The organism is Streptomyces sp. NPDC048434, from assembly GCF_043200375.1.
Taxonomy (GTDB): Bacteria; Actinomycetota; Actinomycetes; order Streptomycetales; family Streptomycetaceae; genus Streptomyces.
Window position 1 is genome coordinate 1 of record NZ_JBICXQ010000013.1, and the last position, 110,711, is coordinate 110,711.

Genomic DNA, 110,711 nt, shown 5'->3' on the forward strand with positions numbered 1-110,711 from the left:
GGCGTGAACAGCGCGCCGCTCTAGTGGTGGCTCGTGGGGTTGTTGTGACCCCCTAGTTAATGGATCGTGGGCCCGTGGGGGGCGTGGCGCCTGAGTACGCGTACTCAGGCGCCACGGCGTAACGCACTAGTCAGTGCACTATGCACCGACCTGACCTCACGGTCACCGCTCGACATCAGCCGGTCAATGCGACCAGTAACTCGTACGCCAGGCCCGCGGGCCCGGGTGCGGCATCCGCGCCCGCGCCGGAACCGTGGACGCGGGGTCCGACCACTCGGTGCCGCGATCGGCTCCTCCGGGCTCGACGGCAGCGGCGGCCGCCGCGCGGACCTGCACCACCGCCACTGCGGCGGCCAGCTCCTCGGGTGTGGGGTTGCCCCGTACGACCTTGATCATCGAGAACGGCCCTCCTTCGCTGGTTCTGCCGGTCAGAGCGGGATGTTGCCGTGCTTCTTCGGCGGCAGCGCCTCGCGCTTGTTGCGCAGCGTGCGCAGCCCGCGGACGATGTGCCGGCGCGTCTCGGACGGCACGATCACCGCATCGACATAGCCGCGCTCGGCCGCGACGTACGGATTGAGCAGGGCGCCCTCGTACTCCTGGATCAGCTCCTGGCGCCGCTCGTCCTGCGCGGCCGGGTCCTCGATCGCGGCAAGGGTGCGCCGGTAGAGGATGTTGACCGCGCCCTGTGCGCCCATGACGGCGATCTGCGCGGTCGGCCAGGCGAGGTTGAGGTCCGCGCCCAGGTGCTTGGAGCCCATGACGTCATACGCGCCACCGAACGCCTTGCGCGTGATGACCGTGATCAGCGGGACGGTCGCCTCCGCGTACGCATAGATCAGCTTGGCGCCGCGCCGGATGATCCCGTCGTACTCCTGGTCGGTGCCGGGCAGGAAGCCGGGCACGTCCACGAAGGTGATCACCGGGACGTTGAACGCGTCGCAGGTCCGCACGAACCGCGCGGCCTTCTCCGAGGCCTTGATGTCCAGGATGCCCGCGAACTGCATCGGCTGGTTGGCGACCACACCGACCGCATGGCCCTCGACCCGTCCGAAGCCGGTCAGGATGTTCGGCGCGAACAGCGCCTGGGTCTCCAGGAATTCATTGTCGTCCAGGACATGCTCGATCGCGACATGCATGTCGTACGGCTGATTGGCCGAATCCGGGATCAGGGCATCCAGCTCGCGGTCGGTGTCCGAGGTCTCCAGATCCGCCTCCTCCGGGAAGGCCGGCGGCTCGGAGAGGTTGTTCGACGGCAGGTAGGACAGCAGTCCCTTGACGTACTCGATGGCGTCCTTCTCGTCGCCCGCCATGTGGTGCGCCACACCGGAGGTGGTGTTGTGCGTACGGGCGCCGCCCAGCTCCTCGAAGCCGACGTCCTCACCGGTCACCGTCTTGATGACGTCAGGCCCGGTGATGAACATGTGCGAGGTCTGGTCGACCATGACCGTGAAGTCGGTGATGGCGGGGGAGTAGACCGCACCGCCCGCACACGGGCCGACGACCAGGCTGATCTGCGGGATCACGCCGGACGCATGGGTGTTGCGGCGGAAGATCTCGCCGTACATGCCCAGCGAGGCCACGCCCTCCTGGATGCGCGCGCCGCCGGAGTCGTTGATGCCGATGACCGGGCAGCCGGTCTTGAGCGCGAAGTCCATCACCTTGACGATCTTCTCGCCGAAGACCTCGCCCAGGGCCCCGCCGAAGACCGTGAAGTCCTGGGAGAAGACGGCCACCGGGCGCCCGTCGACCGTGCCGTAGCCGGACACCACACCGTCGCCGTAGGGGCGGGTCTGCTCCAGCCCGAAATTGGTCGACCGGTGCCGCGCGAACTCGTCCAGCTCGACGAACGAGCCCTCGTCCAGCAGCAGATCGATGCGCTCACGCGCCGTCAACTTCCCCTTTGCATGCTGCTTTTCCACCGCACGTGCGGAACCGGCATGCGTGGCTTCTTCGACCCGTCGCTGCAGATCCGCCAGTTTGCCCGCGGTGGTGTGGATGTTTGCTTCCGGCTCGGACATCGGGATGCGGCTCCTGCTCGTCCTGGACTGGTGCTCGTACTGAGGGTGGTACGGGTTTGGCTACCGATTCGTAGCGTATCCGCGGGACTGCTCAGCGGCACTGCGTCGTTGACCACACCTAGGCTGGTCCCATGACGCCTCAACCACCGGAAAACCGGGACAAAGATGCCGGTCGCTGGAGCGATCTGGGCCGCCCCCCGCTGAACGCCACGGCGCTGCGCCGCGCCCTGGTGCGGCCCGGCTCGCTCTGGACCGCCCTGGACGTCGTCTCCGCCACCGGCTCCACCAACACCGACCTGGCGGCCCGCGCGGCCGAGGGGGAGGCCGAGGGCGCCATCCTGGTGGCCGAGGAACAGTCCGCCGGCCGCGGCCGCCTCGACCGCACCTGGTCGGCGCCCCCGCGCTCCGGCCTCTTCTTCTCCGTCTACCTCACCCCCCGCGTCCCGGTGGAACGCTGGGGCTGGCTCCCCCTGCTCGCCGGGGTGGCCACGGCCGCCGCCCTCTCCCGGACGGCCGGCGTCGACACGGCCCTCAAGTGGCCCAACGACCTGTTGGTAACTTCCCAGGACTCCGAGGAACTGCGTCCTGGGGGCACCCTCACGGAACGCAAGGTGGGCGGCATCCTCGCCGAACGGGCCGGCCCCGGCGTCGTCATCGGCATCGGCCTCAACGTCTCCCTCACCGCCGCCGAACTCCCCGTGCCCGCCGCGGGCTCGCTGGTCCTGGCGGGCGCCCGCAGCACCGACCGCGACCCGCTGCTGCGCGCCGTGCTCCGCTCACTGGAGGACTGGTACACGGAGTGGCGGGCCGCCGACGGCGACCCCGCCGCCAGCCGCCTCCACGAGGCCTACGCCGCGGGCTGTGCCACCCTCGGCCGCTCCGTACGCGCCGAACTCCCCGGCGACACCGAAATCATCGGCGAGGCAGTGGCCATCGACGGCGACGGCCGCCTGGTACTGGCCACCGCGAACGGCGTACAGCGGCCGGTCGGGGCCGGGGACATCGTCCACTTGCGCCCGGCGGAGGACTCGTAGGGCCTGTCCGAGGCGTTGGACGAGACCCCGGCCCGGTGCGGCGCCACGATGGATGGCCGCCGCACGGGTCGGCGGCCGTGAGGTCTGCCGCTGTCCGTCCCGAGGGGCGTCCCCTCCGGGCCCCCGCCCACGGGGAGTACGCGCACCCACGGCGGGCGCGCGGCGCCCACCCCACCGGCCGACCGCAGACACACTCGGCCCAGCCGCGGCCAAGGACGGCAGCGCGAGGGCACCCCGCCCCGCCGCCTACCGCCGCGCCGGTACACCCCCACCACTTCCGCGGTCACAGCCGACATGTGAGAGTGAGCCAGAGCACACCTGCCGTATCGTTGAGGCGGTTCGCCAGGGAGCGGACCACCGGCGAGCAGTGATCGGAAGGGCAGTGCGCAGGGATCGGACAGGGAGCGGCCGGTGACCGCCGACGACTCGGGCGCCGCCCCGCGCGACATGGACACCGAGGACGACGCCGTGCGCGACGTCCCCGTCGACGACCCCTCCGGGGGCCGGGACGAGGGCGCCACCACCAACGGCGAGGCCGGCGGCATGGTCACCGGCAACGGCGCGGCCGATAACGGCGACGAGAACAACATCGCCGTCCGCCTCGAACAACTCATCCTCGGCGCCGACCGCCGCTACACACCGTTCCAGGCGGCCCGCGGCGCCGGTGTCTCCATGGATCTCGCGGCCCGCTTCTGGCGGGCCATGGGCTTCGCCGACATCGGCCAGGTCAAGGCCCTCACCGAGGCCGATGTGCTGGCCCTGCGCCGGCTGTCCGGTCTCGTCGAGGCCGGGCTGCTGAGCGAGGCCATGGCCATCCAGGTCGCCCGCTCCACGGGCCAGACCACCGCCCGTCTCGCCGACTGGCAGATCGACTCCTTCCTGGAGGGCCTCACCGAGCCCCAGGACTCCGGCCTGACCCGTACGGAGATCACCTACCCGCTGGTCGAGCTGCTGCTCCCCGAGCTGGAGGAGTTCCTCGTCTACGTCTGGCGGCGCCAGCTCGCCGCCGCCACCGGCCGCGTCGTCCGGGCCCAGGACGACGCGGAGATGGTCGACCGCCGGCTCGCCGTCGGCTTCGCCGACCTGGTCGGTTTCACCCGTCTGACCCGCCGCCTGGAGGAGGAGGAACTGGGCGAGCTGGTGGAGGCGTTCGAGACCACCTGCTCCGACCTGGTGGCCGCGCACGGCGGCCGGCTCATCAAGACCCTCGGCGACGAGGTCCTCTTCTCCGCCGATGACGCCGGTATCGCCGCCGAGATCGGGCTGCGGCTGATCGAGACGATGACCAATGACGAGACGATGCCGGAGCTGCGGGTCGGTATCGCCTTCGGCACGGTCACGACCCGGATGGGCGATGTCTTCGGCACGACGGTCAACCTCGCCAGCCGCCTCACCTCGATAGCGCCGAAGGACACCGTGCTGGTGGACGAGGCGTTCGCCGAGGAGCTGGGCCGTATCGGTGACGCACCGGTCTCCGAGGCCGACGCCGCGGCCGCGGAAAAGGTGGCCGAGGAGGGCACCGGCGCCCCGCCGCCGTCGTACCGCTTCGCACTCCAGCCGATGTGGCAGCGCCCGGTGCGAGGCCTGGGCGTGATCGAGCCGTGGCAGCTGAGCCGTCGGGACGGACAGGCCACGAGCGACTGAGGCCCACAAGCGGACCGGACCCCGCCGCGAACGGACGCCCGGACCCCGCCGTGAACGGGCACTCGGACCACGGCAGGCCCGGAACCGGAGCCCGCGGATCACCACCGCCCGGAACCGAGCCGGTGGACCGCTGCCCGCCCGTCCTGATGCGCCCCCGCGGATCACGGCCGCCCGAACCGACCGCCCGGCCCACACCCCGCCCCCTCCCGAGCCCGGCCCCTCCCGAGCCCGGCCCACCCCTCCGGGCTGCCGCCCCCATCCCTGTCGCCCCGGCCGCCCACCTGGCATGATCCCCACGTCAGGTCAACGCCCGTTAACAGGGAGGGCTGCATGGAACGGCAGGGGCAACGGCAACAATTCGGCGCCGACGGCTGGGTGGCCGTCGAGCGCCACGGTTTCGTGGCGGAGCTGATCATGGACCGCCCGAAGGCCATGAACGCCGTTTCGACGGCCATGGCCGACAGCCTGGCGCAGGCCTGCGCCGAGCTGGCCGCGGACCGCTCCGTACGGGCGGTGGTGCTCAGCTCCACCCACGAGCGGGCGTTCTGCGTCGGCGCGGACCTCAAGGAGCGCAACTCCTTCACGGACGCGGACCTGATGCGACAGCGCCCGCACACCCGCGCCGCGTACACCGGCGTACTGGAACTGCCGATGCCCACCATCGCCGCGGTGCACGGCTTTGCGCTCGGCGGCGGCTTCGAGCTGGCGCTGGCCTGCGATCTGATCGTCGCGGACGGTACGGCGGAGGTCGGCCTGCCGGAGGTGTCGGTGGGCGTCATCCCCGGCGGCGGGGGCACCCAGCTGCTGCCGCGCCGGGTGGGCGCGGCGCGGGCGGCCGAGCTGGTCTTCACCGCCCGGCGGGTGCAGGCGGCCGAGGCCGCGGAGCTGGGGCTGGTCGACCGGCTGGTGGCGGACGGGCAGGACCGGGCCGGGGCGCTGGAGCTGGCGGCCGCGATCGCCCGTAACTCGCCGGTCGGACTGCGCGCCGCCAAGCGCGCCATGCGCCTCGGGCACGGGCTGGACCTGCGGGCCGGCCTGGACCTGGAGGACGGCGCCTGGCGCAGCGTGGCCTTCTCCGGGGACCGGGCGGAGGGCGTGGCGGCCTTCAACGAGAAGCGGGATCCGGAGTGGCCCGGGGAGTGACCCGGGGCAAGACGGCGCCGGCGCCGGACGGCACCTCCCGCGGTGTCGGCGCGGCCGCCCACCGTCACGCACCGTGATGAGGCCATGCTCCGGCCCCCTCCTGCGCGGCTCATCTCCCGTCTCCGCTCCACCCCCACCCCCCGACCAGGAACGACGCGAATAACGCCCGGGTGTCAATCACACACGGAAAGGGGCGAAAGGGGTTAAACATTCCTACGCTGTACTACAGAGCGTGCTCACGGTGACGGAATGCGAGGATCCGGTGACGGGCGAGGGCGATGCGAGGCTGCGGGCCGTGGTGGAGCTGGCGCAGGCGATGGCGGCCGCGCACACGCCGCGCGAATCGGCGCACGCCGCGGCGCAGGGTGTGCGCCAGGCCCTGGGGGGATCCTTCGCGGCGATCTCGAAGTGGGAGCGCGAGCTGGGCAAGCTCCGGGTGCTGGTCAATGTCGGCGAACTCGCCGACGACGAGGAGGAGTTCCCGGACGACGAGAGCTACCCCGTCCACGAATTCCCGGAGATCGTCGGCTTTCTCCACGAGCAGTGGGCGGGCGGCGGCGAGCCCAGTGCCTGGGTGGAGACCGCCGAGGAGCCGCACGGCGGCCCCGCGCCCGCGGAGGCGGCAGCGGGGCTGGGCGGGAGTGGCTGTGCCAACCCGCAGCGGGTGGCCGCGCTGCGCCGCCGCGGCCGGGGCTGCTGTGTGGTCGCGCCGATCGTGCTGCACGGCCGGGCGTGGGGCGAGCTGTATGTCGCGCGGCGTACGGGGGAGGCGGTCTTCGGGCGGCCGGACGCCGACTTCGCGAGCGTGCTCGCCGCGGTCACGGCCGCCGGGATCGCCCAGACCGAGCGGCTGGCGGAGGTCCGCCGGCTGGCCTTCACGGACTCCCTGACCGGCCTCGCCAACCGCCGCGCCGTCGATATGCGGCTGGACGAGGCGCTGGAGCTGCACCGCAGGGACGAGGTGGTGGTCAGCCTGGTGGTGTGTGACCTCAACGGGCTGAAGCGGGTGAACGACTCGCGCGGCCATGCGGCCGGGGACCGTCTGCTGGAGCGCTTCGGCTCGGTGCTGTCCCTGTGCGGTGCGATGCTGCCGGGCATGCTGGCGGCCCGGCTCGGCGGCGATGAGTTCTGTCTGCTCGCGGTGGGCCCGCCGGCCGACGAGGTGGTCAAGGTGGCCGGTGAACTGTGCGACCGGGCAGGGGAGTTGGACCTCGGTGAGGGGGTTGCGGTCGGGGTCGCCTCGACCGGCGATCCGATCGGTCCGGTGCGCAGCGCCCGCCGGCTCTTCCGGCTCGCGGACGCCGCGCAGTACAAAGCCAAGGCGGCGCGGTCGGGTGAGCCGGTGGTCGCCGGGCGGCACGGCGGCAAGGACGACCCGGTCGTCCGGCTCGCCGACGCACCGGACCGGCGGTCGGGGCCGGAGCGCCGCCGCTTCCGGAGGTGAGGCATCGCATCCTTGTACAGACCCCGGTCCCTCGCGTACGCCCCGTAAGGGGTGCTCACGAAATCCGGTGGTGACATCCGGCGATTCAGTCTCTAGGGTGCCTGAATATGGATATGCACACTGTGGTGCTGGGGACGTCCGGCACGACCGCACAGGACGTCATCGCGGTGGCCCGCGGCGCGGCCCGGATCGAGCTGTCCGCGGAGGCCCTCGCGGCCGTCGCCACCTCCCGCGCCTTCATCGACGAACTCGCCGCCAAGCCGGACCCCGTCTACGGCGTCTCCACCGGCTTCGGGGCCCTCGCCGTACGGCACATCAGCCCCGAGCTGCGCGTGCAGCTCCAGCGCAACATCGTGCGCTCGCACGCGGCCGGCATGGGCCCGCGGGTCGAGCGCGAGGTCGTCCGCGCGCTGATGTTCCTGCGGCTCAAGACGCTCGCCTCCGGGCACACCGGTGTCCGCCCGCTCGTCGTCGAGACGATGGCGGCCATCCTCAACGCCGGCATCACGCCCGTCGTGCACGAATACGGCTCGCTCGGCTGCTCCGGTGACCTGGCGCCGCTCTCGCACTGTGCGCTGACGCTGATGGGCGAGGGCGACGCGGAGGGCCCCGACGGTGTCGTACGGCCGGCCGGCGAGCTGCTGGCCGAGCACGGCATCGAGCCCGTCGAACTGCGCGAGAAGGAGGGCCTGGCGCTCCTCAACGGCACCGACGGCATGCTCGGCATGCTGGTCATGGCCTGCGCCGATCTCGCCCGGCTGTTCACCTCCGCGGACATCACCGCGGCCCTCTCGCTGGAGGCACTGCTCGGCACGGACAAGGTCCTCGCGCCCGAGCTGCACGCCATCCGCCCGCACCCCGGGCAGGCCGCCTCGGCGGGCAATATGTCCAAGGTGCTGGCCGGGTCGGGCTTCACCGGCCACCACCAGGACGACGCCCCGCGCGTCCAGGACGCCTACTCCCTGCGCTGCGCCCCGCAGGTCGCCGGCGCCGGCCGGGACACCCTCGACCACGCCCGGCTCGTGGCCGACCGCGAGCTGGCCGCCGCGGTCGACAACCCGGTGGTGCTGCCGGACGGCCGGGTCGAGTCCAACGGCAACTTCCATGGCGCTCCGGTCGCCTACGTCCTGGACTTCCTGGCCATCGCCGCGGCCGACCTCGGCTCGATCGCGGAGCGCCGTACCGACCGGCTGCTGGACAAGAACCGTTCGCACGGGCTGCCCGCCTTCCTGGCCGGAGACCCGGGCGTCGACTCCGGGCTGATGATCGCCCAGTACACCCAGGCCGCGCTCGTCAGCGAGCTGAAGCGGCTGGCGGTGCCCGCCTCGGTGGACTCCATCCCGTCCTCCGCCATGCAGGAGGACCATGTCTCGATGGGCTGGTCGGCGGCGCGCAAGCTGCGTACCGCGGTCGACAACCTGACCCGGATCATCGCCGTCGAGCTCTATGCCGCGACCCGCGCCGTCGAGATGCGTACGGGGCTGACGCCCGCCCCCGCCACCCGTGCCGTGCTGGACGCGGTGCGCGGTGCCGGCATCCAGGGGCCGGGCGAGGACCGTTTCCTGGCGCCGGACCTGGAGGGCGCGTATGCGTTCGTCCGGGGCGGGAAGCTGGTGGCGGCCGTGGAGTCGGTCACCGGCGAGCTGGCGTAACGGCGGACGGCGGGGCGCCCGCCGCCCGTCCCGTCTCAGGCGGTGTCGTCGCGGGTGCGGCGGACGGAGTAGCTGACCAGCCCGGCGCCGAGCGCGAGACAGGCGCCGCCGCCGATCACGTACGGCGTGGTGTCCGGGCTGCCGGTGTCGGCGAGGAAGTGCGGCCGGGCGCCGGCGGGGTCGGCGCCGGAGACCGTGCGGGAGCCGGTGCCCGAGCCGCTGTGGTGCGGGGTGGTCGTCGTGGAACCGCTGACGGTGTCCTGGGCCCCGCTGCTCACCCGGTCGGCCAGGCCCGGTCCGGCCGCGGCGGATGCCGTCCGCAGGCCGGAATCTGTCGCTCCGTCATCCCCCGCACTCGCATTGGCGGAGGGGACGAACCACAGGGCGAACAGTACCGATCCCGCGGCCGCGGCGGTCAGCAGTGGTCGTCGTGCGGTCACGAAGCGATCCCCCTTGTGGGTTCGGCGAATTGGCCGTTGACCGCAGATGTTAGTGACCGCCGCGGGTCGCGGGGAAGTCAGGACCCGTCCATGCCTAACCTCCGTGCTATGAGCAATGGTGAGACATCACGTTTTGTGCGCCTTCATGTCGAACTGATCCTGGAGGTGACCGACGCCCGGCAGCTGACCGGCGCGGCCCTCGATCACATCGGCGGCGACCCGTCGCTGCCCGACGAGGAGCGCAGACAGTCCGTGGAGACGGTCAAGGAGGATCCGGCGGAGGCACTGGCCCATCTGATCGACCCGTTCGACCTCGTCACCTCGGTGCCGGGCACCGAACTCGCCCAGGCCTCGTGGAGCAGCGAGGAGCTGACCGACTACGACCCGGACGCCGAGTGGAACGCGGCGGACTGGGATCTGGCGGACGACGCGGACGGGGAGGGCTGACCGGCAGCTCGTCCCGCCCGATGGCCAGGGCCCCTGTACGGCTTACCCGCCGTACGGGGGCCCACTACGTGGCCGGTGCGCATCCGCACCGTGAGCACCCGGTGACCGTTCCGGGGACATAAGTGGCCTTCCCCACACTTTGTGGAGGCATGGAACGGGCGAAAAGGAAAAGGCGTTCATATGGCGTCGGCTGGAATGGCTGCGTCCAGATATGCCTGCGTTCAGTTGGCAGCTCGCTCGGGGAAGTCAGCGAAATCGGTAGCAATGGAGATGCGTGTGATAACGGACAGCAAGCGCCGGAACGGGCTTATAGCCAGCGCCACGCTGCTCGGGGGCGTACTCACGCTTGCGGCGTGTGGCGGCAGCACGGCGGCTGACCACGGCAGCGATGGCGGTGCTGACGGTCCTCGCCACGAGAACGCCCAGCAGGTGGACGAGGCGGCCGCGAAGGACGCCTCCAAGGCCAAGATCAAGATTCTGCCGGCGGACGGCGCGACCGGTGCGGGCATCAACAGTGACGCCAACGTCACGGTCGGCGACGGAAAGCTCACCGAGGTCACCATGACCTCGGCCGAGTCCAAGCAGAAGATCGACGGCACCCTCTCCGCGGACGGCACCTCCTGGAAGCCCAAGCAGGCGCTGGAACGTTCGACGAAGTACAAGGTCACCGCGCATGCGGTGGACTCCAAGGGACGCACGGCGGTGGAGAACTCCAGTTTCACCACCGTCTCCCCGGCGAACAGCTTCGTCGGGAACTTCACGCCGGAGAACGGCTCGACCGTCGGCGTCGGGATGCCGGTGTCGATCAACTTCGACAAACCGGTCGAGAACAAGGCCGAGGTCGAGTCCGCGATCAAGGTTGCGTCGAGCAGCAACCAGCAGGTCGTCGGCCACTGGTTCGGCGACAAACGGCTGGACTTCCGCCCCCAGGACTACTGGAAGGCGAACTCCAAGGTCACCATGAAGCTCGGCCTCGACGGTGTCGAGGCATCGCCGGGCGTCAAGGGCATCCAGAACAAGACCGTCAGCTTCAATGTCGGTCACTCGCAGGTCAGCACCGTTGACACCCAGGCGCACCTGATGTTCGTGGTGCGTGACGGCAAGCTCGTCAAGACCATCCCGATTTCGGCCGGCGGCGACGAGAACGCGACCTACAACGGCAAGATGGTCATCTCCGAGCGGTTCAAGCAGACCCGGATGGACGGCTCGACCGTCGGCTTCAAGAAGAAGGACGGCAAGGGCGAGTACGACATCCCCGACGTGCCGCACGCCCAGCGCCTGTCGGCCTCCGGCACCTTCATCCACGGCAACTACTGGGGTAAGGGCATCTTCGGCAAGTCCAACACCAGCCACGGCTGCATCGGTCTGGAGGACGCCAAGGGCGCCAAGGACGCGAAGACGCCCGGCGCCTGGTTCTTCGACCACTCGCAGACCGGCGATGTGGTGGATGTCGTCAATTCCCCCGACCAGACGGTCAAGCCGGACAACGGCCTGAACGGCTGGAACATGGACTGGTCGGAGTGGGTCGCCGGCAGTGCTGCGCAGCAGCCCGGCACCGTGGTGCAGCAGTGACACCGCAGATGACGGCAGCACACCGCGGGTGACGGCAGCACACCGCACGATGACCGCGTGTGACATGACCGCTCGCGAGGCGAGATGACAGGTCGTGTCAGGACCGTCAGCTCGTGCCGTGCCGTGCCGGCCGCTCGCCTCATGACGTGACCGACGCCCGGTGGCGCCCCGATCAGGGCGCCGCCGGGCGTCGTCGCTGTGTAGGGTGCGCCGGCCGCCGGCCGCCGACCACCACCGGGACGCGGGGCCGGGGCAGCCCTCCGTACAGTGAGCGGGTGAGTGAGCGCGGAGAAAAAGGGCGCGGCGGGCCGTCGTCGGCGGCCGGTGAACTGGTCGGGCAGGTGCTCGGCAGCGTCCGCTACGCGCCGGACGGCGCGCAGGCCGAGGACGCCATCGAGGCGGGCGCCTCGATGCTGGCCGCGGCCGAGGCCGGCCGGGAGGCGGTGAGCGCGGCGGTGGTCGACGCCGCTGTGGCGGCCGTGCGGCAGTGCTGGGCGGGCGGCTGGCAGCCCGCCGACCTGGAGCGGATCGTGCGGCGTGACGCGTCCGGCGCCTCCCTGGTCGCAGTGGTCGTCGACGCCGTCGCGGCCGAAGCGGCCCGGCCGCCGGCGGCACGCCCCGCGCGCGACACGCGCTGGGCCGAGCAGCTGAGGAACCTCGGCGCCGAGGTCTGGTGGGCCGGCGACACCGGCTACCTCGACGCCCTGGCCGAGCGCCGCCGCACCTCCCGCTTCGAGACCACGTACGACGTACTGGCGGCGCTGCGCGTACTCGCCCGGCTGCCCCGCATCACCCCGCTGCCGGCCCCGCCGAAGGCCGCCCCGAAGAGCGGCCCCGCCGCGTCCCGTGCCCTCGGACGGATCCGCGGGCTGCTCGCCAAGGCCGAGGCGACCGACTACGCGGAGGAGGCCGAGGCGCTGTCCGCCAAGGCCCAGGAGCTGATGGCCCGGCACAGCATCGACGAGGCGCTGCTCGACAGCGCGGACGCCGCCCCCGGCGGGCAGGCCGGCGGCCCGTCCGCGGTCCGTATCGGCATCGAGGGCCCGTACGAACAGGCCAAGGCGCTGCTGCTCGACGCGGTGGCGGCCGCCAACCGCTGCCAGGCCGTCTGGGCCGCCGACGTCGGTTTCTCCACCCTGGTCGGCTTCGCCCCCGACCTGGAGGCGGCCGAGATGCTCTACACCTCGCTGCTGCTCCAGGCCACCGCCGCCATGCACCGCGCGGGCGACGACCACCACGCCCGCGGCCGCTCCCGCCGTACCCGGGACTTCCGCCAGACCTTCCTCGTCGCCTACGCCGACCGCATCCGCGACCGGCTCGGGGCGGCCACCGCCGCCGCCACGGCCGCCGCCACCGCCGAGTCCGCCGAAGCGGCCCCCGACCTCCTCCCGGTCCTCGCCGCCCGCGAACTCGCCGTCGAGGAGACCACCGGCGCCCTCTTCCCCGACACCGCCCCGGTCCGCCTCCGCGGCATACGGGACGCGGACGGCTGGCACCAGGGCAGAGCGGCGGCGGACCAGGCGCGGCTGGGCGAGGGGTGAGGGCGCGGCGCAAGTGACCCCGGGGGAGCCGCGCGCGGCTATGACAACAACCCGCGCTCCAGGGCCGTCATCACCGCCGCCGTCCGGTCCGACACCTCCAGCTTCTTGAACGCACGCAGGAGATGGGTCTTCACGGTGGCCTCGCCGATGAACAGCTCCCGGCCGATCTCGGCATTGGTCAGTCCCTGGCCGACCAGCCGCAGCACCTCGCACTCCCGGACGGACAGCAGCGGCTGCTCCACCGCCCGCGCCCGGAACAGCTTGGTGGCCAGCGACGGGGTCAGCACGGTCGCACCGCGCGCCGTACCGTGTACGGCGTCGACCAACTCGGCCCGGGAGCTGCCTTTGAGGAGGTAGCCGGCCGCGCCCGCCTCCACGGCGCGCAGGATGTCGGAGTCGTCCTCATAGGTGGTGACGATGACCACCCTGCTGCGTGGCGACTGCCGCAGGATGTGCCCCGTGGCGGCGACCCCGTCCATCCCGCCCATCCGCAGATCGAGCAGCACGACGTCCGGCGTCAGCCGGGCCGCCAGCGTCACGGCCTCCTCACCGGAGCCCGCCTGCCCCACGACATCGATGCCCGGGTCGGATTGCAGCATCGCGCACAGACCCTCGCGTACGACGGGGTGATCATCGGCGAGCAGCACCCGCACCGCGACCGTCTCCTCAACGCCCATCATCCGCCGCCTTCGCCAACCGCCCCGCCGCCACATGCTCTTCGGACCGACCCGCCATCGGCGCCTCCGCCCGCTCCACCGCCTGGGCCAAGGGCACCTTCACCTCGACGGCGGTGCCCGCCCCGGGCTCGCTCACCACGCTCATCACTCCACCGATCCCCGCCACCCGCGCCGCCATGCCCCGCAGCCCGAAGCCCCCGCCGTCACCCCGACCGTGCTCGTCCTTTCTCCCGGCAGCCGCCGCCGCTGCCGCGTCGAACCCCCTGCCGTCATCGGCGACACGGAGCCCGACCCGTCCCTCCCCGTACCGGAGCACCAGGTCCACCGCGCGGGCGTCGGCATGCCTGCGCACATTCGCGCCGGCCTCCTGCGCGGCACGCAGCAGGACGACATTGACCGCCATCGGCAGCGGCCGCTCGTCCCCCTCGACGGCGAACCGCACCAGCAGCCCGGTCTGCGCGGTCAGCCCGTCTGCCTGCCGCCGCAGCGCCTGCGCCAAGGAGCTCTCCCGCAAGGACGCGGGCGTGCGGTCGGCCACGAAGGCGCGGGCCTCGGCCAGGCTCTCCCTGGCCACCCGTCCGACCAGCGCCAGATGTTCACGGGCGACGGCAGGCGCGCCCTCCACCTCCGAATCCGCCGCCTGCACAAGGCTGATGATGCTGGTCAGGCTCTGCGCGAGGGTGTCGTGGATCTCCCGTGCGAGCCGCTCGCGTTCGGCGGAGATCCCGGCCTGGTGCGACAGCCGGGCCACCTGCTCGCGGTTCCGCCGCAGCTCTTCGATCAGCGCGGCGTGCTCCTTGTTCTGCCGTACCACCCTCTTGATCCACAGCCCGAGGAGCACGGACAGGGCCATCCCGAGCAGCGACGCAAGCAGCACGAACAGCACGGCCTGGCCCGCGGCGCCGCCGCGCAGCCACAGCATCGTCACGGGCATGAGGTTGCCGAGGACGCCGACCACCAGGGCCGGCCTGGTCGCCAGGCTCATCATCAGCATCGGGATGAGGGCGAACAGCGCGAACGAGCTCATCAGATCGACGGCGGTGGCGACCCCGAACAGCACGAAGAGGCCGACGGGGAAGACGACGTTCCGCCGGTCGCTCTCATGCCGCAGCATCAACGGCCGCCCGACCCCCGCGTACCAGAGCACGGCCAGGGTCAGCGCGCCGATGGCGACCACCCGGCCCCCCTGCGGCACGCCGGAGGTGAACACCAGCCCCGTGGTGACCAGATAGCAGATCACGAAGTAGCTGTCCCACAGCCCGAACCACCGCACCCGCGCCTCGGGCGCGCGCCGCGCCTCAGCCGTCACCGCGGCCCCCTGGATACCACCGTGTCCCCCTGGACATGAGCCTCCCCGCGCCCGAGGAGCGGGTGCGGCCGCGCCCAGTCCTATCACCTGCCCCTCCGGCGCCGCGCTGTCCACCGACCGGTGGACATCCCCCTCCACCGGTCGGTCGTCCCGCAGCAACGGCTCCTCGCCATAACGTCGTTGACGAAGCCCTCGCGGACCTGCGGAAGACCCCGGACAAAGGAATTCGCCGGACCGCGGAATTCCCGGAACCACGGAAATCCCCGAACCGCAGCGCACTCGCCGAGCAACAGAAGCCGCAGCACCCCAGAAAGGCCCGGATTTCCATGGACCACCTGAGTCAGTTCGTCACTGCACTCCTCGCCAGTGCCACCATCCTCACCCTCATCCTGGCCACCGACCTGGGCCGCCGCCGCGTCACCAACATGCGCATGCTGCGCTCCGTGATCGCGGTCGCCCTCATCATCGCGATCTTTGTGCGCTCCTTCCCGGCCTCCGGGAACGCGCCCTCGTTTCAGCTCGTCGGCGTCGGCGTGGGCGTGATCTGCGGCCTGATCGCCGGCGTACTGCTCCCCGCGCACCGCGGCAGCGACGGCCGGATCTACACCACCGGCGGAATCGGATACGCCCTCGTCTGGATCGTCCTTTCCGCCGCCCGCGTCCTTTTCGCCTACGGTGCCGAGCACTGGTTCACCGAGGGCCTGATCCGCTTCAGCATCGAAAATGAGCTCAGCGGCCCCGATGTCTACGCAAATGCCTTTGTCTTCATGTCACTTGCCATGGTCCTCACCCGGACCGCAGTCCTCGTGACCAAGCGCCGCCGCATCCGCCGGTCGGCCCCCGCCCCGGCGGGCACGGAACAGCCGGCCGCGGTCTGACGGCGCACCGTCCACGGACCGGCGCCACCGGCCGACGCCTGCTCGTCAGCCGTCGGAGCGCGTGGCGTCGCGGGGGAGGGCCGGGCCGATCGGGGGACGGCCCGGCCCTGGCATCATCCTTCCCGCGCAGGCGGCCGGCCGATTGAACGCGGGCCACCGGCCGACCGTACAGATAGCGACGGCGCCGACCACCCGAGTCCGGTCCGCCGCTCCACCACCGGGCCTCGCACGGAAGGACCTTCGGGTTGTCGCACTTCACGCGCTCTCACCAGCTGCCACAGCAGAGGCAGGCAACCACCACCGGGCCCCTGCCGCCGGACGACGGCCCCCCGGCGGATGCGCCGGATACCGCGGCAGGGACGGGGGAACAGGAAGGCGCCCCGAGCGAGGTCACCGACCTCGATGCCGCCCCGGCCGGCTGGCGGGACCGCCATCCGGCCGCCGCGCGGGCGGCGGCGTGGACCACCACCGCCCTGGCCGGCGCGCTGGTGCTGGTCACCCTCCTGCTGCCGAACGACGCCGCCCGCCTCACACCCGCCGAATTCGCCCGTATCCCGGTGGAGGGGATAACCGGCGCCGCCCTGCTGCTCCTCCTGCCGCACCCGGCCCGGCGGGTGGCCGCGGTGCTCGCCGGAGTGGCCCTCGGCCTGCTGACCGCCCTGGACCTCCTCGACATCGGCTTCGGCGAGGTGCTCGGCCGCGGATTCAACGTGGTGTTCGACTGGGTCCTGCTCGGCGACGGCGCCTCCTTCCTCCAGGACTCCATAGGCCGGGCGGGCACGATCGGAGTCGAGATCGCGGCCGCCCTCCTCGCCCTCGCCCTGCTCGTCCTCCCCGCCCTGGCGGTCCTCCGGCTCAGCAACCTCATGGCCCGGCACGCCGCCAGGGCGGCCGGCACCACCCTCGTACTCGGCACCGCCTGGGTCCTCTCCTCGGCCCTCGGCCTGCAGATCGCCGGGGCGCCGGTCGCCTCCCGCAGTACCTCCGACCTCGTCCAGTCCCGCGTGGACGGCGTGAGCGCGACCCTGAAGGACGAGCGGAAGTTCGCCAAGGAAGCCGCGAGCGACCCCTACCACCACACCCCGGGAAGCCGGCTGCTGACCGGACTGCGCGGCAAGGACGTCATCTTCACCTTCATCGAGAGCTACGGCCGCAGCGCGGTCCAGGACCCGCTGATGGCACCGGGCGTCGACGCCACCCTCGCGAAGGGGACCGAACGCCTGCGGGCGGCCGGCTACTCCGCCCGCAGCGGCTGGCTCACCTCGGCGACGTACGGCGGCAGCAGCTGGCTGGGCCACTCCACCTTCCTGTCCGGCCTGTGGATCGACAACCAGCAGCGCTACCGCACCGTCACCGCGGGCGACCACCTGACCCTCACCAGCGCCTTCCGGCGCACCGGCGCCTGGCGGACCGTCGGCATCATGCCCGGCATTACCAAGGGCTGGCCGGAGGCCAAGTTCTACGGCCTCGACCACGTCTACGACTCCCGGGAACTCGGCTACAAGGGCCCCAAGTTCAGCTGGTCGACCATGCCCGACCAGTACAGCCTCGCCGCCTTCCAGCGCCTGGAGCACGGCAAGCCGCACGACAAGCCCCTGATGTCCGAGATCATCCTGACCTCCAGCCACAACCCCTGGGCGCCCCTCCCCAAGACCCTCGGCTGGGACAAGGTCGGCGACGGCTCCGTCTACAACAGCATCGAGAAGGCCGGCAAGGACCCCGTCGACGTATGGCAGCAGACCGACAAGGTGCGCACCGAGTACGGCAAGTCCATCCAGTACTCCCTCAACAGCCTCATCTCGTACGTCGAGAAGTACGGCAACAAGAACACCGTGCTCGTCTTCCTCGGCGACCACCAGCCCGTCGCCAAGGTCTCCGGCGACCACGCCAGCAGGGACGTCCCGGTCGCGATCGTCGCCCATGACCCCGACGTCCTGAAACGCATCTCCGACTGGCACTGGACCCCCGGCCTCAACCCCGGCCACCACGCCCCCGTCTGGCGGATGGATGCTTTCCGCAACCGCTTCCTGACGGCCTACGGATCCCGACCCGGAACCGGGGAAACCCGCTAACGGCAGCACCCGGTCCCGATCAGCCCCCCGGCCACTCAGCCCGAACACATGACATGGCGCGCCGCCGCCCTCTGTGCCTCGCACGGCCCAACCCCGGGCGTTCCCTGGGCTGTACGAGGCGGAAGGCCCAGGAAAGAAGACCACAGCGGGGTCCCCCGCACCGCTCAGACCTGGCCCTACCAAGACGATCTGCTGCCACACTGCACGCACCATGCCCGCACCCGGAGCGCAGGCAACGACGGCGACTCGGGCAACCAGTCGAGCAGTCGACCAGTCGACCAGTCGGCCAGGGGGTCTTGTGCAGCAGGATGGGGATGACGACGCTGACTACCATGCGGCGGTCGCACGCACATGGCTGACGGTGGTCATAGCACTGGCCTGCGCCGTGATCTTGACAGGTGCCATCTTCGCCGGCGCACTCGGATTCTCCGGGCTCTCCGACGTGTTGTCGATCGTCTCTGATTGACCCGTTGCGCGCCTGAATACGGGGGCTTCCACGAGCCCCGCCGGCATTGCAGCCGCCGACAGCCCCCGCGCACTCCGCGCCGTCTGAGCCCACGGTCCGGCCAACTGTCGAAAACAGCTATCTGCTGCCGCGATGTGGCTCAGCCCATCATGGGCGCTCCGCTCACTGACCCACCGTCGCGGCCCCAACCGAGGGAGGACACCTGTGAATGCCCCCTCCCGCTCCCACGCGCCAGCCACATACGCTGAGTCCGTGATCAGGGAAGAACCGCACGTCATTTGGTCCTTGGACGGTTTCAGCAAGCAGGACGAGTTCTTGCGTACGCAGCACACCATCAGCCGGGAGCAAATCATCAAGCTTCGTGAAGTGATCACCCCTGATGCTGACGATCCTTGGATGACCTACAGCTACGACGTACCTCTCGATGCCTGGCCCGCAGTGGAAGAGATCTTGCAGTGCGGCCCACCTGATCCATGCCTTTACTACCAGACCTCCGCCATCGCTGCCGATTGATCGGCCGTAAAGAGCCCCGTCCGCAGTGTCTCGCCAGAGCCGGACGGGGCTTCGAACGCATCTTTCAGAGACGCGTCAAGGAGAGGTTCATGGAACCATCCGCCACCCCCTGCCGAGCGTGAGCTTAAAGGAGCGACTCGGCTCACCGTGGCTAGATTGGCGTCGCTCATGACCGGCGTGGGAACCCTTCTTGTCGGGATTGCCGCAGTGATCACAGCGATGCGGTAGAGCGTGCGATCTGCGTAGTGCCGACAAAGCCCAGACGCGATGTACGCGTCTGGGCTGAGGGTGAGTTGAACGGCGCTTCGCGACATCCACGGCTGACATCAACAACAGCAGATTTCGACGGCTCTCAGTGGTCGCTGGCGGCAGCTCGGCCCTGATGTCGAACCATCGCTGGGCGCGCCGGATCGAACTCCTAAAGCGGTGGTCTCCGAACGGGAGCGCAAGATCAGGCGGTCGCGTAGGCGAACAGCCCTGCACGTAGCCCGTGAGACATCGGCACGGTTTGCTGACAGGCGCGCACACCCCAGTCCATCACGACACGGCGTCGGTGCCGGAGGAGCGGATCGTGACCCGGGCGGGCACCGGAGGCTGGTCCGGCCACGCGAACGCGTACCGGGGGTCGCCCCTGCGGCTCAGCCGTACGAAGCGCAAGAGTTCGCGGACGATGCCCGCGTTGCCCATCGCCCAGCCGGTGCACGGTTCGAGGTCGCTCGGAGTGTCCCGGTACTCGAAGTTGGACCAGCGGGCGCCGTCGCTGTCCCGGATTGCGCGGGCAACGAGGTCCCTGACGAGGACGTGTGCGAAGTCGTACGGGTCGTGCTGTTCGGCGATCCGGTCGCAGGCCAGGGCGAGGACGCCCGCGGTGCCGCAGCAGCGGCCGTTGTTGTCCCAGAAGCCGGGGCGGGGTCGTTGGGGCAGGCCGGAGCGGGTGACCGTGTCCCAGCAGCGGTCGGTGAGGCCGGCCCAGACGGGGTCGGTCGTGATGTCCCGCAGCAGCCGGAAGACTTGGGCGTCGCCGGCCGGGCCGTGACACCAGCCGTAGCTGATGGGCTCGATGACATCGGGGCGGTACTGCGGGGTGGAGTGCGGCACCAGGAAGCCTTCCGGCCCCGCTTCATCGCGCGCCACGACGTCCGCCGCACCGGCCAGCGCCAGTTCGACCAGGTCCGTACGGCCGGTTGCCCCGCCGACTTGGGCGAGCGACAGGACGATGCCGAGCGTGCCGTGCGAGATGTGGTGCAGACGGGAGTCGGTACCCGTGCGGTGGGCCCAGTGGACGCCCGCCGAGGTCTGCTCCGCCGTCCGCAAATACGGCTCCATGGCGAGGACGGCCAGTTCGGCGTCGCCGGCCAGGAGCGCGCCGAGGCCGATCCCCGCGTTGCCGCCCATCAGCTCGAACAGCTCGCCCCAACGCGTCCCGTCGAAGCGTGACCGTATGAGTTCCAGCGCACGGTCAGCGGCGGCGCCGGCAGCCGTGTCGCCGAGTTCTTCGTGAAGGGCCCGCAGGACGAGCGCCATTCCGGTGCGGCCGAAGTAGAGGGAGTCGTCGTCGATGCCGTCGACGGAGTCCGCGAGACTGCCGGCCGCGCGCAGGGCGGAATCGGCGTAAGAGTCGTCGCCGAAATGCCGCCACGCCTCCAGGAGCACAGGGACGACACCGGCCGTACCGCTGTAGAGCATCGGGTTCAGCTCGTCGTCCGAGGGCCTGGTCGTCCAGGCGAGGCCTCCTCCGGAGGTTTCTCGCGCCGCCCCGGTCAGCCAGCGCAGCCCCTCCACCGCCAGCTCCTCGACCTCGTCGACCACCGGGACCGTGGCTTCTGGTGCCGTCATGAGCACACTCTCGCATGATCTTCCGGCCCCGCCCAGAGGGAGTTGGCGCCTCGAAGGCCCCTCCGCCGCACCACAACCGCACCAGGTCGGACGGGGAACAGCAGGGAACCACGAGGAATGCAGCCGAGCCTCCAAGAAGCCCGAGCAAGCCGTCCACCCAGGTGAGTCCCCCAATCAGTCCCAGATGACCGCAGCTTCCCAAGCTGAGGGCGCGAGTTGGTCTCGTCGCCCGCCCCACGAAGAAGGCCCAGGTCGACGACCCGGGCCCAAGGTAGGTCATGACCCCACGGTGAGGCGGGATGGAGTCGAAGCGCTGTGCTGCCAGCTCGACCGCACCCTTATCCCACCGGAAGTAGCTCGACATCTACTTCAAACGGATTGTCCTGTACCGCGTGTGTGACCGGGGCGGTACACTCCTTGAACTCTTCTTCTCCAGGGTCAATGCGCTTCATGATGACGGTGCACACCCCCTGATTGCCCAGTTGGTGCGTCAGCTTGTAGCCGTGGGGCTCGCTATCTGTGTTGGTTGTCGGGATAGTACATACTGCCCGAATTGGATTATTTACCTGCACGCCGTAGTCGTTTTCTGCGTATTGGGTCTCGCATCGGATTGGCATTCCATTCAGCACGTCAGAACCGTTGTACGGAACGAGCGAAGGCGAAGGCGAAGGCGTTGGTGCGCGTTCTGGTCGCATGGGCAGCCCGAGCACAGCGTCTCGGCAACCTCTCCTCCACGCTCCGTTGTCTCCCGTGCTATCCCCCGGCGGGAGCCTGTGCTCGGTTAAGGAATAGCGGTTCCTAACCTTGCCGCACTCACCCCCCGCGGCGCGCTCCTGGCCGGCCAAGACGGGATGGGCATATCCCTTGTCCATGGCATCTTGCCCGAAGTCCCAGCCTTGCTCATAGGCCTTCGTCGCCGGACCAGGGGTGTACTTTGCCGGAGGGTGCGCTGGGCCATCGTCAGGTCGTGATGTTGAGCAGCCAGCGGTAGCTAAGACTCCAAGGAGTGCTATTACGGGAACGATCGGCACCCTGTCAGACATAGTCCGAAGCGTAGGCCTTGTCGGGCTCACGTTTGATGACACGCTTCGTACCTCCACACTCCACGCACAACCTGATCCGCGCACAGCAGCGAGACCAGATGCGCCACTCAGTCATCCCAAGTAGCTATCGGCTACCCCAGCGGAACTGCTTCTAGGCCGAGCGCATGTGCAGCACAACGCCTTGCGTCAGGCTAGGGCCGATCTTCGTGTTCCAGTCCGATACAGCTGGCAGATCATCTCTGGTTGCGCATTCTGATGTCTCGTACGAGGCGGACTTGCGCCGTGGACCACCTCTGGACTGGGTGGGGCCTAGGAGCGGCCACTAAGCCCTCGACCTGGTCTCATGGCGGCCGACGAAGCGCCCTCCGGAGCCGTGCGCGTGTCGAGCACCTTGATCCTCAGGGGATCGCTCACGTGCCAGAACCGTGCCAGATCACTCGGTCAACCAAGGTCAACTAGGGTGCTCAAGGGGCCGCTTATCGGCCTGCGGGCCAGAACGGGTTGCTGCCGGGCCAGCAGCGGCTGTCCTAACTCCCCGCCACTAGGCTTACAAAGCAGCGATCGTGGAGGCGGCGCACAGCCGCATCGGCAGCATCGAGCACCCTAAGCGCCGGCCCTTCGCCACCTGAGCGCTTCTTCTCGCGCTGCGTTGGCCAGAGCTAGTGCAGCCTCTACGGGAAGCGACAGCCGGAGTACTCCCGAGCCATCTGTTGTTGTCGATGCCGTCGACCTGACCTCGGTCGTGTCGATGCCTGCCTCATCCATCGCGCCCTTCAGCTCCATCGCAGCGTCCACCGCGCTCCGCCAGCCGGCCACGTAGTCCACGTCGCGTACCCACATCCAGCCGTCCGGTTCCGGAGCCTCGTCGTCGAAGTTCGGGTCCATCGGATCGTGCTGCACAGAACGTCACTCCCAGGAGCAGTAGTTGATTGCCTGGGGATGTCCACCCGCCGGTCAACGGGCATGACAGCGGCCCCAGTACCATCGGCACTGGGGTCCGCGAGGGCTCCGGACCGGACCATCCCGGATGCTGTCCAGGCGAGGGGTGGTCCGGTCTCACATGTCTTGGGTCAGTCGTTGTCAGGGGTGCTGATGACGACAAGCGGCACGACTATCGCCGCCCAGAAGGCCACGATCAGAACGCTGAATAATCGCTGTCTCACAGGCACTCACCGTCCGTTGGCGTCATGCGCCAGAACCGCGTGACGGTCTCGCGGTACCCGCGGTGCGAGGGGTGTTGGCCGGTGTGAGAGAAGGCCCAGTCGCGTGCGGTCTCGAATTCTTCCGAGGGGTCTGCTGCGGCGTCGCAGGACATGCACTCCAACTCGTGCACCATCTCGGGGGCCTCCGGAGCGATCTCCGGTCCCATCGTCCATCTGAGATAGCGAAAGATCGACCTGGTCACAGCCCACTCCTGCTGTGAGCGTTGAGTTCTGCCACCCGTGAACTCAGATCGTCACAGGAACCGAGCGGTCGCAGGTCCTCCGGTCGCGTGTCCCATTCGATCCCGCCGTGGGGCGGACGCAGTTGTACGTGCGACCACTTGAAGTCCATGACCCGGCCGACCCGGCCGCTCCTGGTGTCCAGCGTCAAAGTGCCCACCGCAGGGGCTTTCTTGTCGCTCATACAAGGAGGATCACGGCGACGCCCAGGACGTAGAAACCTCGCCCAAAACCCATTTTGGGACGTCCCAGAGGAGGTAGAACGTCCCTAGCAACGTCCCGACTTTCAGGGAGAGACTGCGGATGCCGAACGAGAGGCTTCGAGCCGCCATGGCAGCCCGAGGGTGGACCCATGCCACCCTCGCAGCCAGGGCTCAGGTGGACCCCAAGTCCGTCGAGCGATGGGTCAACTTGGGCCGGACCCCGCGACGTGCGACGGCCCTGCTGGCGGCTGAGATGTTAGGAGAAGACGTGCATGCACTTTGGCCGGCGCTCAGGCAAGCACGCTCTGCCCGCGCTGTCAGCTCCGAGCTGGTCGCGTTGTACGACCAGCGGGCGGACGTTCCGGTGTCCACGTTCACGGACATGCTGGCGGAGGCCCGCGAGAACATCGACGTACTCGTCTACGCGGCGGTCTTCCTGCACGAGGGGTTTCCCCGCCTCAACGATCTGCTTCGTGAGCGCGCCGCCGAAGGGTGCCCCGTACGCATCGCGTTGGGCGACGCGGAGAGCGAAAACGTGCGGCAGCGCGGCGAGGAGGAACGGTTCGGCCACGGCATCGAATCGCGATGCCGGCTAGCCCTCATGCACTACCGGCCGCTGCTCGGGGTACCCGGAATCGAGATCCGGACCCACGGAACCACGCTGTACAACTCCATCTACCGGGCGGACGATCAGCTCTTGGCCAATGCCCATGTCTGGGGCGTGAACGCCTATGGGGCACCGGTATGGCACCTTCGTCGCAACGGGGATGGTGGAATCTTCGACACATACGCCCAGAGCTTCGACGCGGTGTGGACGACGGCGAAGCCTGTACCCGAGGAGTGAACCCTGTCGCGTACCGAGTATTACGACGATCCCGACGCCCCTGAGCCCAACAGTCTCGTCGTTGCCGCTTCAGCTGTGGTGACTGACGACGAGGGCCGCATCCTGCTCCAGCGGCGCCGGGACAACGACCTTTGGGCCCTGCCCGGTGGCGGCATGGAGATGATCGACTCCCTTCCCGGCACCGCGGTCCGGGAGGTCAAGGAGGAGACCGGGCTTGATGTGGAGATCACGGGGTTGGTGGGGACGTACACCGACCCCCTACACGTGATCGCCTATACGGACGGGGAGGTGCGGCGGCAGTTCAACGTGTGCTTCACCGCCCGTGTCGTCGGGGGGCAGCTTGCCATCTCGGACGAGTCCACGGAGCTGCGGTTCATTCACCCCGACGAGATCAGCGATCTCCCGATGCACCACACGCAACAGCTCCGTATCGGGCACTTCCTGGAGCACCGGGAGCGCCCCTACCTGGGGTGACGAGGCTCCCTACGGGGTCAGTCGTCCGTCGGCGTCGGCGCGATCCCCGTCGGGCATGACCGTCCCCAGTTCGTCTCCGAAGGGGCACTTAGCTTGACCCCCGTCCCGGCGAGCCCGTGCTGCCATGTGACCCCTTGTGCGGTTCGGCTGTCGGCGCCGCCTGAGTGCCTGCTCTCGCAAGCAATATCAGTAAGGGAGCGGCGAACCGCCGTGCTCTGATGCAGGATCAGGGTGTGACTGAGCCCACCGCTGTAGACGACTCCATCCCCCAACAGCGCCAGATTCAGCCGAAACTGGGCATCTTTGATGGATTCGAGAGCTATCGCTCGCCATCGGAGGGTGACCTGGCACGGGTGATGAACGCGGGGTTGGTTGTAGCCGACGCTAATGTCCTGCTCGACCTCTACCGATACACGGAGCAGGGTCGTCAACTTCTGTTGTCGGTCATGGCGAAACTCGGCAACCAGCTTTGGATCCCTAACCAGGTGCTTGTTGAGTTCTGGCGCCACCGCCTGGAAACAGTCAGTGCCCCCAAAGCTTCTGCTGCGAGTGCAATCAAAGAGCTGCAGGACATCAAGGGCAGGGCGACCGGGGTTCTCCGTAACTGGGCTGGCCGATTCGCCCTTCCGGAAGATGAGCTGGAAAGGATCTTTGAGGATCTCAACAGCGGGTTCGAGGCGGCCACCAAGGCAGTAGACGATCTTGTCGTGAAGCATGCAGGACCTGCCGACCGTGACACTGCAGCAGATCCGGTTGTCGCGGCTCTGGAGAAGGCCCTAACGGCTCGCGTTGGGGCCCCTCTGTCGCCAGAACGGTACAAAGAGGTCGTCCTTGAAGGGCAGCGCCGCGTCGCACAAAAGATTCCGCCGGGCTATATGGATGCTGGCAAGGGGGACAACGCCGCCGGGGATTTCTTGGTGTGGAGCCAAATCCTCGATGAGGCGCGCCTCCGGAAGTGCGATGTCTTGCTCGTCACCGGCGACGTGAAGGAGGACTGGTGGCGTAGGGACAACCGACAAGCTAGCGGACCAAGGCAAGAGTTGATCGACGAACTGTCCCGCGAGGCTGGCACCCGACTGTACATGCTTACGCCGCGCCAATTCACGGCTCTCGGTGCTTCTGTCTTTGGCATCGATGCAGCTGAGACGGGATTGGACGATATTGACCGTGTGGATCGCTCTCGGGAGGAAGTGACGGAAGAGGTCGCCGAGACTCTGCAGGGCGAGTGGAATCCGTCGGCTGTAGAAGCACTGCTCGAGAAGCTTGTTACGGGTGGCTACGAGGACCGTGCCGCCGTCATCAGGTGGGCTGCCGACAACGAAGGCTTCGTGAGCCAGGAGACGATCAGGGAACTGTGTCACTACTCCCCGGAGGCCAAACTGAACGGCCTGGCACGTCCCATCAGCCGGTTCACTACCGAGCTACAGGCTGCGGGGTTGCTGCCTGATCACGTCGCTCCGCTGCTACAGGCTGTTTACGATCCCAACTACAGTTACGTGAAGGCGTCAGGCTTTCGCCTTCACGTCTCTGCCGAGCCTTTGGTACAGGCATTGGCCGAGGCGGAAGGGGACGATCCCGAGTGACCGGGTAGCTAGAGGTGGTCCGGCTCCGTGGCCAGGGGGAGACGAGTCATCCAGTGGTCACGGCGCTCCATTTGCTGACCACGATGCCTGCGGAGTGTGCCCTTCCACGTTGGTCAGTGGATGATTGCGCCGGGAACGAGGGCGACCAGCCCGGAGATGAAGCTGCCGATTCCTGCGAGGGTGACGATGGTGGCTTTGCCGTCTGAGAACAGTCCTGAGCAGAAGGCCCGGACTTGCCGGCGGACGATCAGCATCCTGAGTTTCTGCCAGCGGTGTTGCCGGATGTGGCAACCGAGAAGGAGTCCTGATGCGTTGTTGCGGCAGCCGTCTTCGCGCCCCCGTACCGGTGCGCCACATGTGACCGGTGCCTGGAAGGCGCACCAGAGTAGGACGACGGCTGAGAGTGCGATCACCACTGCTGGTCCGACTGCCTTGTTGATCCAAGCGGCGATCAGTAGGGCGCCGGCCAGGACTCCCCACCACTGTCCCAAGCCACCAAGATTGCTGCGCCTTGCCCCCGAAGATGCCATGCCTTGATTCGTGGCGTGCTGTGGGCCGAGGCATGCTTCGGGAGGGCGTATTGGCTCAAAGGGGTCTCAGGGTGACTGAGAGTCGATGGCCTCGGATCAGGCGGTGTGCCTTCCCCCGCCTTCATATGAGCCACTGTCGGGATGACACAGCTCATACGAAGCTGTGCCGCTGTCTACTCATTCGGCGCGTCCGGGGCCGGTGCAATCCCCGTCGGGCAGGACTGCCCCCAGTTCGTCTCAGACGGGGTACTTAGCTTGACCCCCGTCCCCCCGATCCCGCAGTACCCCGTCGGGTTCTTGTCGAGGTACTGCTGGTGGTACCCCTCCGCCGGATAGAACGGCCGGGAGGTGTCGGCGGGGAGGATTTCGGTGGTGATGTCGGTGTAGCCGGAGTTGTGGAGGGTGGTGCGGTAGGCGTCGCGGGAGGCTTCGGCGGCCTGTTGCTGGGTGGGGGAGTGGGTGTAGATCGCGGAGCGGTACTGGGTGCCGACGTCGTTGCCCTGGCGGAAGCCCTGGGTCGGGTCGTGGGACTCCCAGAAGAGCTTCAGCAGGGCCGTGTACGGGACGACGGCGGGGTCGTAGACGACGCGGACGGCCTCGGTGTGGCCGGTGTGGCCGCTGCAGACCTCTTCGTAGGTGGGGTTTTGGGTGTGGCCGCCCTGGTAGCCGACCAGGGTGGTCCAGACGCCCTCGGTCTGCCAGAACTTCCGCTCGGCGCCCCAGAAGCAGCCCAGGCCGAAGTCGGCGATCTCCAGGCCGTCCGGATACGGGCCGAGCAGCGGGTTGCCGAGGACGGTGTGCCGGTCGGGGACGGCGAAGGCCCGGTCGGGGCGGCCTTCGAGGGCTTCCTCCGGGCTGGGGAGGTGGGTCTTGAAGCGGGAGAACAGCATGTGGATCAGGCTCCTGGGGAGGGAGAGGGGACCTGAGGGTGCACTCTGGGCAACGCCTGGGGACGGGGAGGCATTCCGGCCGTCAGTGGCCCGGCGGCGGGAAGCCCGCTGACGTGCCGCCGAGCTGTTCCCAGCCCGCGATGGCCAGGGCGCGGTAGGCGGCGTACTCGGCGGCGGGGCTGCGGCCGTACGACCACGGGACGGCGCCCACGTGGCCGTCGACCAGGCGGAGCTGCTCCATGGCCTCGGCGTAGCGCTCGGCGCGGACCAGGAACCAGACCAGGAGATGGCGGACGTGCGGCGCCATGGGGTGATCGGCGGGGGCCTCGCGGAGCGCGAAGTGGGCGCCCTCTATGGCGCGCTCGACGACCGCGCTCTGGTAGAGGCTGCGGACCATGTTGGCCTCGGGGAGGTGCTCGTAGACCGCGAAGAGGGGCAGGGCCGGGAGCAGGGTCTTGGCGGGGGCTGCGGCCGCCGCGCGCTCGGCGAAGGCTTCGGCCTCCTCACGGGAGCCGTGCCACTTCTGCGACCAGTACGGGAGCGCGGCGAGATGCGCGCCCATGTGCTGCTGCGCGCGCTGGGCGACCTTGGACCACAGCTCCTCGTAGTCGGCGGGGCGGTCGCCCAGGCCGCGGGCGACGGCCAGCTCCGTGATGTACGGGACCGGGCTGCCGGGCGCCAGCAGGGCCGCCTCGCGGCAGACCGTACGGGCCTCTTCGAGGATCATGCGGAAGTCCTGCGAGCCCGGGTCGCGCAGCGCCTGGACGACCAGGAACTGGGCGTGCGTCTGGGCGCCGCCGGGGTCCTTGGGGGCCTCGGAGCGCCAGGTGCGCAGCCAGATCCCGCCGGTCCGTCCGCCGTCGCCGTACCTCGGCGCCGTGCCGCGCCGCTGCTGCTCCGTCGCCTCCTCAGCGGCCAGCTCGAACGCGGCGGCGCCGGCCAGCGTCTGCACCCGCTGCCAGCGGCGCTCCCAGTCGTCGCCGGTGGACTTCAGCAGCGCGGCGGCCGGGCGCCAGTCGTGCGTGCGGCGCATCTCGGCCAGCGCATCGGCCAGTTCCTGGTCGGGGCCGGGGAGCCGTACGTCGAGCTCCTCCAGCGGTACGAAGCCGTAGCCGGCCATCGGGTCGGAGGCCACCACGAGGCCCTGCCGGGTGTGCTGCACGGCCCGCCGGCGCCGCATCCAGGGCAGGAAGACGAAGCCGCCGAGCGCGAGCGCGGCGAGGAGAACCAGCAGAGCGTCCATGTGGGATGTCCTGTACCTGTAACGGCTGCCTGTGGAGCGGCGCGGATCGAAGGCGTGGCGGGCGGTGGGGGAGGGGCGGCGGTCGGCGGTTTTTGTGGCGCGGTGGGAACCGGTGTGCGGTCCCTCGTATGTATCCACTATCCAGCCAACCAGAAAGTTCCGAAAAGTTAGGTTGCGTGGCCGACTACCCTCGGCAGACATGAGCGATCAGCGCGAACCACGCCACCAGCATTTTGAAACCCTTGCCATCCACGCAGGTCAGGAGCCCGACGAGGCCACCGGCGCGGTGGTACCGCCCATCTACCAGGTGTCCACGTACAAGCAGGACGGGGTGGGCGGGCTGCGCGGCGGCTACGAATACAGCCGCAGCGCCAATCCGACCCGTACCGCCCTGGAGGAGAATCTCGCGGCTCTCGACGGCGGCCGCCGCGGCCTCGCCTTCGCCTCCGGCCTCGCCGCCGAGGACTGCCTGCTGCGGACCCTGCTGAGCCCCGGCGACCATGTCGTCATCCCCAATGACGCCTACGGCGGGACCTTCCGTCTCATCTCGAAGGTCGTCGAGCGGTGGGGTGTGGAGTGGTCGGTGGCCGACACCTCCGACCCGAAGGCCGTACGCGACGCGCTGCGGCCCCGTACGAAGGCGATCTGGGTGGAGACGCCCAGCAACCCGCTGCTCGGCATCAGTGACATCGCGGCGCTGGCCGGGGTCGCCCAGGACGCCGGGGTCAAGCTGGTCGTCGACAACACCTTTGCCAGCCCCTACCTGCAGCAGCCGCTCGCCCTCGGCGCGGACGTGGTGGTCTACTCCACGACCAAGTACATGGGCGGACATTCCGACGTGGTCGGCGGCGCGCTCGTCGTCAACGACGACGCCCTCGGCGAGGAACTCGCCTACCACCAGAACGCGATGGGCGCGGTCGCCGGACCCTTCGACGCCTGGCTCGTGATGCGCGGCATCAAGACGCTCGCCGTCCGCATGGACCGGCACAGCGCCAACGCGGCACGCCTCGCTGACCTGCTGGCCTCGCACAAGAAGGTGACCCGCGTCTACTACCCGGGGCTGTCCGACCACCAGGGCCACGAGATCGCCGCCAAGCAGATGCGGTCCTTCGGCGGCATGGTGTCGTTCCAGGTCGCGGGCGGTGAGCAGGCGGCGGTGGAGGTCTGCAACCGGGCCAAGCTGTTCACCCTCGGTGAGTCGCTGGGCGGCGTCGAGTCGCTGATCGAGCACCCGGGGCTGATGACGCACGCCTCGACGGCCGGGTCGCTGCTGGAGGTCCCGAACGACCTCGTGCGCCTCTCGGTCGGTATCGAGTCGGTCGACGACCTGCTGGCCGACCTCACGCAGGCGTTGGGCTGACGGACGGGTCGTCGGCCCTGCCGTTCACCACCCCTCCGCGGGAGGGGTGGTGTGGGCCGGCGGCGGCAGCCAGGCGTGGTCCACGGCCGCCCAGGTCAGCGCCGCCAGCGCGAGCAGCGCGCACAGCCAGCCGAGGCGTCGCAGCAGTCTGCGGTGCGCCAGGATGCGGCGGCCGCGGGCGGTGGCCCGGTCGGCGAGGTCGGGCGGTACGAGCGGATGCGGCCCGGCCAGCATCCGCCGTACCTCGGTCTCCTTGCGGTCGGGGAGGCTCATGGGGCCGCCGGTTCCGGAGCTGAGTCCTGGGGCGGGCCGGTTTCCCGTGTTCCCGGGGGCGCCTGGGCCGGACTGGTCTCCGGTGGTGTGGAGGGCCTTGGTGCCCGCCCGGATTCCGGTGCGGTTTCCGGTGCGGTGTCCGGTGCCGGGGAGGGCTGCGGCCCGGGGCGGTGGCTGCGCATCTGAGTGAGTGCGCGCAGGCACAGGGCGTGCACCCGCTCGGCGGGCAGGCCGAGTTGGGCCGCGGTCTGCTCCTCGGGTACGCCCTCGTACAGCCGCAGGACGAGGACCAGGCGCTCCTGTGGGGACAGCCGGTCCAGGAGCCCGCCGCGCGGTCGGCGGTGCCGCCAGGCGGTGTGCGCGAAGTGGTCGGCCATCTCGCGGCGGGTGCGCTCGTACGGATCGTCGCCGCGCAGCCGGTCCCAGACGGCGTACGTCCGCGAGAGTGCGCAGGTCAGCAACTCTTCGGCGGCCGGGGCGGGTCGGGAAGCGGGCTCGCCGGTCAGCAGTGTGGCGGTATGCAGCAGCCGGCCCGCCGCGCCCGCCACGAACAGCTCGAACTCCCGGGCGTGGCGGCGCTCCTGCGCCGGTCGCCGCTCTCGCACCGCGCCTCCCGGATGACGGACACCCGACCCCCTGGGCTCCTATAGCACGGCAGTGCGGCCACCCGGTCAAGAGGCGTGACAGGTGCGGCAGTCCGCGGGCCCGCGGTTCAAGGCCCGGCGGTACGGCGGCCGGCCGACTCGCGGTGGCCCGGTGCCCGTCGGCGGCCGGTGTCGCGGCGCGCGGGCGTCAGGACGTCGGACCCACCGGTGCCAACGATGCGGTGATGTCGGAGAGGGAGGCGTTGAAGCGCGTCAGGAGTGTGGTGAACGCGGTGCGCTCCTCCTCGCTCCACTGCTCCGTCACCAGGGCCATCAGTGCCCGGCGGGACGTGCGTACCTCTTCCAGGCGGGCGCGGCCGCGCTCGGACAGCTGGAGCACCACGGCCCGGCCGTCCTCCGGATGGGTGGCGCGGCTGACCAGCCCGGAGTCGACCAGCGGGGCGACCTGCCGGGTGACCGTCGAGGAGTCGATGCCCATACCGGCGGCCAGGGCCTTGACGCCCATCGGGCCTTCCTGGTCGAGGCGGTTGAGCAGCAGGTAGGCGGCGCGGTCCATGGAATTGCGCGCCTGCCCGACGCCGCCGAGCCGGCTCTGTTCTGCGCGGCGGGCGAAGACGGCCACTTGGTGCTGCAGCGCGTCGAGGAGAGCGGAGTCGGTGTGGGTCGTCATGTCCGAAGAGGTGGGCATGGCCGGGAGCTCGCTTCGATGGAAGTGCGTATGGATGGGAGGACAGCGTACGCGGACCAGGCGCGGGGCGTACCTGGGCTGTCCATTCCGATAACGCCCCGTAACCCCCGGGGGCCGTACGGGGCCGTGCCGTGCCGCCCCGGCCGCGCGCCTGATCGCCATTTGGGCAGAAAAGGCCTCGCGAGGGGCGAACTGCAAGACTGGCGATATGGCCGAGCACACGCCGCGTACGACGCACGAGACCTCCGCATCCACGCGCCCTGCCGAGGACCCGATCGCTGCGGTGACGGTCGAGGACATACACCAGGCGCACAAGATGCTTTCCGGCGTCTCGCGAGCCACCGCGATGGAGGGCAGCCGCTATCTGTCGGGGCTGGTCGGCGCGCCCGTGCACCTCAAGTGCGAGAACCTCCAGCGCACCGGCTCCTTCAAGATCCGTGGCGCCTACGTACGGATCGCGGGGCTCTCGGCGCAGGAACGGGCGGCGGGTGTGGTGGCCGCCAGTGCCGGCAACCATGCGCAGGGCGTGGCGCTCGCGGCGTCGTTGCTGGGGGTGCGGTCGACGGTGTTCATGCCGGTCGGCGCCCCGTTGCCGAAGGTCGCCGCCACCCGCGAATACGGCGCCGAGGTACGGCTGTACGGCCAGGTGGTGGACGAGACGCTGGCCGCCGCCCAGGACTACGCGCGGGAGACCGGCGCGGTCTTCATCCACCCCTTCGACCACCCCGACATCATCGCGGGCCAGGGCACCGTCGGTCTGGAGATCCTCGAACAGTGCCCCGAGGTACGCACCATCGTCGTCGGGGTCGGCGGCGGCGGGCTCGCCGCGGGGGTGGCGCTGGCGGTCAAGGCGCTGCGTCCGGATGTGAAGGTCGTCGGGGTGCAGGCGGCGGGGGCGGCCTGCTATCCGCCGTCGCTGGCGGCCGGGCGGCCGGTGGCGATCGAGGGGATGTCGACGATGGCGGACGGCATCAAGGTGGGGCGGCCCGGCGAGGTGACCTTCGAGATGGTCGAGAGGCTGGTGGACGAGGTCCGTACGGTCACCGAGGACCAGCTCTCCAGTGCGCTGCTGCTGTGCCTGGAGCGGGCGAAGCTGGTGGTGGAACCGGCCGGGGCGAGCCCGGTGGCGGCGCTGCTCGCCGACCCGGAGTCCTTCGAGGGGCCGGTGGTCGCGGTGCTGTCCGGCGGCAATGTCGACCCGCTGCTGCTGCAGCGCATCCTGCGGCACGGCATGGCGGCCGGCGGGCGCTATCTCTCGCTGCGGCTGCGGCTGACGGACCGGCCGGGGGCGCTGGCGACGCTGCTCGGGGTGCTGTCGGAGGTCGATGCGAATGTGCTCGACGTCGGCCATGTGCGGACCGACCCCCGGCTCGGGCTGACCGAGGTCGAGGTGGAGCTGCATCTGGAGACGCAGGGGCCGGCGCACTGCGACGAGGTGCGCGCGGCGCTGCATGCGGCGGGGTACGTCGTCGCGGAGTGAGCACGGTGCGGCAGGGGCGGCCGGCAGCTGTCGCACGTGCAGGCCGCACGATGCAGCACGGGGTACCGCAAAAGGGATCGCCGTAAAGGGATGGGGCACAGGGGCGCCACGGGTATAGCGTGGCGCCCCCCACACGCGCTGGCGAACATCCGTTCCCCTGTCGTTCGTGCGCGGAAAATCGAAATTTGTATCGCGATGTATCGCGTTTCGGCGTAGCATCGCCGTTACGGGGTGCCGGGGAGTCATGGCGTTCCGTTGCGGACAAATGCCCGCAGAGCAGGCATAGGCCGCCAACCGTAATATTCGATCTGGAACTGACCCAAGCCATGGGAGTACCCATATGCCAGGCGCCATTTACGCCGAAGGTCTGGTGAAGACGTTCGGCGACGTGAGGGCACTGGACGGCGTCGACCTCGACGTTCCCGAAGGAACCGTCCTCGGAATGCTCGGCCCCAACGGTGCCGGCAAGACCACCGCAGTACGCGTCCTGACGACCCTGCTCCAGCCCGACCGCGGCAAGGCGGTGGTCGCCGGGATCGATGTCCTCGCGCACCCCGACCAGGTGCGGCGCTCGATAGGCCTGTCCGGCCAATTCGCCGCCGTGGACGAGTACTTGACCGGCCGCGAGAACCTGATAATGGTCGGCCAGCTCTACCAAATGAGCGGGCGTGACGCCAAGCGGCGAGCCGCCGAGCTGCTGGAACGCTTCCATCTCGGCGACGCCGCCGACCGCACCGCCAAGACCTACTCCGGTGGTATGCGCCGCCGGCTCGACCTGGCCGCCGCGCTGGTCGTCAGCCCGCCCGTGATGTTCATGGACGAGCCGACCACCGGTCTGGACCCCCGTAACCGCCAAGGGCTGTGGGACGTCATCCAGGAACTGGTCGCGGGCGGCACGACCTTGCTGCTCACCACGCAGTACCTGGAGGAGGCCGACCGCCTCGCCCACGACATCTGCGTCGTCGACCACGGCAAGGTCATCGCCCGCGGCACCTCCGACCAGCTCAAGGCGCGTACCGGCGGTGAGCGCGTCGAGGTCGTGGTGCACGCCCCCGAGCACCTCACCATCGCCGACGAGATCCTGCGCGGCTTCGGCAAGGGCGAGGGCACGGTCGAACCGCATATCCGCAAACTCACGGTCCCCGTGACCGGCGGCGCCAAGCTGCTCGCCGAGGTCATCCGCGAACTGGATGCGCGCGGGGTGGAGATCGATGACATCGGGCTGCGGCGCCCGACCCTCGACGATGTGTTCATCTCGCTGACCGGGCACACCGCGGAGGCCGCGGAGGAGAACGGCGCGGGCGGCAAGAGCGCCGTCGGGCGGCAGAAGAAGGGCGCCAAGGGGGCCGGCGCGTCCGGTCCGGGCGAGGACGGGCCGGCGGCCGGAGCGGCCGACGCGGATGCGGGCGCGACGAGCGACAAGGAGGGCGTGAAGTGACCACGTTGACCGAAACGGCCGGCGACGCCCGGGTCCGTACCCCGCAGCCACGCGGCGGCTTCAGCAGGTCCGTGCGCGACTCCCTGGTCGTCGCCCGACGCAATCTGATCCGGATGATGCGGATCCCCGAAGTGGTGATCTTCGGGCTCATCCAGCCGATCATGTTCGTGGTGCTGTTCACGTACGTCTTCGGCGGCTCCATCAACATCCCCGGCGCCCCGGTCGGTGACGCCCAGGCCTATCGCGAGTTCCTGATGGCCGGGATCTTCGCGCAGACCGTCACCTTCGCCACGGCGGGAGCCGGAGCGGGGATCGCCGATGACATGCACAAGGGCCTCATCGACCGGTTCCGGTCGCTGCCGATGTCCCGTGGTGCGGTGCTCACCGGCCGTACCCTCGCCGACCTCGTGCAGACCGCGCTGACGCTGGTGGTGCTGGCGGTCGTCGCGCTGCTGATCGGCTGGCGCGCCCACGAGAACCTCGCCGAGGTGCTGGCCGGCTTCGCGCTGCTGCTCCTGCTCGGCTACGCCTTCTCCTGGATCGGCGCGCTCATCGGCCTGACGGTGCGGACGCCCGAGGCGGCCACCTCGGGCGGGCTGATCTGGCTCTTCCCGCTGACCTTCATCTCGAATGCGTTCGTTCCGGTCGACGGGATGCCGGCGTTTCTGCAGCATGTCGCGGAGTGGAACCCGTTCAGCGCGACGGTGGCCGCCGCACGGCAGCTGTTCGGCAACACCATCGAAGGGGTGCCCACGTCGGTGACCGGGGCCTGGCCGATGGACCACCCGGTGCTGGCCTCGGTGATCTGGTCCGTCCTGATCATCGCGGTGTTCCGGACACTGGCCGTCCGCAAGTACCGGTCGGCCACGGCCTGAGCGGTTTGCGGACTGCGTGGATTGCGGCCTGCGCGGCTTACGGTCTGAGCGGCCAAGGTCTCGTCGGCCGGGCGCCGCAGACAGCGCGAAGCGGCCCGGAGCGTCATGCTCCGGGCCGCTTCACCGTCTGAGGGGTGCCTCGGGGGAGTCAGCCGGTGTACGGCTTCGCGTCGAGGACCTTCACGGCCGCCTTCTTGCCGTTGGGGAGCTCGTACTCCGCCTCGGCGCCGACCTTCTTGCCGTTCACGCCGGTGCCCAGCGGCGACTGGGGGGAGTAGGTCTCGATGTCCGAGCTCGCGTACTCCCGGGAGGCCAGAAGGAACGACAGCGTGTCGTCCGGGTCCCCGTCGAACGCGATGGTGACGACCATGCCGGGAGCGACGACGCCGGTGGCGGCAGGGGCCTCGCCGACCTTCGCGGTCTGCAGCAGCTGGGTGAGCTGGCGGACCCGCAGTTCCTGCTTGCCCTGCTCTTCCTTGGCCGCGTGGTACCCGGCGTTCTCCTTCAGGTCACCTTCCTCGCGGGCCGCCGCGATCTTCTCGGTGATCTCGGCGCGTGCGGGACCAGACAGGTGCTCCAGCTCTGCCTTGAGCTGGTCATACGCCTCCTGGGTAAGCCAGGTGACGTTTTCGCTGGTCTGGGTCACAGGTGCTCCTCGTCGGTACTGGGGATAAATCAAACGCCCTACCAGGAAGGTTTGCGCCTTCACAGGTGGGCGAAACCACGAGCCTAACAATTCCGGCACAAAACGGGGAAGAGGAAATTCACAGCGGCCGCCCAGGAACGCATCATCCCTGATCAGAGGCGGTCACGACACGCCCCGCGGGTGGGCGGGCCGGTGGTGGCGGGCGGTGCGGGCGCGGTGGGGCGGGGTGCGGGCCGTACGGGGCGGCCCGGGGCGCTGCCGGTGCCTGCGGTGCAGGTCAGCCGTTGCCCGAGGCCGTGCAGCCGACGAGTACGGCATTGGTGGCCCGCTTCGTCGTACGCAGCGTGACCTCGGTGTCCACCTGGTCCGAGCGCTGGTCGACGGTGACGTCCTTACGGCCGACCTCGGAGCCGTCCTCGGCCTGTGAGCGGAGGGTGCACACGCCCTTGTCGTCCGTGCCCTTGACGACCTCGAGATGGACCTTGACGGCGTGATCGGAGACCGCGTCCCAGGTGATCACGCGGCCGCTGAGGTCCTGCCCCGCGATGTACGAGATGCCGGACCAGCCGACCACACCCAGCAGGGCGGCACCGAGCACCGCGCCAATGATCTTGAGCTTGCGGTCCGCACGCTCATCCGCGGAGCGGCCGTAGCGTCCGTCGGGGAGCCCTTCACGCACCGCGGTCATGATCCATCCTTCTGGTAGGGGGACCTGGGCCACGAACCCCCGGGGTGTCCCCGCCCCTGGGAATACAGCGCCCCCTCGCTTCGGTCACTATAGGAGGCATCTTCTCCGGCCCATCACTGAGGATCGAGTCTTGACTGAGCAGCTGCGATTGATGGCCGTCCACGCCCACCCCGACGACGAGTCGAGCAAGGGTGCGGCCACGATGGCCAAGTACGTGTCCGAGGGGGTGGACGTGCTGGTCGCCACCTGCACAGGCGGTGAGCGAGGATCCATCCTCAACCCCAAACTCCAGGGAGACCCGTACATCGAGGAGCACATCCACGAGGTACGGAAGCAGGAAATGGACGAGGCCCGGGAGATCCTGGGCGTCAAGCAGGAGTGGCTCGGCTTTGTCGACTCCGGGCTGCCCGAGGGCGACCCGCTGCCGCCGCTGCCCGACGGCTGCTTCGCGCTGCAGTCCGTCGAAGAGGCGGCGGAGCCCCTGGTCAAGCTGATCCGGAAGTTCAAGCCGCAGGTCATCACGACCTACGACGAGAACGGCGGCTATCCGCACCCGGACCACATCATGACCCACAAGATCACGATGGTGGCCTTCGATGCGGCCGGCGACCCGGAGAAGTACCCGGAGGCCGGTGAGCCCTGGCAGCCCCAGAAGCTCTACTACAACCAGGGCTTCAACAGGCCGCGCACGATCGCGCTGCACGAGGCGCTGCTGGCCCGCGGCATGGATTCGCCCTACGGCGAGTGGCTGGAGCGCTGGAAGCAGTTCGAGCAGCGCGAGCGCACGCTGACCACGTATGTCCCGTGCGCCGACTTCTTCGAGATCCGTGACAAGGCACTGATCGCCCACGCCACCCAGATCGACCCCGACGGCGGTTGGTTCCGGGTGCCGATGGACATCCAGCGCGAGGTCTGGCCGACGGAGGAGTACGAGCTCGCGAAGTCGCTCGTGGACACTTCCCTCCCCGAGGGCGACCTCTTCGCGGGCATCCGCAACAATTGAGCCCATGATGAGCGCGACCAGCACCCTCGCCCTGACGCACTTGGTCACCCTTGCCGACAGCTTCGACAAGGACAAAGTGACCCCCGGCGTCCTCGGCTTCATCGTCTTCGCGGTCATCGGCGGCGCCGTGTGGCTGCTGATGAAGTCCATGAACAAGCAGATGAAGAAGGTGGACTTCGAGGAACAGCCGGAGGACGCCGAGGCGGGCACCGCAGCCGCCGCGCAGGCACCGAAGCCGAAGACCAGCTGAGGACCAGCCGGGGGCGGGGGCCGGCCGGTCCCTGAAGACCGGGTGGCGGTCGACGGCCGGCCGATGGACACGGCCGGCTGACCGGCCCGGCGGCTCGTCGGCCCGAGCGGCCGGCGAGCCGGGCCCGATCCGCCGCCGGAGCGCCGCCACCGGAGCACGGACGGGGCGGTGAGCCCGGCACGCGCCGCCTGCAGTGCGGCGCCGTGCCCGGGGTGCCCCGCCGTACCGGGGCGTCACTCCGTGACGGTCGGGGGGACCAGCACCCCCATGACCTCGCGCGCATGGCGGTTGGGCACCATGCCGAGCCGCCATGCCTGCCACCCCGTCTCCGGCTCCACCCCGCGGTCCAGCAGCAGCGCGAACGCCTCCGCGCAGTCCTCCAGCTTGGAATCGCGGGCCGCATGCTTGTTGCGGATCAGCTGCGCCAGCTCCTCCTGGGCGACGGCCGTGCCCACCACGGAACCGCCCGGCGAGGCGAGCGGCAGCAGCGTGCAGCGCAGGAACCGCGCCCAGTCCTCGCCGCGCCGGTCGCCGTAGCCGGCAAAGAGGCGCGCCGCCTCGTCGGCCAGCTCCAGTGCCTGCGCCGACCGGCTGTTGCCGGCGTCGATGATCAGCAGCTCCAGGCAGGACCACGCCTCCCCGTGCGGCACCCCTATCCGCTGGAAGTCCTTACGGGCGTCCTGCAACAGCTGCCGGGCGAAGCCGCTGTTGCGCAGCGAACCGGTCTGCTCCGCCCGCAGATCGCGGGTGACCCGCCCCGAGTGGTGCCGGGCGCAGGCCAGACCGTAGCCGTCCTGCATCCGGCTGAACATCGTCCGCGACCGCTCCAGCTGCCGCAGCGCCGCATCGTGTTCGCCGCGCTCCTCCAGCGCCTGGCCCAGGTAGTACATCGTCCAGGCCTCACCGCGCGCGTCCTCGTGCTGATGGTGCAGCGGCAGCGCCTGCCGGAGCCGGTCCACCGCGGGACCCGGCTCGCCGTCCACCAGCCGGGCGCGCGCCAGCTGCGTCATCGCCCAGGCCTCGCCGCGCTCGTCGTGCGTACGGCCGTAGAGCCCCATCGCCGCATGCAGCGCGCTCTCCGCCGCCGGTACATCGCCCCTGCGCAGATGCACCTGGCCGAGCTGGAAGTGTGCCCATGCCTGGCCGTGGATGCTCTCGCTCTCCTCGTGCAGCTCCAGTGCCTCCCGCAGCATGGCGAGGGCGTCGGCGATCTGCGCGCGGTCCCGCTCCACCGCCGCCAGGGCGTGCAGCGTCCAGGCCCGGTCGCCGTGCATGTCCGCGCCGGACTGCAGCTCCAGCGCCTCACGGAGCTTGGCCGCGGCCTCCACGAGATTGCCCTGCTGCTGGAGCGTGATGCCCAGATCGCGCAGCGCACGGGCGGCGCCCGCCGGATGCTGCGCCTCGAAGTACAGATCGACCACCGAGGACAGCGTGGTCCGTGCCTTGTCCAGCTCGCCGAGCTGCCGCGCCGCCACACCCGTACGCCACTGCACCGAGCGGACCAGCAGCCCCTGCCCGACGGCCCGGGTCAGCTCGCTCAGCTCGCCCAGACGGTAGAGGTCACCACGCAGCAGGCAGTAGTCGGCCAGCGCGCCCAGCAGATGCGAGACCGCCGCCTGGTCCACGCCCTGGTCGGCGTGGCGCAGCGCGGCCGTGATGAAGCTGGTCTCGTCGTCCAGCCACTGCAGGGCCGCGTCCAGGGAGGTGAAGCCGTGCGACCCGAAGCGGTCGGCGCGGGTGGACGTACGGCCGTCGACCAGCCGGATGACCGAGTCGGCCAGCTCCGCATAGCCGCGGATCAGCCGCTCCTGGGCCGCACCGCGCTCGGCCGGCTCCTCCTCGTCCAGCAGCCGGTCGTGCGCGAAGCGGTGCACCAGGGCGTGCAGACGGTAGCGCCGGCCCCGCACATGCTCGATCAGCCCCGCCCGGGTCAGCGTCGTCAGCTCCCGCTCCGCCTCCGCCTGCTCGACGCCCAGCAGCGCCGCCGAGGCCGCCGCCCCCAGGCTCGCCCGGCCCACCAGCGCCAGTCGGCGCAGCAGCCGCCGGGCGGTCTCCGACTGGTCGGCGTAGCGCAGCCACAGCGCACGCTCCACCGGTGACACCGAGCCGTAGGCCGCCAGGTCCGTGGCCAGTGCGGTGGCGGTGCGCGAGCCGAGCGAGGAGCCCGCCACCCGCAGCGCCAGGGGCAAGCCCGCGCACAGCCCGGAGATCTCGTCGATGGCCTGTGCGTCGTAGGGGCCCGTCTCGTCCGGGGTCTCGTCGACGGCCGCGGCGGAAGCGCGCAGCAGCTCTTCGGTGCCGGCGGCGTCCAGCGGCCCCACCGGGAGCTGGTGCACCCACGCCGCCAGGTCCTCGGGCAGCTCCAGCGGCGCACGGGAGGTCACCAGCACCAGGCTGTCGGACCGCTCCGGCACCAGGGTGCGCACCTGCTCCGGATCCGCGGCGTCGTCCAGCAGCACCGTCACCGGAAGGCCCGTCAGATGCTGGTGGTAGAGATCGGTGAGCCGCTTGACGTGCTGCTCCTGGGACGGCCGCTCGCGAAACAGCAGCTGCTCGCGCGGTGCGCCCAGCCGGTTGAGCAGATGCAGCAGCGCGTCCCGGGTCGGCAACGGCACCTCCCCGGGGGTGTCGCTGCGCAGATCCACCACACACGCGCCACGGAACTGATCGCGCAGCTGATGCGTGGCCCGCACCGCCAGCGCCGTACGCCCCGAGCCCGGCTCGCCGTGGAGTATCACCACCGTCGGTTTGGTCTCCGTGCTCGCACGGGCCGCGTGCACCCACTGCGCGATCTGCGTCAGCTCCGCCCGTCGTCCGGCGAAGGGGCCGTCCGGGCGCGGAAGTTGGGAGAACGAGTGCTCCAGCAGGGAGCGCTGGCGGGCCGCCGCGCTGCGGTCCGCGCCGCGCAACTGCGGTCCGAGGCCGCTCTTCGGGGCGACGGGCTTGGATGTCGTGCCGCCGCCGCGGGCCGCCGCCGTCAGCATCCGCTGCTGGTCCAGGAACGGCCGGATGCCGCGCACCTCCAGCGCCGTGAGCCACTGCAGCCGCAGCTGCTGCGCGCCGCCGGGCCGGCCGCGCATCCCGGCCTCCCGGTGCGCCGCCGGCCAGTGGCCCGCGGTCAGCTTCAGGACCGTGGCCGCCGCGCCCGCCACCAGCACGGCGGCACCCACTCCCAGCGCCGCGCCCGTTTCCGTGCCGTACGCGAGGTCCGTACCGAACGCCGCCACCGCCGCCACGGCCGTCGCCACCGCCGGGGTGCCCAGCTCCTTGCGCGACAGCCGCCGGGACAGCGACGGCTGATCGGCGGCTGCCTCGTCCAGCACCCGGACATACGCGGTGTACTCCTCGGCGGCGCTGCCCGCCAGCTCGTCCAGCGCCGCCCGCGCCCGGTTGAGCAGCGTGTCCCCGTCGAGCCGGCCGTCCGAGCGCCGCACCTCCTCCTCGACGGCCCTGGTCAACAGCGCTTCCGCTTCCGCCCGGTGGCCGTCGCGCAGTACAGCCATGGAGCCCGGCATGCCCATCCCCCTCCAGCAGTTCCAGCAGTCCCCGGCGGTGATCGTCGCCATACGCACAGTGTTCCGCGTCCACGTGAATTCCGGCAGGCCTGTGGATAACTCCCTCCGCTCCCGGCTCCCCGCGCCTCATTGGGAGAGGATGGCCCCATGCCGAACCGCCTGGCTCATGAGACTTCCCCCTATCTGCTCCAGCACGCCGACAACCCGGTCGACTGGTGGCCGTGGTCCACCGACGCATTCGAGGAGGCGCGGCGGCGCGGTGTGCCGGTACTGCTCAGCGTCGGCTACAGCTCGTGCCACTGGTGTCATGTGATGGCTCACGAAAGCTTCGAGGACCCGGCCACTGCCGCGCTGCTCAACGAGCATTTCGTGGCGGTCAAGGTCGACCGTGAGGAACGCCCCGACGTCGACGCCGTCTACATGGAGGCCGTGCAGGCCGCCACCGGCCAGGGCGGCTGGCCGATGACCGTCTTCCTCACCCCCGACGCCGAGCCCTTCTACTTCGGTACGTACTTCCCGCCCGAGCCCCGCCACGGCATGCCGTCCTTCGAGCAGATCCTGGAGGGGGTGCGCAGCGCCTGGGCCGACCGGCGCGAGGAGGTCGGCGAGGTCGCCGGCCGGATCGTCGCCGACCTGGCCGGACGGTCCCTGACCGAGTCGCTGCCCGCGGACCGGCGGCCACCGCGCCCCGAGGAGCTGCACAGCGCCCTGATGGGCCTGACCCGCGAATTCGACGCGGTGCACGGCGGGTTCGGCGGCGCGCCCAAGTTCCCGCCGTCCATGGTGCTGGAGTTCCTGCTCCGCCACCACGCCCGCACCGGCTCCGCCGGGGCGCTGGAAATGGTGCAGGGGACCTGTGCGGCGATGGCCCGCGGCGGCATCTACGACCAGCTCGGCGGCGGTTTCGCGCGCTATGCGGTGGATGCCACCTGGACCGTGCCGCACTTCGAGAAGATGCTCTACGACAACGCCCTGCTGTGCCGGACCTACGCCCACCTGTGGCGGTCCACGGACTCGGACCTGGCCCGCCGGATCGCCGTCGAGACCGCCGACTTCATGGTCCGCGAACTGCGCACCGAGCAGGGCGGTTTTGCCTCCGCACTGGACGCGGACAGCGACGACGGCTCGGGTACCGGCAGGCATGTCGAGGGCGCCTACTACGTCTGGACGCCCGAGCAGCTGCGCGCCGTACTGGGCGAGAAGGACGCGGAATTCGCCGCCGGCTGCTTCGGCGTCACCGAGGAGGGGACCTTCGAGGAGGGCGCCTCGGTCCTCCAACTCCCGGAAACCGAAGACCCGGTGGACGCCGAACGGATGGCCTCCGTCAAGCAGCGGCTGCTCGCGGCGCGGGAGGAGCGGCCGCGCCCCGGCCGGGACGACAAGGTCGTCGCCTCCTGGAACGGGCTGGCCATCGCCGCGCTCGCCGAGACCGGTGCCTACTTCGACCGGCCGGACCTGATCCAGGCCGCCACCGACGCCGCCGATCTGCTGGTACGCGCCCACATGGACTGGCATGCCCGGCTGCACCGCACCTCCCGCGACGGGACGCCCGGCGCCAACTCCGGCGTCCTGGAGGACTACGCCAATGTGGCGGAGGGCTTCCTCACCCTGGCCTCGGTCACCGGTGAGGGCGTCTGGGTGGAGTTCGCGGGCTTCTTCCTGGACACCGTGCTGCTGCAGTTCACCACCGAGGACGGCGCGCTCTACGACACAGCGGCCGACGCCGAGGCCCTGATCCGCCGCCCCCAGGACCCGACCGACAACGCGACGCCCTCCGGGTGGACCGCGGCGGCCGGTGCCCTGCTGTCGTACGCGGCGCTGACCGGCAGCGACCTGCACCGGAGCGCCGCGGAGCGGGCCCTGGGCATCGTCACCGCGCTCGGCGGCCGGGCACCGCGCTTCATCGGATGGGGGCTGGCCGTCGCCGAGGCCGCGCTCGACGGCCCGCGCGAGGTCGCCGTCGTCGGCCCGCAGGGCGATCCGGCCACCGTCGCGCTGCACCGCGCCGCACTGCTCGGCACCGCCCCGGGGGCGGTCACCGCGCTGGGCGAGCCCGGGGCCGACGAGGTGCCGCTCCTCCAGGACCGCCCCCTGGTCGACGGCAAACCGGCCGCCTATGTCTGCCGCCACTTCACCTGCGAGCGGCCGACGACCGACCCGGAGGAGCTGATGGAGCGGCTCCGGGGATGAGGTGACGACGGCGGGGCTCCCGGGGCGTCCGGCACAGCGGCCCTCCCAGGGGCCCCGCCACCAGTCCTGTGGACCGGTGACCGGATTGACATTGACGCGCGCGTCAAGTTTTAGCCTCGGGGGTATGTCGAATCGCACACACCGCGAAGTCCGCTTGGCCGCCCGCCCTCAGGGGCCGGTCACCGATGACCTCTTCGAGATCGTGGAGGTGCCGGTCCCGGAACCTGTGCCCGGCCAGGTGCTGGTACGCAACACCCTGATGGGCGTCGCCGCCGTGATGCGCACGCTGATGAACGAGACCAGCGAGGTGCCGATGCCCTCCTACGTGGTCGGTGAGCCGCTGAACGGCTCGGCCATCGGCGAGGTGGTCGCCGCCCCGGGGACCGACCTCAACCCCGGCGACCTGGTGGAGCACCGCCTCGGCTGGCGCGAATACGCCGTGGTGGACGCCGACCAGGCGCACCGGCTCGACCCCGGCCTGCTGCCCGACCCGGCCGCCTACCTCTCGCAGGGCCCCACCGCCTGGATGGGCGTGGTGCGCGGCGCCGAGGTACACCCCGGCGACACGGTCTTCGTCACGGGGGCGGCGGGCGGTGTGGGTTCGCTGGCGGGCCAGATCGCCCGGCTGCGCGGCGCCGCCCGGGTCATCGGCAGTACGGGATCGCAGGCGAAGGCGGACCGGCTGATCAAGGAACTCGGCTATGACGCCGTGGTGATCCGTGGCGCGGGCCCCATCGAGGAGCAGTTGCGCACGGCCGCCCCGGAGGGCATTGACGCGCTCTTCGACAACGTGGGCGGCGAGCAGCTGCAGGCCGCCCTCGCCGTCGCCAGGAGGGGCGCCCGGCTCGCCATCGTCGGGTCGCTGTCCAGCCAGCTCGCCGAGGACGGCAAGGCCACCACGATCGAGGTCGACAGCCTCTCGCTGCTCTCCCGCAGCATCACCGTGCGCGGTGTCGCCCTGTACGACCACCTGGACGTGATCCCGGAGTGGAACCGGCGGTTCGGCGAGGGGCTGCGCGCGGGCACCCTCACCTTCCCGCACGCCCGGCTGCAGGGCATCGAGCAGGCGCCGCGTGCCCTGCGCGAGCTGACCGAGGGGCGTCATCTGGGCGCCGTGGTCGTGGAGTTGTGAGGACGGCGCCGGGCGTCGCGGCCACAGGTGATTCCTCCGCCGTTGTCCGACCCCGGTTGTAGCCTGCAGGAGTGACGACCTTGCTCCGGCAGCGATCCCTTGTCCAGGAAGCCGCGGCGCTACGGGCCGACGCGGACGACCCGGTCGACGCGGTGCACCGGTCGTGCGACCGTATCGACGCCATCGACCCGCAGGTGCGGGCGTTCGTGCCCGAGCCGGGGCGGCGTACGCGGCTCCTGGAGGCGGCCCGGCAGCGGACGGCGGCCGGCCCGCCGGAGCCCGCCGACCGGCCCGCCCTGTACGGCGTCCCGGTCGGCATCAAGGACATCGTGCACGTCGACGGTCTGCCCACCCGCGCGGGCTCGGCGCTGCCCCCGGAGGTGCTCGGCGGTCCGCAGGCCACCGTCATCGACCGGCTGTGCGCCGCCGGCGCGCTGATCGCGGGCAAGACCGTGACCGCGGAGTTCGCGGTCACCGCGCCGGGCCCGACCCGTAACCCGCACAACCCGGCCCACACGCCCGGTGGTTCGAGCAGCGGATCGGCCGCCGCGGTCGCCGCCGGGATGGTGTCGCTGGCCATCGGGACGCAGACCGTCGGCTCGATGATCCGCCCCGCCGCGTACTGCGGAGTGGTCGGCTTCAAGCCGAGCCACGGGCGGATACCCGTCGACGGGGTGATCCCCAACGCCCTCAGTTTCGACACCCTCGGGTGCTACGCCACGGACGTGGCGGGTGTCGCGCTTGCCGCCTCGGTGCTCTGCGACGGGTGGCAGGACGGGGCGGACGAGGTGCCGGGGCCGGCGGGGCGGACCCGGCGTCCGGTGCTGGGCGTGCCGGCCGGCCCGTATCTGGAGCGGGCCGGTGACGAGGCGCTGGCGGCCTTCACGGAGCAGCGGGAGCTGCTGCGGTCGGCCGGTTACACGGTGCGCGAGGTGCCGGTGATGGACGACTTCGAGCAGATCGTGGAGCAGCTGTTCACGATGAACCGCTACGAGGTCGCGCGGGCCCACACCGACTGGTTCGCGCGCTTCGGCGACCGCTACCGGGAGGAGACCACGGCCGCCATCCGTCAGGGGCAGGCGATCGGGGACACCGCCTACTGGACGGCCCGGGTACGGCGCGCCGCGTTCCGGGAACGGCTCGCGGCGGACGGGGCAGCGGCCGGCATCGACGTGTGGATCGCCCCGTCGGCCACGGGTCCGGCGCCCGCGGACCTGAGCACCACCGGCACCTCGATCATGTGCCTGCCATGGAGCAACGCCGGGCTGCCGTCCGTCAGCCTGCCCGCCGGCCACGCCGCCGACGGGCTGCCGCTAGGGCTCCAGCTCGTCGGCGCGTTCGGCGCGGACGAGGACCTGCTGTACGGGGCGGCAGGCATCGAAGGTGTACTGCACGAGAACGGCCGACCGGGCCCGGCGGGCACGGGCCGGGTGCCGTAACGGGAGGACAGATGCGCATCGGGGACGCCGCAGCGGCCACCGGCATGACACCGCGCACGCTGCGCTACTACGAGCAGCGGGGGCTGGTGACGGCCCGTCGCACGCCGTCGGGGCACCGGGAGTACGACGCGGAGGACATCCGCCGGCTCCAGGCCGTACGCGAACTGCGGGAGGCGGGGCTGACGGTCGGCGATGTCCGGGCCTGCGCGCATCTGCTGCGCACCATGGCGCCCGGCGAAGGACCGGATCTCCTCCCGAAGGACCCCCGCTCGGAGTGCAGTGCGGCTGCCGAAGCGGTGGCCCGGCGCCGGCTCGCCGACCTGGACGCCCGCATCGAGCGGTTGTCGCAGCTACGGGCGCGGCTCGCCGCGCGACTGAGCGGGCCGTGCGCGCCGGGGGAGTCGTGCGCGCCGCAGGAGCCGGGCGCCGGGGGACGCGCCGGAGCGGACAGCGGCCCGGTCTTCAGGCTGGACGGCGCTCCGCCCCCGGCCGCCCCCGCCCTCAGAGGGTGAGGCCCCGCGCCAGTACGTCCATCGTCCGGTGGATCAGATCCTCCAGGTCGGTGGTCTGGCCGTCCTCGACCCAGCTCAGCATCGCCTCCTGGAGCCCGGCCAGGATCGCGCCGATGACCACCCGTAGTTCCAGGTCGTCGGCCGGGCGGCCGGAGCGTTCCGCCAGTACCGCGGCGAGCATCTTCGCGTCCCGTGCGGTGTTCTCCGCCGTCCGGCCCCGGATGGCGGGCACCTCACGGATCAGCCGGACGCGCTGGACGAGTTCGGTGCGGTCCTCCTCCGTGATCTTGCGCAGCGCCTCGATGGTGACCTGCCGCATCGACTCGACCATCGGCTCGCCCGCGGGGCGCGCCCGGAGCCCGGTCTCCAGCACGGCGTCGTACTCGTCCGTGAGCACGATGTCTTCCTTGGTGGGGAAGTAGCGGAAGACCGTGCTCGGCGAGACATCCGCGGCCTCGGCGATCTGATCGACGGGGGTCGCGTCGTACCCCTGCTCCTCGAAGAGCCGGTAGGCGGCCCGCCGGATCGCTTGCCGGGTCTGGATCTTCTTCCGCTCCCGCAGCCCGACCTTCGGCGTCCCGGGCGGTGTGGTGGCAGATGTACGTGCGGCCATGGACGTCATTGTCAGGCATCAGGTGTCCCGGGGGCCACGGCCGGGTCCGTGCGGGCACGGCGCCCTGTACGCGGGTTGGGCAGGAAGACGGCCGTCAGCAGCGCCGCCGCCAGGGCCGCGATGCCGCACATCAGCAGGACGAGGCTCATGCCGTGCACGAACGCGCTGTTCGCGGCGGCGGCCAGGTGGGGCGAGCCGATCCGGCCGGCCACCAGGTGGGCGGCCACGACCGAATCACCGGCCGCTTCGGCGGCCGGTGCGGGCAGACCGGCGGTGTCGAGCCGGTCGCCGTACGCGCCGGCGAGCAGGCTGCCGAGCAGCGCCACCCCGAGCGCACCGCCGAACTGCCGCACGGTCATGAGGAGTCCGGAGCCGCTGCCGGCCCGCTCCGGTGGCAGCGCGCCCAGCGCGGCGTCCATGGCGGGGACCATGGCGAAGCCGAAGCCGATACCCGCGAGGGACAGCCACAGGGCGGTGTGGCCGTAGCCGTCGTGCACCTCCGTGGTGGCGCCGAGGAAGGCCGCCGCGGCCAGGACGAGCAGGCCGCCGGTGATGACGGGGCGCGGACCGGTGCGCCCGGCGAGCGCACCGCTCCCCTTGGCCGCGATCAGCAGCCCGGCCATCATCGGCAGCATCCGCAGCCCGGTGCCGAATGCGTCGTGTCCCCGTACGGCCTGCAGGTACTGGGGGAGCAGGAACATCAGGCCGGAGAGCACCAGGGTGCCCAGCGACGCCGCGACGGTGTTCCAGAGGAAGCTGCGGCCGCGCAGCAGCCGCAGATCGAGCATCGGCCGTGCCAGGCGGCGGCCGCGCAGCACCAGGCCGGTGAGCAGGGCGACGGATGCGGTCAGCGCGGTCACCACGCGCGGGTCGCCCCAGCCGCGTGCGGGCGCCTCGATGATGCCGAACACCAGGGCGCCGAGCCCCGCGACGGTGAGCACGGCCGAGAGCGCGTCGACCTCCGGGGATGTCGGGTCGCTCGTTTCGGGGAGCAGAAAGAGGCAGGCGGCGATGCCGATCACGACCAGCGGGACGTTCACGAAGAAGACCGCGCCCCACCAGAAGTGGTCCAGCAGCCAGCCGCCGACGAGCGGCCCGAGCGGCATGCCGAGCGCGGCCGCGGCGGAGATCGCACCCACGGCGGCGGACCGCTCGCCGGGCCCGAAGAGCGAGGGCAGTACGGACATCGCCAGCGGCATGATCAGCGCCGCGCCGATCCCCATCACCGCGCGGGCGGCGATGACGAGTTCGGGGCTGTCGACGAGGGTGCCGAGCAGCGAGCCGACCAGGAAGATCCCGAGTCCGGTGATCAGCATCCGGCGGCGGCCGAACCTGTCGCCGAGGAGCCCGGCGGGGAGCATCAGGGCGGCCAGCACCACGGTGTAGGCGTCGGCGATCCACTGCTGCTGCCCGGTGTCGGCGCCGAGCTGCCCGGCCATCGTCGGCAGCGCGACATTGAGGATCGTCGTGTCGAAACCGAGGACGAGCATGGCGGCGACGAGAGCGCCGAGGGCCCACCAGCGACGGGGGCCGGGCGGCGCGGACGCCGATGGTGCCGGGCCGGCCGCGGCCGGGGTGAGTGGCCGGTCGGTCTGCGATGTCATGGCACACCTCTGAGAGTCAGGTCCGAGAGAACACCGAAAAGCCAACGGTCGGCTTCAAATGACAGTAACTCTCAAAAGATTGAGACTGTCAATTATTTGCCGAAGGTCAGCTGCCTGCCGGGTGTGTCACGATGTGGAGTACAGCGATTACTGTCAGTGAATCTCGGGGGTGTGTGGATGCGTCTCGTGTGCGTCAGGCACGGCAAATGGCCGCGGCCTCAGGGGCCGCGGCCACGGTGGCGCGGGGGGTCGCGGGGTGCCGGCCGCTCGGGCCGGGGCGCCTCAGGTGTGCGAATAGGCCACCAAGGAGATGCCGACGTAGTGCACGACGAAGGCCGCCAGGGTCAAGGAGTGAAAGACCTCGTGGAAGCCGAACCACCGAGGTGAGGGGTTGGGGCGCTTGATCCCGTAGATCACGCCGCCCGCGCTGTAGAGCAGCCCGCCGACGATGACCAGCACCAGGACGGCGACGCCGCCGGTGTGCAGAAAGTCGGGCAGGAAGAAGACCGCGGCCCAGCCCATCGCGATGTAGCAGGGGGTGTAGAGCCAGCGTGGGGCGCCGACCCAGAAGACCCGGAAGGCGATGCCGGCCAGTGCGGCCACCCAGACCGCCCAGAGCAGCGCCTGACCGCGGGAACCGGGCATGAGCAGCATCGTCAGCGGCGTATAGGTGCCCGCGATGATCAGGAAGATGTTGGCGTGATCGAGCCGGCGCAGCACGCCGTCGGCCCGCGGACCCCAGTTGCCCCGGTGGTAAAGGGCGCTGACCCCGAAGAGCAGGCAGGCGGTCATGGTGAAGATGGCGCAGGCCAGACGGCCTCTGGGACTGTCGGCGAGGGCCGTCAGTATGACCCCGGAGAGGAGGACGGCGGGGAACATTCCGGCATGCAGCCAGCCGCGCAGTTTGGGCTTGAGTGGCGCGGCCGCGGCGGCGACCGCCGCGATCGCGGGCGGCGCGGAGGAGGGCTGGCTCTCGGCGGCGTCGGGCGCGGAAGTCATGGAGCAATGCTACCTACGCGACCGTAAGTTACGGATTCGTGCCGAAGTGGTGACGGTCACGAAGGCGCCCTCTGGACAGAACCCTATTCGGGTCGGATGATCAAATGAGTGCGGTCGGCACCGGATGAGCGGTCACGAAGCATCCGGGTCGCGGCCCCCAAGGGGCAGGCAAACAAAAGATGCGGATTTCCCGGCAAAACGGGCATAAATCCGTCCACACCCTCATCTAGGAGCGATCGTGGCGCGCGACAACGCGGCTCCCTCTCCCATTCCGACCCGTCACCAGGGACTCACCACCTGGGTCGACGAGATCGCAGCGCTCACCCAGCCCGACCGGGTCGTCTGGTGTGACGGCTCGGAGGCGGAGTACGAGCGGCTGTGCGAGGAGCTCGTCGACAAGGGCACGTTCAAGAAGCTCGACCCGATCAAGCGCCCCAACTCTTACTACGCGGCTTCCGACCCCTCGGACGTGGCGCGCGTCGAGGACCGCACCTTCATCTGCTCCGAGAAGGAGGAGGACGCCGGCCCGACCAACCACTGGAAGGCCCCCGCCGAGATGCGGGAGATCTTCGTCGGCGAGCAGGGCGTCTTCCGCGGTTCGATGCGCGGCCGGACGATGTACGTCGTCCCGTTCTGCATGGGCCCGCTGGGCTCCCCGCTCTCCGCGATCGGCGTGGAGATCACCGACTCCGCCTATGTCGCGGTCTCGATGCGCACGATGACGCGCATGGGGCAGCCGGTGCTCGACGAGCTCGGTGAGGACGGCTTCTACGTCAAGGCGGTGCACACCCTCGGCGCGCCGCTGGCCGAGGGTGAGGCCGACGTGCCGTGGCCGTGCAACTCCACCAAGTACATCTCGCACTTCCCCGAGGACCGCGAGATCTGGTCGTACGGCTCGGGCTACGGCGGCAACGCCCTGCTCGGCAAGAAGTGCTACGCGCTGCGTATCGCCTCCGTCATGGCGCGTGACGAGGGCTGGCTCGCCGAGCACATGCTGATCCTCAAACTCACCCCGCCGCAGGGCGAGTCCAAGTACGTCGCCGCCGCCTTCCCGAGCGCCTGCGGCAAGACCAACCTCGCGATGCTGGAGCCCACGATCTCCGGCTGGACCGTCGAGACCATCGGCGACGACATCGCCTGGATGCGCTTCGGCGAGGACGGCCGCCTCTACGCCATCAACCCCGAGGCCGGTTTCTTCGGTGTCGCGCCCGGTACCGGCGAGCACACCAACGCCAACGCGATGAAGACGATGTGGGGCAACTCCGTCTTCACCAACGTCGCGCTCACCGACGACGGCGACGTCTGGTGGGAGGGCATGACGGAGGAGAAGCCCGCTCACCTGACCGACTGGAAGGGCAACGACTGGACGCCGGAGTCCGAGACCCCGGCGGCCCACCCCAACGCCCGCTTCACCGTCCCGGCCGGCCAGTGCCCGATCATCGCGCCCGAGTGGGAGGACCCCAAGGGCGTGCCGATCTCGGCGATCCTCTTCGGCGGCCGCCGCGCCAGCGCCGTACCGCTGGTGACCGAGTCGCTGACCTGGCAGCACGGCGTCTTCCTCGGCGCCAACGTGGCCAGCGAGAAGACCGCCGCGGCCGAGGGCAAGGTCGGCGAGCTGCGCCGCGACCCGTTCGCCATGCTGCCGTTCTGCGGCTACAACATGGGCGACTACATGGGCCATTGGGTCAAGGTCGGTGCCGACAAGGACCAGTCCAAGCTGCCGAAGATCTACTACGTCAACTGGTTCCGCAAGGACGACAAGGGCCGCTTCGTGTGGCCCGGCTTCGGCGAGAACGGCCGGGTGCTCAAGTGGATCGTCGAGCGGCTGGAGGGCACGGCCGAGGGCGTCGAGACCCCCATCGGCGTGCTGCCCACGAAGGCCGCGCTGGACACCGCGGGCCTGGACCTCGACGACGCCGACCTCGACTTCCTGCTCACCGTCGACAAGGACGTGTGGCGCGAGGAGGCGGCGCTGATCCCCGAGCACCTCAACACCTTCGGTGACCACACGCCGAAGGAGCTGTGGGACGAGTACCGCGCACTGGTCCAGCGGCTCGGCTGACCATCGCACCGTTCACCACCCGGCCGGGGCCCCGCACATGGTGTGCGGGGCCCCGGCTCGTTGGCGGGGGCCCGTCGCCGTGCCCGTCGCCGTGCCTGGCCGCTGTCCCCGTATCCGTTGCGCCCACGCCCCGGCCCCCTCACCGTCCCCGCCTCCACCTCAGGCCACCATCCCAAGCCACTGCCCCCGCCACGTAGTGTTCTCATCCATGAACAATGTTCGGACTCTTGACCCTGTGTGGGGTTGCGGTCGAGGCTGAGGGGCATGAGCCTCAGCACTGATCGCATTGCGACCGTCGGCGTTTCCTTCGTCCGGCTCCCGTTGCCGGAGCCGATCAGCGACGCCAAGGTGCTCACGGGCCGGCAGAAACCGCTCACCGAGGTCGCGTTGGTCTGTGCGCGGATCGTCACCGAGGCGGGGTTGGAGGGGCTGGGCTTCGGCTATGCGAAACGGGCGGGCGGCCCCGGGCTGTATGCGCATGCCCGTGAGATAGCGCCGGAGCTGATCGGCGAGGACCCCAGCGACACCGGCCGGCTCTGGCAGAAGCTGGTCTGGGCCGGTGCCTCGATGGGCCGCAGCGGACTGGCCGTTCAGGCGGTCGCCGCCTTCGATATCGCCCTGTGGGACCTCAAGGCGCGGCGCGCGGGCCTGCCGCTCGCCAAGCTCCTCGGCGCCCACCGCTCCGCCGTGCCCTGCTACAACACCTCCGGCGGCTTTCTGTCCACGCCGGTCGAACAGGTCCTGGAGAACGCCGATACGGCGCTGGCGCGGGGCATCGGCGGCATCAAGATCAAGGTGGGGCAGCCGGACACGGCGGCCGACCTCCGGCGCGTCGAGACGGTCCGCGGTCATCTCGGCGACGGTGTCCCGATGATGGTGGACGCCAATCAGCAGTGGGACCGGGTCACCGCCCAGCGGTTGGGACGGACCCTGGAGCAGTTCCAACTGGCCTGGATCGAGGAGCCGTTGGATGCGTACGACGTCGAGGGGCATGCCGCGCTCGCGGCGTCGCTCGACACCCCGGTGGCCACCGGCGAGATGCTCACCGGCGCCGAGGAGCACACCCGACTGATCGAGGCGGGCGCGGCGGACTTCATCCAGCCGGATGCGCCGCGGGTCGGCGGGATCACCCCGTTTCTGCGGGTGATGGCGCTCGCCGGCCACAAGGGGCTGAGCCTGGCGCCGCACTTCGCGATGGAGATCCATCTCCATCTGGCCGCGGCCTACCCCGGGACCGCCTGGGTCGAGCACTTCGAATGGCTGGAGCCGGTGTTCAACGAGCGGCTGGAGCTGCGCGACGGGCGGATGTGCGTACCGGACCGGCCGGGTCTGGGCCTCTCGCTGAGTGACCGGGCGATGGCCTGGACCGTGGACCGGTGCGAGGCATCGGCCGACTGAAGAGGGGCCGCCCGGATGGGCCGGTGGAGTGATGCCGGGGCCGGCGGCAGGGAGCCGGGGCGGCCGACGGGGCGCGGCCCCCGCGGCTCACGCAGTGGCGAGATCCCGGAGCGGTGCGGCGTGTGCCTCCATCCGCTCCGCGGCCAGGGCCATCGCCGCGGCGTCACCGCGGGACGTGGCGACCGACAGGGCGTTTCCGGCCAGGGTGTGGGCGCGCTGGTGCAGGGCCTCGGTCCGGGACGGGCTGCCGCCGTCGGAGGGCTCGGCACGCAGCGGATAGTGGCCGCCGCTCAGTCGCGCGACCTGCTCGGCGATGCGCTCCGCCGCGACGGCCAGCGCGCTGTCGTCCAGTGCGGCGCTGTCGTCCCGCGTCGCCAGGGCGTGCAGCTCGTCGGTGACGGTGAGCAGCGCGGTCAGTTGGCCGGCGAGCCGGATCTCCAGCTCCTCCTCGCGGGAGCGGTGCGGGATCTCCGGGGCGACGGCCATGGTGTGGACCGACTTGGTGCGGATCGGTTCGTACATGGGACGGCCTCCTGAAAGCGTCTGGAAGACCATCCTAGCTTAGACATTGTCTAAAGTTGTGGTCCGTATAGAAATTGCTTCGGCTCAGTACTGTCCGTAACCGTCCAGGAAGGAGCCGATGCGGGTGACGGCATCCGTCAGATCGTCCTTGCTGGGCAGCGTGACCAGGCGGAAGTGATCCGGCTCCGGCCAGTTGAAGCCGGTGCCGTGCACAATCATGATCTTCTCGGCGCGCAGCAGATCCAGCACCATCTGCCGGTCGTCCTTGACCTTGTACACGTTCGGGTCCAGCCGCGGGAAGGCGTACAGCGCACCCTTCGGCTTGACGCAGCTGACGCCGGGGATCTGCGTCAGCAGCTCGTACGCCGTGTCGCGCTGCTCCAGCAGCCGGCCGCCGGGCAGCACCAGTTCGTTGATCGACTGACGGCCGCCGAGGGCCGTGGCGACCGCATGCTGGGCCGGCATGTTGGCGCACAGCCGCATATTGGCGAGGATCGTCAGCCCCTCGATGTACGAGGCGGCATGCGCCTTGGGGCCGCAGACCGCCATCCAGCCGCTGCGGTAGCCCGCCACCCGGTACGACTTCGACAACCCGTTGAAGGTCAGGGTCAGCAGGTCAGGAGCGAGCGAGGCGAACGGGGTGTGGGTGACGCCGTCGTAGAGGATCTTGTCGTAGATCTCGTCGGCGCAGACGATCAGGTTGTGCCGGCGGGCGATCTCCGCGATGCCCCGCAGCAGCTCGTCGTCGTATACGGCACCCGTGGGGTTGTTGGGGTTGATGACGACGATGGCCTTGGTGCGGTCGGTGACCTTGCGCTCGATATCGGCGAGGTCCGGCATCCAGTCCGCCTGCTCGTCACAGCGGTAGTGCACGGCCGTGCCACCGGAGAGCGAGACCGACGCCGTCCACAGCGGGTAGTCCGGGGCCGGGACCAGCACCTCGTCGCCGTCGTCCAGCAGCGCCTGCATCGACATCTGGATCAGCTCGGAGACGCCGTTGCCCAGGTAGATGTCGTCGACGGAGAGCTCGATGCCCTTGGTCTGGTAGTGCTGCATCACCGCGCGGCGGGCGGAGAGCAGGCCCTTCGCGTCGCCGTAGCCGTGTGCCGTGCCGACCGAGCGGAGGATGTCCTCCAGGATCTCGGGCGGGCACTCGAAGCCGAACGCCGCCGGGTTGCCGGTGTTGAGCTTGAGGATGCGGTGACCCGCCGCCTCCAGCCGCATGGCCTCCTCAAGCACCGGGCCACGGATTTCGTAGCAGACGTTGGCGAGCTTCGTTGACTGGATCACCTGCATGTCCGCCACCTTACGGGCGCGTTTCGGCGACCGCCCGGTGTTTTTCCCCACGTTGGTCAGCGGAGGGTGTGGGGTGTGTCACGCGTAGTGACGTGTGGTGGCGGGGGCGTGTGCGGTTCTCGTGTGCGCTGCTGGTTTCGCGGGGACCCGGCGGGCGGGGGCGTGGCTCGCTACGCTCCGGGCGCATGTCCACCTCGGCGCACTTACCCCCGCTCGCCCCCACACCGGCCGCTACGCCCCTGCCCGCGTCGCCCGGCCCGTTCGCACTGCTCAACGACGACACATCGACTGGTGTGCCCGGACCGCCGGAATCGACCAGCTTCTGGACGAGCGGCTGACCAGCATGCTCGCGGAGCGCTCGGCCCGTAACCCCCGCCGCATCAAGCGCCTGGTGAACGGCTTCGTGCTGGAGGCGACGCTCAATCCGATGTGGGACGACTTCGCGACCGAGGCGGTGGTCAGGACGCTGTTGCTGCAGTACTTCTACCCCGACTTCTACCGGATGGTGGCCGGGGCCGCCGGGTCCGGCACCGGCGATGTGATCGCCGAGTTCCGTACCTACCGGCAGGTGCGCCGGCTGCTGCGGGCACCCGCGCCGATTCCCCCGGCGGAGCTGCCGGCGGTGACCCGGTTCCTGCGGGAACACGATCTGCCGGAACAGGAGATGGACCGCCGGGACGAGACGCTGCGGCAGCTGGAGCGCCAACTGCCCAGCGGATTCCCGGACATGGTGACCGACCAGGAGTTCACGTCGCTGATCGACGGCATGGTGGCGCTGCCCCGGTCCGAGGCGCTGCTGCTCCGTCTGCGTGCGGGGGCCGCGCTCCCGGCCGCCGTGGAGCCGGATCCCGCCCCTTACCTCCGGACACTCCCGCCTCGGGCGCAGCCGTCGGGTCGGGCGTACGGCACGATGCCGGCGGGACGGGCCGCGGCGCCCCGGGCGACGCGCTGTTGCGGGGCGTGCACATCCTCTGGGTGGACGATCACCCGCGGAACAACGCGTTCCTGGTCAGCGCCTTCAGGGCGGCGGGTGCGGTGGTGCGGCTCGCCGAGGATTCCGGTGCCGCGGACGCCGCCATTGCCGTCGAGCCGCCGACGCTGATCGTCTCCGACATCGACCGGGGCGACAATCCGCGCGAGGGCCTGGAGCACGTCGCACGGCTGCGGCGCGACGGCCGCCACGACGGTCCGGTGGTCTTCTACACCGGCCGGGTCACTCCGGAACGCATGGCGGCGGTCCAGGAGTTGCGGGCACATCTGACGAGCAGCAGCTCCGAGGTCGAGCGGCTGGTCCTGCGCGCGGCCGAGGAGGAAGGGCCCCGGCCCCCCTGACCCTCAGTCCCGGCCTGGCGCCGTCCGCCGTACCGCCCGCCCCGCCAGGACATCCGTCCGCCGGCCGTCCTCGATCACGAACCGGCCGTCGATCAGCACATGCGGGAGGCCGGTGGGCGGGGTGCGCGGGGCGTCGAAGGTGGATCCGGCGGCGACCGTTTCGGGGTCGAAGAGGACGAGGTCGGCGCGGTGGCCCTCGCGGACGAGGCCGCGGTCGGGGAGCCGCAGGCGGGCGGCCGGGCGGCCGGTCAGATGGGCGACGCACTCCTCCAGCGACAGCACACCCAGCTCGCGGACGTACCTGCCGAGGTAGTGGGGGAAGGTGCCGTACGCGCGCGGATGCGGCTTGTGGCCCTGGAGGATGCCGTCGCTGCCGCCGGTGTGCACCCGGTGGCGCATGATCCGGCGGACGTTGTCCTCGTGGCCGACGTGCTGCAGGATCGTCGAGCCCAGGCGGTCGTCGGTCAGCAGACGCCGGGCGGTCACCCACGGCTCCTCGCCGCGCTCCGCCGCGCTGCGGGCGAGGGTCTTGCCGACATAGCCGGCCAGAGCGGGGTCCGAGACACCGGAGATCTCGATGGTGTCCCATTCGATGGGCACCCCGTGACAGCCGTCCGCCCCGTCGACCTCCATGACCCGGCGGATCCGCTCGGCCGTCGCATCGTCGCGAAGGCGGGCCAGGATCGCCCCGGGACCGCCCTCGCTCGCCCAGCTCGGCAGCATCGCGACCAGGGTCGTACAGCCGGGGGTGTACGGGTAGGTGTCGAGGGTGATGTCCGCGCCGTCGTCCAGCGCGCCGTCCAGGAGCGAGAGCAGTTCCGGCGCGCGGCCCTCGTTGACGCCGAAGTTCATGGTGGCGTGCGCCAGATGCAGCGCACAGCCGGCCTCGCGGGTGAGGGCCACCATCTCCTCGTACGCCTGGAGGGCGCCCGCCCCGTAGGAGCGGTGGTGCGGGCAGTAGTAGCCGTCGTAGTGGGCCACCACCCGGCACAGTTCGGTCAGTTCCGCGTCGGAGGCGTACATGCCGGGGGTGTAGGTCAGACCGGAGGAGAGCCCCACCGCGCCCTGTTCCAGGCCCTCGGCGACCAACTGCTTCATCCGCGTCAGCTCGTCGGCGGTGGCGGCGCGGTCGTCCCAGCCGAGGGCGAGCATCCGGACGGTGCCCTGCGGGATGAGGTAGGCGGCGTTGACGGCGATGCCGTGGCCGTTGAAGCCGTGGTCGAGGCGGTCGAGGTATTCGCCGACCGTGCGCCAGGTGAAGTCGACGGACGTGTCCTTGGGGCCGCCGCCGTTCCAGCCGGTGATCTGGGTCCGGATCTCGGCGAGGGTCCGCTCGTCGACCGGCGCGTACGACAGACCGTCCTGGCCGATGACTTCGAGGGTGACGCCCTGGGCGGCCTTCGCCTCGTGTGCGGGGTCACGCAGCAGCGCGAGGTCGCTGTGGGCGTGCATATCGATGAAGCCGGGGGAGAGGGCGAGGCCCTGGCCGTCCACCACGCGGGCGGCGCCGGGGCGCGGGCCGCCGTCCGTCTCGCGGTGGATCGCGGCGATCCGGCCGCCGGCCAGGGCGACATCGGCGCGGTAGGACGGACCGCCGGACCCGTCGATGACGCGGACGTCGCGGAGCACGGTGTCCATGGCTGGGACTGCCTTCCTCGTTGGCTCGGTGCGTCGGTGGCTTGGTGCCGTGGGGACTCGGGGCCTCGGCTTCTTCGGGGCTTCGTGCCCGGGGCCTCGGGAAGCCGGTCCCTCAGGGCCTCGGTGTCCCGGGGCCCCGAGGGGCTCGGGCCGGGGGACCGGCGGCGCGCGCCGCGGGGGATCGGCGCGCACCGCCGGGGTCGGGGAGGAGAGCGGGCAAGCCACGCCCTCCAGGCCGGGGCCGTTTCTTTCGGATCACGGCCCGGGCGGTGTCTTCCGGATCGGGGCCGGACCGGTCCTAGAAGAAGGTGCGGATGAAATCGGTGACCGTGCCGTCCTGCTCGACCAGCGGGATCAGCTGCCACTTGTCGAAGGACGTGCAGGGGTGCGACAGGCCCAGCCCGACCCAGTCACCGACCTCCAGGTCGCCGGCCCGCTCGGTGCTGACCCAGGCGTGCTGGTCGGACAGGCCGGTGACGGTCACGCCGTCCGCCGGCCGCAGGGTGCCGTCCCGGCCGGACCGTACGACCTGGGCCTGCGGCAGATGCAGGTCGTACGCCGCATCGCGCTTGCCCGCGTTGAGGAACGCCTGCTCGGGCGTGGGGCGGGAGACGACCTGCGCCCAGAGACGGAAGGCGGGCTGCAGCGCGCCCTCCTCCGGGACACGGTTGAACGGGGTGAGGTGGCGGTAGTGACCGTCGTCGTGCGAGACATAGGCGCCCGAGCGCAGCAGCTTGAGGACCGGGGCGGACAGCTCGGGGATCTCGGCGAAGACGTCGGCCACCGCATCGAACCAGGCGCTGCCGCCGGCGCTGATGACGATCTGTTCGAGGTCGGTGAACCGGCCCGCCTTGTCGAACTCCACGGCCAGTGCGACCAGTCGGCGCAGCCAGGCGGTCACCCGCTCGGGGGTGGCGTCGGGCACCTCGCCCTCGTAGCCGGCGACGCCGACCAGACGGAGGGTGTCCACACCCGCGAGGGCATCGGCGAGTTCGAGGCATTCGGCCTCGGTACGCACGCCGGTACGGGCGCCCTCGCCGGCGCCGAGCTCGACGACGACATCCACGGGGCGGGTGGCGCCGGCCTCGCGCAGCGCGGTGTCCATCAGCTCGATGCCGCGCAGCGAGTCGACGTAGCAAAGGAAGCGGAAGTCGGGGTCGGCGGCGAGCTCACCGGCGAGCCAGTGCAGCGCGGCCGCGTCCACGAGCTCGTTGGCCAGGAAGATCCGCTCGATGCCGTAACTGCGGTAGACGCGGGCCTGGTGGGGGACGGCGGCGGTGATGCCCCAGGCGCCGTGCTCCAGCTGGCGGGAGAAGAGCTGCGGTGCCATGCAGGTCTTGCCGTGCGGGGCGAAGGCCAGGCCGTGCCGGGCGGCGTAGGTCTCCATCAGCGCCAGGTTGTGGGCGACCGACTCGGCGGAGAGGGCGAGGACGGGGGTGGTGAATCCACCGCCGAAGAGGTTGCGGCGCTCGGCGGCCAGCTGGCCGACGGTCCGGCCCTCGGCGTCCGGGGGGAGCGCCTTGAAGCGGTGGTCGACCCGCTCGTCCGCGAGCTCCTCGAGTCCCTGCGCGAGCCGTTCGCCGGCCATGGGGCCTCCTCAAAAGATCTTGTTGCACCATCTGCAACACTCATTGCGCATATCGCTTACCGCTGTCTAACATCCGAGCCATCGCCCGGTCAATGGTGGGAAACGCGGCAGGAAACGGCCGCAACACCATGCGGCACCCGGCCGGAACCCGGTGCGGCACCCGGCCCCGGCGCGCACCACAGCGAAGGAGCGGAACCGATCGTGACCAGGTCCTCGAACACCGGCGACACCCCCGTCCCGGGCGGCACACCCGTCCCGGACGTCGATGTCGTCTGTCTCGGCGAGTCCATGGTCACCTTCCTGCCGAACCTGCCCGGCCGGCTCGCCGACGTACCGTCCTTCGACCGCGCCATCGGCGGCGCCGAATCCAATGTCGCCTGCACCCTCGCGCGCACCGGCCACAGCGCACGCTGGATCTCCCGGGTCGGCGCCGACGGCTTCGGCGACCACCTGCTGGCCGCCATCGCCGACTGCGGCGTCGATGTCAGCCACGTCCGGCGCGACCCGCTGCGCCCCACCGGCATCTACTTCCGCACCGCCGGCGACCGCGCCACCGACACCCACGAGGTCGCCTACTACCGCGCCGGTTCCGCCGCCTCCGCCATGACGGCCGCGGACATGGACCTGCCCGCGATCCGCTCCGGCCGGGTCCTGCACCTGTCCGGCATCACGGCGGCGCTGTCCGAGGACTGCCTCGGCCTGATGCGTGAGCTGACCGCCCGCCGCCCGGGGCGTCCGCTGCTCTCGTTCGACGTCAACTACCGGCCGGGGCTGTGGCGCGACAGGGCCCGGGCAGGGGCGCTGCTCGAACTGGCGCGGGGCGCGGACCTCGTCTTCGTGGGCGACGACGAGGCCCGCGACGCATGGGGCCTGTACGACGCACGCGCCATCAGCGAAGCGCTGCCGGAACCGGACGTCCTGGTCGTCAAGCAGGGCAAGGCCGGAACCACCGTGTTCCAGCGCACCACCGCGACCGGCGAGCGCCGCGACGACGCGGCCGGCACCGCCACCTTCGTCCCCTCCCTGAACGTCGACCTCGTGGCAGCCACCGGCGCCGGAGACGCCTTCGCCGCCGGATTCCTCTCCGCCACCCTCCGCGGCCTCCCCGTCCGCACCCGCATCCGGCACGGCCACCTGTGGGCCGCCGCCGCCCTCACCGTCCCCGGCGATCTCGCGACGCCGCCCGCCCGCGCGCACGCCGACCGCCTGGCGGACCTCGACGACGCGGCCTGGGGGAGACTGCACCTCGGCCCCGGCTGGACCGAAGCCGAAGCATCCGGCCGCAGGGCCGGCGAGGAGGTACGTACGCGGTGAACGAGCGATGCGAGAGAACCATCGAGAGGTGCACCCCTGGCGAGGACAGGGCCGAGCGAAGCGAGGTTCCGGCATGAGTCAGACCGTCGACCGAGCGCTGAGCATCCTGCCGCTGCTCGCCGAGGGACCCGCCGACCTGGGACAGGTCGCCGACCGGCTCGGTGTCCACAAGTCCACGGCCCTCCGGCTGCTGCGCACCCTCCACGAACACGGCCTCGTCTACCGCCAGTCCGACCAGCGCTACCGCCTCGGCACCCGGCTCTTCGCCCTCGCCCAGCAGGCCGTCGAAAACCTCGACGTACGCGAGATCGCCCACCCCCACCTCGTCGCACTCAACGAGACCTGCGGACACACCGTCCACCTCGCGGTCTACGAGGAGAACGAGGTCCTCTACATCGACAAGGTGGAGAGCCGCTACCCGGTCCGGATGTACTCCCGGATCGGCAAGCCCGTCGCGATCACCGTCGCCGCGGTCGCCAAGCTGCTCCTCGCCGATCTGCCCGAACCCGAGCGCCGCGCCCTCGCGGAGAAGCTCGACTACCCCCTCTACACGTCCCGTTCGACTCCCCACGCCACGGCCTTCCTCGCCGAACTGGCCAAGGTCCGCGAACAGGGCTGGGCCACCGACCTCGGTGGCCACGAGGAGTCCATCAACTGCGTCGCGGCCCCCATCCGCGGCACGGACGGGCGCGTGGTCGCCGCCATGTCGGTCTCCGCGCCGAATGTCGTCGTCACCGCCGAGGAACTCCTCACACTGCTCCCGCTGGTACGCCGCACCGCCGACACCATCAGCAGGGAGTACTCCGGAACCGCAATTCCCCAGTAACCACTGGTCCCGTACAGGAAGCCTGAACACCATGACCGAGAAGATCGCGCTCACCCCGGCCACCCACACCACTCCGCCCGCGAAGTTCTCCCACGGCGTCAAGAAGGGCAACATCCTTCAGGTCGCCGGCCAGGTCGGCTTCCTCCCCGCGGTCGAGGGCCAGGCCCCCACCCCGGCCGGCCCCACCCTGCGCGAGCAGACCCTGCAGACCCTCGCCAACGTCCGGGCCATCCTCGAAGAGGGCGGCGCGAGCTGGGACGACGTCATGATGATGCGCGTCTACCTCACCGACGTGGATCACTTCGCCGAGATGAACGAGATCTACAACGCCTACTTCGAGGAGCAGGGCCTCAAGGAGGCACCCTCGGCCCGTACGACCGTCTACGTCGGTCTGCCCAAGGGCCTGCTCATCGAGATCGACGCCCTCGCGGTCCTGAGCTGAGGCACAAACCCCTTGCCCCGCCTGCCGTTAGCGCCATCGAGCGCACTGTTCGCCGCACGGCACGGCGCCCCGTACCGATGGGGTGCCGTGCCGCGGATCCCCCTGCCTGGAGATGCCTTCCAGGGGACCACCCGGACCTCCCGGGGCCCGCCCCTGCCTGACAACGGAGTCACCCCATGTTCCTTGCTGCCACGCCCGCCACCCCGCCACCACCACCCCACACCGGTGGACTGCTCGCCCTGATACCGGGCACCGCGGGGCTTCTCACGGTCGCCGCCCTGGGCATCGCCCTGCTCCTCGTCCTGATCATCAAGGTCCGGCTGCAGCCGTTCGTCGCGCTGCTGACGGTCTCCATCGCGGTGGGCCTGGCCGCCGGGCTCTCCGTCACCGAACTCTTCGGCACGGTCCAGAAATCCGACGCCGTCTCGATGATCGAGACCGGTATGGGCGGCATCCTCGGGCATGTCGCCATCATCATCGGCCTGGGCACCATGCTCGGCGCGATCCTCGAAGTCTCCGGCGGGGCCGAGGTATTGAGCTCCCGGCTGCTCCGCCTCTTCGGCGAGAAGCGCGAACCGCTCGCCATGGGCCTGACCGGCCTGATCTTCGGCATCCCGGTCTTCTTCGACGTCGGCATCTTCGTCCTCGCGCCGATCGTCTACGCCGCCGCCAAGCGCAGCGGCAAGTCGATCCTGCTCTACTGCATGCCGCTGCTCGCCGGTCTGTCCATGACCCACGCCTTCCTGCCGCCGCACCCCGGCCCGGTCGCCGCCGCCGGCCTCTTCAAGGTCGACCTCGGCTGGATCATCCTCATGGGCATCATCTGCGGAATCCCGGCGGTGCTCGCCGCCTGGGGCTACGCGGCCTGGATCGGCAAGCGGCTCTTCGTCGCCGTCCCGCAGGACATGGTCGAGGCCGCGGAGGAGGCCAAGGCCGCGGTCACCGCGGAGAAGGACGCGGCCGGCGTCAAGCCGCACGAGACACCGGTCTCCCTGGGCACCGTCCTCACCATCATCGGCACCCCGCTGGTCCTCATCCTCCTGGCGACCTTCTCCTCCATCGCCCTGGCCCCCTCGACCGGCCGGTCGGTGATCGAGTTCTTCGGCCACCCCTTCGTCGCCCTGACGATCGCCCTGCTGATGTCGTACTACCTGCTGGGCATCCGCCGCGGCTGGTCCCGCAAGTCCCTGGAGACGGTCTCCACCGCCTCGCTCAAGCCGGTCGGCAACATCATCCTGGTCGTCGGCGCCGGCGGGATCTTCGGCGCCGTCCTCAAGGGCAGCGGTGTGGCCACGGCCCTCTCCGACACCTTCCACAACGTCGGCCTCCCCGTCATCGTCCTCGCCTATCTCCTCTCCCTCGTCCTGCGCGTCGCCCAGGGCTCGGCCACGGTCGCCATCGTCACCACGGCCGGCATCGTCGTCCCCCTCGTCGAGGGCCAGGGCATGTCGCAGGCCCATCTGGCGCTGATCATCATGGCGATCTCGGCCGGGTCGATCTTCGCTTCGCATGTGAATGACGGGGGGTTCTGGATGGTGAGCAAGTACTTCGGGATCACGGAGCGCGACACGCTCAAGTCCTGGACCGTGCTGGAATCGGTGCTCTCGGTCGCCGGGTTCGCGGTGGCGGCGCTGGTGAGCCTGGCCGTGTAGCGCCGGTGGAGGCTTCCCGTCTCCTCCCTCCGTACGCCGATGGGGCGCCCGGCACCGGGCGTCCCATCGGCGTCAGGCCGCGTGCCCGTACACCCGCGCCCCTTCGCGCGGCAGTACGGCCCACATCCGCGTCCCGTCGCTCGGCTCCGGCGACTCCCCGAATCCCCACTCGCCCTCGCAGGCCTGCATCACGCAGGCCAGCAGCAAGAGCAGCGACCGACGCCTGCCGTCGCAGGCCGCCGCGAGGCGGCGGTGGGCATGGCGCGGGTGCCCGTCGTAAAGGCTGATGCGCAGCGCGTCGTCGCGATAGCGGAGCGACAGGTAGACGCTGTCGGACGGTGTGAACAGACAAGCGCAGGCGGCGAGTTCGCCGATCACTTGAATCGCGGCGGCGGTCACGTCGTACAGGCCGTGCGCTTCCAGGATCGTACGGGCGGCAGAGCGCGCGACGGCCGGACTGGCGAGCGCGGCGGGAAGAGTGAGGCTGTAGGCCAGGGTTTCCGGCACGCGCGGTGTGCGAACGTCGAGGGGGTGCGGGCAGACGGTCACGGCTGCGGGCATGGCAACTCCCTGTAGGAAAGGGCGGGTTGATGGCACGGCAGCCGGTGGCCTGTCTCCCTGGCGCGGCCCGCCCTCCCAGGGCAGGAGGATGCGGGCAGGCTCGCGCGATGCGCTTCCGGCTGTGTGGAGCGTAAGCGTTGCGTTACTGACTGTAGGGCAGGGGGGTTAAATTTGCCACTCGGTCAGGAGTTTTCTGACCTTTGGTAGTTCCTCTAGCCCGTCAGACGGCAGACTTCTCAACATCTCGAAGTCGGAAGGAACTTCATGGCGCAGAGGACAACGCCGACCGAACGCCAGCAGCGACTGGGCGCCGAACTCCGGAAGCTGCGGACGACGGCAGGCATGTCCGCCGAGTACGCCGCCGGGCTGTTGGGCATCGACCGGAGCAGGCTCTCCAATATGGAGGCGGGGCTGCGCCCCATCAGCCCGGAGCGGCTACGCACTCTGGCCTGCAACTGTGCCTGCCGCGATGAGAAGTATGTCGATGCGCTGGCGGCCATGACCCAATCCAGCCGAGGCTGGTGGGAGAAGTACCGCGGCAGTCTCCCTGCCGGGCTGCTGGATATCGCCGAGTTCGAGTGGCACGCCGTACGCATGCGCACCGCGCACACGGTGCACATCCCGGGCCTGCTGCAGACCAGCGACCACGCCACCACGATCTTTCGCGTGGGCGTCCCTCCCATGCCGGAACACGAGATTGCGCTGCGGGTTGCCCACCGGATGGAACGCCGGCAAGTGCTGGACGGCGAGGACCCGTGCGAATACATCGGCATCATCCATGAGGCCGCCCTGCGGATGCAGTTCGGTGGTCGGGCGATCGCCCTCGCCCAGTTGAAGCACCTGCTCGCCATGTCCGAGCGCGACAACGTGACCTTGCGCGTCATCCCCTTCGAGGCCGGAGAGTTTCCGGGTGCCGGACAGACCGTGATCTATGCGGAAGGTGTGGTGCCGCAACTGGATGCCGTGCAGGTTGACAGCACGCATGGGCCGGAGTTCTGCCACCTGGAGGCGCAGTTGACCCGGTACCGGTCCCAGGTGGACGGAATGGAACGGGTTAGCCTCTCTCCCGAACGTTCGCGCGACTTCATCCAGATCATCGTGCGTCAACTGTGAGGGGCATGCCATGGCTGACATCCGCTGGGAAGAGCCGTTCTGCGCTGAGGGCTCGGCGTGCTTCCGCCTCGGCACCGACGACGACGGCAACGCCTACATCGCCGTAGCAGGCGCCGAGGGCGCCTATGTGAGCGACACCCGCGAAGCCCTCCGCACGCTCATCCGTGAGATAAAGGCCGGCAAGGCCGACCACCTGCTCTAGGGGCGGGTGCCCATGACCGTCTGGGGCGCGGCGGGTCGCGTCGTGGTGGACGCGGCCCGCCCCTCGTCTCAACAGTGCTGCGTCAACTGCCGCTGCAGTACTGCGCTTCCTTTCCGATCGCGCGGTAAGGACAGTCGGCGATCTCCAGGAGCTGGAGCACCGCATCGCGGTTACGGGAGGTCTCCTTCGGGATGACCGTGTCACGCGGGTAGAAGCCGCCGGAGCCGGAAGAGGACGGGTACATCTCGAAGGTGTAGGCGAACACCTTCTGGTCGCCCCACAGCCAGTCGTCGATCGCGCCGTCGGTGATGTACAGCTCGCTGGACTGCTCGGGGGTGTAGCCGTTGCTGGCGGCCATGTTCTTGCCGATGGTGGCGAAGGCGTCGTGGTCGTCCTGGGTCATGCCGGGGCCGGTGTCGTCGTCGGTGAAACCGAAGGGCCACAGGACCAGTTCGCTGTAGGTGTGGAAGTCGATGGCGGCCTTGATCTGCTGCTTGCCGCCGACGATGCGGCTGTGGACGAATTTCGAGACGACCTGGACCTCGGGGGCGGAGGCGGCGGACGGGCCGCGGTAGGTCTCGGAGGAGGGGCTGGACGAAGAGCCGCCGCAGCAGCCCCACTTGAAGTCCCAGTTGCGGTTGAGGTCGGTGCCGACGCTGCTGGATCCGGCGTTGGGCTGGCGGTTCTTGCGCCAGCTGCGGAACGAGCCGGAGGCGATGTCATAGGCGCCGCCGTCCGGATTCAGGTCCGGGATGATCCAGATCTCACGGGAGTCGAGCATCTTGGTGATGCGGGAGTCGGTCCCGTACTTCGAGGTGAACTCGTTGAGGAGATAGAGGGCCATCTCGACGGTGAGGTGTTCCCTGGCGTGCTGGTGGGCGGTGAAGAGGACCTCGGGCTCCGCCTCGTCCTGGGTGACGTTCTTGCTGAGCTTGAGCGCGAGGAGGGCCCGGCCCTCGTGGGAGGTGCCGATGACCTGCTTGCTGAGGAGGGCGGGGTACTTGGCGACGAGGGCGTCGATCTCCTTCGTGGCCTCGTCGTAGGTGTGGTACTTCGTGTAGCCGGCGGGGAAGTCCTTGACCCGGGTGCCGGGTGAGACGGGCCCGGTGGCCGGCGGGTCGGGCAACCTGCGCAGGACGTAGCCGAGTCGGCGGGCGGCGTCGGCCTGGGCGCGGTTCGCCGTGATGACGACCGCTCGCGCGTGGACCTCGTCGATGGTGGCGCCGGTCGCGGTGAGGGCGGTGCGCTGTGCGGGGGTGGCGGGGCCCGTCACCTCGTACTGATGGGGGAGTTCGGTGCTCGCCGCGGTGCCGGCGGCGGGTTCGCCGGAGGGGGCGTCCTGTGCCTGGGCGGCGGCGATCGGGGCGGCGAGCGCGAGGGAGAGGAGGGCGGCGAGGATGGTTCTGCGTCCGCCGCGGATACGTGGTCGCATGCGGTCTCCTGTGGGGTGTGAGGCGAAGCGACGGCGTCAGTTTTGGCGCATTGGCATGACCGGGTCAAGGCGTCGGACGGCCAGATGTGGGACCGCCGACGGGACCCCCATGGCCGGGGTGAACCCGGCAACTTCCCATCGTTTCCAGGAAATTGATTGCCTCATGGGCCTGTGGCGCCAACAATGCGCACGACAAAACCGAAGGCACCTGAAGGAACTTCGGTGACATAAGCTGAGAGGACCCCCACATGAACAGACCTCTCGTCGGCACCCTGGCCACGGCCGTGCTGGGAGCCGCAGCCCTGGTGGGCACCGTCGGAACGGCCCACGCGGCACCGATCGGCGCGCAGCACCTCAAGCACCACAAGACCAAGGCGGTGGACTTCGCCGGCACCGTCGCGCTGAGCAACTGCTCCGGATCGGTCGTCCGGATGCCCACCTCGCAGCCGAACGACCCGGCCCTGGTGATGTCCAACGGCCACTGTCTGGAAAGCGGTATGCCCGGCGCCGGCGAGGTCATCGTCGACCAGCCGTCCAGCCGGAGCTTCACCCTGCTCGACAAGTCGGCCGGCCGGGCGGGCACGATCAAGGCCACCAAGATCGCGTACGCCACGATGACCGACACCGATGTCTCGCTCTACGAGACCTCGTCGACCTACGCCCAGATCGAGCAGAAGTACGGGATCAAGCCGCTGGAGCTGGCCACCGACCACCCGGTCAAGGGCGGGGCCATCAGTGTCGTCTCCGGCTACTGGAAGAAGATCTACTCCTGCAACATCGACGGGTTCGTGCCCACCCTCAAGGAGGGCGACTGGACCTGGAAGGACTCGGTCCGCTACACCCCGCAGTGCCAGACGATCGGCGGCACGTCCGGATCGCCGGTGGTCGACACCGCCACCGGCAAGGTCGCGGCCATCAACAACACGGGCAACGAGGACGGCGAGAAGTGCACCGTCAACAACCCGTGCGAGGTCGACGAGAACGGCAATGTCACGGTGCACAAGGGCACCAACTACGCCGAGGAGACGTACGGGATACCGAAGTGCTTCGGTGTCGGCAACAAGCTGGATCTGAGCGCGGCCGGGTGTGCGCTGCCGAAGCCGGCGGCCACTCGAAGGTGATCTGACGCGAAGCGCGACGCCAGGTCCCGTGCACGGGGTGCGCGGGACCTGGCGGTGTGTGGGGGGTGGCGCCGGAGCGCCGGTGCCGTGGTGCCGTTACGGGAGGCCGTGGACGTGCGCGCCCACCTGGTGTGCGAACTCATTGCCGTTGGCGGCATCCCAGTTGGTGGACCAGGTCATCGCGCCGCGCAGGCCCGGGTAGGTCTTGGACGGCTTGAAGGAGCCGCAGCTGGTGCCCTGGGTGAGGCAGTCCAGGGCGGCGTTGACGACGGACGGGGCGACATACCCGCTGCCGGCCGCGCTCGCGGAAGCCGGCACGCCGATGCCGACCTGGGACGGGTCGAGCCCGCCTGCCAGCTGGATACAGGCGAGCGAGGTCAGGAAGTCGACCGAGCCCTGGGAGTAGACCTTGCCGTCACAGCCGTTCATCGAACCGCTGTTGTAGTACTGCATATTGACGGCGGTCAGAAAGTCCTTGATGCCGAGCGCTGTCTTGAAGTACTCGTTCTGCGGTGACTGCATATCGATGGTCTGCGGCGCCATGGTCACCACGACGTCGCCGTGCCGGGCGTGTACGGCCTTGAGCGCCTGTGTCATATAGGTGGAGTTGAGGCCGTTCTCCAGGTCGATGTCGACGCCGTTGAAGCCGTATTCGTCCATCAGGCCGTTCAGGGAGTCGGCGAAGTTCTTGGCGGAGGTGTCGTCGCTGACGGACACCGCGCCCTTTTCGCCGCCGACGGAGAGGATCACCGACTTTCCGGCCGCCTGCTTCGCCTTGATGTCTGCCTTGAATTCGTCGGTGGAGCCGTAGCCGACGGCCGGGTCGAGGTGGAAGGCGACGGCGCCGGGCGTGCCGGTCGCTTCGGCGAACGAGACCGCGATGATGTCGTAGGCGTCGTCGACGTCCTTCAGTTTCTGCACCGTGGCACCGTTGTTGAAGTTCTGCCAGTAGCCGGTGACGGCGTGCGCGGGAACGGCCGCGGTGTGTGCGGCGGGGGCGGGCCGGGGGTGGTCCCCGGTGGCGTGGGCGGTGCCGGCCGCGAGGATGCCGGCCGAGGTCAGTGCCGCAGCGGCCAGTGCGGCCAGGAGTCTTGCCGTCAGCCTGGTTTTCGACGTGCCTGATCGTGCGCGAACCACGACTGCCTCCGTGTGGGGGGAAGGAGAGGGGGAGTGGTGCGGATGCGCGATTCAGGGGCCCCTGCGCGTGCGGTACAACGTGGTCCAGACCATTGATCCTGTCAAGAGTCTTGCCGGAAGCGGATGTTCCCCTGAAGGCCGCTCGGGCGGTATGCGCCCTTTCCCTACGGGGTGATGGTCATGACGAGTAGCCCAGAACGTGTTCTCTGGGACGTATCTCTGTGGATAAAGTGCTGAACGTATGGCGCCTATGGCGCAGAGCTGTGCCGATCCGCGGTCCCGGGGCCCCCGGCGGCCGGAGGGAGTGGGGGAGCGACGTGCCGACCGCGATTGCCGTCACCAGCCCGGACCTCGCGATGCCCGCGACCGACCGGCAGACCCCCGCCGCCGTCGTTCTGCAGGCCCCGCATCTCCAGCCGCTGGACGACGCCCTGACGGAGACCAGCGCCGTCCTGGAGCACCACGGCCACCTCATCGTGCTGTACTCCTCGGCCTGCCCGCCGGAACACGTCCGCCGGCTGCACACCCTGCGCGCCGTCCTGGAGAGCGACCGGATCGCCATCGTGCCGTTGTCCCTGCCGCCGCTGGGCGTGGCGTTACTGGCCCGCCAGCTGCGGCAGTTGTCGCTGTGCGACTTCAGCCCCGGTGTGCTGGCCAGCGCCGCGCGGCTGCTGCCCCACTACATTCACGCCGGCGCCCTGCTGGGCAGCGTCAGCGGCCTGGACCGGATCGAGGTCGACCTGCGGTCCCATGTGAAGTCCTGGCTGCCCGGCGCGCACTTCGCCGTGCTGGCCCACCCCGAGCCGCGGCTGCTTCACCTGGACCGGCACAGCACCGAGGCCGGGCTGCCCGCGCCCGGGTTCGCCACCCAGCTCGCGGTCGCCAGCGGCCAGCTCACCTCCGAGTGGGTGACCGGGGCGCTCGCTCCGGCCTGGCGGGTGCAGGGCGTGTACGAGGCCCGGCTGCCCGCCGAGTCCGCCCGGTGGTGGGGAACCCAGAAGGTGATCGAATTCGCGGCGGCCATACCGGATGTGTCGGTCCTTCACCAGCTGGTGGCCTCCGTACGGCGCGAGGCGTGCGGCTGGTGCGGACTGGAACTCCTGGGCGATCACTGTGCGTTCTGCGCGGCGCCGCTGTCGAGGGAACGGGCGGCGGGGGGTGGCGGCTCGGGGCAGGGGCCGGCGGCCATAGCGGGGCCGGAACCCGGGCCGGGCACCGCCACCGCGCACGCCCCTTCTGCCGCACCGTCGGCGGCTTCGGCCCCTGCGCTGCCTTCCGCTCCTGCGCCGTCTCCCGCTCCCGCCCCTTCGCCGACCGTGGCTCCTTCCTCCCCCGCTGCCGCCGCTCCCCCCGCCCCTCCGCATCCGCCGACGTCCGCGCCGGCCCCGGGTCCCGCTCCCGAACTGCCGCCGGCCTCCGGAGGGCCGGGCGAGCCCGCACCTCCCTCGGCGCGGCCGGCCGAACCGCCCGCCTCGCCGTGGGGCGAACCGCCTCCCTCGCCCTGGAGCGAGCGCGGCCTCTCGCCGGTGGCACCTCCCGGTGTGGCCGGTGTGCTCGGCGTGCCGGACGTGGCGGGCGTACGCGGAGACGGGCCCGGTGAACCGGGGCAGTTGGACGTCCGCGGGCCGGATCCGGCGGCGGGCTGCCCGGCAGCGTCAGGGAACCCGTACGGGTCCGGACGTCCGGTACCGGGGAACCCCTACGCATCCGACGGCCCCCGTGCCCCCGGGCACTGGGAACTGCCCGGTCACCCCGACTTCGCCGGCCACCCGGAGCACCCCGGATACCCGGACCTGCCCGGTGGGCCGGAGGCCCCCGGCACCCCGCGGACGGTGGCCCGCGTGCGCTGAGCCCACCCGGGCCGCCCGCGCCCCCGCCCCCTCCGGCCGACCACGTCAGCCGCCGCCGGCCCGTCCCCGTCCGGCGCCCGCCCGCCCCCTGTCCGCCCGTCTTCTCCCCGTCCCGATCGAGGTCCCTCCCCCATGAACTCACGCCAGCGCCGCGGAGTGATCCTGCTGCTCCTGTCGGTTCTCTGTGCGGTCGGCGCGTTCGTCGGCGTACTGTCGGTGATCAAGAACGTCGAGTCCAAGGTCGGTCCCGAAAAGACGGCCTACCGGCTGAAGACGGATGTCGCGGCCTATAAAGCGCTGGATCCTGGGCAGTTCGAGAAGGTGAAGATGCCGCAGCGGTGGCTGCCGCCCACCGCCGTGACCGACCTGGACAAGGTCAGCGGCAGGATCGCGGTGACTCCGTTGAAGAAGGGGTCGCTGTTGCAGGACGACATGATCGTCGAGCGGCCCGCGCTGAAGGCGGGCCAGCAGGAGATCGCCATCATGATCGACGCGGCAACCGGCGTGGCCGGCAAGATCAACCCCGGTGCCCGGGTGAACATCTACGCCACCTTCGAGGGCAAGCGCCCCGAGGACAAACCGGTCTCCAAGGTCATCGTCTCCGGCGCCCAGGTGATCGACGTCGGCAAGCTGACGCCGCTGGAGGCCAAGGACCCCGGCGACACCACCACCGCAGGCCGGCAGGCCGGTGACGCCGTCCCGATCACCTTCGCGCTGAACACCCAGGACGCCCAACGGGTCGCGTACGCCGAGTCCTTCGCCTCGCACGTACGGCTCGCCCTGCTCGCCCCCGGCAGCGAGGCCACCATCCCGCCCGGCCAGCGCACCTACACCCTCGACGGCGACAAGTGACCCGGAGGCTCAGGTGACCATCCGTATCCTCCCGGCGATCGGCGACCCGGACGCCGCGCGAGCGGTGTCCTCGCTGCTCAACCAGCTGCCGGACGCCGAGCCCGCGCCCCCCGTCGCCGACTCCACCGCGCTGCTCAACGCGCTGGCCGGCGCCGCCGCCCAGGGAGCCGGCGGGTCTTCAGCCGGCGCCCCGCCCGCGGCCGGTCCGCCGTCCGCCGTCGAGGCGCTCCCCGAGGTCGTGCTCGTCCATGAGCGGATCGGTCCGACGCCGGCGCTGGAGCTGATCCGCGAGGTGGCGCTGCGCTTCCCCGCCGTCGGCGTCGTACTGATCACCACCGACGCCGGGCCCGCGTTGTTCTCCGCGGCGATGGACGCCGGTGCCCGTGGCATCGTCGGACTGCCGCTCGGCTACGACGAGTTGGCCGCCCGGGTGCAGGCCGCCGCCCAGTGGTCGGCGGGCGTACGGGTACACCTGGGGGGCAGCCCGGAGGCGGTCCCCGGGCCGACCGGCACCCTGGTGACCGTGACCGGCGCCAAGGGCGGGGTCGGCACCACCGTCACCGCCGTGCAGCTGGCACTGGCCGCACGGGCCGCGGGCCGAAGTGTCGCGCTGGTGGACCTGGATCTGCAGTCCGGCGATGTGGCCTCCTACCTGGACGTCCAGTTCCGCCGCTCGATCGTCGACCTGGCGGGCATTCAGGACATCTCCGTACGGGTCCTCCAGGACGCGGTGCACGACCACCACACGGGTCTCGGGCTGCTGCTGGCGCCCGAGGAGGGGGAGCGCGGCGAGGAGGTCGACGACCGGGCGGCCCGCCAGATCATCGGCGCGCTGCGCTCCCGCTACGAAGTGGTGCTGGTCGACTGCGGCTCCCAGATGCAGTCCGCCAACGCCGCGGCCGTCGAACTCGCCGATGTGGCACTGCTGGTGACGACCCCGGACGTGGTGGCCGTACGGGCCGCCAAGCGGCAGGTACGGCTGTGGGACCGGCTGCAGATCCGTCAGGCGGAGGACACCACGACGGTGGTCAACCGCCTCACCCGTAACACCGAGATCCAGCCGCCGCTGGTCGCGAAGGCCACCGGCACCCAGGTCGCCAGGACCCATGTGCCCGCCGCCTTCAAGGAGCTCCAGCCCTGTGTCGACGCCGGCCGGATGCAGGATCTCGACGGACGGTCGACGGTGCGGCAGGCACTGTGGGCGCTGGCGGGCGAACTCGGCCTGGTCGAGTCACCGGCCGTGCGGCAGGGCCGGGGCAGCCATCGGGCCCGCCCGACGCTGACCGGGCGCAGGCGCAAGGCCATAACGCCGGGGGCGGCTCCCGGTTCCGGGGCAGGCCAGGGTCCGGCATCGGGGTCGGCCTCCGGGGCAGGGTCCGGCATCCGGTTCGGGGCGCGGCGCGGCTCCGCGGCGGCGGCCGGCGGCTCGGGCCCGTTCGATCCGGCCGGTCCGTACGAGGAGGGCTGAGCGGTGCGGCGCCCACTGGGCGGCAACGACCGGGGGCAGGTCGCCGTGGAGTTCATGGGGCTGCTCCCGCTGATCCTGCTGGTCCTGGCGCTGCTGTGGCAGCTGGTGCTGGTCGGCTACGCCTATGCGCTCGCCGCCCACGCCGCCGACCGGGGTGCACGGGCCGGCACCGCGACGGAAGGCGGCGGTTCCGGCGCCTGCCGGTCCGCCGCCGAGGACGAACTGCCCAGCTCCTGGCGCGGCGGTGCCACCATCGCCTGCCGCCCCGAAGCAGGCGTGTGGAAGGCGACGGTCCAGATCGAGGTCCCGGTGCTCTTCCCCGGCGCGGGCAGCTTCCCGTGGTCGGCGAAGGGCTCGGCCGGCGCCGCGAAGGAGGTCCCCCGGTGAGCGCCGTACGTCTGCCCGCCCGGCTCCGCGGCCACGGCCGCGACCGGGGCACCGTATCCGTCGAATTCCTCGGCTTCCTGCCGATCCTGCTGGTCATCGGGCTGGCCGTGGTCCAGCTCGGACTGGCGGCGTTCGCCGTCCAGCAGGCCGGTACGGGAGCGCGCGCCGCGGCCCGTACCGCCTCGATGGACGAGGCCGACCGTACGACCGGCCCGGAGGCCGCCGGGCGGGCGGCGATGACCGGCTGGGTCTCGCGCGGCGCGAAGGTCCTGGTGGACGGCGGCGGGGGCGACGCGGTCCGCGCGACCGTACGCGTCACCATCCCCTCGCTGCTGCCCGGCATCGACGACTTCGGCACCGCCTCCCGCAGCGCCACCATGCCCCGCCCGCAGAATCCCGGCGCCCTGGGCCTCCGGGCAGCGCACCCGTACGAAGGAGCACCCCCGCGATGAGCCTGAAAGCCCGGATCGTCGCACCCGAGCCGGCCGGTGAGGCGCGCCAGGACAGCAACATGGTCGCCGTCTACCGCGCCAAACTGCTCGAAGAGATCGACCTCGCCGAGATGTCCTCGCTGGCGGCGGCCGAGCGCCGCGGGCGGCTGGAGCGCGTCCTGGGCCACATCATCAGCCGTGAGGGGCCGGTGCTCTCCACCGCCGAACGCGCCCAGCTCATCCGCCGGGTGGTGGACGAGGCGCTCGGCCTCGGGGTGCTGGAGCCGCTGCTCGAAGACGCCTCGATCACCGAGATCATGGTCAACGGCCCGGACCAGGTGTATGTCGAGCGGGCCGGCCGGGTCGAGCTGCTGCCCGTGCGCTTCGCCTCGCACGAGCAATTGATGCAGACCATCGAGCGGATCGTCTCGACCGTCAACCGACGGGTCGATGAGTCCAATCCGATGGTCGACGCCCGGCTGCCGTCCGGCGAGCGCGTCAACGTCATCATCCCGCCGCTCGCGCTGAACGGCGCCACCCTCACCATCCGCCGCTTCCCGCGCGCCTACACCCTCGCCGAACTCATCGGCATGGGCACGCTCGACGAGCAGATGCTGATGATGCTGGCGGGGCTGGTGCGGGCCAAGTTCAACGTGGTGGTCTCCGGCGCCACGGGCGCGGGCAAGACCACGCTCCTCAACGCGCTGTCCGGCCTGATCCCGGACGGGGAGCGGATCATCACCGTCGAGGACGCCGCCGAACTCCAGCTCCAGCAGAGCCATGTCATCCGGCTGGAGTCCCGGCCGCCCAATGTGGAGGGCAAGGGCCGGATCACCATTCGCGACCTCGTACGCAACTCCCTGCGGATGCGCCCCGACCGCATCATCGTCGGCGAGGTGCGCGGCGGGGAGACCCTCGACATGCTCCAGGCGATGTCGACCGGCCACGACGGTTCGCTCGCCACCGTCCACGCCAACAGTGCCGAGGACGCCCTGATGCGGCTGCAGACCCTGGCCTCCATGTCGGACGTCAAGATCCCCTTCGAGGCGCTGCGGGACCAGATCAACAGCGCCGTCGACTGCATCGTCCAGCTCACCCGGCACGCCGACGGCTCCCGCCGGATCAGCGAGATCGCCATCCTCGACTCGCGCGGCCACGAGGACTACCGGATCGCGACGGTCTGCCGCTTCGACGCCGAACCGATGGGCGCCGACCGCATCGTGCACGGGCGGTTCCGCTACTTCCCGCTGCCGCGCCGGGTCGCCGAACGCCTCTTCATGGCGAGCGAGCCCACCCCGCCCGCCTTCGGCGTCGCCACCGATGACGCCCAACTCGCCACCCGGAAGGCCACCTCATGACCGGCGGGAACCACCTCGCCCTGCTCGCCATCGGGGCCACCCTGCTGTGCGGGGTGCTCGCGATCGCCGGCGTGCGGACGTACGCGGCCGGGCGCGCCCAGCGGCAGGCCGTCGTCGACCGGCTCGACGACGAGCGCCGGCTGCCGGCCGACGGACGACGGCGCCGCTTCCCGTCCGTCGACCGCACCCTGCGCGGCACCCGCTTCGGCCGCCGCCTGGAACTGCGGCTGGCGGCCACCGGCCTGGATGTCACCCCCGGCGAATTCTTCGTCTACATGCTTGGCGCGGTGCTCGCGCTGTGGCTGATCGCGCAGGCCACCCTCGCCCCGTTCTTCGGCCCGATCGCCGCGCTGGTCGCCGTCTGGGCGGCGTTCGCCTTCCTCAACTGGCAGCGGCAGAAGCGCATCGAGAAGTTCATCAACCAGCTGCCCGAACTCTCCCGGATCCTCGCCAACGCCACCCAGGCCGGGCTCGCCCTGCGGACGGCGCTGGGCATGGCGGCCGAGGAGCTGGAGGCCCCGGCCGGTGAGGAGCTGGCCAAGGTCTCCGACAAGCTCGCCGTCGGCCACTCCATTGACGAGGCGCTCGGCGAGCTGGCCGAACGCCTCCCGTCCCGCGAACTCGTCGTACTCGTCACCACCTTGGTGCTCTCCAACCGCGCCGGCGGCACGGTCGTCGGCTCGCTGCGCAACCTCACCAAGACCCTGGAGGAGCGCAAGGAGACCCGCCGGGAGGTCCGCACCCAGCTCTCGCAGGTCGTCGTCACCGCCTATGTCGTCCCGCTGCTCGGCATCGGCACCCTGCTGCTGATGAACCGGATCGCCCCGGGCGCCATCGACCGGATGACGTCCTCCTTCCTCGGCCAGCTCGCGGTCGTGGTGGCCTTCGCCCTCTACGGGCTCGGGTTCTTCTTCATCCGCCGGCTGTCCAAGATCGACGTCTAGATACCGGCACCGGCATCGGTATCTCCAGGGGAACAGGAATGGGAATCGGAATTCTGCTGGCCGCGGCCTTCGCCCTCTCGGTCGCCGGCATCTGCTGCGGTATCGCGCTCTACCGCCGTGAGGCACGGCTGCCGCCCGACCTGGCGCTGTCCCTGGAGGTCGGGGCGACGCGCACCACGGTGGTCGGTTCGGCGGTGGACCGCACCGGGATGCGCTACGCGCCGCTGGTGCTGCGGCTGATGGGCGACAAGCGCACCGCCCGGGTCCGTCGGCGGATCGACCTGGCCGGCAATCCCGGCGGGCTGACCGTCGACCGGTACGCCGCCCGGCGCGCCGTCTACGGGGCCCTCGGTTTCTTCGGCGCGCTGGTGATGTTCCTGCGCGGCCAGCCGCTGCTGGGCGTCCTGATGGTGCTCTTCGGCCTCTTCTGGACCGAGGTCGGTATCTGGGCCGCGATCCGCCAGCGCAAGGACACCATCGAACGCACCCTTCCGGACTTTCTGGACGTGCTGGCGGTCGTGGTCAGCGCGGGCCTGAGCTTCCGTCAGGCACTGGACCGGGTCGCGGAGAAGTACGAGGGGCCCTGGGCCGATGAACTCCGCATCACGCTGCGGCAGATGGACATGGGGGTCAGCCGCCGCGCGGCCTTCGAGGAGCTACGCAAACGCAACGACTCCGAACAGGTCGCCCAGTTCGTCACCGCCCTCCAGCAGGGCGAGGAACTCGGCTCTCCGATCGTCGAGACCCTGATCCAGATCGCCAACGACATGCGCCGCACCGACGCCCAGAACGCCCGGCGCCGCGCCGCCCGCGCGGTCCCCAAGGCCACCATGGTCGTCACCACCTTTATGGTTCCGGCCACGATGATCCTGCTCATCGCCGGGTTCTTCCTTGGCTCGGGGACCAACTTCGGCTCGCTGATGGGGAGGTGAACCGTGCCACAGACCCGGGCCACCGCCCCGCCCCCGGCCGCCTGGCGCCGCTGGGCCGGGCTCGGCGTCCCCGCGCTGGTGCTCCTCGGCGGGGCCCTTTCCTTCCTCTCCACCGCCTTCTCCACCGACACCTTCCACGACTGTCACTATTTCGGGCCGTCCTTGCGGATGCACATCTTCGGGTGGGCGGGCCTCTGTGCCGGCCTCGCCGCCCCGCTGCTGTACGCCGCGCTGCACCGGGGCGCACTCCGGCGCGGCTGGGCGCCGGCGGCGTCCCGGGCCTCCGGGGCGGCCATGGTTTTCCTGGTTCTGGGCGTGCTGCCACTGCTCTTCGAGGCCTTCGTGGTGTGGACCCTGTACGCTCCCGATCCGGCTGGTGGCAACGACTGTTCGGGCCTGGCGTAGGCGCTCGGCGGCCGTGGCCCGCACCCGGCCGGATGAGTGCGCTCCACCGCTGGCTTCTCGTCAACTCCTTCGCAAGAGCAACGAGTTGTGTCACAGTGGGTGGGCGGACGGTTTCGCTCGCACTATGGTGCGGACGGGCCGCCCGGTCCACATGGGCAGCGGAACGGGGCATGGTTCCGGAGGGGGAGCGGGGGTGGGTGGGGTGCGACTGAGTGGCCGAAATGCGCCGTTGGGCCCGCCGTCCGTGATCCCAAAAGAGGATTGGGTACGGAATCCCTGTTCCGGGCACGCTGTTCCGGCGTACTTTTCTCGTGTCGTGAGCGCGGTCGAACGCGCCGGCACCACGGGGACAGACCAGCCGGACCAGAGCGGTACGGCCGCCCATGGAGGGGAAGACGATGGCGAAGCGTATTTTGGGGAACGACCGAGGACAGACCTCGATCGAGTACCTCGGCATCATCGCGGTGGTCGTGGCGATCGTCCTGGTCCTGTCGACCACGGACTTCGGCAGCCAGATCGCGAACGCCATCGCCAACAAGATCTCCGACGTCGTCGGTATTTAGGCCCCGCCGCTGCCGCCACTGTCGTGCCGGTCACCGTCATGCGCCGCCGGCGCGACGCCGGGCAGGCCTTCCCGCTCTACATCGTGGCGGTCGGGGGCCTGCTCTTTCTCGCGCTCGCCTTCTTCGCCGTCGGGCAGGCCGCGGCCACCCGCAACGGCGCCCAGACCGCCGCCGACGCGGCCGCGCTCGCCGCCGGCCAGAAGTACCGCGACCTGCTGACCAAGGGCATTCTCGACGGCCTCCGCGACGGCAGCTACGAGAGCAACCCGACCGTCTGGAAGGACCTGCTGAACGGGCGCGGCGCCCCGTCCGGAGCGGCCTGCGAGAGCGCGGGCTGGTTCGCCGAGCGGAACGGCGCCGGGCTCTCCGGCTCCGGCTCCGGTGCCGGCTGCACCCCGGACTCCTGGCCCACCTCGTTCGCCGTCGCGGTCACCACCCGTAACACCGTGGGCAATTCGGTCATCCCGATCACCAAGAGCACCCATGGGAAGGCCGAGGCGAAGTCCGTCGTCGCGCCCCGCTGCACGCTCGATCCCGCCAAGGACGGCACGGCCGAGCCGGACACCAAGGGCGAGGAAAAGGGCAAGGCCGGCAAGGACGGCAAGGGCAAGGACGGCCCCGGGCCCATCGAGATCACCTGCGACGGCAAGCGCTGGACGCTCGACCCCGACCACCTCCAGCATCTCCCCGACGCCGCCGACCTCTTCTCCGTACGCCTCGCCCATTGACCGGCCACCCCCACACCCCCCGACCCGCACTCCGAGACGACCAGACGACGATCAAAGGAATCGCATCCAATGAGCATTCGGCGCACCACGAAGGCCGCCAGGGGAGCGGTCGCCATGGCGAGCGCTGTCGGCCTGGCTCTCGTCGTGGCCGGCTGTGGTGGTGGCGACGGCGGCGCGAAGGGGTCGGACGGCAACAAGCCGCCGGCCCGCAGCACCGCCCCCAAGGGCAGCGGCCCCGGCAGCCCGGCGGCCGACTCCGACAAGGTGATCGGGGAGATGAAGGGGCCGGACGGCGTGGTGGTCACCCTGCACTCCGTCGTCCGTGACTCCGGTGGCTTCGTCACCGTCAACGGCACGGTGTCCAACCACGGCAACCGCGCCTTCAACGCGATCGACTGGCGCTCCAACGAGACCGAGCTGCGGTCCCGTTCCTCCATCTCCGGAGCCACCCTCGTCGACAAGGCGGGCAAGAAACGGTATTTGGTGCTGCGCGACACCAATGGCGAATGCCTGTGCACCACCGGCCTCAGCGGTCTGATGCCGGGAGCCAGCCGCCCGATCTTCGCGCAGTTCCCGGCGCCGCCGGCCAAGGTGACCCAGGTCGACTTCCAATTGCCGACCATGCCCCCGGCCAGCGTGCAGATCACGGATTGAGCGGGTACCGATGACCGCGACCCAGATGCCCCGAGGACGCCGCGCGCCCCGTACGGCCCTCACCGCCGCCGTCGCCCTGCTGCTGACCGCGGCGCTGACGGTCCCCGCCGCCCATGCCGATCCGCCGGGTCTGACCGAGGACTCCAGCCCCCCGGTGCACATCGACCCGAACGACCCCGATCTGCGGATGGTCCAGGGCGCCAAGCTCGCCGGCTCCAAGGTCCTCAACATCAAGTCCATCGTCGAGACCGACGACGGCTCCGAGCGCCGCCAGGACACCAACGACAATGTGACCTTCTCGCTCCAGGCGGAGGTCCTGTTCGACAAGGACAGCGCCAAGCTGTCGTCGGACGCGCTGTCGCGCATCGGCACCATCGCGACGGAGATCAAGAAGCAGAACGCCACCCGCCTCCGGGTCTTCGGCTTCACCGACAATCTCGGTTCGGCGAGCCACGGCCTGGTCCTGTCCAAGAAGCGGGCCAACGCCGTCCAACAGGAGCTGGCCAAGGACCTCGGCTCGTCCGTCAGCTTCCAGATCCGCGGCTACGGCGAGCAGTACCCGATCTCCGACAACAGCACCGAGGCGGGCCGCAAGAAGAACCGCCGGGTCGAGGTCAGCTTCCCGCGCACCTCGTGACCGCGGGCGCAGCCGGGGCCGCCCCGAGCGGGACCGGTCGCCTCCTGCGGCGGACGGAGCGGGGCGGCGCGCCCGCCGTCGACCGCCCCGCGTATGCGGCGGTGTAGCCCGCCTCCCGGGCGTGGCAGCACGCCGTGCCCGGCCCGTCAGCGGGCCGGGTCGAGACCGAGCCGAAGGCCGGGGCGCAGGCCCCAGCGCGCCATCGCACCGGCCTCCGCCTCCAGGACGTGCCGGGCCCGGAGGCGGGGGAGCCCCAGCCGGCCCGGACGCATGGTGCGTACGGCCAGCACGGTGAAGTCCCGGCTCAGATAGGCGACATCGATCGCAAACCGCATCCGGAAGGTATGCACACTGCTCGCCGGGGTCAGCAACAGCGCCCCCTCGATGCCCTCGCGGCCCAGCAGTCCGCGGGTGCGGGCGCGGTAGGACGCCGCGATCTCCACCGGAATGCCGGCATTCGCGCCGTGCAGAATCCCCGGGCCGTTCTCCCAACGCGCCATGCACAGCGTTCTATCAGCTCCCGCCTGCCGGTTCCGCCCCTGCCCCGGTTCCGTCCCGACCCCGGAACCGGACAGGCTCTAAGGTCGGCACGTGTCAGTGATGCTGATGGTTCTCGCCGCCGTCTACGGGACCGCGGCCGGGCTGTTCATACCGCGGCCCGCCCACCGGATGGCCGTCGGGCCCGAGGAGCCGTGGCGCGCGGCCTGTCCCGGGGGGCATGCGATCACGGGGGTGGCGCGGGGCTGGCTGGGGCGGGGGCACTGCCCCGACTGCGGGGCCTACGGGCCGGGAGTGCTGCCGACGGCGGCGGCCACCGCGCTGGCCTGTGCGGCCCTGGCGACCGCCACCGGGCCACGGCTGGAACTCGTCGCCTGGCTGGTGATGACGCCGGTCGCGGTGCTGCTGGTGGCCGTCGACTGGCGGGTGCGGCGCCTCCCGGACGAGCTGACGCTGCCGCTCGCCGTGGCGGCGGCGGCGCTGCTGGGGTCCGTCGGCTGGCTCACGGGGGAGGCCGGGGCGTGGCGGCGGGCACTGCTGGGCGGCCTGTTCCTGGGCGCGGGCTACCTCCTGCTCTATGTCGTCAACCCGCGCGGGATCGGGCTGGGCGACGTCAAGCTGGCGGTCGGGCTGGGCGTCGCCCTGGGGTGGTACGGCTGGCGCACCCTCGTCACCGGCGGTGCGGCGGGGGTGCTGATCGGTGCGCTCTACGGTGCGGGGCTGATGATCGTCCGGCGCGACGCACGGAGCACGGCGATGCCCCTGGGGCCCTTCATGATCCTCGGGGCGTTCTGCGGGCTGCTCCTGGGCGCCGCCGCGACCGCCTGACCGCGGGCCCTGCAGCCGTAGGGGACGGGTCTCCTCCACGGGAGGCGGCCGTAGCGGACGGGTCTCCTCCACGGGACCCGCGGCCGTACGGACCGATTTCCTCCGCGTGCCCTGCCCCCGGCCCCGGCCCCCTCCTGGGCCGGCGCCACGCCGTCGCGCGCGCCGGTGCGCGAAGCATCCCTCCCGCGGGGTTATGGTGGAAACCCCCCCTCGGGCCGGTCCGTATCCCCCCCACGGACCGGCCCGCTTTTTGTTCGGTGCACCGGCCGGTCCGTGCACCGGCGACGCCGTCACCCGTGGAGAGCGCCGGGCACCCCGGGGGAGCGCAGGAACCCCGGCCGCACGGCACACCCCGGTGACGGCGTTCGGCCCGTTCCGCCGGGCCGGGCGCTACCGCCGCGCCCAGATGTTCACGCCGTCCGTCGTCTTCGCGAACTCGTCGATCTCGGCCAGCTCGGCGTCCGTGATCCCGGGGGCGTCGAGGGCGGCGATATTGGCCTCCAGCTGGGCGACGCTGCTGGCGCCGATCAGGGCGGAGGTCATCCGCTCGTCGCGGAGCACCCAGCCCAGGGCGAGCTGGGCCAGCGACTGGCCGCGGCGGGCCGCGATGTCGTTGAGGCCGCGGAGGCGGCGTACGACCTCGTCGGACAGCAGGTCCGGGTCCAGGGACTTGCCCTGGGAGGCGCGCGAGCCCTCGGGGATCCCGTGCAGGTACTTGTCCGTGAGCATGCCCTGCGCAAGTGGTGCGAAAGAGATGCAGCCCATGCCCTCGGCTTCGAGGGTGTCCAGCAGCAGATCGTCCTCGGTCCAGCGGTTGATCATCGAGTACGAGGGCTGGTGGATCAGTGCGGGTACCCCCATACCGCGCAAGATTCCGGCCGCTTCACGGGTCTGGTCGGCGTTGTAGGAGGAAACCCCGGCATACAGGGCCTTGCCCTGCTGGACGGCGGACGCCAGCGCGCCCATCGTCTCCTCCAGCGGGGTGTCCGGATCGAAGCGGTGCGAGTAAAAGATATCGACGTAATCGACGCCCATCCGCTTCAGTGAGGCATCCAACGACGAGAGGAGATATTTCCGCGAACCCCATTCTCCGTAGGGGCCGGGGTGCATCAGATATCCGGCCTTCGTCGAGAGAATCATCTCGTCGCGGTAGCCGCGGAAGTCCTGCGCGAAGATCTTTCCGAAGTTCAGCTCGGCGGACCCGGGTGGCGGGCCGTAGTTGTTGGCCAGATCGAAGTGGGTCACGCCCAGGTCGAAGGCGCGGCGCAGGATGTCCCGCTGGGAGCTCAGGGTGCGGTCATCCCCGAAGTTGTGCCAGAGTCCAAGGGAGATGGCGGGGAGTTTGAGTCCACTGCGACCCGTTCTCCGGTACTTCATCGAGTCGTAGCGGGAATCCGCTGCGCGGTAGTCGGTGCCAGTCATGCTCATCTCCCTATCACGTACTTGTGACCTACCTGATTGGGCTGTCGACACAGCCGAGAAGTAAAGTTGCCCACTTGAGGCGACGGGGCGACCGCCATTGGCACGGAGGGGCTGGACCACACATGCTGCGATCTTCCGGGATGCGCATCCCTTATCCGCCTGCACTGCGCAATCTGGTCTACCGGCTGTACGCGCGCAGGGTGGAGGGTCGCCTGGATCACACCCAGGTGCCCAAGCACATCGGCGTCATCCTGGACGGCAACCGGCGCTGGGCGCGGGCCGACGGGCGCACGACCGAGCAGGGCCACCAGGCCGGCGCGGCCAAGATCAGTGAGCTGCTCGGCTGGTGTGAGGAGACCGACGTCGAGGTGGTCACGCTCTGGCTGCTGTCGACGGACAACCTCGACCGGCCCGAGGCGGAGCTGAAGCCGCTGCTGGGCATCATCGAGAACACCGTCCGCGATCTGGCCGCCGACGGCCGCTGGCGGGTGCACCACGTCGGCAACCGCGATCTGCTGCCCCCCGCCACCCAGGAGGTGCTCAAGGGGTCCGAGCAGGCCACCCGTGACAACACCGGTGTGCTGGTGAATGTCGCGATCGGCTACGGCGGCCGGCAGGAGATCGCTGATGCGGTGCGCTCGCTGCTGCTGGACCACGCCGAGCGCGGCACCTCCTTCGAGGAGCTCGCCGAGATCGTCGACATCGATCTGATCTCCGAACACCTCTACACCCGCGGCCAGCCCGACCCGGATCTGGTGATCCGTACGAGCGGCGAGCAGCGGCTGTCGGGCTTCATGCTGTGGCAGAGCGCCCATTCGGAGTACTACTTCTGCGAAGTTTTCTGGCCGGCGTTCCGGAAGGTCGACTTCCTGCGTGCCCTGCGCGACTACGCCGCCCGGCACCGGCGCTACGGCTTCTAGGGAGCGCCCGACGGGCGGGGCCGGACAGGCTCTGGGCCCTCCGCTTCGTTCCGCCAGGCGAGTTGCTTTTGCACCCCATGCGTCCGCTACATCCCTGATGTCCTTGACGCCCCGATGTCACAGGGCGTCACCAGGCCCCGCCGGTCCCATGCACCGCTGGCGGGGCCTCTTCTGACGCAGCTTCCTCTCGGGTATCACCTTTGCGTCGACGGCGCCCGGCGAGCACGTGTAACCCAAGGTTCACCGACCATGCGTCATATGCCGTGGCATGGCTACGCGGGTTCGAGGGAATATCCCTTCCAGGTCGGCGTCCGGAACAAGCCATCAGGCGCCGCATCTCAGCGGACGGCATGGGGCCGTCCGCCCGGGAGGCCCTTTGCACATCACGGAGGTCCGTGCGCACCGCACGGTCGACGCGGAGGGCCGGTGCTCGGCCCGCGCATTGTGGTCCGAGCCCGGTCCGGTCACTAGATGGCCGGGGTTCTCGGGGACGCCGCCCAGCGGTAGCTGGACGAGCGGTGGCCCCGGGAGAACACCGCCCCGCGACGCCGTCGCACCCCAACCTCATCCGAGGGGGTTCGTCCACCCGTGGTGAACATCAAGCAGCGCCGTGAGCACGACCGGCGCACTTATGTCGTTGACACCAGTGTGCTGCTGGCGGATCCAGGCGCCATGGCCCGCTTCGACGAGCACGAAGTCGTGCTGCCGGTCGTCGTGGTCACGGAACTGGAGGCCAAGAGGCACCACCCCGAGCTCGGCTACTTCGCGCGGCAGGCGCTGCGTCTGCTGGACGAGTACCGGGTGCAGTTCGGGCGGCTGGACGCGCCCATCCCCATCGGGGATCTCGGCGGGACACTCCGGGTCGAGCTGAACCACTCCGACCCCGGAATCCTGCCCGCGGGCTTCCGGCTCGGTGACAACGACTCGCGGATCCTCGCCGTGGCACGCAATCTGCAGGCCGAGGGGTACGACGTCACGGTCGTCTCCAAGGATCTGCCGCTGCGTATCAAGGCGTCCTCGGTCGGGCTGCTGGCCGAGGAGTACCGCGCCGAGCTGGCGATCACCGACTCCGGCTGGACGGGGATGGCCGAGCTGACCGTCTCCGCCGAACAGATCGACGACCTGTTCGCCGCCGAGACCGCCGACGTACCGGAAGTCTCCGAACTTCCGGTGCATACCGGACTTGTGCTGCAGTCCGATCGCGGCAAGGCGCTCGGCCGGGTCACCGCGGAGGGTGCGGTCCGGCTGGTGCGGGGCGACCGGGAGGCGTTCGGGGTCCACGGCCGCAGCGCCGAGCAGCGGATCGCGCTGGATCTGCTGCTGGACCCGGACGTCGGCATCGTCTCGATGGGCGGCCGGGCCGGTACGGGCAAGTCGGCGCTGGCGCTGTGTGCGGGCCTGGAGGCCGTATTGGAGCGCCGGCAGCACCGCAAGGTGATGGTGTTCCGCCCGCTGTACGCCGTCGGCGGGCAGGAGCTGGGCTATCTGCCGGGCAGCGAGGCGGAGAAAATGAGCCCCTGGGCCCAGGCCGTCTTCGACACGCTGTCCGCGGTGACCAGCAAGGACGTCATCGAAGAGGTGGTGGGGCGCGGCATGTTGGAGGTGCTGCCGCTGACCCATATCCGCGGGCGTTCGCTGCATGACGCGTTCGTCATCGTGGACGAGGCCCAGTCCCTGGAGCGCAACGTCCTTTTGACGGTTCTGTCCCGTATCGGCGCCAACTCCCGAGTCGTGCTGACCCACGACGTCGCGCAGCGCGACAACCTCCGGGTCGGGCGGTACGACGGAGTGGTCGCGGTCGTCGAGAAGCTGAAGGGACATCCGCTGTTCGCTCACGTCACGCTGAACCGCTCGGAGCGTTCGCCGATCGCGGCACTGGTGACCGAATTGCTGGAGGACGGCAGGATCTGACCGGTTGTGAACACAGCGCCGCCCGGCAAAAGCGAAGGAGCTTAGCCGGGCGGCGCAGTGCTGCGAGTGGATATCCGAAAATCATTTGCCGTAAACGAGGTGTGAGCTTTCACACCCAGTGGGGAATTGCCTCCCGGCGTCCCGGTCGGGCAGAGTCTGGGTCCTGTCAGGCCCCGCATACGGCATCAAGCACCCCCAGCGGTGTGCAGAACCAACGAACTTCATAGCGATGCGCCGTATGCCGCCCGAGCACCACGCGGACCCCGAGGGGGACGTACCGGGCCAGTGCCTCCCGTGACCAGTCGGACCCCTTCAACAGGGCCCGGAACAAGGGGAGACCAGCGTCAGGGGCACGATTGCGCCCGCGAGGTCACCTATGTGGGCGATGCTGGAAGGAAATCGTGTGAGCCGGATCTCGGTCCGGGGATTCGCCGTGGCATCCGCCACCGCGGTCACCACCGTCGGCGCCGTGGTCGGCGTCGCTGCAGGCAACGAGCCCGCCTCGGTCGGCAACACCGAGGCCACCGCTGCCGACGCGACGATCGCCGACATTCCCGCGGGCGCACAGGCCCAGGTGCAGACGGCTTCCCTGACACAGCAGGCGGACGACCAGTCCACCCAGGCGGACACGGCAGCGCTGAAGTCCGCTCAGGAGTCGGCCCGTAAGGCTGCTGCTGAGACCGCGAAGAGCAAGAAGGACGCGGCGGACGAGGCGAAGGCCAAGAAGGAAGCCGACGCGCGCAAGAAGAAGGAGCTGGCCGCGTCCCGCTCCTCGTCGCGCGACGTGGGCGACCTCCTCGGTAAGAGCTCGTACTCCATTTCCGAGACGCAGGCCATCGCGCGGCAGATGATGGCCGGCGACCAGTTCCAGTGCTTCAGCAACATCGTGGACCACGAGTCCGGCTGGAACTACAAGGCCACCAACGCCGGCTCGGGCGCCTACGGGCTCGTGCAGGCGCTGCCCGGCTCCAAGATGTCCTCGGCGGGCTCCGACTGGCAGACCAACCCGGCCACCCAGATCAAGTGGGGGCTGAACTACATGAACGACCGCTACGGCAGCCCCTGTGGTGCCTGGTCGTTCTGGCAGGCCAACAGCTGGTACTAGGCCCGCCGGCAGTACCACCGCACTTCCGAAACCCCCGAACGCGGCAGCGTCGGGGGTTTCGTGCGTCCGGCGCAGGTAACGTCATGCCCGTCAGATTGTGGCGCGTGGGAGGGGAAGAGGAAGGAACATGTCCAGATTGCCTCAGTGGGTCGGTGGCCTCGGCACCGGTCTGACGCGGCTCTCGCAGCGGCTGGAGGAACAGCGCCGCCGCGCGGAGGCCGCCGCAGTGGCCGTCGACCCGGAAGAGCTGAGGCGTGCCGGGCACGCGGACGCCCCCGTGGCCGACGACTCCCCGGCGCGCGACGGTGCGCTGAGCACGCTCACCGTCCCCCGTACGCAGCTGCCGGAGGCGAAGGACGGGGTGCCGCACCCCGCGACGGAGCTTGTCTCACCGTCCCCCGAAGCCGTACCGCCGGAGAACGTCCCCCCGCCACCGTCCTACGCCCCCGCGGTCGCGGCCCGCCCGGACCCGGTCGCCGCGGTGCCGTGGGGAGTTCGGGTCGCCGCCGAGGCGGGCTGGCGGCTGCTGGTGCTGGCCGCCACGCTGTGGGTCCTCGCGCGCGTCATCACCACCATCGAACTGGTGGTGCTCTCCTTCATCGCGGCGACGCTGATCACCGCGCTGCTGCAGCCCACCGTGGGCTGGCTGCGTCAGCGCGGGCTGCCGCGCGGGGCGGCCACCGCGCTGACCTTCATCGGCGGGTTCGTCATCATGGGCCTGGTCGGCTGGTTCGTGGCGTGGCAGGTCCAGGACAACATCGACTCGGTCTCCAGCCGCATCCAGGAGGGCATCACCGAGCTCAAGGGCTGGCTGCTGAAGAGCCCGTTCCATGTGACCGAGTCTCAGATCAACCACATCGCCAAGAACCTGCAGGACGCGATCGGCGCCAACACCGAGGCCATCACCTCGGCCGGCCTGGAGGGCGTCACCGTCGTCCTCGAAGTGTTCACCGGCATCCTGCTGGCGATGTTCACCACGCTCTTCCTGCTCTACGACGGCCCGCGGATCTGGAACTGGCTGCTCAAGCTGGTCCCGAGCGCGGCACGCGAGGGCGTGGCGGGCGCCGGGCCGCGGGCCTGGCGGACGCTGACCGCCTATGTCCGCGGCACGGTGGTCGTCGCCCTGATCGATGCCATCTTCATCGGTATCGGCCTGTACTTCCTCAATGTGCCGCTGGCCGTGCCGCTCGCCGTCTTCATCTTCCTGTTCGCCTTCATCCCGCTGATCGGCGCGGTGGTCTCGGGCGCGCTGGCGTGTGTCATCGCGCTGGTCGCCAATGGCGTGTTCACGGCCCTGATGGTGCTGGCGGTCGTGCTGGCCGTCCAGCAGATCGAGGGCCATGTCCTGCAGCCGTTCATCCTGGGCCGGGCGGTACGGGTCCATCCGCTCGCGGTGATCCTGTCGGTCGCCGCGGGCGGGCTGATCGCGGGCATCGGCGGTGCGGTCGTCGCGGTGCCTCTGGTGGCGGTCACCAACACGGTGGTCGGCTACCTGCGTTCGTACTCCCGGGAACAGGCGGTACGGATGTCGGTGGCCCCACGCGGCGCCACCGCGATCTCGGTGGCGCCGACCCCGCCCCCGGTGTCGCGCCGGCCCGAGGAGCCCCCGGCGTAGTCCCACCGGCCCCTGGACGCACAGAACCCCGCAGACGTCATGTCTGCGGGGTTCTGTCGGTGTGCGTCGCGCGTGCCGTGCTTACTCGGCGAGCGCGGCCTCGGCGTCGAGGGTGGCGCCGACGGCCTGCAGGACGGACGCGATCTTGACGGCCTCCTGGATCGTCTCGCGGTCCACGCCGGCCTTACGGAGCACCTGCTCGTGCGAGTCCAGGCACATGCCGCAGCCGTTGATGGCCGAGACGGCCAGCGACCACAGCTCGAAGTCGACCTTGTCCACGCCCGGGTTGCCGATGACGTTCATCCGCAGACCGGCGCGCAGGTTGCCGTACTCCGGGTCCGACAGCAGGTGCCGGGTCCGGTAGAAGACGTTGTTCATCGCCATGATGGCGGCGGCCGACTTGGCGGCGGTGTACGCCTCGGGGGAGAGGTTCGCCTTCGCCTCCGGCTCCAGCTCGCGCAGCACCTTCGGCGAGCGCGAGGCGATCGCGCAGGCCAGCACGGTGCCCCACAGCTGCTGCTGCGGGAGGTCGCTGTTGCCGATGACCGAGCCGAGGTTCAGCTTCAGGTCCTTGGCGTAGTCCGGTACGGCGGACTTCAGTTCGTCGAGAGCCATGTCAGATCAGCCTCCAGTTCGCTAGCTGAGATTCACTCGCCCGAGAGGAGCGCGACCGGGTCGAGGGTCTCGTCGCCCTTGGACCAGTTGCAGGGGCACAGCTCGTCGGTCTGCAGGGCGTCGAGGACCCGCAGGACCTCCTTGGGGTTACGGCCGACGGAACCGGCGGTCACCATGGTGAACTGGATCTCGTTGTTCTGGTCGACGATGAAGACGGCGCGCTGCGCGAAGCCGTCCTCGCCCTCGATGCCCAGGTCGCGCATGAGCTCGCGCTTCGAGTCGGCGAGCATCGGGAAGGGCAGGTCGGTCAGGTCCGGGTGGTCCTTGCGCCAGGCGTGGTGCACGAACTCGGAGTCGCCGGAGAAGCCGAGGACCTGGGCGTCACGGTCGGCGAACTCGTCGTTCAGCTTGCCGAAGGCGGCGATCTCGGTGGGGCACACGAAGGTGAAGTCCTTGGGCCACGCGAACACGATCTTCCACTTGCCCTCGTAGGTCTTGTGGTTGATCTGCTCGAACTCCTGGCCCTGCTCCAGCGAGACGCAGGCGGTCAGGTCGAACTCGGGGAACTTGTCTCCGACAGTGAGCACGTACTCTCCTTGTTGCGCGGAAAGTCCCTTTTGAGGTCTTTCCGTGAGGCTTGGACGGGTTACACAGTGCCACAGGGGACATTGATCAGGGAAATAGCTAGACTGGTTGATGTTGATCGGAGGTGGTTATCAGTGGCTTCACCGGCGCATCAGGGCGGCCGGCCACGCCAGCCCAGCCTGGCCCAGCTGCGGGCGTTCGCGGCGGTGGCCGAGTATCTGCATTTCCGCGAGGCGGCGGCCGAGATCGGTATGAGCCAGCCCGCGCTGTCCGGGGCGGTCTCCGCGCTGGAGGAGACCCTCGGAGTGCAGCTGCTGGAGCGTACGACGCGCAAGGTGCTGCTGTCGCCCGCGGGGGAGCGGGTGGCCGCACGGGCCCGCACGGTCCTGGAGGCCGTCGGCGATCTGATGGAGGAGGCGGAGGCGGCCCGCGCGCCGTTCACGGGCGTGCTGCGGCTCGGCGTCATCCCGACCGTCGCCCCGTATCTGCTGCCCGCCGTCCTGCGGCTGGTCCATGGGACCTACCCCGACCTGGACCTCCAGGTGCACGAGGAACAGACCGCCTCCCTCCTGGACGGCCTGTCCCACGGACGCCTCGACCTGCTTCTGCTCGCCGTGCCGCTCGGCGTCCCCCAGATCACCGAACTCCCGCTCTTCGACGAGGACTTCGTCCTGGTCGCCCCCAAGGAGCACTGGCTCGGCGGCCGCGGCGACATCCCGCGCCAGGCGCTCCAGGAACTGGACCTGCTGCTGCTCGACGAGGGCCACTGTCTCCGCGACCAGGCCCTGGACATCTGCCGGGAGGCCGGCCGGGACGAGAACACCCCCGTGACGACCAGCGCGGCGGGCCTGTCCACCCTGGTGCAACTGGTGGCCGGCGGGCTCGGCGTGACGCTGCTGCCACGCACCGCGCTACGGGTCGAAACCGGCCGCAACGACCAGCTCACGACCGGCTACTTCGCCGATCCGGCACCCTCGCGACGGATCGCCCTCGCCATGCGGACGGGCGCCGCACGCCAGGGGGAGTTCGAGGAGTTCGCGGGGGCACTGCGCAAGGCGTTGCGGGGGTTGCCGGTGCGGATGCTGGGGGGATGAGGGGCGGCGCGCCGTCACCGGGACTGCGCCCGGCGCGCTCCGCGCAGGGCCGGGTCCACCCGTGCGCGAAGGCGCCGGCCCTGCGGCGCTCCGGCAGTTCTCAGGCCGTGCCGGCCCGGTCGTACGTCAGGAAGGCCGCGCCGCTCTGGAGGACCGTGTGCTCGGTCAGCTCCCAGGCGCGGGGGTCGAAGGCGGTGTCGCGGGAGAAGAGCGGGATGCCGGTGCCGAGGGTGAGCGGGCTGAGCTTGACGATCAGCTGGTCGATCTCCGGGTAGAGCACACCGGCCAGTTCGCTGCCGCCCAGCAGCCAGATGTCCTTGCCGTCCGCGGACTTCAGCTCGCGGGCCTTTGCGACCGGGTCGGTGGCCACCAGCTCCACCGCCGGGTCCGGGCTCTGCGTCATGGTCCGGGAGAAGACGAGGTGCCGCAGGTGCGGGTAGGCGTCGGGGATGCCGGCCCGGAGGCCGATGTCGTAGGTGCGCCGGCCTTCCAGGACGGTGTCGAAGTGCGTTCCCTCGTCGGTGATGCCGAGCGCCGACCTGGCCTGGACGGGCAGGATCTCGGGGAGTTCGGCGGCCAGATGCTTGAGGTAGTCGTCGGCGATCGGCCAGAAGCCGTCCGGGCCGGTGGGGTCCGCGCCGTCAGGGCCGGCGAGGAAGCCGTCGAGGGTGGAAGCGATGCAGTAGACGAGTCGGCGCATGAAGGGTCCCCCTTGGGCAGTTGATGGGCACTGCTGTGGCGAAATGATCTCGCAGATTCATTCCGTACGCAGCCCATCCGGCCGCATCATCCGCCACAGCGGCGGCAGGCTCAGCAGCGTCACGAAGAGGATCATGCCGCCGCCGATACCGGTCATCCCCGCCACCACCGGCCAGTCGACCCTCACGGGGTTGTCGATCATCGTCAGCAGCAGCGCCCCCAGCGCCAGCCCGCAGCCCAGCGCCAGGCCCAGCCCGAGCGTGACGGGGAGGGCGGTCTGCCACAGCACCGACCAGCCCAGGGTGGCGCGGCGGGCGCCGTACGCATCGAGGGTGGACAGCAGCCGGCGGCGCTCGGAGAGCTGCTCGACGGTGGAGATGATCAGGCCCGAGCCGATCAGCAGCAGGGTGAGGACGGCGCCGGCGAACAGGCCGTCACGGACGCTGGTGTACTGCGCGTCATGCGGATTGTCGATGGCGGAGAACTCGTTCATCGTCGGGTCGATACGGGCCACGGTGTTGCGGATGTACTCCACGGCGTCCGGGGTGCCGCGATCGAAGTCGAGCTTGAACTCCGTGGTGGGGTGGCTGAGCCGGCCGGTGTCGATCGCGGAGGGCGTGGCCAGCAGGTCGTACGAGACGTGGTCGGGGTCGCGTTCGCGGTCGAGGAGCCGGGCGACGCGGGCCGCCGTGGGGATCGTCCAGGGGTGCGGGGTCTGCGGATCTTCGTCGGTGTACGGGGTGTTGAGGCTGATCCTCGCGCCGGGTGCGAGGGCGGCGTCCCGGTCCGTGGCATCGGTGAGGAACACCTCGCCGTCCCGGCAGGAGTCCAGACGGGCCAGACGGCGCAGCTCGGCGCAGCTGCCGACGGCGAGCGTCGAGGGCGGTGCGCCGGACGCGGACTGTCCGGCGGCCGGCAGCCGGCCGATGTTCGCGTCGATCGTGCCGCGGACCGCCGTCACCCCGGGGGTGGCACGCAGCGCGGTGAGCGCCCGCTGGGTGTGCGGCCAGCCGTGGGCGTTGCCCCACAGGCCGATCCGCGGGAGCTTGCCGGACTCCGCGTACGCCTGGGCGTATCCGGTCTGCATACCCGTCATGAGCATATGGATCGCGATGGCACCGGCCACCGCGACGGTGATGCCGCTGACCGCACGGGTGGCCGAGCTGCTGTTCAACTGCAGTCGGCGGACGGCCAGTTGCCAGGGAACCGGGCCGCCGCGCAGTCGGCCGACCACCGCGTCCACCAGCCAGGGCAGCAGGACGGTGACGCCGAACAGCAGCAGCATCGAGCCGGTCGCGAGCCGGACGGTGTTGAGCGGGGTGTCGCTCCAGGGCCGTTCCCAGGCCAGCGGCACCAGCAGCAGGGTGCCCACGGCGGGCAGCGCCACCCGCCACCACAGCCGGCGGCGGAGCGCGGGGCGGTTGCGGACGATGCCCAGCGGCTCGATGGTGATGCCGCGCTGTGCGAACAGCGTCACCAGGACCGCCGCCGTCGGCACCAGCACGGCGATCAGGGCGGCGGCGAGCGGGGCGGGGGTCACGTCCGAGGGGAAGACATTGACGTCCCACAGCGTGACCGCCGAGGTGAACTGCCGGCCGCCCAGAAACAGCGCGCCGCCTCCCACCAGCCCCAGCAGCGAACCGAACAGCGCCTCACCGGAGGCGATCCGGCGGGTCGTACCGACATCGGCACCGACCAGCCGGAGCGCGGCCAGCCGGCGCTCGCGGCGCTCATTGCCGAACCGTACGGACGTGCCGATGAAGACCATCACCGGCATCATCAGCGTCACACACGTCATGACCAGGAGGAGCACGACGGGCGCCCGCATCGGCGGTGGCTCCCAGTCCTTGCCGAAGTGGTCGATGCGATAGCCGTCGGCCTCGGCGAGGGTGGCGCTCTGCGCGAGGTAGGTGAGCTCCTGCGGCCCGCGCAGACCGTCGTCGCCGATCACACCGGCCACTTTGTAGTGCAGCCGGTCGCGCAGCAGCGCACCCTGCGGGGAGCCCAGCAGCTCCTTGAGCGCCGGGGAGACCAGCATCCGTCCGGGGCCGGGGAGTTGGCCGATGCCGGGAGGTACGGGCGGATGCGCGCCGTCCGGGCGCACCAGGCGGCCGCGGATCGGCGCACCGCGGAAGGTGGTGTCGGCCGAGGTGTAGAGCATGGTGCGGCCGGAGCGCGGCGGAGGGTGCAGCCGGCCCAGGTTCTCCCGGGCCTTCTCCCGGCCGTGCCAGGAGTCCAGCAGGGGCGGTACGGACGAGCAGAGCAGCAGGACGGCCACGCCCAGGGCGACGCCGGCGGCGGTCAGCGCCGTACGGATCCAGCCCTCGCGGCCGCCGCCGGCCGCGAACCGCATCCCCATCACGAGGTCCCGGGCCCAGGCCGCGGGGCCGGTGCGCGGTGCGGCGAGCGGGTCGCGGGGTGCGGGCGCGCGGTCGCCGGCGTGGCCGCTGCCGGTGTGCGGGCGCGGCAGGCTCATAGCAGGCCCGCCAGCATGTCCTTCACTTTGCCGTCGCGGACCACGATCTCCCGGTCGGAGTAGGCGGCGACCCGGGCCTCGTGGGTGACCAGGACGACCGCGGCGTTGGTGTCCCGGGCGGCGTCGGTCAGCAGGGTCAGTACACGTTCGCCGTTCAGCGAGTCCAGGGCACCGGTCGGCTCGTCCGCGAAGATGACCCGCGGCCGGGTGACGAGGGCGCGGGCGACCGCGATCCGCTGGCTCTGGCCGCCGGATATCTCGCCGGGCCGCTGGCCGTGCACCTTCTCGACCTCCAGCCGCTCCAGCCACTCGCGGGCCTGCCGCTCGGCCTCCTTGCGCTTGGTGCCGTTCAGCCGCAGCGGCAGCGCGACATTCTCCAGAGCGGTCAACTCCGGTACCAGCTGGCCGAACTGGAAGACGAAGCCGAAGTCGGTACGGCGCAGGGCGCTGCGCCGGCCGTCGCTCAGTGCGGTCAGGGTGTGCGGGCCGTAGCGGACGGTGCCGGCGTCCGGACGGATGATCCCCGCGAGGCAGTGCAGCAGGGTCGATTTGCCGGAGCCGGAGGGGCCCATGACGGCCACGACCTCACCCGGGTGGAGGGAGAACTCCGCGCCGTCCAGCGCCGGTGTCACCCCGTAGGTCTTGTACAGCCCCTCCGCCGCGAGCAGGGATCCCTCCGGCGTCATCCGCGGACCGCTTCCGCCAGCTTGTCGAGCCGGGCGGCGGTCAGCTCCAGCCAGCGCAGATCGGCTTCGAGATGGAAGAGCGCGTGGTCGCAGATCAGCTGGTCGGCGAGGTCGCCGGTGCGCTTGCGCTCGGTCAGTCCGCGCATCAGCCGCAGATGTTCGGCGCGCTGGGCGTCCAGCAGCTCGGCGGCGTCGCGGCCGGTCATCAGGGCCAGGACGATCTTGGTGTAGAGCGTCGACTGGAGGTACGGCTCGGGCTTCTCCGGCCGGGCCAGCCACTGGGCGACATCGGTGACCCCGGCGTCCGTGATCGCATACCGCTTGCGTTCCGGGCCGGCGCCGGCCTCCACGGCGTCCACCTCGACCAGGCCGTTCTTCAGCAGCCGGGACATCGTGGAGTAGACCTGCCCGTAGTGCAGCGGCCGGTCCTGGCCGAAGCGTTCGTCGAAGGCCCGCTTGAGGTCGTAGCCATGGCGGGGACCGGACTCCAGGAGGCCCAGCAGCGTGTGACCGATTGACATGCCGGTCACCTTACTCGTGGGTGTCCTGCCGGTGTATACGCGTGCCGTATAGACCGGGTGCCTAGTCGTCCTTCCGTTCCTTGGGCGGCCGCCCGCGCCGCGGAATCGCCCCCGTCCCGCGGGGTAGCCGCCCCGCCTCCGACAGCGCCTTGCGCAGCAGGAACTCGATCTGTGCATTGGCGCTGCGCAGCTCGTCGTCGGCCCACCGTGCCAGCGCGTCATGGATCAACGGGTCCAGCCGCAGCAGTACCTGCTTGCGCTGCTGCGGCCGTCGCGCGGGGGCCCGCCCGCTCTCGGCGTCGGGCCCCTCGGGGTGGTCGGTGCTCATGCCGGAGCCTCGCTTCGCCCGGCCCCGCCGCCGCTCGGCGCGCGCCTCTTCGTGGTTCGCCCGCTCACTGGTAGAGGGAGCCCGTGTTCAGGACCGGCTGGGCGGCCCGGTCGCCGCACAGCACCACCATCAGATTGCTGACCATGGCCGCCTTCCGCTCCTCGTCCAGCTCGACGATGCCCTGCTGGCTGATCCGGTCCAGCGCCTGCTCGACCATGCCGACCGCGCCCTCGACGATCTGCTGGCGGGCCGCGACCACCGCGCCGGCCTGCTGCCGCTGCAGCATCGCGGAGGCGATCTCCGGGGCGTAGGCGAGGTGGCTGAAGCGGGACTCGATGATCCGTACGCCGGCGGCCCGGACCCGTGCGGTCAGTTCGAGGGCGAGCTTCTCGGTGATCTCCTCGGCGTTGCCGCGCAGCGACAGGGCGTCCTCGTCGTGCGCGTCATAGGGGTACTCGATGGCGATGTGCCGGACGGCCGCCTCGGTCTGGGTGGCGACGAACTCCAGGAAGTCGTCGACCTCGAAGAGTGCCTGTGCGGTGTCCTCGACCTGCCAGACCACGATCGAGGCCAGCTCGATCGGGTTGCCGTAGGCGTCGTTGACCTTGAGGACCGCGGTCTCGTGATTGCGCACCCGGGTGGAGATCTTCCGGGCGGTGGTGAGCGGGTTGACCCAGCGCAGCCCGTCGGTGCGGATGGTGCCGGCATAGCGCCCGAAGAGCTGGATGACCCGGGCCTCGCCGGGCGCGACCATCTTGACGCCGGTCATGCAGAAGAACGAGCCGAGCAGCAGCAGGACGCCGACGATGACCATCGGCGCGGCGACCGCGTCGTTGCCGCCGGAGCCGAGTATGCCGCCGACGCTGATCACGGCGATGCCCAGTGCGACGCCGAGCACGGTCAGCAGCAGGGCCACGCCGCCCGGAATGCTGTGCGCCGAGAACTCGCGGACCTGCGGACGGGGCATCTCGGGAGCGTCGACGGCGAGGTCACCGTCGGGGCCGGCGGCGCGGTCGGCCGGTGTCTGATCGGACATGGAATCCCCGTTTCTCCAAGTGCGGCACGTGATGTCGGCCGCACTGCGTGATGTCACTGGTCTAGCAAAGTGATAGCACTTTAAGCCTCGGACCCGCCCGGTGTCCAGGGGTCGTACAGGGGCCGGCCTGCGGTAAGTCCCCAGGCGAGGCCGTGGCGACGCGCAAAACCCACCCCCTGGTTCCGTCGTGCCGGGTGCTGTTTGTCACGTCAGGAAAAGCCTTGATCGATGAGTATTTGTTGACAGATGCGGTGTTAGCTTCAACAGCTGAGTTGCTGGGGGCGGAACGACTGGAGTTGCTGTAGCGATGGGCCGAGCGGAAGCGAGACGGGCGCGGCAGAAGAGCGCCCGCCGAGCCAAACCGAAAGACAAGAAGTCCGGCATACGCCGCTTCTTCACCTGGAAGAAGCTCCTCGGAGCATTCCTCGGGGTGTGCCTGCTGGGCATCCTCGGCTTCATCGGCCTGTATCTGTACGTGGACATCCCCAAGGGCAACAACGAAGCCAAGCTGCAGAGCAACGTCTACAAGTACGCCAATGGCAAGGTCATGGCGCGTACCGGTCTGCGCAACCGCGAGAACGTCCCGCTCAACCGCATACCCAAGGACGTCCAGCGCACCTTCGTCGCCGCCGAGAACAAGAACTTCTTCCACGACTCCGGCGTCGACCTGATGGGCACGATGCGCGGCATCTTCAACACGCTGATGGGCCACGGCAAGCAGGGTGGTTCGACGATCACCCAGCAGTACGTCAAGAACTACTACCTGAGCCAGGAGCAGACGGTTTCCCGCAAGCTCCAGGAGATCGTCATCTCGCTCAAGGTGGACAACAAGTTCAGCAAGGACGACATCCTCGCCGGCTACATCAACACCAGCTACTACGGCCGCGGCGCCTACGGCATCCAGGCCGCCGCACAGGCCTACTACGGCGTCGACGTCGAGAAGCTCACCGTCTCGCAGGGCGCCTACCTGGCCTCGCTGCTCCAGGCGCCGAGCCAGTACGACTGGACCAGCGCGACCCCCTCCGGGCGGAAGCGGGTCCAGGAGCGCTGGGCCTACACCCTCGACAACATGGTCGAGATGAAGTGGCTCTCCGCCGAGGACCGCCGCAAGCAGACGTTCAACAGGCCGAAGGCCCCCAAGCCGCCGCCCGGTGTGAGCGGTCAGAACAGCTACCTCATCGAGCAGGCCAAGCAGGAGCTCTTCGCCCAGGGCGTCGACGAGAAGCAGTTCTCGGCCGGCGGCTGGACGGTCACCCTCGGCATCGACAAGAACAAGCAGAAGGCGCTGGAGAAGTCCGTCAAGCGCAAGCTGCTCGACGACCTCGACGCCAAGAAGCGCAAGGTGGACGGGGACGCCCAGCTCGGGGCCACCTCGGTGGACCCCAAGACCGGCCACATCGTGGCGATGTACGGCGGCGAGGGCCCGCCGAAGCACTACCGGAACAACGCCACCCGCACCGACTACCAGGCAGCCTCCACCTTCAAGCCGCTGATCCTGGCCTCGGCGATGGAGAACAACGCGGCCACCCAGGACCGCGTGCCGATCACCCCGAACACGATCTACGACGGCCGTAACCGCCGTCCGGTCGTCGGCGGCAACATCGCCTTCGCGCCGCCCAACGAGGACGAGCGCGAGTACGGGAAGATCAGCGTCCAGACGGCGACCAACAACTCCGTCAACGCGGTCTTCGCGCAGATGGGCGCGGACGCCGGCCTGGACGCGGTCAAGAAGACCGCGGTCAGCCTCGGCATGTCCGACACGATGGACGTCAAGCCCGCCATGACCCTGGGCACCATGGGCGCCAGCCCGCTCCAGATGGCCGGGGCCTACGCCACCCTCGACAACCACGGCAAGAAGGTCACCCCGACGCTGGTCACCCGGGCCTCGCACAGCATCAACGGGGTCGACACCAAGGTCCCGCTGAAGAACCCGATCGGTGACCAGGTGCTCAGCCCCAAGACCGCCGACACCGTCACCTCCGTCCTGACGGGTGTGGTCAACGACGGCACCGCCTCACAAGCCGTGAAGAACACCGCCTACAAGGCGGCCGGTAAGACCGGCACCTCCGACGACGACAAGTCGGCGTGGTTCGTGGGCTACACGCCCAAGTTGGTCACCGCCGTCGGCATGTTCGGCGAGTCCCCTCAGGGCGGCCGGCAGGTCACCCTCAAGGGCACCGGTGGCGACGGCCGGGTCAACGGCGGCGGCTACCCGGCCCGGGTGTGGGCGGACTACACCGAGTCGGCGCTGGGCGGCAACACCGGCGCGGACTTCGAGCTGGACACGGACCTCGGCGCCGGGGTGCCCCCGACCCCCACCCCGACCCCGAGCCACTCGACGTCGCCCAGCCCGACCCCGTCCCAGACGCCGAGCGATTCGCCGTCGCCGACCCCCTCGACGCCGAGCGGGTCTCCCTCGCCGTCCCAGAGCGGACGGCCGAGCCCGCCCCTCCCGTCCGACTCCGGCTCGCCGAACGGCGGGGTGGACGGCGGCGCCGGCGGTGACGGCAACCCGACCGGCGGCAATGGGAACGGCGCCGGCGGCAACAGCGCCGACAGCCTGCCCGGCTTCCACTGACGCCGCTGCGAGCGCACCGCACCGCGGCCCCCGCCTCTCCGGCGGGGGCCGCGGTGCTTGTGCGGAGCGGTGGCGCCTCAGCCGCCGTTCACCTTGTGGGCGATCCGGTCGCCCACGTTCTTGTCGATGTTGCGCCAGTACTGGAGCGCGCGGTCCAGCACCGGACGGCTGACGCCGTTCAGGAGATGGCCGGACACATTGCTGACGAGCCGGTCGCGGGCCGCGTCGTCGAGGACCTGGCGGACCATCGTGCCCGGCTGGCCGAAGTCGTCGTCGTCCCGGCGCAGCGTGTAGGCCTCGCGCACCATCTTGCCGCCGGTCTCCCAGCCCGCGGGCTCCCCGTAGCGCAGGGTGTCCGCCGCCGGGCCGCCGTAGCTGTTCGGCGCGTAGGGCCGGGCCGTGCGGGCCGGCTCGTACCGCATCGGGCCGTCCTTCGCGTACGAGTGGACGGGGACGTGCGGCCGGTTGGGCGGCAACTGCGCATAGTTCGGGCCGATGCGGTAGCGGTGGGTGTCCGCGTAGGAGAACAGCCGGCCCAGCAGCATCTTGTCCGGCGACGGGCCGATGCCCGGCACCATGTTGGACGGTTCGAACGCCGCCTGCTCGATGTGGACGAAGTAGTCCTCCGGGTTCTTGTTGAGCGTCATCCGCCCGACCTCGATCAGCGGGTAGTCGCCGTGCGGCCACACCTTGGTCAGATCGAACGGGTTGAACCGGTAGTCCGGGGCGTCCGCGAACGGCATGACCTGCACATACAGCGTCCACGACGGAGCATTGCCGCCGTCGATGGCCTCGAACAGATCGCGGCGGTGGTAGTCGCCGTCCTCGCCGGCGATCCGGTCCGCGTCCTCCTGGGTGAGGAAGTCGATGCCCTGGTCGGTCTTGAAGTGGTACTTGATCCAGAACTTTTCGCCGCCGGCATTGACCCACATGTAGGTGTGCGAGCCGTAGCCGTTCATGTGGCGGTAGGTCTTGGGAATGCCGCGGTCGCCCATCAGCCAGGTGACCTGGTGGGCGGACTCCGGCGACAGCGTCCAGAAGTCCCACTGCATGTCGTTGTCGCGCATCCCGTTGTCCGGGCGGCGCTTCTGCGAGCGGATGAAGTCCTGGAACTTGATCGTGTCCCGGACGAAGAAGACCGGGGTGTTGTTCCCCACCAGGTCGTAGTTGCCGTCCTCGGTGTAGAACTTCAGGGCGAAACCACGGGGGTCGCGCCAGGTGTCGGGGGAGCCCTGCTCACCCGCGACGGTCGAGAAGCGGGCCAGCATCTCGGTGGTCTTGCCCGGCTGGAAGAGATCCGCCGTGGTGAACTGGCTGACGTCATTGGTGACTTGGAAGAAGCCGTAGGCGCCGGCGCCCTTGGCGTGCACCACCCGCTCGGGGACCCGTTCGCGGTTGAACTGGGCCATTTTCTCGATGAGGTAGTGGTCCTGGAGCAGGATGGGGCCGTCCGGACTCACAGTGAGTGAGTGCTCGTCGCTCTCCACCGGAATGCCGGCGTTGTTCGTCGTGCGCGGGACGTTTTGCGCGGTGCTGGACATGGAGGAGTGCCTCCTGTTTCGACGACTGGGAGTAGGGGTCGGTCAGTCCCGAATTGGGGCGGTCAGTCCCTTACATCCACCCAAGCAGTCAACTACCCCGACGGCACGTCGGCAAAAGTTGGACCCCGTCCGATCCCAGACGGGGTCCAATATGTGGGATGCGGCGGCCGGGCGACCGCCCGGGCGTCAGCGGAGCGGGGCTCCCGGAGGCATCGTCAGCTCGAACCAGACGACCTTTCCCATGCTCAGACGGGTCGCGCCCCAGCGCCGCGCCATCCGGTTGACGAGATAGAGGCCGCGCCCGCCCTCGTCCGACGGCCGGGCCTGGCGCAGCCGCGGCAGCTGCGGAACGTCGTCCCCGACCTCGCAGCGCAGTACGTCCGTTCGCAGCAACCGCAGCGTGATCGGCCGCTCCGCATACCGCACCGCGTTCGTCACCACCTCGCTGACCAGCAGCTCCAGCTGGTCGGTGAGCTCGTCCAGGCCCCAGCGCGCCAGCGCCCGCCGGGCCAGCCGGCGGGCCTGCCCGGCCGTCTGCGCCTTCGGGTCCAGATACCAGTACGCGACATCGCTCGGCGCGATCCCGTCGAACCGGGCCGCCAGCAGCGCGATGTCGTCATCGCGGTCGCCGGGCCCCAGCATGTCCAGCACCTCGTCGCACAGCGGCTCCAGCGGCGGCGGATTGGGACCCGTCAGCCGGGCCGTCTCCGCCAGCCGCTCCCGCAGCTGCTCGATACCGGTCCATACGTCCCGGATCCGCGACTCGACCAGACCGTCGGTGTACAGCACGAGCGTCGCGCCCGCCGGGGCGTCCAGCTCCACCGCCTCGAAGTCCACCCCGCCGACGCCGATCGGCGCACCCGACGGCACCCGCAGCACCTCGGCGCGCCCGCCGCGGTGCAGCATCACCGGCGGCGGATGCCCCGCGTTGGCGATGGTGATCCGGTGCGCCACCGGGTCGTACACCGCGTACATGCAGGTCGCCATCCGGTCCGTACCCAGCCGCTGCGCCTGCTCGTCGAGGTGGTGCAGCACCTCCTGCGGCGGCAGATCCAGCCCCGCCAGGGTCTGCGCGGTCGTACGCAACTGGCCCATGATCGCGGCCGAGGTCATCGAATGCCCCATGACATCGCCGACGACCAGCGCCACCCGGCTGCCCGGCAGCGGGATCGCGTCGTACCAGTCACCGCCCACCCGGGCCGTCTCGGCGGCCGGCAGATAGCGGCTGGCCAGCCGGACCCCGGTCGGCTGCGGCAGCGAGTCCGGCAGCATCGTGCGCTGCAGCGCATCGGCGATATACGCCTCCCGGCCGTAGAGCACCGCCTTGTCCACGCCCAGCGCGGTGTGCGTCGCCAACTGCGCGGCCACCAGCAGATCGTCCGGCTCGAACGCCGGCCGGTCCGGGCGGCGCAGGAACACCGCCGCACCGATCACCCGCCGACGGCCGCGCAGCGGCGCCAGGATCACCCGGTGGCCGCCGGGCAGCCGCGGATCCGGACCCAGCAGTTCCGGCAGCGCCGTCCGCGCCGCCTGCGCCTCGCCGAACAGCGGCCGTACGCCCCGCAGTACCTCGGCCAGCGGGCCGCCGGGCTCCACCTCGGCCAGCTCCGCCGCGCTGCCGCCCATCGCCGGGCCCAGGTCGGGCTGCGCGGGCAGCACCGGCAGCCGGGCGCCGTTGGTGTCCGGCTCCTCCGGGATCCGGTCGGTACGGCGCAGCCGCAGCACCACCGGGCCGGTCGGGCGCTCATCACCCACCGGCAGCGGATCACGCAGATAGACGAGGATGGCGTCGGCGAACGTCGGCACCGTCGCCCGGCACAGCCCGAGCACGATCTCGTCGAGGTCGATCCCGCGGGCGATCCGCCGCGTCGCCGCCCCGATGAAGCGCAGCCGGTCGCCGCCGGCCTGCCGGGCCGCGGCCACCTCACCGCTCTCGCCCGGATGCGCCGAGCGGGCCGGGGGAGCGGACGGCGGGCCCTGCGGCGGGCCGGCCGGGCCGGGCACCTGGGCCGCGGTGGTCTCCCCGGCAGCCGGCCGCGACGTCTCACTGTGGTCACCCGAGCCCGCTGACCGTCCGGTGTGCGGCGCCGGCGACTGCCCCGGCACCGTCCCGCCCGGCTCGCCGCCGCGCGACCGCGACCGGCCGCCGCCACCCGGACCGCCGCCCTCACGCGGCCGCCCGATGCCCTCGCCGCCGTGCCGCGGGCGCTGCCCGTGGTGCGGCTCCTCGCCCGGCTCCGGCGCCTCGGCACGGCTCACCGCGCCCTGCGCAGCCCGCCGTCCGGCCCGGGCCGTCTCCCGCCCCGCGTCCGCCGCCCCGCCCGGCCGTCCTCCCGCAGGCATGGCCACCTCCCCGTACGTGTCGCCGTACGCCTCCCCGTACGGGATCGAGACGTCCCGTGCGGCGGCATGACCGCCGCTGTGAGCGGCGCTGTGATCACTGGTGCGCCCGTCGGTGTGGCCCGCGGCAGCGCCGTCCGCGTCCGCCGACGGGTCCCGCCGCGCCGCGCCGTGATCCACGGCCGGCTCGTCATCGTGGTGGCCGGCCGACGGACCGGCCGAGGCCGTGACGGCGACACCGGCGAGACCTATGTCGTCACCGCCGCGCACCGCGAACCCGGCGCCGGGCACCGGAGTGAACCCCGCCGCGGCGGGCTGCTGCAGTGCGCTGCGCGGGTCGGGAACCGCGCCGAACGGCGCCGTCCCGGCCGGTCCCCGAGCAGGGGACGCCGAGGGCGCGGCGGTCGAGGCCGACCGCCGCGATTCGTGGGAGGTGGGGTGCTCCGTCACGCGTGGGATTCCATCCGTCCGGGGCTGTGCGCCCGACGCGCCGCGTTCCGAGCGCGCCGCCCGTGCGGGACGCGCCCAACGCGCTGCGTCTCAGGCACGTCGCAGGTGCAGAAAGAGCTGGATCTCGGGTGGTACGTCCGTACTCGACGGGGCGTAGGCATAGGCATCCTCCCCGACGACGTCGAAACCCGCGTCGTGCACGACCCGGCGCAGGTCGTCCCGCAGGTAACCCGATACCCGGATCGAGTTGCCCAGGAACGGAATGGTGAAGTCGTCCACATCCGCCTCGACCATGGACAGGGCCAGCAGCCCCTCGGGGCGTAGCAGATCATGGAGCATGCCCAGTGCGTAAGGGATTTCCGCACGGGGCAGCATCAGAAGCGAGAAATAAGCGGTGATTCCGTCGAAGGAGCCGGGGCCGCCGAGCCGGCCGCCGCGCAGATCGGCGATGTCCAGCCGGTGGAAGTCGGCGTCCGGGGCGTTCTCCCGGGCCAGTGCGACCATCGAGGGGGAGAGATCGATTCCCACGACGCGGTGCCCGGCGTCCGAGAGTTGGCGGGCGGTCGGCAGGCCCGTACCGCATCCGAGATCCAGGATGCGCGAGCCGGCGGGCAGGGTTTCGGCCAACCAGGTGCCCGAGGCGAGCTGGCCCTCCTTGTGGGGGAACGCGTCGTCGTACCGGTCACCGATCGCGTCGAACGCCTCGGCCTGGCCGGCCCGGTCCAGTGCTAACCGGTTCAGCCCCTCGTATCCGTCGTAGTGAGTTGCACTCACGACCTCGCCCCTCCTGCGACCGCGGTCAAGTTCGTTTTCCCGTTCTGGAGTTGCGCCTGTGCAGTCTTGCGGAGGACGATCCTACGTTTGAAGACCCGGGGCGCAGCAAGGGGGCTCGGCCCCGCTCCTCGCCCCGCAGAAAACTGCCGGGCCCATAGGCGCACCTTTCCACGGTTCGCCTCCTTCACTCACGTCTTTCACTTCACTCCCTCACGACCGCAAACGATCCGGTGCGCGGTCCCAGTTGTCCGGGAGCCGGGGGACCCCCCAGGCCGGATCGGGCCGCCAGTCCTCCCAGCCGTCGGCGTACGGCTCACGCCAGGCCGTGATCTGTGCGATCGCGTCCCGGCCCGCCGACCTGACCTCGGCGGCCTGTGCGTCCGTCATCAGCCCGTCCCGCTGCGCCTGCGCGAACTCGTCCTCGTCCCGCCACTCCCAGTGCCGGTCCGGGTAGACGCAGATGTCGAGAAAGTGGTCCTCGGAGTCAATACCGTCCGCCCAACGGCGGCGCGGCTCCTCCAGATTGACGTACCAGTTCTTGAACTGCCAGCCACGTTCCCAGAACAGCCACACCGACCAGGGGTCGCCGGGGCGGGCCAGTTTCAGCACACCGGTGCCGAACCACTGGTCGTGGGCGGTCCGGCGCGGTTTGGTGTAGCGGGTGGGCAGCGGCTCGCGGTGCACCGGTGTGCCGTCGGCGAGCACCGGCTTGATACAGGGCGTGCCCGGCGCCATCCACACCGCCAGCAGCTCGTCGGTGTCCTGGACAACGGTCATCGGACGACAGATGTGGAACCGTCCGGCGTCGGCATTGTCGCGATAACGCCAGAGGACATGGTCCCCCGGCGCCCAGTGTGACGCTCCCGCCACACCGTCCGCCGCCCGCCTCGCCCCGGCCGTCCCGCGTCCGCCGGGCGTCTCGCCTTCCGTCGTGTCCACCATGTCCGCTGTCATGCGCAGATCTTAGAGGCGCGGCATGACGCGCGCCGTGACATGAGCCGCACCGGGCGTTACAGGCGTGATAATGCGGGCCGCCCCCGGAACCCGCGCCGCAACAGGAACCACCCCTTGGAACAGGGGCGGGCCCGGCTCAGGGCCGTGTCATCCGCAGCACGTCCAGCGCCTCGTCCAGCTGCTCCTCGCTCAGCACACCGCGCTCGACGTAACCGCCCTCCAGGACCACGTCACGAATGGTCTTCCGCTCGGCGAGGGACCTCTTGGCGACCTTCGCCGCCTCCTCGTACCCGAGGTACTTGTTGAGCGGAGTGACGACCGACGGCGACGACTCCGCATACTCCCGCGCCCGTTCCACGTTCGCGGTGATCCCGTCGACCGTACGGTCCGCCAGCAGCCGGGAGACATTGGCCAGCAGCCGCACCGACTCCAGCACGTTCTTCCCGATCACCGGCAGCATCACATTCAGCTCGAAGTTGCCGGCCGCCCCGGCCGCCGCCACCGTCGCGTCATTGCCGGTGACCTGCGCGGCGACCATCAGCACCGCCTCCGGGATCACCGGGTTGACCTTCCCCGGCATGATCGACGAGCCCGGCTGCAGATCGGGCAGCGCGATCTCCCCGAGCCCGGTGCGCGGCCCGGACGCCATCCAGCGCAGATCGTTGGCGATCTTCGTCAGCCCGACCCCGATCGTCCGCAGCTGCCCGCTGGTCTCGACGATCCCGTCGCGCGCCCCCTGCGCCTCGAAGTGATCGCGCGCCTCCGTCAGCGGCAGCCCGGTCACCCGCGCCACCTCGGCGATCACCGCGGCCGAGAACCCGGGCGGAGTGTTGATCCCGGTCCCCACCGCCGTACCGCCGAGCGGCAGTTCGGCCAGCCGCGGCAGCGACGCCCGCAGCCGCTCGACGCCGTAGCGCACCTGGGCGGCATAGCCGCCGAACTCCTGCCCCAGCGTCACCGGCGTCGCATCCATCAGATGCGTCCGCCCCGACTTCACGACCTCGCTGAACTCCTCCGCCTTGCGCTCCAGGGACTCCGCCAGATGCTCCAGCGCCGGGATGAGGTCGTTGAGGACCGCGGAGGTCGCCGCGACATGGATCGAGGACGGGAAGACATCGTTGGACGACTGGCTGGCGTTGACGTGGTCGTTCGGGTGGACCTCCCGGCCCAGCCGCTCGCTCGCCAGCGTCGCGATGACCTCGTTGGTGTTCATGTTCGACGACGTCCCGGACCCCGTCTGGAACACATCGATGGGGAAGTGGTCGTCCCACTGCCCCTCCGCGACGGCGGCGGCGGCCTGCTGGATCACCTCCGCGATGTCCTTGTCGAGCACCCCCAGCTCGCCGTTGACCAGGGCGGCCGCCCCCTTGATACGGGCCAGTGCCTCGATGTGCGCCCGCTCCAGCCGCTGCCCCGAGATCGGAAAGTTCTCCACCGCACGCTGCGTCTGCGCCCGCCATTTCGCCTGCGCGGGCACCTGCACCTCCCCCATGGAGTCATGCTCGGTCCGGAAGCCGTGGGAGTCGCCGAATGCGCTGTTGTCGCTCATACCTATGTCAGTGCCCGGGGACGACGATCTGTTCCCGGGCACGGCCGTAAGTCACCTGCCTGAGGGGTGCCGGCCCTTCAGGCCCGCTATGAAGACGGCCCAGGCGTGGTGGGGGATGAGGAGGGCGGGGCCGTGGGGGTTCTTGGAGTCACGGACGGGGACGAGGGCGGGGTAGCCGTCGGCGACCTCGACGCAATCGCCTCCCGCCTGATTGCTGTAGCTGGACTTGCGCCAGACAGCGGCGCGCAGATCGGGACGGGACGCGCTCATCGTGGGTGTCCTCCATCGCGGATCGGATCATGTCGAGCGACATGTCTGGCGGCAAGGCCAGAGCTCGAAGCCGATCGTAGGCGACGCTGTACGACTTCACTTCCTGCGGATTTTCGATGAGTTGACCGTAGTCGGCGCCTTCGGTGTAGGCCGCCTCCGAGCCGTCCGGCATGGTCAGGACCGTGAGCGACCCACCCATCGTGTCGTGCCTACCGCTTCTGAACGGCAGAACCTGCAACGTGATGCGGGGATCGGCTGCGGTGGCCAGCAGCCGTGCGAACTGCGCCCGCATGACGGCTGGACCGCTTAGAGGCCTCGCGAGCACCGCCTCGTCGAGCACCGCCCATAGCTCCGGACCGTCGGGCCGCTCCAGCCTGGCCTGTCGACCGAGCCGAGCAGCCACCCGTTCCTCCAGTTGCTCAGCGGATTCGAGCGACCGGTCAAGTCTCAGGAGGTCGCGGGCGTAGTCGTCGGTCTGGAGGAGCCCTGGTACGACGGCCGCCATGAACTGCCTGATGACCACCGCCCGCTCCGACCGTTCCATGAACGCTCGCGCCCAGTCCGGAAACGTCTCCCGATAGACATACGGCCACAGTTCAATCAGCAGTTCTTCGGCGCCCACCGCTTCGTCCAAGGCGCGTGCCAGCTCAAGCGTGGGTCTGGCGCCTGTGGTCCGCTCGATTTGGTTGATGCGCGTGCTGTGCGTGTTTGCCCGACGGCCCAGCTCGGTCTGCGTCAGACCGGCGCTCAGGCGGAGTCTGCGGAGACGGGCTCCGAAGAGCGCCGCCATCGATGCCGAGGGATCAATTTCTTTGGCCACAGCCTCACTTCCGTCCTTACGGCTGCAGGAGTAAGGAGCTACTCCCTTTCGCAGGCTACGTCGCAGGGCAACGATGTGAACACGGAACGTGATGATCCGCTCGACGGTGGGGCGGACGGCACGAGAGGCCCCGGCGACCGCGCACACGGCCCCGGGGCATGGTCAACGCTGCAAAAACACAGGAGTGTCAACATGCCTCAGCCTATTGCCCGTTGCCTCGCATGGGGGCGGGCTTTACTCATCCGGCGAGCGCCGGGCCGACACCGGGCGCCTGCCCCCTCGGCGTGCTGTGGCCCGGTGACCGTCCGCACGGTCCTCGTACGGCCGTGGAACCCGCCGCCGCTGCCGGGCCGGGTACGCCGTCGCAGGCCCGTCGAACCAAGGCTGGACGGCGACGCGTCCCTCCTCGTCCGCCCCTACTACGCCGCGTACGAGCGCCGGCCGCAGCCCGCCGAGGTGGTCTGGTGAACGCCGACCGCACACCGCCGGGTGCTGCGGAGGCGCCCCGGCAGTCCCTGATGACCCTGCGGGTCTACACCGCGAGCCGCGACGGCGTGGTTACGGAGGAGCGGGCGCCGGTCCATGTCGTGGCCGGTGACCGGTTCGACCTCTACGGGCTCAGCCAGTCCTGGCCGCCGTGTGCCTGCCCGCGTCATCGCGGGCGGTAGCGCCACCCGTAAAAGCCCTGGTGGCGGTGGGTCCGGCGCTGGTACGAAGTGGGGATGGACACCGAAGCCCTTGACCCCATGGAATGCCTGCTCGCCGAGCGTGCCTGCGAGCGGCTCATTGTCGAGTTCGTCCGCCGGCTCGACCTCGGGGACCCGGGTACGGTGGCGGAGCTGTTCACCTCGGACGGGGTCTGGGAGTGGCCGCACGGCGACCGCCGGGTGCAGGGGCGCGACGCGCTCCGCAGCTACTTCGGCTCCCGTCCCGCGGACCGGCTGTCGCGCCGTATGTGCACCAACATCCTGGTCACCGTCGCCTCTCCGACGACGGCCACCGCCACCACCTACTTCGCCACCTACCGGGTCGACGGCTACCAAGAAGGCATGGTGCCACCCCGGCCCCCGGCTCAAGTGGGGCACTACGAGGACACGTGCCGCAAGGTCGACGGCGTCTGGCTCCTCGCCACCCGGACCACGTGGCTGCCCTTCGCCGGGCCGACGGAGCGTCTCGGGGACCCTGCCAGGTCGTGAGGGCGCGGCCTGAACGGGGTGAGCTGCCTGGCCGCCGCACGGACGCCGGACCTGGTCGCCGTCGATCCGCCTGGCAGGGCAAGAGGTGTGAGCTCATCAGGTGGTAAACGATTCCCCCTGCACCCAGAAAGGTACGGGGGAAATTCTCTTCTCTTCCGGGAGATGCGATTAGGGCGCGACAGCTCGCACCAGCAGTGTGCCGATGTGGCCGGGATGTGGCGCGTCGAGAACCCGTGCCTCGGCTGCCACGAAGCCCGCCCCACAGAGAAGGCTCATCCATTTCCGGGGTGTGTAGCTGTATCGGTAGGTGAGCAGAGCCTTACCCGCGAAACCACCTTTGTACATGCCTTGGGGGCCGTATGCTCCGGGGATCGCCGGCGGCTGGGAGAAGGCGAATACACCCCCAGAGCTCAACCGCTCACGAACCAGGGGGAAGAGCCGCGGCGGGTTGCTGAACCAGGCTGCGCCGAAGATGGAGTAGACAGCGTCATAGGTCTGCGTGTCCTTGCGCAGGAAGTCCAGCACTTCGGCGCACACAAAGTCGACGCCAAACGTCCCCCACCGCTCCGAGGTCTGGGACACCATGACCGGCGACATATCAACCCCGCGCGCCTTGATCCCCCGCTGCGCGAGGAACGCCACCGCACGCCCCGTGCCGCACCCAATCTCCAGCACGCTTTCAGGCTGTCCCAGCACTTCGGGACCGGGGCCGTGGTCGGCGTACTGCGTCCACCTGAACGCCGCTTCGGACTCGAAAACGTCTTTCTTGGTCGATTCGGCGAACGTGTCCCAGAGTTCGCGTTCGTG

Annotated in this window: 105 protein-coding genes and 1 pseudogene (1 of these 106 running past the window's edge); 59 read left to right on the forward strand and 47 right to left on the reverse strand. The window is 70.4% G+C overall.

The features are described from left to right. Positions 1 to 183 precede the first annotated feature (183 nt). Positions 184 to 396, reverse strand: coding sequence for an acyl-CoA carboxylase epsilon subunit (locus tag ACGFWI_RS16915; RefSeq protein WP_393906724.1), 213 nt, complete (start codon positions 394 to 396; stop codon positions 184 to 186). 32 nt (positions 397 to 428) lie between these two features. Beyond that, complete coding sequence (locus tag ACGFWI_RS16920; protein WP_393906725.1) at positions 429 to 2,018, reverse strand: acyl-CoA carboxylase subunit beta; 1,590 nt, start codon at positions 2,016 to 2,018, stop codon at positions 429 to 431. Between the two features lie 131 nt (positions 2,019 to 2,149). Here ACGFWI_RS16920 and ACGFWI_RS16925 point away from each other — a divergent pair, with 131 nt between their 5' ends. From ACGFWI_RS16925 to hutH, 5 genes are all read left to right on the forward strand, one after another. After that, on the forward strand, positions 2,150 to 3,052 hold the full coding sequence (locus ACGFWI_RS16925) for a biotin--[acetyl-CoA-carboxylase] ligase (protein ID WP_393906726.1): 903 nt from the start codon (positions 2,150 to 2,152) through the stop codon (positions 3,050 to 3,052). Positions 3,053 to 3,463: 411 nt separating this feature from the next. Continuing rightward, positions 3,464 to 4,696: an adenylate/guanylate cyclase domain-containing protein gene (locus tag ACGFWI_RS16930; RefSeq protein ID WP_393906727.1), complete on the forward strand. Its 1,233-nt coding sequence runs from the start codon at positions 3,464 to 3,466 to the stop codon at positions 4,694 to 4,696. A 330-nt stretch (positions 4,697 to 5,026) separates the two neighbouring features. Further along, positions 5,027 to 5,839 carry an enoyl-CoA hydratase/isomerase family protein gene (locus ACGFWI_RS16935; protein WP_393906728.1) on the forward strand — a complete coding sequence of 271 codons (813 nt, stop codon included), beginning with the start codon at positions 5,027 to 5,029 and terminating at the stop codon, positions 5,837 to 5,839. A 316-nt stretch (positions 5,840 to 6,155) separates the two neighbouring features. Beyond that, on the forward strand, positions 6,156 to 7,283 hold the full coding sequence (locus tag ACGFWI_RS16940; protein WP_393906908.1) for a diguanylate cyclase domain-containing protein: 1,128 nt from the start codon (positions 6,156 to 6,158) through the stop codon (positions 7,281 to 7,283). Positions 7,284 to 7,390: 107 nt separating this feature from the next. Further along, positions 7,391 to 8,935, forward strand: a complete 1,545-nt coding sequence (gene hutH / locus ACGFWI_RS16945) for a histidine ammonia-lyase (protein WP_393906729.1) — start codon at positions 7,391 to 7,393, stop codon at positions 8,933 to 8,935. A gap of 35 nt (positions 8,936 to 8,970) precedes the next feature. On the opposite strand, the gene ACGFWI_RS16950 is transcribed toward hutH, so the two are convergent. Continuing rightward, the gene (locus tag ACGFWI_RS16950) at positions 8,971 to 9,375 is read right to left on the reverse strand and encodes a hypothetical protein (protein ID WP_393906730.1); all 405 of its coding nucleotides are present in this window, start codon (positions 9,373 to 9,375) and stop codon (positions 8,971 to 8,973) included. Between the two features lie 108 nt (positions 9,376 to 9,483). Here ACGFWI_RS16950 and ACGFWI_RS16955 point away from each other — a divergent pair, with 108 nt between their 5' ends. The 3 genes from ACGFWI_RS16955 (at position 9,484) to ACGFWI_RS16965 (ending at position 12,935) form a co-directional block, all read left to right on the forward strand. Then, on the forward strand, positions 9,484 to 9,822 hold the full coding sequence (locus ACGFWI_RS16955) for a hypothetical protein (RefSeq protein WP_393906731.1): 339 nt from the start codon (positions 9,484 to 9,486) through the stop codon (positions 9,820 to 9,822). Positions 9,823 to 10,101: 279 nt separating this feature from the next. Next, positions 10,102 to 11,394 carry an Ig-like domain-containing protein gene (locus tag ACGFWI_RS16960; RefSeq protein ID WP_393906909.1) on the forward strand — a complete coding sequence of 431 codons (1,293 nt, stop codon included), beginning with the start codon at positions 10,102 to 10,104 and terminating at the stop codon, positions 11,392 to 11,394. Between the two features lie 341 nt (positions 11,395 to 11,735). After that, positions 11,736 to 12,935: a DUF2786 domain-containing protein gene (locus tag ACGFWI_RS16965; RefSeq protein ID WP_393906910.1), complete on the forward strand. Its 1,200-nt coding sequence runs from the start codon at positions 11,736 to 11,738 to the stop codon at positions 12,933 to 12,935. A gap of 38 nt (positions 12,936 to 12,973) precedes the next feature. Here the strand turns inward: ACGFWI_RS16965 and ACGFWI_RS16970 are convergent, their stop codons facing one another. Next, positions 12,974 to 13,615 carry a response regulator gene (locus ACGFWI_RS16970; RefSeq protein WP_393906732.1) on the reverse strand — a complete coding sequence of 214 codons (642 nt, stop codon included), beginning with the start codon at positions 13,613 to 13,615 and terminating at the stop codon, positions 12,974 to 12,976. Next, positions 13,602 to 14,921 (reverse strand): sensor histidine kinase, encoded by a 1,320-nt coding sequence (locus ACGFWI_RS16975; protein WP_393906733.1) that lies wholly within the window; start codon positions 14,919 to 14,921, stop codon positions 13,602 to 13,604. Before ACGFWI_RS16975 ends, ACGFWI_RS16970 begins: the two co-directional genes overlap by 14 nt. A gap of 326 nt (positions 14,922 to 15,247) precedes the next feature. On the opposite strand from ACGFWI_RS16975, the gene ACGFWI_RS16980 reads away from it, so the two are divergent. The 4 genes from ACGFWI_RS16980 (at position 15,248) to ACGFWI_RS16995 (ending at position 18,850) form a co-directional block, all read left to right on the forward strand. Continuing rightward, positions 15,248 to 15,799, forward strand: coding sequence for a hypothetical protein (locus ACGFWI_RS16980; protein WP_393906734.1), 552 nt, complete (start codon positions 15,248 to 15,250; stop codon positions 15,797 to 15,799). A 245-nt stretch (positions 15,800 to 16,044) separates the two neighbouring features. Next, entirely contained in the window at positions 16,045 to 17,871 is a 1,827-nt protein-coding gene (locus ACGFWI_RS16985; RefSeq protein ID WP_393906735.1) for a sulfatase, read from the forward strand. 298 nt (positions 17,872 to 18,169) lie between these two features. Further along, positions 18,170 to 18,337, forward strand: a complete 168-nt coding sequence (locus ACGFWI_RS16990) for a hypothetical protein (protein WP_393906736.1) — start codon at positions 18,170 to 18,172, stop codon at positions 18,335 to 18,337. A 252-nt stretch (positions 18,338 to 18,589) separates the two neighbouring features. Further along, positions 18,590 to 18,850: a hypothetical protein gene (locus tag ACGFWI_RS16995; protein ID WP_393906737.1), complete on the forward strand. Its 261-nt coding sequence runs from the start codon at positions 18,590 to 18,592 to the stop codon at positions 18,848 to 18,850. Between the two features lie 537 nt (positions 18,851 to 19,387). Here ACGFWI_RS16995 and ACGFWI_RS17000 read toward each other — a convergent pair. From ACGFWI_RS17000 to ACGFWI_RS17020, 5 genes are all read right to left on the reverse strand, one after another. Next, on the reverse strand, positions 19,388 to 20,686 hold the full coding sequence (locus ACGFWI_RS17000) for a lanthionine synthetase LanC family protein (RefSeq protein WP_393906738.1): 1,299 nt from the start codon (positions 20,684 to 20,686) through the stop codon (positions 19,388 to 19,390). 338 nt (positions 20,687 to 21,024) lie between these two features. After that, positions 21,025 to 21,315, reverse strand: a complete 291-nt coding sequence (locus ACGFWI_RS17005) for a hypothetical protein (protein WP_393906739.1) — start codon at positions 21,313 to 21,315, stop codon at positions 21,025 to 21,027. A gap of 1,017 nt (positions 21,316 to 22,332) precedes the next feature. Then, the gene (locus ACGFWI_RS17010) at positions 22,333 to 22,614 is read right to left on the reverse strand and encodes a hypothetical protein (protein ID WP_393906740.1); all 282 of its coding nucleotides are present in this window, start codon (positions 22,612 to 22,614) and stop codon (positions 22,333 to 22,335) included. Positions 22,615 to 22,888: 274 nt separating this feature from the next. Then, positions 22,889 to 23,134, reverse strand: coding sequence for a hypothetical protein (locus ACGFWI_RS17015; RefSeq protein ID WP_393906741.1), 246 nt, complete (start codon positions 23,132 to 23,134; stop codon positions 22,889 to 22,891). Then, entirely contained in the window at positions 23,131 to 23,355 is a 225-nt protein-coding gene (locus ACGFWI_RS17020; protein WP_393906742.1) for a hypothetical protein, read from the reverse strand. Before ACGFWI_RS17020 ends, ACGFWI_RS17015 begins: the two co-directional genes overlap by 4 nt. 119 nt (positions 23,356 to 23,474) lie before the next feature. On the opposite strand from ACGFWI_RS17020, the gene ACGFWI_RS17025 reads away from it, so the two are divergent. From ACGFWI_RS17025 to ACGFWI_RS17035, 3 genes are all read left to right on the forward strand, one after another. Next, positions 23,475 to 24,218 carry an XRE family transcriptional regulator gene (locus tag ACGFWI_RS17025; RefSeq protein WP_393906743.1) on the forward strand — a complete coding sequence of 248 codons (744 nt, stop codon included), beginning with the start codon at positions 23,475 to 23,477 and terminating at the stop codon, positions 24,216 to 24,218. Positions 24,219 to 24,221: 3 nt separating this feature from the next. Further along, positions 24,222 to 24,692: an NUDIX domain-containing protein gene (locus ACGFWI_RS17030; RefSeq protein WP_393906911.1), complete on the forward strand. Its 471-nt coding sequence runs from the start codon at positions 24,222 to 24,224 to the stop codon at positions 24,690 to 24,692. A 233-nt stretch (positions 24,693 to 24,925) separates the two neighbouring features. Next, positions 24,926 to 26,275 carry a PIN-like domain-containing protein gene (locus ACGFWI_RS17035; RefSeq protein WP_393906744.1) on the forward strand — a complete coding sequence of 450 codons (1,350 nt, stop codon included), beginning with the start codon at positions 24,926 to 24,928 and terminating at the stop codon, positions 26,273 to 26,275. 113 nt (positions 26,276 to 26,388) lie between these two features. Here the strand turns inward: ACGFWI_RS17035 and ACGFWI_RS17040 are convergent, their stop codons facing one another. The 3 genes from ACGFWI_RS17040 to ACGFWI_RS17050 form a co-directional block, all read right to left on the reverse strand. Then, positions 26,389 to 26,529, reverse strand: a complete 141-nt coding sequence (locus tag ACGFWI_RS17040) for a hypothetical protein (RefSeq protein WP_393906745.1) — start codon at positions 26,527 to 26,529, stop codon at positions 26,389 to 26,391. Between the two features lie 449 nt (positions 26,530 to 26,978). Then, on the reverse strand, positions 26,979 to 27,695 hold the full coding sequence (gene msrA / locus ACGFWI_RS17045) for a peptide-methionine (S)-S-oxide reductase MsrA (RefSeq protein WP_393906746.1): 717 nt from the start codon (positions 27,693 to 27,695) through the stop codon (positions 26,979 to 26,981). Positions 27,696 to 27,777: 82 nt separating this feature from the next. Further along, positions 27,778 to 28,938 carry a hypothetical protein gene (locus tag ACGFWI_RS17050; RefSeq protein WP_393906747.1) on the reverse strand — a complete coding sequence of 387 codons (1,161 nt, stop codon included), beginning with the start codon at positions 28,936 to 28,938 and terminating at the stop codon, positions 27,778 to 27,780. Positions 28,939 to 29,137: 199 nt separating this feature from the next. Here ACGFWI_RS17050 and ACGFWI_RS17055 point away from each other — a divergent pair, with 199 nt between their 5' ends. Next, complete coding sequence (locus ACGFWI_RS17055; RefSeq protein WP_393906748.1) at positions 29,138 to 30,298, forward strand: cystathionine gamma-synthase; 1,161 nt, start codon at positions 29,138 to 29,140, stop codon at positions 30,296 to 30,298. A gap of 24 nt (positions 30,299 to 30,322) precedes the next feature. On the opposite strand, the gene ACGFWI_RS17060 is transcribed toward ACGFWI_RS17055, so the two are convergent. The 3 genes from ACGFWI_RS17060 to ACGFWI_RS17070 all read right to left on the reverse strand — a co-directional run bounded on the left by ACGFWI_RS17060 (position 30,323) and on the right by ACGFWI_RS17070 (position 31,864). Continuing rightward, positions 30,323 to 30,571, reverse strand: a complete 249-nt coding sequence (locus ACGFWI_RS17060; protein WP_393906749.1) for a hypothetical protein — start codon at positions 30,569 to 30,571, stop codon at positions 30,323 to 30,325. Next, entirely contained in the window at positions 30,568 to 31,176 is a 609-nt protein-coding gene (locus ACGFWI_RS17065) for a sigma factor-like helix-turn-helix DNA-binding protein (protein WP_393906750.1), read from the reverse strand. Before ACGFWI_RS17065 ends, ACGFWI_RS17060 begins: the two co-directional genes overlap by 4 nt. 187 nt (positions 31,177 to 31,363) lie before the next feature. Next, positions 31,364 to 31,864, reverse strand: coding sequence for a MarR family winged helix-turn-helix transcriptional regulator (locus ACGFWI_RS17070; protein ID WP_393906751.1), 501 nt, complete (start codon positions 31,862 to 31,864; stop codon positions 31,364 to 31,366). 208 nt (positions 31,865 to 32,072) lie between these two features. Here ACGFWI_RS17070 and ilvA point away from each other — a divergent pair, with 208 nt between their 5' ends. The 3 genes from ilvA to ACGFWI_RS17085 all read left to right on the forward strand — a co-directional run bounded on the left by ilvA (position 32,073) and on the right by ACGFWI_RS17085 (position 35,657). Next, the gene (ilvA, locus tag ACGFWI_RS17075; protein ID WP_393906752.1) at positions 32,073 to 33,344 is read left to right on the forward strand and encodes a threonine ammonia-lyase; all 1,272 of its coding nucleotides are present in this window, start codon (positions 32,073 to 32,075) and stop codon (positions 33,342 to 33,344) included. Between the two features lie 340 nt (positions 33,345 to 33,684). Further along, entirely contained in the window at positions 33,685 to 34,782 is a 1,098-nt protein-coding gene (locus ACGFWI_RS17080; RefSeq protein ID WP_393906753.1) for an ATP-binding cassette domain-containing protein, read from the forward strand. Continuing rightward, positions 34,779 to 35,657 carry an ABC transporter permease gene (locus ACGFWI_RS17085; protein WP_393906754.1) on the forward strand — a complete coding sequence of 293 codons (879 nt, stop codon included), beginning with the start codon at positions 34,779 to 34,781 and terminating at the stop codon, positions 35,655 to 35,657. Before ACGFWI_RS17080 ends, ACGFWI_RS17085 begins: the two co-directional genes overlap by 4 nt. 148 nt (positions 35,658 to 35,805) lie before the next feature. On the opposite strand, the gene greA is transcribed toward ACGFWI_RS17085, so the two are convergent. Both greA and ACGFWI_RS17095 read right to left on the reverse strand, forming a co-directional pair. Beyond that, on the reverse strand, positions 35,806 to 36,303 hold the full coding sequence (greA, locus tag ACGFWI_RS17090; RefSeq protein WP_393906755.1) for a transcription elongation factor GreA: 498 nt from the start codon (positions 36,301 to 36,303) through the stop codon (positions 35,806 to 35,808). A gap of 277 nt (positions 36,304 to 36,580) precedes the next feature. Further along, a complete protein-coding gene (locus tag ACGFWI_RS17095; RefSeq protein ID WP_393906756.1) occupies positions 36,581 to 36,991 on the reverse strand; it encodes a DUF4307 domain-containing protein in 411 nt (136 codons plus the stop codon). Positions 36,992 to 37,121: 130 nt separating this feature from the next. Here ACGFWI_RS17095 and mca point away from each other — a divergent pair, with 130 nt between their 5' ends. Then, positions 37,122 to 37,994 (forward strand): mycothiol conjugate amidase Mca, encoded by an 873-nt coding sequence (mca, locus tag ACGFWI_RS17100; protein WP_393906757.1) that lies wholly within the window; start codon positions 37,122 to 37,124, stop codon positions 37,992 to 37,994. 4 nt (positions 37,995 to 37,998) lie between these two features. After that, a complete protein-coding gene (locus ACGFWI_RS17105; RefSeq protein ID WP_393906758.1) occupies positions 37,999 to 38,244 on the forward strand; it encodes a hypothetical protein in 246 nt (81 codons plus the stop codon). A 233-nt stretch (positions 38,245 to 38,477) separates the two neighbouring features. On the opposite strand, the gene ACGFWI_RS17110 is transcribed toward ACGFWI_RS17105, so the two are convergent. Beyond that, positions 38,478 to 41,759 carry a tetratricopeptide repeat protein gene (locus tag ACGFWI_RS17110; protein ID WP_393906912.1) on the reverse strand — a complete coding sequence of 1,094 codons (3,282 nt, stop codon included), beginning with the start codon at positions 41,757 to 41,759 and terminating at the stop codon, positions 38,478 to 38,480. A 147-nt stretch (positions 41,760 to 41,906) separates the two neighbouring features. On the opposite strand from ACGFWI_RS17110, the gene ACGFWI_RS17115 reads away from it, so the two are divergent. The 4 genes from ACGFWI_RS17115 (at position 41,907) to ACGFWI_RS17130 (ending at position 47,032) form a co-directional block, all read left to right on the forward strand. Next, positions 41,907 to 43,949 carry a thioredoxin domain-containing protein gene (locus tag ACGFWI_RS17115; RefSeq protein ID WP_393906759.1) on the forward strand — a complete coding sequence of 681 codons (2,043 nt, stop codon included), beginning with the start codon at positions 41,907 to 41,909 and terminating at the stop codon, positions 43,947 to 43,949. A 124-nt stretch (positions 43,950 to 44,073) separates the two neighbouring features. Next, entirely contained in the window at positions 44,074 to 45,081 is a 1,008-nt protein-coding gene (locus tag ACGFWI_RS17120; RefSeq protein ID WP_393906760.1) for an MDR family NADP-dependent oxidoreductase, read from the forward strand. Between the two features lie 71 nt (positions 45,082 to 45,152). Continuing rightward, positions 45,153 to 46,520 (forward strand): amidase, encoded by a 1,368-nt coding sequence (locus ACGFWI_RS17125; RefSeq protein ID WP_393906761.1) that lies wholly within the window; start codon positions 45,153 to 45,155, stop codon positions 46,518 to 46,520. A gap of 11 nt (positions 46,521 to 46,531) precedes the next feature. Further along, a complete protein-coding gene (locus tag ACGFWI_RS17130) occupies positions 46,532 to 47,032 on the forward strand; it encodes a MerR family transcriptional regulator (protein ID WP_393906762.1) in 501 nt (166 codons plus the stop codon). Here the strand turns inward: ACGFWI_RS17130 and ACGFWI_RS17135 are convergent. The 3 genes from ACGFWI_RS17135 to ACGFWI_RS17145 all read right to left on the reverse strand — a co-directional run bounded on the left by ACGFWI_RS17135 (position 47,022) and on the right by ACGFWI_RS17145 (position 50,248). Further along, positions 47,022 to 47,654: a TetR/AcrR family transcriptional regulator gene (locus tag ACGFWI_RS17135; RefSeq protein ID WP_393906763.1), complete on the reverse strand. Its 633-nt coding sequence runs from the start codon at positions 47,652 to 47,654 to the stop codon at positions 47,022 to 47,024. The genes ACGFWI_RS17130 and ACGFWI_RS17135 overlap by 11 nt on opposite strands. 2 nt (positions 47,655 to 47,656) lie before the next feature. Then, a complete protein-coding gene (locus ACGFWI_RS17140; protein ID WP_393906764.1) occupies positions 47,657 to 49,249 on the reverse strand; it encodes a DHA2 family efflux MFS transporter permease subunit in 1,593 nt (530 codons plus the stop codon). Between the two features lie 282 nt (positions 49,250 to 49,531). Next, positions 49,532 to 50,248, reverse strand: a complete 717-nt coding sequence (locus tag ACGFWI_RS17145; protein WP_393906765.1) for a hemolysin III family protein — start codon at positions 50,246 to 50,248, stop codon at positions 49,532 to 49,534. 238 nt (positions 50,249 to 50,486) lie between these two features. Here ACGFWI_RS17145 and ACGFWI_RS17150 point away from each other — a divergent pair, with 238 nt between their 5' ends. Continuing rightward, positions 50,487 to 52,310 (forward strand): phosphoenolpyruvate carboxykinase (GTP), encoded by a 1,824-nt coding sequence (locus ACGFWI_RS17150; protein ID WP_393906766.1) that lies wholly within the window; start codon positions 50,487 to 50,489, stop codon positions 52,308 to 52,310. Positions 52,311 to 52,574: 264 nt separating this feature from the next. Continuing rightward, on the forward strand, positions 52,575 to 53,708 hold the full coding sequence (locus ACGFWI_RS17155) for a mandelate racemase/muconate lactonizing enzyme family protein (protein WP_393906767.1): 1,134 nt from the start codon (positions 52,575 to 52,577) through the stop codon (positions 53,706 to 53,708). 87 nt (positions 53,709 to 53,795) lie between these two features. Here ACGFWI_RS17155 and ACGFWI_RS17160 read toward each other — a convergent pair whose 3' ends face one another. Both ACGFWI_RS17160 and ACGFWI_RS17165 read right to left on the reverse strand, forming a co-directional pair. Continuing rightward, the gene (locus ACGFWI_RS17160) at positions 53,796 to 54,230 is read right to left on the reverse strand and encodes a hypothetical protein (RefSeq protein WP_393906768.1); all 435 of its coding nucleotides are present in this window, start codon (positions 54,228 to 54,230) and stop codon (positions 53,796 to 53,798) included. Between the two features lie 84 nt (positions 54,231 to 54,314). Then, on the reverse strand, positions 54,315 to 55,526 hold the full coding sequence (locus tag ACGFWI_RS17165) for a pyridoxal phosphate-dependent aminotransferase (protein WP_393906769.1): 1,212 nt from the start codon (positions 55,524 to 55,526) through the stop codon (positions 54,315 to 54,317). A 343-nt stretch (positions 55,527 to 55,869) separates the two neighbouring features. Between ACGFWI_RS17165 and ACGFWI_RS17170 the strand changes: the two genes are divergently transcribed. Beyond that, the gene (locus ACGFWI_RS17170; RefSeq protein WP_393906770.1) at positions 55,870 to 56,628 is read left to right on the forward strand and encodes a hypothetical protein; all 759 of its coding nucleotides are present in this window, start codon (positions 55,870 to 55,872) and stop codon (positions 56,626 to 56,628) included. Continuing rightward, a complete protein-coding gene (locus ACGFWI_RS17175) occupies positions 56,532 to 56,858 on the forward strand; it encodes a hypothetical protein (protein ID WP_393906913.1) in 327 nt (108 codons plus the stop codon). The genes ACGFWI_RS17170 and ACGFWI_RS17175 overlap by 97 nt, the downstream gene beginning before the upstream one ends. Before the next feature lie 3 nt (positions 56,859 to 56,861). Here ACGFWI_RS17175 and ACGFWI_RS17180 read toward each other — a convergent pair whose 3' ends face one another. Together ACGFWI_RS17180 and ACGFWI_RS17185 are read right to left on the reverse strand one after the other, a co-directional pair. Next, positions 56,862 to 58,496: an amidohydrolase family protein gene (locus tag ACGFWI_RS17180; protein ID WP_393906771.1), complete on the reverse strand. Its 1,635-nt coding sequence runs from the start codon at positions 58,494 to 58,496 to the stop codon at positions 56,862 to 56,864. Positions 58,497 to 58,794: 298 nt separating this feature from the next. Further along, on the reverse strand, positions 58,795 to 60,084 hold the full coding sequence (locus ACGFWI_RS17185; RefSeq protein ID WP_393906772.1) for an amino acid deaminase: 1,290 nt from the start codon (positions 60,082 to 60,084) through the stop codon (positions 58,795 to 58,797). 201 nt (positions 60,085 to 60,285) lie between these two features. On the opposite strand from ACGFWI_RS17185, the gene ACGFWI_RS17190 reads away from it, so the two are divergent. The 4 genes from ACGFWI_RS17190 (at position 60,286) to ACGFWI_RS17205 (ending at position 64,318) form a co-directional block, all read left to right on the forward strand. Continuing rightward, entirely contained in the window at positions 60,286 to 61,398 is a 1,113-nt protein-coding gene (locus tag ACGFWI_RS17190; RefSeq protein ID WP_393906773.1) for a sugar kinase, read from the forward strand. Between the two features lie 73 nt (positions 61,399 to 61,471). Further along, the gene (locus tag ACGFWI_RS17195) at positions 61,472 to 62,224 is read left to right on the forward strand and encodes an IclR family transcriptional regulator (RefSeq protein ID WP_393906774.1); all 753 of its coding nucleotides are present in this window, start codon (positions 61,472 to 61,474) and stop codon (positions 62,222 to 62,224) included. Between the two features lie 31 nt (positions 62,225 to 62,255). Next, positions 62,256 to 62,666 (forward strand): RidA family protein, encoded by a 411-nt coding sequence (locus ACGFWI_RS17200; RefSeq protein ID WP_393906775.1) that lies wholly within the window; start codon positions 62,256 to 62,258, stop codon positions 62,664 to 62,666. A 176-nt stretch (positions 62,667 to 62,842) separates the two neighbouring features. Then, positions 62,843 to 64,318, forward strand: a complete 1,476-nt coding sequence (locus tag ACGFWI_RS17205) for a GntP family permease (RefSeq protein WP_393906776.1) — start codon at positions 62,843 to 62,845, stop codon at positions 64,316 to 64,318. Between the two features lie 72 nt (positions 64,319 to 64,390). Here the strand turns inward: ACGFWI_RS17205 and ACGFWI_RS17210 are convergent, their stop codons facing one another. Then, entirely contained in the window at positions 64,391 to 64,879 is a 489-nt protein-coding gene (locus ACGFWI_RS17210; protein ID WP_393906777.1) for an ATP-binding protein, read from the reverse strand. A 264-nt stretch (positions 64,880 to 65,143) separates the two neighbouring features. Here ACGFWI_RS17210 and ACGFWI_RS17215 point away from each other — a divergent pair, with 264 nt between their 5' ends. Together ACGFWI_RS17215 and ACGFWI_RS17220 are read left to right on the forward strand one after the other, a co-directional pair. Further along, complete coding sequence (locus ACGFWI_RS17215) at positions 65,144 to 65,992, forward strand: helix-turn-helix domain-containing protein (RefSeq protein WP_393906778.1); 849 nt, start codon at positions 65,144 to 65,146, stop codon at positions 65,990 to 65,992. 10 nt (positions 65,993 to 66,002) lie between these two features. Then, positions 66,003 to 66,194, forward strand: coding sequence for a hypothetical protein (locus ACGFWI_RS17220; protein WP_393906779.1), 192 nt, complete (start codon positions 66,003 to 66,005; stop codon positions 66,192 to 66,194). 82 nt (positions 66,195 to 66,276) lie between these two features. On the opposite strand, the gene ACGFWI_RS17225 is transcribed toward ACGFWI_RS17220, so the two are convergent. Beyond that, positions 66,277 to 67,626 carry a M14 family metallopeptidase gene (locus ACGFWI_RS17225; protein ID WP_393906780.1) on the reverse strand — a complete coding sequence of 450 codons (1,350 nt, stop codon included), beginning with the start codon at positions 67,624 to 67,626 and terminating at the stop codon, positions 66,277 to 66,279. Positions 67,627 to 67,874: 248 nt separating this feature from the next. Here ACGFWI_RS17225 and ACGFWI_RS17230 point away from each other — a divergent pair, with 248 nt between their 5' ends. After that, positions 67,875 to 68,747, forward strand: a complete 873-nt coding sequence (locus tag ACGFWI_RS17230; protein WP_393906781.1) for a serine protease — start codon at positions 67,875 to 67,877, stop codon at positions 68,745 to 68,747. A gap of 96 nt (positions 68,748 to 68,843) precedes the next feature. Here ACGFWI_RS17230 and ACGFWI_RS17235 read toward each other — a convergent pair whose 3' ends face one another. Then, positions 68,844 to 69,884, reverse strand: coding sequence for a chitinase (locus ACGFWI_RS17235; RefSeq protein WP_393906782.1), 1,041 nt, complete (start codon positions 69,882 to 69,884; stop codon positions 68,844 to 68,846). A gap of 317 nt (positions 69,885 to 70,201) precedes the next feature. On the opposite strand from ACGFWI_RS17235, the gene ACGFWI_RS17240 reads away from it, so the two are divergent. The 13 genes from ACGFWI_RS17240 to ACGFWI_RS17300 all read left to right on the forward strand — a co-directional run bounded on the left by ACGFWI_RS17240 (position 70,202) and on the right by ACGFWI_RS17300 (position 81,093). Continuing rightward, positions 70,202 to 71,734: a hypothetical protein gene (locus ACGFWI_RS17240; RefSeq protein ID WP_393906783.1), complete on the forward strand. Its 1,533-nt coding sequence runs from the start codon at positions 70,202 to 70,204 to the stop codon at positions 71,732 to 71,734. 132 nt (positions 71,735 to 71,866) lie between these two features. Beyond that, complete coding sequence (cpaB, locus tag ACGFWI_RS17245; RefSeq protein WP_393906784.1) at positions 71,867 to 72,586, forward strand: Flp pilus assembly protein CpaB; 720 nt, start codon at positions 71,867 to 71,869, stop codon at positions 72,584 to 72,586. 13 nt (positions 72,587 to 72,599) lie between these two features. Continuing rightward, a complete protein-coding gene (locus ACGFWI_RS17250) occupies positions 72,600 to 74,054 on the forward strand; it encodes a CpaE family protein (RefSeq protein ID WP_393906785.1) in 1,455 nt (484 codons plus the stop codon). 3 nt (positions 74,055 to 74,057) lie between these two features. Further along, complete coding sequence (locus tag ACGFWI_RS17255) at positions 74,058 to 74,441, forward strand: TadE/TadG family type IV pilus assembly protein (protein WP_393906786.1); 384 nt, start codon at positions 74,058 to 74,060, stop codon at positions 74,439 to 74,441. Continuing rightward, positions 74,438 to 74,893 carry a TadE/TadG family type IV pilus assembly protein gene (locus tag ACGFWI_RS17260; RefSeq protein ID WP_393906787.1) on the forward strand — a complete coding sequence of 152 codons (456 nt, stop codon included), beginning with the start codon at positions 74,438 to 74,440 and terminating at the stop codon, positions 74,891 to 74,893. Before ACGFWI_RS17255 ends, ACGFWI_RS17260 begins: the two co-directional genes overlap by 4 nt. Next, a complete protein-coding gene (locus tag ACGFWI_RS17265; RefSeq protein ID WP_393906788.1) occupies positions 74,890 to 76,230 on the forward strand; it encodes a CpaF family protein in 1,341 nt (446 codons plus the stop codon). Before ACGFWI_RS17260 ends, ACGFWI_RS17265 begins: the two co-directional genes overlap by 4 nt. Then, positions 76,227 to 77,174, forward strand: a complete 948-nt coding sequence (locus ACGFWI_RS17270) for a type II secretion system F family protein (RefSeq protein ID WP_393906789.1) — start codon at positions 76,227 to 76,229, stop codon at positions 77,172 to 77,174. The genes ACGFWI_RS17265 and ACGFWI_RS17270 overlap by 4 nt, the downstream gene beginning before the upstream one ends. 38 nt (positions 77,175 to 77,212) lie before the next feature. Beyond that, positions 77,213 to 78,106, forward strand: a complete 894-nt coding sequence (locus ACGFWI_RS17275) for a DUF5936 domain-containing protein (protein ID WP_393906790.1) — start codon at positions 77,213 to 77,215, stop codon at positions 78,104 to 78,106. Positions 78,107 to 78,109: 3 nt separating this feature from the next. Then, the gene (locus tag ACGFWI_RS17280; protein ID WP_393906791.1) at positions 78,110 to 78,511 is read left to right on the forward strand and encodes a hypothetical protein; all 402 of its coding nucleotides are present in this window, start codon (positions 78,110 to 78,112) and stop codon (positions 78,509 to 78,511) included. A gap of 398 nt (positions 78,512 to 78,909) precedes the next feature. Next, positions 78,910 to 79,074 (forward strand): membrane protein, encoded by a 165-nt coding sequence (locus tag ACGFWI_RS17285; protein WP_018089307.1) that lies wholly within the window; start codon positions 78,910 to 78,912, stop codon positions 79,072 to 79,074. A gap of 38 nt (positions 79,075 to 79,112) precedes the next feature. Continuing rightward, positions 79,113 to 79,802, forward strand: coding sequence for a pilus assembly protein TadG-related protein (locus ACGFWI_RS17290; RefSeq protein WP_393906792.1), 690 nt, complete (start codon positions 79,113 to 79,115; stop codon positions 79,800 to 79,802). Positions 79,803 to 79,871: 69 nt separating this feature from the next. Then, entirely contained in the window at positions 79,872 to 80,456 is a 585-nt protein-coding gene (locus tag ACGFWI_RS17295; RefSeq protein ID WP_393906793.1) for a hypothetical protein, read from the forward strand. Between the two features lie 10 nt (positions 80,457 to 80,466). Further along, on the forward strand, positions 80,467 to 81,093 hold the full coding sequence (locus ACGFWI_RS17300) for an OmpA family protein (RefSeq protein WP_393906794.1): 627 nt from the start codon (positions 80,467 to 80,469) through the stop codon (positions 81,091 to 81,093). Positions 81,094 to 81,239: 146 nt separating this feature from the next. Here the strand turns inward: ACGFWI_RS17300 and ACGFWI_RS17305 are convergent, their stop codons facing one another. Continuing rightward, a complete protein-coding gene (locus ACGFWI_RS17305; protein WP_393906795.1) occupies positions 81,240 to 81,593 on the reverse strand; it encodes a DUF192 domain-containing protein in 354 nt (117 codons plus the stop codon). 91 nt (positions 81,594 to 81,684) lie between these two features. On the opposite strand from ACGFWI_RS17305, the gene ACGFWI_RS17310 reads away from it, so the two are divergent. Further along, complete coding sequence (locus tag ACGFWI_RS17310; RefSeq protein ID WP_393906796.1) at positions 81,685 to 82,419, forward strand: prepilin peptidase; 735 nt, start codon at positions 81,685 to 81,687, stop codon at positions 82,417 to 82,419. Between the two features lie 390 nt (positions 82,420 to 82,809). Here ACGFWI_RS17310 and mgrA read toward each other — a convergent pair whose 3' ends face one another. Further along, positions 82,810 to 83,841 carry an L-glyceraldehyde 3-phosphate reductase gene (gene mgrA, locus ACGFWI_RS17315; RefSeq protein WP_393906797.1) on the reverse strand — a complete coding sequence of 344 codons (1,032 nt, stop codon included), beginning with the start codon at positions 83,839 to 83,841 and terminating at the stop codon, positions 82,810 to 82,812. Positions 83,842 to 83,981: 140 nt separating this feature from the next. On the opposite strand from mgrA, the gene ACGFWI_RS17320 reads away from it, so the two are divergent. The 4 genes from ACGFWI_RS17320 (at position 83,982) to ACGFWI_RS17335 (ending at position 89,392) form a co-directional block, all read left to right on the forward strand. Beyond that, positions 83,982 to 84,761, forward strand: coding sequence for an isoprenyl transferase (locus tag ACGFWI_RS17320; protein ID WP_393906914.1), 780 nt, complete (start codon positions 83,982 to 83,984; stop codon positions 84,759 to 84,761). 588 nt (positions 84,762 to 85,349) lie between these two features. Next, positions 85,350 to 86,672 carry a PhoH family protein gene (locus ACGFWI_RS17325; protein ID WP_393906798.1) on the forward strand — a complete coding sequence of 441 codons (1,323 nt, stop codon included), beginning with the start codon at positions 85,350 to 85,352 and terminating at the stop codon, positions 86,670 to 86,672. A gap of 403 nt (positions 86,673 to 87,075) precedes the next feature. Beyond that, on the forward strand, positions 87,076 to 87,777 hold the full coding sequence (locus ACGFWI_RS17330; RefSeq protein WP_393906799.1) for a transglycosylase SLT domain-containing protein: 702 nt from the start codon (positions 87,076 to 87,078) through the stop codon (positions 87,775 to 87,777). Between the two features lie 127 nt (positions 87,778 to 87,904). Further along, the gene (locus tag ACGFWI_RS17335) at positions 87,905 to 89,392 is read left to right on the forward strand and encodes an AI-2E family transporter (protein WP_393906800.1); all 1,488 of its coding nucleotides are present in this window, start codon (positions 87,905 to 87,907) and stop codon (positions 89,390 to 89,392) included. 81 nt (positions 89,393 to 89,473) lie between these two features. Here the strand turns inward: ACGFWI_RS17335 and ACGFWI_RS17340 are convergent, their stop codons facing one another. Then, positions 89,474 to 90,007, reverse strand: a complete 534-nt coding sequence (locus tag ACGFWI_RS17340) for an alkyl hydroperoxide reductase (protein ID WP_244418910.1) — start codon at positions 90,005 to 90,007, stop codon at positions 89,474 to 89,476. 32 nt (positions 90,008 to 90,039) lie between these two features. Continuing rightward, positions 90,040 to 90,594 (reverse strand): peroxiredoxin, encoded by a 555-nt coding sequence (locus tag ACGFWI_RS17345; protein WP_393906801.1) that lies wholly within the window; start codon positions 90,592 to 90,594, stop codon positions 90,040 to 90,042. A gap of 132 nt (positions 90,595 to 90,726) precedes the next feature. Between ACGFWI_RS17345 and ACGFWI_RS17350 the strand changes: the two genes are divergently transcribed. Next, positions 90,727 to 91,686: a LysR substrate-binding domain-containing protein gene (locus ACGFWI_RS17350; RefSeq protein WP_393906802.1), complete on the forward strand. Its 960-nt coding sequence runs from the start codon at positions 90,727 to 90,729 to the stop codon at positions 91,684 to 91,686. A gap of 100 nt (positions 91,687 to 91,786) precedes the next feature. Here the strand turns inward: ACGFWI_RS17350 and ACGFWI_RS17355 are convergent, their stop codons facing one another. From ACGFWI_RS17355 to ACGFWI_RS17380, 6 genes are all read right to left on the reverse strand, one after another. Next, on the reverse strand, positions 91,787 to 92,386 hold the full coding sequence (locus ACGFWI_RS17355; RefSeq protein WP_393906803.1) for a dihydrofolate reductase family protein: 600 nt from the start codon (positions 92,384 to 92,386) through the stop codon (positions 91,787 to 91,789). A 57-nt stretch (positions 92,387 to 92,443) separates the two neighbouring features. Then, on the reverse strand, positions 92,444 to 94,861 hold the full coding sequence (locus ACGFWI_RS17360; protein ID WP_393906804.1) for an FtsX-like permease family protein: 2,418 nt from the start codon (positions 94,859 to 94,861) through the stop codon (positions 92,444 to 92,446). Continuing rightward, positions 94,858 to 95,547: an ABC transporter ATP-binding protein gene (locus ACGFWI_RS17365; protein WP_393906805.1), complete on the reverse strand. Its 690-nt coding sequence runs from the start codon at positions 95,545 to 95,547 to the stop codon at positions 94,858 to 94,860. Before ACGFWI_RS17365 ends, ACGFWI_RS17360 begins: the two co-directional genes overlap by 4 nt. Further along, positions 95,544 to 96,068 (reverse strand): PadR family transcriptional regulator, encoded by a 525-nt coding sequence (locus ACGFWI_RS17370; RefSeq protein ID WP_393906806.1) that lies wholly within the window; start codon positions 96,066 to 96,068, stop codon positions 95,544 to 95,546. The genes ACGFWI_RS17365 and ACGFWI_RS17370 overlap by 4 nt, the downstream gene beginning before the upstream one ends. A 61-nt stretch (positions 96,069 to 96,129) precedes the next feature. Continuing rightward, positions 96,130 to 96,396, reverse strand: coding sequence for a hypothetical protein (locus ACGFWI_RS17375; RefSeq protein ID WP_393906807.1), 267 nt, complete (start codon positions 96,394 to 96,396; stop codon positions 96,130 to 96,132). Between the two features lie 64 nt (positions 96,397 to 96,460). Next, positions 96,461 to 97,432, reverse strand: a complete 972-nt coding sequence (locus tag ACGFWI_RS17380) for an SPFH domain-containing protein (RefSeq protein WP_393906808.1) — start codon at positions 97,430 to 97,432, stop codon at positions 96,461 to 96,463. A 307-nt stretch (positions 97,433 to 97,739) separates the two neighbouring features. On the opposite strand from ACGFWI_RS17380, the gene ACGFWI_RS17385 reads away from it, so the two are divergent. Beyond that, entirely contained in the window at positions 97,740 to 100,010 is a 2,271-nt protein-coding gene (locus tag ACGFWI_RS17385) for a transglycosylase domain-containing protein (RefSeq protein ID WP_393906809.1), read from the forward strand. Between the two features lie 77 nt (positions 100,011 to 100,087). Here ACGFWI_RS17385 and ACGFWI_RS17390 read toward each other — a convergent pair whose 3' ends face one another. The 7 genes and pseudogenes from ACGFWI_RS17390 to ACGFWI_RS17420 all read right to left on the reverse strand — a co-directional run bounded on the left by ACGFWI_RS17390 (position 100,088) and on the right by ACGFWI_RS17420 (position 108,678). Beyond that, positions 100,088 to 101,551, reverse strand: coding sequence for a catalase (locus ACGFWI_RS17390; protein WP_393906810.1), 1,464 nt, complete (start codon positions 101,549 to 101,551; stop codon positions 100,088 to 100,090). A 186-nt stretch (positions 101,552 to 101,737) separates the two neighbouring features. Then, positions 101,738 to 104,341, reverse strand: coding sequence for a SpoIIE family protein phosphatase (locus ACGFWI_RS17395; RefSeq protein ID WP_393906811.1), 2,604 nt, complete (start codon positions 104,339 to 104,341; stop codon positions 101,738 to 101,740). 90 nt (positions 104,342 to 104,431) lie between these two features. Further along, a complete protein-coding gene (locus ACGFWI_RS17400; protein WP_393906812.1) occupies positions 104,432 to 105,115 on the reverse strand; it encodes a class I SAM-dependent DNA methyltransferase in 684 nt (227 codons plus the stop codon). A 210-nt stretch (positions 105,116 to 105,325) separates the two neighbouring features. Then, positions 105,326 to 106,069, reverse strand: coding sequence for a DUF402 domain-containing protein (locus tag ACGFWI_RS17405; RefSeq protein WP_393906813.1), 744 nt, complete (start codon positions 106,067 to 106,069; stop codon positions 105,326 to 105,328). Between the two features lie 136 nt (positions 106,070 to 106,205). Then, a complete protein-coding gene (locus ACGFWI_RS17410; RefSeq protein WP_393906814.1) occupies positions 106,206 to 107,618 on the reverse strand; it encodes a class II fumarate hydratase in 1,413 nt (470 codons plus the stop codon). Between the two features lie 51 nt (positions 107,619 to 107,669). After that, positions 107,670 to 107,798 (reverse strand): annotated as a pseudogene (locus ACGFWI_RS17415) (DUF397 domain-containing protein); the annotation flags it as partial. Beyond that, positions 107,767 to 108,678: a Scr1 family TA system antitoxin-like transcriptional regulator gene (locus ACGFWI_RS17420; protein ID WP_393906915.1), complete on the reverse strand. Its 912-nt coding sequence runs from the start codon at positions 108,676 to 108,678 to the stop codon at positions 107,767 to 107,769. The gene ACGFWI_RS17420 and the pseudogene ACGFWI_RS17415, both read right to left, overlap by 32 nt. 327 nt (positions 108,679 to 109,005) lie before the next feature. On the opposite strand from ACGFWI_RS17420, the gene ACGFWI_RS17425 reads away from it, so the two are divergent. From ACGFWI_RS17425 to ACGFWI_RS17435, 3 genes are read left to right on the forward strand one after another with little or no spacing between them, the layout of a single operon-like run. Continuing rightward, complete coding sequence (locus ACGFWI_RS17425; protein ID WP_393906815.1) at positions 109,006 to 109,176, forward strand: hypothetical protein; 171 nt, start codon at positions 109,006 to 109,008, stop codon at positions 109,174 to 109,176. Next, a complete protein-coding gene (locus ACGFWI_RS17430) occupies positions 109,173 to 109,376 on the forward strand; it encodes a hypothetical protein (protein ID WP_393906816.1) in 204 nt (67 codons plus the stop codon). Before ACGFWI_RS17425 ends, ACGFWI_RS17430 begins: the two co-directional genes overlap by 4 nt. Positions 109,377 to 109,430: 54 nt before the next feature. Then, entirely contained in the window at positions 109,431 to 109,904 is a 474-nt protein-coding gene (locus ACGFWI_RS17435; RefSeq protein ID WP_393906817.1) for a nuclear transport factor 2 family protein, read from the forward strand. 168 nt (positions 109,905 to 110,072) lie between these two features. Here ACGFWI_RS17435 and ACGFWI_RS17440 read toward each other — a convergent pair whose 3' ends face one another. After that, positions 110,073 to 110,711, reverse strand: partial view of a class I SAM-dependent DNA methyltransferase gene (locus ACGFWI_RS17440; protein ID WP_393906818.1) — the 3' portion only. 24 nt of this gene lie beyond the right edge of the window; the window shows 639 of its 663 coding nt (coding positions 25-663); the start codon falls outside the window, past its right edge — the gene reads right to left on this strand; its stop codon occupies positions 110,073 to 110,075.

What these genes read in the sequence shown, in the direction of transcription:
- ACGFWI_RS17390 (WP_393906810.1), bottom strand. Translation starts at nt 101,551, where the DNA reads ATGTCCAGCACCGCGCAAAACGTCCCGCGCACGACGAACAACGCCGGC.
- ACGFWI_RS17055 (WP_393906748.1), top strand. Translation starts at nt 29,138, where the DNA reads ATGAGCGATCAGCGCGAACCACGCCACCAGCATTTTGAAACCCTTGCC.
- ACGFWI_RS16955 (WP_393906731.1), top strand. Translation starts at nt 9,484, where the DNA reads ATGAGCAATGGTGAGACATCACGTTTTGTGCGCCTTCATGTCGAACTG.
- ACGFWI_RS17405 (WP_393906813.1), bottom strand. Translation starts at nt 106,069, where the DNA reads ATGACAGCGGACATGGTGGACACGACGGAAGGCGAGACGCCCGGCGGA.
- ACGFWI_RS17335 (WP_393906800.1), top strand. Translation starts at nt 87,905, where the DNA reads ATGTCCAGATTGCCTCAGTGGGTCGGTGGCCTCGGCACCGGTCTGACG.
- ACGFWI_RS17375 (WP_393906807.1), bottom strand. Translation starts at nt 96,396, where the DNA reads ATGAGCACCGACCACCCCGAGGGGCCCGACGCCGAGAGCGGGCGGGCC.
- ACGFWI_RS17020 (WP_393906742.1), bottom strand. Translation starts at nt 23,355, where the DNA reads ATGAGCGACAAGAAAGCCCCTGCGGTGGGCACTTTGACGCTGGACACC.
- ACGFWI_RS17205 (WP_393906776.1), top strand. Translation starts at nt 62,843, where the DNA reads ATGTTCCTTGCTGCCACGCCCGCCACCCCGCCACCACCACCCCACACC.
- ACGFWI_RS17070 (WP_393906751.1), bottom strand. Translation starts at nt 31,864, where the DNA reads ATGCCCACCTCTTCGGACATGACGACCCACACCGACTCCGCTCTCCTC.
- ACGFWI_RS17360 (WP_393906804.1), bottom strand. Translation starts at nt 94,861, where the DNA reads ATGAGCCTGCCGCGCCCGCACACCGGCAGCGGCCACGCCGGCGACCGC.
- ACGFWI_RS17225 (WP_393906780.1), bottom strand. Translation starts at nt 67,626, where the DNA reads ATGCGACCACGTATCCGCGGCGGACGCAGAACCATCCTCGCCGCCCTC.
- ACGFWI_RS17210 (WP_393906777.1), bottom strand. Translation starts at nt 64,879, where the DNA reads ATGCCCGCAGCCGTGACCGTCTGCCCGCACCCCCTCGACGTTCGCACA.
- ACGFWI_RS17370 (WP_393906806.1), bottom strand. Translation starts at nt 96,068, where the DNA reads ATGTCAATCGGTCACACGCTGCTGGGCCTCCTGGAGTCCGGTCCCCGC.
- ACGFWI_RS16940 (WP_393906908.1), top strand. Translation starts at nt 6,156, where the DNA reads ATGGCGGCCGCGCACACGCCGCGCGAATCGGCGCACGCCGCGGCGCAG.
- ACGFWI_RS17060 (WP_393906749.1), bottom strand. Translation starts at nt 30,571, where the DNA reads ATGAGCCTCCCCGACCGCAAGGAGACCGAGGTACGGCGGATGCTGGCC.
- ACGFWI_RS17285 (WP_018089307.1), top strand. Translation starts at nt 78,910, where the DNA reads ATGGCGAAGCGTATTTTGGGGAACGACCGAGGACAGACCTCGATCGAG.
- ACGFWI_RS17305 (WP_393906795.1), bottom strand. Translation starts at nt 81,593, where the DNA reads ATGGCGCGTTGGGAGAACGGCCCGGGGATTCTGCACGGCGCGAATGCC.
- ACGFWI_RS17300 (WP_393906794.1), top strand. Translation starts at nt 80,467, where the DNA reads ATGACCGCGACCCAGATGCCCCGAGGACGCCGCGCGCCCCGTACGGCC.
- ACGFWI_RS17110 (WP_393906912.1), bottom strand. Translation starts at nt 41,759, where the DNA reads ATGCCGGGCTCCATGGCTGTACTGCGCGACGGCCACCGGGCGGAAGCG.
- ACGFWI_RS17380 (WP_393906808.1), bottom strand. Translation starts at nt 97,432, where the DNA reads ATGTCCGATCAGACACCGGCCGACCGCGCCGCCGGCCCCGACGGTGAC.
- ACGFWI_RS17220 (WP_393906779.1), top strand. Translation starts at nt 66,003, where the DNA reads ATGGCTGACATCCGCTGGGAAGAGCCGTTCTGCGCTGAGGGCTCGGCG.
- ACGFWI_RS16920 (WP_393906725.1), bottom strand. Translation starts at nt 2,018, where the DNA reads ATGTCCGAGCCGGAAGCAAACATCCACACCACCGCGGGCAAACTGGCG.
- ACGFWI_RS17275 (WP_393906790.1), top strand. Translation starts at nt 77,213, where the DNA reads ATGGGAATCGGAATTCTGCTGGCCGCGGCCTTCGCCCTCTCGGTCGCC.
- ACGFWI_RS17410 (WP_393906814.1), bottom strand. Translation starts at nt 107,618, where the DNA reads ATGAGCGACAACAGCGCATTCGGCGACTCCCACGGCTTCCGGACCGAG.
- ACGFWI_RS17000 (WP_393906738.1), bottom strand. Translation starts at nt 20,686, where the DNA reads ATGACGGCACCAGAAGCCACGGTCCCGGTGGTCGACGAGGTCGAGGAG.
- ACGFWI_RS17025 (WP_393906743.1), top strand. Translation starts at nt 23,475, where the DNA reads ATGCCGAACGAGAGGCTTCGAGCCGCCATGGCAGCCCGAGGGTGGACC.
- ACGFWI_RS17180 (WP_393906771.1), bottom strand. Translation starts at nt 58,496, where the DNA reads ATGGACACCGTGCTCCGCGACGTCCGCGTCATCGACGGGTCCGGCGGT.
- ACGFWI_RS17050 (WP_393906747.1), bottom strand. Translation starts at nt 28,938, where the DNA reads ATGGACGCTCTGCTGGTTCTCCTCGCCGCGCTCGCGCTCGGCGGCTTC.
- ACGFWI_RS17155 (WP_393906767.1), top strand. Translation starts at nt 52,575, where the DNA reads ATGAGCCTCAGCACTGATCGCATTGCGACCGTCGGCGTTTCCTTCGTC.
- ACGFWI_RS17140 (WP_393906764.1), bottom strand. Translation starts at nt 49,249, where the DNA reads ATGACATCGCAGACCGACCGGCCACTCACCCCGGCCGCGGCCGGCCCG.
- ACGFWI_RS17120 (WP_393906760.1), top strand. Translation starts at nt 44,074, where the DNA reads ATGTCGAATCGCACACACCGCGAAGTCCGCTTGGCCGCCCGCCCTCAG.
- ACGFWI_RS17130 (WP_393906762.1), top strand. Translation starts at nt 46,532, where the DNA reads ATGCGCATCGGGGACGCCGCAGCGGCCACCGGCATGACACCGCGCACG.
- cpaB (WP_393906784.1), top strand. Translation starts at nt 71,867, where the DNA reads ATGAACTCACGCCAGCGCCGCGGAGTGATCCTGCTGCTCCTGTCGGTT.
- ACGFWI_RS17185 (WP_393906772.1), bottom strand. Translation starts at nt 60,084, where the DNA reads ATGGCCGGCGAACGGCTCGCGCAGGGACTCGAGGAGCTCGCGGACGAG.
- ACGFWI_RS16970 (WP_393906732.1), bottom strand. Translation starts at nt 13,615, where the DNA reads ATGATGGGCGTTGAGGAGACGGTCGCGGTGCGGGTGCTGCTCGCCGAT.
- msrA (WP_393906746.1), bottom strand. Translation starts at nt 27,695, where the DNA reads ATGCTGTTCTCCCGCTTCAAGACCCACCTCCCCAGCCCGGAGGAAGCC.
- ACGFWI_RS17095 (WP_393906756.1), bottom strand. Translation starts at nt 36,991, where the DNA reads ATGACCGCGGTGCGTGAAGGGCTCCCCGACGGACGCTACGGCCGCTCC.
- ACGFWI_RS16935 (WP_393906728.1), top strand. Translation starts at nt 5,027, where the DNA reads ATGGAACGGCAGGGGCAACGGCAACAATTCGGCGCCGACGGCTGGGTG.
- hutH (WP_393906729.1), top strand. Translation starts at nt 7,391, where the DNA reads ATGGATATGCACACTGTGGTGCTGGGGACGTCCGGCACGACCGCACAG.
- ACGFWI_RS17115 (WP_393906759.1), top strand. Translation starts at nt 41,907, where the DNA reads ATGCCGAACCGCCTGGCTCATGAGACTTCCCCCTATCTGCTCCAGCAC.
- ACGFWI_RS16925 (WP_393906726.1), top strand. Translation starts at nt 2,150, where the DNA reads ATGACGCCTCAACCACCGGAAAACCGGGACAAAGATGCCGGTCGCTGG.
- ACGFWI_RS17080 (WP_393906753.1), top strand. Translation starts at nt 33,685, where the DNA reads ATGCCAGGCGCCATTTACGCCGAAGGTCTGGTGAAGACGTTCGGCGAC.
- ACGFWI_RS17320 (WP_393906914.1), top strand. Translation starts at nt 83,982, where the DNA reads ATGCGCATCCCTTATCCGCCTGCACTGCGCAATCTGGTCTACCGGCTG.
- ACGFWI_RS17170 (WP_393906770.1), top strand. Translation starts at nt 55,870, where the DNA reads ATGCTCGCGGAGCGCTCGGCCCGTAACCCCCGCCGCATCAAGCGCCTG.
- ACGFWI_RS16915 (WP_393906724.1), bottom strand. Translation starts at nt 396, where the DNA reads ATGATCAAGGTCGTACGGGGCAACCCCACACCCGAGGAGCTGGCCGCC.
- ACGFWI_RS17385 (WP_393906809.1), top strand. Translation starts at nt 97,740, where the DNA reads ATGGGCCGAGCGGAAGCGAGACGGGCGCGGCAGAAGAGCGCCCGCCGA.
- ACGFWI_RS17145 (WP_393906765.1), bottom strand. Translation starts at nt 50,248, where the DNA reads ATGACTTCCGCGCCCGACGCCGCCGAGAGCCAGCCCTCCTCCGCGCCG.
- ACGFWI_RS17200 (WP_393906775.1), top strand. Translation starts at nt 62,256, where the DNA reads ATGACCGAGAAGATCGCGCTCACCCCGGCCACCCACACCACTCCGCCC.
- ACGFWI_RS17040 (WP_393906745.1), bottom strand. Translation starts at nt 26,529, where the DNA reads ATGCTGATCGTCCGCCGGCAAGTCCGGGCCTTCTGCTCAGGACTGTTC.
- ACGFWI_RS17270 (WP_393906789.1), top strand. Translation starts at nt 76,227, where the DNA reads ATGACCGGCGGGAACCACCTCGCCCTGCTCGCCATCGGGGCCACCCTG.
- mgrA (WP_393906797.1), bottom strand. Translation starts at nt 83,841, where the DNA reads ATGACTGGCACCGACTACCGCGCAGCGGATTCCCGCTACGACTCGATG.
- ACGFWI_RS17195 (WP_393906774.1), top strand. Translation starts at nt 61,472, where the DNA reads ATGAGTCAGACCGTCGACCGAGCGCTGAGCATCCTGCCGCTGCTCGCC.
- ACGFWI_RS17265 (WP_393906788.1), top strand. Translation starts at nt 74,890, where the DNA reads ATGAGCCTGAAAGCCCGGATCGTCGCACCCGAGCCGGCCGGTGAGGCG.
- ACGFWI_RS17435 (WP_393906817.1), top strand. Translation starts at nt 109,431, where the DNA reads ATGGACACCGAAGCCCTTGACCCCATGGAATGCCTGCTCGCCGAGCGT.
- ACGFWI_RS17165 (WP_393906769.1), bottom strand. Translation starts at nt 55,526, where the DNA reads ATGCAGGTGATCCAGTCAACGAAGCTCGCCAACGTCTGCTACGAAATC.
- ACGFWI_RS16980 (WP_393906734.1), top strand. Translation starts at nt 15,248, where the DNA reads ATGGACCACCTGAGTCAGTTCGTCACTGCACTCCTCGCCAGTGCCACC.
- ACGFWI_RS17290 (WP_393906792.1), top strand. Translation starts at nt 79,113, where the DNA reads ATGCGCCGCCGGCGCGACGCCGGGCAGGCCTTCCCGCTCTACATCGTG.
- ACGFWI_RS17010 (WP_393906740.1), bottom strand. Translation starts at nt 22,614, where the DNA reads ATGGACCCGAACTTCGACGACGAGGCTCCGGAACCGGACGGCTGGATG.
- ACGFWI_RS17295 (WP_393906793.1), top strand. Translation starts at nt 79,872, where the DNA reads ATGAGCATTCGGCGCACCACGAAGGCCGCCAGGGGAGCGGTCGCCATG.
- ACGFWI_RS17160 (WP_393906768.1), bottom strand. Translation starts at nt 54,230, where the DNA reads ATGTACGAACCGATCCGCACCAAGTCGGTCCACACCATGGCCGTCGCC.
- ACGFWI_RS17365 (WP_393906805.1), bottom strand. Translation starts at nt 95,547, where the DNA reads ATGACGCCGGAGGGATCCCTGCTCGCGGCGGAGGGGCTGTACAAGACC.
- ACGFWI_RS17230 (WP_393906781.1), top strand. Translation starts at nt 67,875, where the DNA reads ATGAACAGACCTCTCGTCGGCACCCTGGCCACGGCCGTGCTGGGAGCC.
- ACGFWI_RS17340 (WP_244418910.1), bottom strand. Translation starts at nt 90,007, where the DNA reads ATGGCTCTCGACGAACTGAAGTCCGCCGTACCGGACTACGCCAAGGAC.
- ilvA (WP_393906752.1), top strand. Translation starts at nt 32,073, where the DNA reads ATGGCCGAGCACACGCCGCGTACGACGCACGAGACCTCCGCATCCACG.
- ACGFWI_RS17105 (WP_393906758.1), top strand. Translation starts at nt 37,999, where the DNA reads ATGATGAGCGCGACCAGCACCCTCGCCCTGACGCACTTGGTCACCCTT.
- ACGFWI_RS17135 (WP_393906763.1), bottom strand. Translation starts at nt 47,654, where the DNA reads ATGACGTCCATGGCCGCACGTACATCTGCCACCACACCGCCCGGGACG.
- ACGFWI_RS17215 (WP_393906778.1), top strand. Translation starts at nt 65,144, where the DNA reads ATGGCGCAGAGGACAACGCCGACCGAACGCCAGCAGCGACTGGGCGCC.
- ACGFWI_RS17355 (WP_393906803.1), bottom strand. Translation starts at nt 92,386, where the DNA reads ATGCGCCGACTCGTCTACTGCATCGCTTCCACCCTCGACGGCTTCCTC.
- ACGFWI_RS17420 (WP_393906915.1), bottom strand. Translation starts at nt 108,678, where the DNA reads ATGGCGGCGCTCTTCGGAGCCCGTCTCCGCAGACTCCGCCTGAGCGCC.